At 68.8% G+C, this 110,551-nt stretch carries 112 protein-coding genes, 2 tRNA genes and 1 pseudogene; 52 read left to right on the top strand and 63 right to left on the bottom strand.

Annotation, left to right across the window (positions count from 1 at the left end):
- The 3 genes from B9Y70_RS09505 to B9Y70_RS09515 form a co-directional block, all read right to left on the bottom strand.
- Positions 1 to 813 (bottom strand): hypothetical protein (locus B9Y70_RS09505; RefSeq protein WP_085550037.1); only part of this gene is annotated, 813 nt, incomplete at its 3' end.
- Positions 814 to 913: 100 nt separating this feature from the next.
- Positions 914 to 4,519, bottom strand: a complete 3,606-nt coding sequence (gene mfd, locus B9Y70_RS09510; protein ID WP_085550168.1) for a transcription-repair coupling factor — start codon at positions 4,517 to 4,519, stop codon at positions 914 to 916.
- A 5-nt stretch (positions 4,520 to 4,524) separates the two neighbouring features.
- Positions 4,525 to 5,157, bottom strand: coding sequence for a TetR/AcrR family transcriptional regulator (locus B9Y70_RS09515; RefSeq protein ID WP_085550169.1), 633 nt, complete (start codon positions 5,155 to 5,157; stop codon positions 4,525 to 4,527).
- 67 nt (positions 5,158 to 5,224) lie between these two features.
- Here B9Y70_RS09515 and B9Y70_RS09520 point away from each other — a divergent pair.
- A tRNA-Gln gene (locus B9Y70_RS09520) sits at positions 5,225 to 5,296 on the top strand.
- Here the strand turns inward: B9Y70_RS09520 and B9Y70_RS09525 are convergent.
- The 3 genes from B9Y70_RS09525 to B9Y70_RS09535 form a co-directional block, all read right to left on the bottom strand.
- On the bottom strand, positions 5,297 to 6,814 hold the full coding sequence (locus B9Y70_RS09525) for a multicopper oxidase family protein (RefSeq protein WP_085550038.1): 1,518 nt from the start codon (positions 6,812 to 6,814) through the stop codon (positions 5,297 to 5,299). It abuts the tRNA gene before it with no gap.
- Entirely contained in the window at positions 6,811 to 7,812 is a 1,002-nt protein-coding gene (locus B9Y70_RS09530; protein WP_085550039.1) for an isopenicillin N synthase family dioxygenase, read from the bottom strand. Before B9Y70_RS09530 ends, B9Y70_RS09525 begins: the two co-directional genes overlap by 4 nt.
- 74 nt (positions 7,813 to 7,886) lie before the next feature.
- On the bottom strand, positions 7,887 to 8,711 hold the full coding sequence (locus tag B9Y70_RS09535; RefSeq protein ID WP_085550040.1) for a MetQ/NlpA family ABC transporter substrate-binding protein: 825 nt from the start codon (positions 8,709 to 8,711) through the stop codon (positions 7,887 to 7,889).
- 92 nt (positions 8,712 to 8,803) lie between these two features.
- Here B9Y70_RS09535 and B9Y70_RS09540 point away from each other — a divergent pair, with 92 nt between their 5' ends.
- From B9Y70_RS09540 to B9Y70_RS09550, 3 genes are all read left to right on the top strand, one after another.
- Positions 8,804 to 10,033 (top strand): MFS transporter, encoded by a 1,230-nt coding sequence (locus B9Y70_RS09540; protein ID WP_240309218.1) that lies wholly within the window; start codon positions 8,804 to 8,806, stop codon positions 10,031 to 10,033.
- Positions 10,034 to 10,251: 218 nt separating this feature from the next.
- Positions 10,252 to 11,724 (top strand): bifunctional UDP-N-acetylglucosamine diphosphorylase/glucosamine-1-phosphate N-acetyltransferase GlmU, encoded by a 1,473-nt coding sequence (gene glmU / locus B9Y70_RS09545; RefSeq protein ID WP_085550041.1) that lies wholly within the window; start codon positions 10,252 to 10,254, stop codon positions 11,722 to 11,724.
- A 9-nt stretch (positions 11,725 to 11,733) separates the two neighbouring features.
- Positions 11,734 to 12,711, top strand: a complete 978-nt coding sequence (locus B9Y70_RS09550; RefSeq protein WP_085550042.1) for a ribose-phosphate diphosphokinase — start codon at positions 11,734 to 11,736, stop codon at positions 12,709 to 12,711.
- A gap of 54 nt (positions 12,712 to 12,765) precedes the next feature.
- Here the strand turns inward: B9Y70_RS09550 and B9Y70_RS09555 are convergent, their stop codons facing one another.
- Complete coding sequence (locus tag B9Y70_RS09555) at positions 12,766 to 13,887, bottom strand: MFS transporter (protein ID WP_085550043.1); 1,122 nt, start codon at positions 13,885 to 13,887, stop codon at positions 12,766 to 12,768.
- A gap of 18 nt (positions 13,888 to 13,905) precedes the next feature.
- On the opposite strand from B9Y70_RS09555, the gene B9Y70_RS09560 reads away from it, so the two are divergent.
- The 4 genes from B9Y70_RS09560 to pth (B9Y70_RS09575) all read left to right on the top strand — a co-directional run bounded on the left by B9Y70_RS09560 (position 13,906) and on the right by pth (B9Y70_RS09575) (position 16,350).
- Positions 13,906 to 14,520, top strand: coding sequence for a DNA alkylation repair protein (locus tag B9Y70_RS09560; RefSeq protein ID WP_085550044.1), 615 nt, complete (start codon positions 13,906 to 13,908; stop codon positions 14,518 to 14,520).
- Positions 14,521 to 14,541: 21 nt separating this feature from the next.
- On the top strand, positions 14,542 to 14,922 hold the full coding sequence (locus tag B9Y70_RS09565; protein WP_085550045.1) for a hypothetical protein: 381 nt from the start codon (positions 14,542 to 14,544) through the stop codon (positions 14,920 to 14,922).
- A gap of 164 nt (positions 14,923 to 15,086) precedes the next feature.
- The gene (locus tag B9Y70_RS09570) at positions 15,087 to 15,731 is read left to right on the top strand and encodes a 50S ribosomal protein L25/general stress protein Ctc (protein WP_085550046.1); all 645 of its coding nucleotides are present in this window, start codon (positions 15,087 to 15,089) and stop codon (positions 15,729 to 15,731) included.
- 73 nt (positions 15,732 to 15,804) lie between these two features.
- On the top strand, positions 15,805 to 16,350 hold the full coding sequence (pth, locus tag B9Y70_RS09575) for an aminoacyl-tRNA hydrolase (RefSeq protein WP_240309219.1): 546 nt from the start codon (positions 15,805 to 15,807) through the stop codon (positions 16,348 to 16,350).
- A gap of 101 nt (positions 16,351 to 16,451) precedes the next feature.
- On the opposite strand, the gene B9Y70_RS09580 is transcribed toward pth (B9Y70_RS09575), so the two are convergent.
- A complete protein-coding gene (locus tag B9Y70_RS09580; protein WP_085550048.1) occupies positions 16,452 to 17,831 on the bottom strand; it encodes an FAD-dependent monooxygenase in 1,380 nt (459 codons plus the stop codon).
- A 15-nt stretch (positions 17,832 to 17,846) separates the two neighbouring features.
- A complete protein-coding gene (locus B9Y70_RS09585) occupies positions 17,847 to 19,127 on the bottom strand; it encodes an MFS transporter (protein WP_143337598.1) in 1,281 nt (426 codons plus the stop codon).
- 133 nt (positions 19,128 to 19,260) lie between these two features.
- Between B9Y70_RS09585 and B9Y70_RS09590 the strand changes: the two genes are divergently transcribed.
- From B9Y70_RS09590 to B9Y70_RS09610, 5 genes are all read left to right on the top strand, one after another.
- Positions 19,261 to 20,052 (top strand): IclR family transcriptional regulator, encoded by a 792-nt coding sequence (locus B9Y70_RS09590; protein WP_085550050.1) that lies wholly within the window; start codon positions 19,261 to 19,263, stop codon positions 20,050 to 20,052.
- A 156-nt stretch (positions 20,053 to 20,208) separates the two neighbouring features.
- Entirely contained in the window at positions 20,209 to 21,330 is a 1,122-nt protein-coding gene (locus tag B9Y70_RS09595; protein ID WP_085550051.1) for a cupin domain-containing protein, read from the top strand.
- A 6-nt stretch (positions 21,331 to 21,336) separates the two neighbouring features.
- A complete protein-coding gene (locus B9Y70_RS09600) occupies positions 21,337 to 22,164 on the top strand; it encodes a fumarylacetoacetate hydrolase family protein (RefSeq protein WP_085550052.1) in 828 nt (275 codons plus the stop codon).
- Positions 22,164 to 22,886, top strand: coding sequence for a maleylpyruvate isomerase family mycothiol-dependent enzyme (locus tag B9Y70_RS09605; protein WP_085550053.1), 723 nt, complete (start codon positions 22,164 to 22,166; stop codon positions 22,884 to 22,886). The genes B9Y70_RS09600 and B9Y70_RS09605 overlap by 1 nt, the downstream gene beginning before the upstream one ends.
- Before the next feature lie 413 nt (positions 22,887 to 23,299).
- The gene (locus tag B9Y70_RS09610) at positions 23,300 to 23,599 is read left to right on the top strand and encodes a hypothetical protein (RefSeq protein ID WP_085550054.1); all 300 of its coding nucleotides are present in this window, start codon (positions 23,300 to 23,302) and stop codon (positions 23,597 to 23,599) included.
- A 102-nt stretch (positions 23,600 to 23,701) separates the two neighbouring features.
- On the opposite strand, the gene B9Y70_RS09615 is transcribed toward B9Y70_RS09610, so the two are convergent.
- Both B9Y70_RS09615 and B9Y70_RS09620 read right to left on the bottom strand, forming a co-directional pair.
- On the bottom strand, positions 23,702 to 25,159 hold the full coding sequence (locus B9Y70_RS09615) for a glyceraldehyde-3-phosphate dehydrogenase (protein WP_085550055.1): 1,458 nt from the start codon (positions 25,157 to 25,159) through the stop codon (positions 23,702 to 23,704).
- Positions 25,160 to 25,202: 43 nt separating this feature from the next.
- On the bottom strand, positions 25,203 to 26,165 hold the full coding sequence (locus B9Y70_RS09620; RefSeq protein WP_143337599.1) for a nitronate monooxygenase: 963 nt from the start codon (positions 26,163 to 26,165) through the stop codon (positions 25,203 to 25,205).
- On the opposite strand from B9Y70_RS09620, the gene pth (B9Y70_RS09625) reads away from it, so the two are divergent.
- Together pth (B9Y70_RS09625) and B9Y70_RS12880 are read left to right on the top strand one after the other, a co-directional pair.
- Positions 26,164 to 26,778, top strand: a complete 615-nt coding sequence (pth, locus tag B9Y70_RS09625) for an aminoacyl-tRNA hydrolase (RefSeq protein WP_085550171.1) — start codon at positions 26,164 to 26,166, stop codon at positions 26,776 to 26,778. The two genes, B9Y70_RS09620 and pth (B9Y70_RS09625), sit on opposite strands and share 2 nt — an antisense overlap.
- Before the next feature lie 100 nt (positions 26,779 to 26,878).
- Positions 26,879 to 27,037, top strand: coding sequence for a hypothetical protein (locus tag B9Y70_RS12880; protein ID WP_162841659.1), 159 nt, complete (start codon positions 26,879 to 26,881; stop codon positions 27,035 to 27,037).
- A gap of 551 nt (positions 27,038 to 27,588) precedes the next feature.
- Here B9Y70_RS12880 and B9Y70_RS09630 read toward each other — a convergent pair.
- A complete protein-coding gene (locus B9Y70_RS09630) occupies positions 27,589 to 28,137 on the bottom strand; it encodes an NADPH-dependent FMN reductase (protein WP_085550057.1) in 549 nt (182 codons plus the stop codon).
- A gap of 62 nt (positions 28,138 to 28,199) precedes the next feature.
- Between B9Y70_RS09630 and B9Y70_RS09635 the strand changes: the two genes are divergently transcribed.
- The 5 genes from B9Y70_RS09635 (at position 28,200) to B9Y70_RS09655 (ending at position 34,155) form a co-directional block, all read left to right on the top strand.
- Positions 28,200 to 29,045, top strand: a complete 846-nt coding sequence (locus tag B9Y70_RS09635; protein ID WP_085550058.1) for an SDR family NAD(P)-dependent oxidoreductase — start codon at positions 28,200 to 28,202, stop codon at positions 29,043 to 29,045.
- A 24-nt stretch (positions 29,046 to 29,069) separates the two neighbouring features.
- Positions 29,070 to 30,701, top strand: coding sequence for a peptide chain release factor 3 (locus B9Y70_RS09640; protein WP_085550059.1), 1,632 nt, complete (start codon positions 29,070 to 29,072; stop codon positions 30,699 to 30,701).
- A 1-nt stretch (position 30,702) separates the two neighbouring features.
- Positions 30,703 to 31,062, top strand: coding sequence for a hypothetical protein (locus B9Y70_RS09645; RefSeq protein WP_085550060.1), 360 nt, complete (start codon positions 30,703 to 30,705; stop codon positions 31,060 to 31,062).
- 197 nt (positions 31,063 to 31,259) lie between these two features.
- A complete protein-coding gene (locus tag B9Y70_RS09650; protein ID WP_085550061.1) occupies positions 31,260 to 33,578 on the top strand; it encodes an MMPL family transporter in 2,319 nt (772 codons plus the stop codon).
- Positions 33,562 to 34,155 carry a TetR family transcriptional regulator gene (locus B9Y70_RS09655; protein WP_085550062.1) on the top strand — a complete coding sequence of 198 codons (594 nt, stop codon included), beginning with the start codon at positions 33,562 to 33,564 and terminating at the stop codon, positions 34,153 to 34,155. Before B9Y70_RS09650 ends, B9Y70_RS09655 begins: the two co-directional genes overlap by 17 nt.
- Here B9Y70_RS09655 and B9Y70_RS09660 read toward each other — a convergent pair.
- The 4 genes from B9Y70_RS09660 to aceA all read right to left on the bottom strand — a co-directional run bounded on the left by B9Y70_RS09660 (position 34,152) and on the right by aceA (position 37,120).
- Positions 34,152 to 34,721 carry a TetR/AcrR family transcriptional regulator gene (locus B9Y70_RS09660; protein ID WP_085550063.1) on the bottom strand — a complete coding sequence of 190 codons (570 nt, stop codon included), beginning with the start codon at positions 34,719 to 34,721 and terminating at the stop codon, positions 34,152 to 34,154. The two genes, B9Y70_RS09655 and B9Y70_RS09660, sit on opposite strands and share 4 nt — an antisense overlap.
- A gap of 18 nt (positions 34,722 to 34,739) precedes the next feature.
- Positions 34,740 to 35,090, bottom strand: coding sequence for an SPW repeat domain-containing protein (locus tag B9Y70_RS09665; protein WP_085550064.1), 351 nt, complete (start codon positions 35,088 to 35,090; stop codon positions 34,740 to 34,742).
- 104 nt (positions 35,091 to 35,194) lie between these two features.
- Positions 35,195 to 35,698, bottom strand: coding sequence for a ribonuclease E activity regulator RraA (gene rraA / locus B9Y70_RS09670; RefSeq protein WP_085550065.1), 504 nt, complete (start codon positions 35,696 to 35,698; stop codon positions 35,195 to 35,197).
- A 126-nt stretch (positions 35,699 to 35,824) separates the two neighbouring features.
- The gene (aceA, locus tag B9Y70_RS09675; RefSeq protein WP_085550066.1) at positions 35,825 to 37,120 is read right to left on the bottom strand and encodes an isocitrate lyase; all 1,296 of its coding nucleotides are present in this window, start codon (positions 37,118 to 37,120) and stop codon (positions 35,825 to 35,827) included.
- 469 nt (positions 37,121 to 37,589) lie between these two features.
- Between aceA and glcB the strand changes: the two genes are divergently transcribed.
- Both glcB and B9Y70_RS09685 read left to right on the top strand, forming a co-directional pair.
- A complete protein-coding gene (gene glcB, locus B9Y70_RS09680; protein WP_085550067.1) occupies positions 37,590 to 39,788 on the top strand; it encodes a malate synthase G in 2,199 nt (732 codons plus the stop codon).
- 85 nt (positions 39,789 to 39,873) lie between these two features.
- The gene (locus B9Y70_RS09685; protein WP_085550068.1) at positions 39,874 to 40,983 is read left to right on the top strand and encodes a DUF6882 domain-containing protein; all 1,110 of its coding nucleotides are present in this window, start codon (positions 39,874 to 39,876) and stop codon (positions 40,981 to 40,983) included.
- On the opposite strand, the gene B9Y70_RS09690 is transcribed toward B9Y70_RS09685, so the two are convergent.
- Positions 40,955 to 41,608, bottom strand: coding sequence for a DUF1648 domain-containing protein (locus B9Y70_RS09690; protein WP_085550069.1), 654 nt, complete (start codon positions 41,606 to 41,608; stop codon positions 40,955 to 40,957). The two genes, B9Y70_RS09685 and B9Y70_RS09690, sit on opposite strands and share 29 nt — an antisense overlap.
- Complete coding sequence (locus B9Y70_RS09695) at positions 41,605 to 42,612, bottom strand: 3-hydroxyisobutyryl-CoA hydrolase (RefSeq protein WP_085550070.1); 1,008 nt, start codon at positions 42,610 to 42,612, stop codon at positions 41,605 to 41,607. Before B9Y70_RS09695 ends, B9Y70_RS09690 begins: the two co-directional genes overlap by 4 nt.
- Before the next feature lie 34 nt (positions 42,613 to 42,646).
- Between B9Y70_RS09695 and B9Y70_RS09700 the strand changes: the two genes are divergently transcribed.
- On the top strand, positions 42,647 to 43,417 hold the full coding sequence (locus tag B9Y70_RS09700; protein WP_085550071.1) for an HAD family hydrolase: 771 nt from the start codon (positions 42,647 to 42,649) through the stop codon (positions 43,415 to 43,417).
- On the opposite strand, the gene ppk2 is transcribed toward B9Y70_RS09700, so the two are convergent.
- Together ppk2 and B9Y70_RS09710 are read right to left on the bottom strand one after the other, a co-directional pair.
- Positions 43,418 to 44,299, bottom strand: a complete 882-nt coding sequence (gene ppk2 / locus B9Y70_RS09705) for a polyphosphate kinase 2 (RefSeq protein ID WP_085550072.1) — start codon at positions 44,297 to 44,299, stop codon at positions 43,418 to 43,420.
- Positions 44,300 to 44,315: 16 nt separating this feature from the next.
- Positions 44,316 to 44,639 (bottom strand): putative quinol monooxygenase, encoded by a 324-nt coding sequence (locus tag B9Y70_RS09710; protein WP_085550073.1) that lies wholly within the window; start codon positions 44,637 to 44,639, stop codon positions 44,316 to 44,318.
- Between the two features lie 62 nt (positions 44,640 to 44,701).
- Here B9Y70_RS09710 and B9Y70_RS09715 point away from each other — a divergent pair, with 62 nt between their 5' ends.
- Positions 44,702 to 45,160: a TlpA disulfide reductase family protein gene (locus B9Y70_RS09715; protein WP_085550074.1), complete on the top strand. Its 459-nt coding sequence runs from the start codon at positions 44,702 to 44,704 to the stop codon at positions 45,158 to 45,160.
- Here B9Y70_RS09715 and B9Y70_RS09720 read toward each other — a convergent pair.
- Entirely contained in the window at positions 45,157 to 46,965 is a 1,809-nt protein-coding gene (locus B9Y70_RS09720; RefSeq protein ID WP_085550075.1) for an ABC-F family ATP-binding cassette domain-containing protein, read from the bottom strand. The genes B9Y70_RS09715 and B9Y70_RS09720 overlap by 4 nt on opposite strands.
- A 95-nt stretch (positions 46,966 to 47,060) precedes the next feature.
- On the opposite strand from B9Y70_RS09720, the gene B9Y70_RS09725 reads away from it, so the two are divergent.
- A complete protein-coding gene (locus tag B9Y70_RS09725) occupies positions 47,061 to 48,425 on the top strand; it encodes a hypothetical protein (RefSeq protein WP_085550076.1) in 1,365 nt (454 codons plus the stop codon).
- Between the two features lie 146 nt (positions 48,426 to 48,571).
- Positions 48,572 to 50,002 (top strand): HNH endonuclease signature motif containing protein, encoded by a 1,431-nt coding sequence (locus tag B9Y70_RS09730; protein WP_085550077.1) that lies wholly within the window; start codon positions 48,572 to 48,574, stop codon positions 50,000 to 50,002.
- Here the strand turns inward: B9Y70_RS09730 and B9Y70_RS09735 are convergent.
- The 6 genes from B9Y70_RS09735 to B9Y70_RS09760 all read right to left on the bottom strand — a co-directional run bounded on the left by B9Y70_RS09735 (position 49,995) and on the right by B9Y70_RS09760 (position 56,159).
- Positions 49,995 to 50,963, bottom strand: a complete 969-nt coding sequence (locus B9Y70_RS09735) for a 4-(cytidine 5'-diphospho)-2-C-methyl-D-erythritol kinase (protein ID WP_240309222.1) — start codon at positions 50,961 to 50,963, stop codon at positions 49,995 to 49,997. The two genes, B9Y70_RS09730 and B9Y70_RS09735, sit on opposite strands and share 8 nt — an antisense overlap.
- Positions 50,960 to 51,835 (bottom strand): 16S rRNA (adenine(1518)-N(6)/adenine(1519)-N(6))-dimethyltransferase RsmA, encoded by an 876-nt coding sequence (gene rsmA, locus B9Y70_RS09740; protein WP_085550079.1) that lies wholly within the window; start codon positions 51,833 to 51,835, stop codon positions 50,960 to 50,962. Before rsmA ends, B9Y70_RS09735 begins: the two co-directional genes overlap by 4 nt.
- A gap of 24 nt (positions 51,836 to 51,859) precedes the next feature.
- Entirely contained in the window at positions 51,860 to 53,311 is a 1,452-nt protein-coding gene (locus tag B9Y70_RS09745; protein ID WP_085550172.1) for an aldehyde dehydrogenase family protein, read from the bottom strand.
- Positions 53,312 to 53,375: 64 nt separating this feature from the next.
- The gene (locus tag B9Y70_RS09750; RefSeq protein ID WP_085550080.1) at positions 53,376 to 53,909 is read right to left on the bottom strand and encodes a type 1 glutamine amidotransferase domain-containing protein; all 534 of its coding nucleotides are present in this window, start codon (positions 53,907 to 53,909) and stop codon (positions 53,376 to 53,378) included.
- A gap of 59 nt (positions 53,910 to 53,968) precedes the next feature.
- On the bottom strand, positions 53,969 to 55,129 hold the full coding sequence (locus tag B9Y70_RS09755) for a resuscitation-promoting factor (protein ID WP_085550081.1): 1,161 nt from the start codon (positions 55,127 to 55,129) through the stop codon (positions 53,969 to 53,971).
- Positions 55,130 to 55,319: 190 nt separating this feature from the next.
- Positions 55,320 to 56,159 carry a TatD family hydrolase gene (locus B9Y70_RS09760; RefSeq protein ID WP_085550082.1) on the bottom strand — a complete coding sequence of 280 codons (840 nt, stop codon included), beginning with the start codon at positions 56,157 to 56,159 and terminating at the stop codon, positions 55,320 to 55,322.
- 18 nt (positions 56,160 to 56,177) lie between these two features.
- Between B9Y70_RS09760 and B9Y70_RS09765 the strand changes: the two genes are divergently transcribed.
- On the top strand, positions 56,178 to 56,798 hold the full coding sequence (locus B9Y70_RS09765; protein WP_085550083.1) for a cyclase family protein: 621 nt from the start codon (positions 56,178 to 56,180) through the stop codon (positions 56,796 to 56,798).
- Here the strand turns inward: B9Y70_RS09765 and B9Y70_RS09770 are convergent.
- From B9Y70_RS09770 to rsmI, 5 genes are all read right to left on the bottom strand, one after another.
- Positions 56,795 to 58,861 carry a RecQ family ATP-dependent DNA helicase gene (locus B9Y70_RS09770; RefSeq protein WP_085550084.1) on the bottom strand — a complete coding sequence of 689 codons (2,067 nt, stop codon included), beginning with the start codon at positions 58,859 to 58,861 and terminating at the stop codon, positions 56,795 to 56,797. The two genes, B9Y70_RS09765 and B9Y70_RS09770, sit on opposite strands and share 4 nt — an antisense overlap.
- A 29-nt stretch (positions 58,862 to 58,890) precedes the next feature.
- On the bottom strand, positions 58,891 to 60,096 hold the full coding sequence (locus B9Y70_RS09775; RefSeq protein WP_420838455.1) for an MFS transporter: 1,206 nt from the start codon (positions 60,094 to 60,096) through the stop codon (positions 58,891 to 58,893).
- Positions 60,097 to 60,172: 76 nt separating this feature from the next.
- Positions 60,173 to 62,002, bottom strand: coding sequence for a methionine--tRNA ligase (metG, locus tag B9Y70_RS09780; protein ID WP_085550173.1), 1,830 nt, complete (start codon positions 62,000 to 62,002; stop codon positions 60,173 to 60,175).
- A 10-nt stretch (positions 62,003 to 62,012) separates the two neighbouring features.
- Positions 62,013 to 63,773, bottom strand: a complete 1,761-nt coding sequence (locus B9Y70_RS09785) for a BCCT family transporter (protein ID WP_085550086.1) — start codon at positions 63,771 to 63,773, stop codon at positions 62,013 to 62,015.
- Between the two features lie 160 nt (positions 63,774 to 63,933).
- Positions 63,934 to 64,785 (bottom strand): 16S rRNA (cytidine(1402)-2'-O)-methyltransferase, encoded by an 852-nt coding sequence (gene rsmI / locus B9Y70_RS09790; RefSeq protein WP_085550174.1) that lies wholly within the window; start codon positions 64,783 to 64,785, stop codon positions 63,934 to 63,936.
- Between the two features lie 146 nt (positions 64,786 to 64,931).
- On the opposite strand from rsmI, the gene B9Y70_RS09795 reads away from it, so the two are divergent.
- A complete protein-coding gene (locus B9Y70_RS09795) occupies positions 64,932 to 66,377 on the top strand; it encodes a dolichyl-phosphate-mannose--protein mannosyltransferase (RefSeq protein WP_240309234.1) in 1,446 nt (481 codons plus the stop codon).
- 119 nt (positions 66,378 to 66,496) lie between these two features.
- On the opposite strand, the gene B9Y70_RS09800 is transcribed toward B9Y70_RS09795, so the two are convergent.
- On the bottom strand, positions 66,497 to 67,195 hold the full coding sequence (locus B9Y70_RS09800; RefSeq protein WP_085550088.1) for a zf-HC2 domain-containing protein: 699 nt from the start codon (positions 67,193 to 67,195) through the stop codon (positions 66,497 to 66,499).
- Entirely contained in the window at positions 67,192 to 67,596 is a 405-nt protein-coding gene (locus B9Y70_RS09805) for a DoxX family protein (RefSeq protein ID WP_085550089.1), read from the bottom strand. Before B9Y70_RS09805 ends, B9Y70_RS09800 begins: the two co-directional genes overlap by 4 nt.
- 17 nt (positions 67,597 to 67,613) lie before the next feature.
- On the opposite strand from B9Y70_RS09805, the gene B9Y70_RS09810 reads away from it, so the two are divergent.
- Together B9Y70_RS09810 and B9Y70_RS09815 are read left to right on the top strand one after the other, a co-directional pair.
- Positions 67,614 to 68,060, top strand: a complete 447-nt coding sequence (locus B9Y70_RS09810) for a methylated-DNA--[protein]-cysteine S-methyltransferase (RefSeq protein ID WP_085550090.1) — start codon at positions 67,614 to 67,616, stop codon at positions 68,058 to 68,060.
- 24 nt (positions 68,061 to 68,084) lie between these two features.
- Positions 68,085 to 68,687, top strand: coding sequence for a DNA-3-methyladenine glycosylase I (locus B9Y70_RS09815; protein ID WP_085550091.1), 603 nt, complete (start codon positions 68,085 to 68,087; stop codon positions 68,685 to 68,687).
- On the opposite strand, the gene B9Y70_RS09820 is transcribed toward B9Y70_RS09815, so the two are convergent.
- The 8 genes from B9Y70_RS09820 to B9Y70_RS09855 all read right to left on the bottom strand — a co-directional run bounded on the left by B9Y70_RS09820 (position 68,684) and on the right by B9Y70_RS09855 (position 75,666).
- A complete protein-coding gene (locus B9Y70_RS09820; protein ID WP_143337601.1) occupies positions 68,684 to 69,478 on the bottom strand; it encodes a hypothetical protein in 795 nt (264 codons plus the stop codon). The genes B9Y70_RS09815 and B9Y70_RS09820 overlap by 4 nt on opposite strands.
- A gap of 132 nt (positions 69,479 to 69,610) precedes the next feature.
- The gene (locus B9Y70_RS09825; RefSeq protein WP_085550093.1) at positions 69,611 to 70,423 is read right to left on the bottom strand and encodes a hypothetical protein; all 813 of its coding nucleotides are present in this window, start codon (positions 70,421 to 70,423) and stop codon (positions 69,611 to 69,613) included.
- Positions 70,424 to 70,481: 58 nt separating this feature from the next.
- Positions 70,482 to 70,554, bottom strand: a tRNA-Ala gene (locus tag B9Y70_RS09830).
- 32 nt (positions 70,555 to 70,586) lie between these two features.
- Positions 70,587 to 71,156 carry a hypothetical protein gene (locus B9Y70_RS09835; protein ID WP_085550094.1) on the bottom strand — a complete coding sequence of 190 codons (570 nt, stop codon included), beginning with the start codon at positions 71,154 to 71,156 and terminating at the stop codon, positions 70,587 to 70,589.
- Between the two features lie 324 nt (positions 71,157 to 71,480).
- A complete protein-coding gene (sepX, locus tag B9Y70_RS09840) occupies positions 71,481 to 72,620 on the bottom strand; it encodes a divisome protein SepX/GlpR (RefSeq protein WP_085550095.1) in 1,140 nt (379 codons plus the stop codon).
- A gap of 90 nt (positions 72,621 to 72,710) precedes the next feature.
- Positions 72,711 to 73,403 (bottom strand): GNAT family N-acetyltransferase, encoded by a 693-nt coding sequence (locus B9Y70_RS09845; protein WP_085550096.1) that lies wholly within the window; start codon positions 73,401 to 73,403, stop codon positions 72,711 to 72,713.
- 4 nt (positions 73,404 to 73,407) lie between these two features.
- Complete coding sequence (gene glp, locus B9Y70_RS09850) at positions 73,408 to 74,688, bottom strand: molybdotransferase-like divisome protein Glp (protein WP_085550097.1); 1,281 nt, start codon at positions 74,686 to 74,688, stop codon at positions 73,408 to 73,410.
- An 18-nt stretch (positions 74,689 to 74,706) separates the two neighbouring features.
- Entirely contained in the window at positions 74,707 to 75,666 is a 960-nt protein-coding gene (locus B9Y70_RS09855) for a UTP--glucose-1-phosphate uridylyltransferase (protein WP_085550098.1), read from the bottom strand.
- Positions 75,667 to 75,703: 37 nt separating this feature from the next.
- On the opposite strand from B9Y70_RS09855, the gene B9Y70_RS09860 reads away from it, so the two are divergent.
- The 3 genes from B9Y70_RS09860 to mscL all read left to right on the top strand — a co-directional run bounded on the left by B9Y70_RS09860 (position 75,704) and on the right by mscL (position 77,431).
- Complete coding sequence (locus B9Y70_RS09860; RefSeq protein WP_240309224.1) at positions 75,704 to 76,297, top strand: 5-formyltetrahydrofolate cyclo-ligase; 594 nt, start codon at positions 75,704 to 75,706, stop codon at positions 76,295 to 76,297.
- A gap of 48 nt (positions 76,298 to 76,345) precedes the next feature.
- Positions 76,346 to 76,972 (top strand): SAF domain-containing protein, encoded by a 627-nt coding sequence (locus tag B9Y70_RS09865; RefSeq protein WP_085550099.1) that lies wholly within the window; start codon positions 76,346 to 76,348, stop codon positions 76,970 to 76,972.
- Between the two features lie 63 nt (positions 76,973 to 77,035).
- Positions 77,036 to 77,431, top strand: coding sequence for a large conductance mechanosensitive channel protein MscL (mscL, locus tag B9Y70_RS09870; protein WP_085550100.1), 396 nt, complete (start codon positions 77,036 to 77,038; stop codon positions 77,429 to 77,431).
- Here mscL and B9Y70_RS09875 read toward each other — a convergent pair.
- The 8 genes from B9Y70_RS09875 to B9Y70_RS09910 all read right to left on the bottom strand — a co-directional run bounded on the left by B9Y70_RS09875 (position 77,428) and on the right by B9Y70_RS09910 (position 83,226).
- A complete protein-coding gene (locus tag B9Y70_RS09875; protein WP_240309225.1) occupies positions 77,428 to 77,601 on the bottom strand; it encodes a hypothetical protein in 174 nt (57 codons plus the stop codon). The genes mscL and B9Y70_RS09875 overlap by 4 nt on opposite strands.
- A gap of 19 nt (positions 77,602 to 77,620) precedes the next feature.
- Positions 77,621 to 78,211, bottom strand: coding sequence for a MogA/MoaB family molybdenum cofactor biosynthesis protein (locus tag B9Y70_RS09880; protein ID WP_085550102.1), 591 nt, complete (start codon positions 78,209 to 78,211; stop codon positions 77,621 to 77,623).
- Positions 78,212 to 78,253: 42 nt separating this feature from the next.
- Entirely contained in the window at positions 78,254 to 79,465 is a 1,212-nt protein-coding gene (locus B9Y70_RS09885; protein ID WP_420838452.1) for a S1C family serine protease, read from the bottom strand.
- Positions 79,466 to 79,517: 52 nt separating this feature from the next.
- The gene (locus B9Y70_RS09890; protein ID WP_085550104.1) at positions 79,518 to 80,975 is read right to left on the bottom strand and encodes a HAMP domain-containing sensor histidine kinase; all 1,458 of its coding nucleotides are present in this window, start codon (positions 80,973 to 80,975) and stop codon (positions 79,518 to 79,520) included.
- On the bottom strand, positions 80,972 to 81,667 hold the full coding sequence (locus tag B9Y70_RS09895) for a response regulator transcription factor (protein WP_085550105.1): 696 nt from the start codon (positions 81,665 to 81,667) through the stop codon (positions 80,972 to 80,974). The genes B9Y70_RS09890 and B9Y70_RS09895 overlap by 4 nt, the downstream gene beginning before the upstream one ends.
- Positions 81,668 to 81,768: 101 nt before the next feature.
- A complete protein-coding gene (rpmF, locus tag B9Y70_RS09900; protein ID WP_085550106.1) occupies positions 81,769 to 81,942 on the bottom strand; it encodes a 50S ribosomal protein L32 in 174 nt (57 codons plus the stop codon).
- A gap of 15 nt (positions 81,943 to 81,957) precedes the next feature.
- Positions 81,958 to 82,224 (bottom strand): type B 50S ribosomal protein L31, encoded by a 267-nt coding sequence (locus tag B9Y70_RS09905; protein ID WP_085550107.1) that lies wholly within the window; start codon positions 82,222 to 82,224, stop codon positions 81,958 to 81,960.
- A gap of 141 nt (positions 82,225 to 82,365) precedes the next feature.
- Positions 82,366 to 83,226 carry a CPBP family intramembrane glutamic endopeptidase gene (locus B9Y70_RS09910; protein ID WP_159449804.1) on the bottom strand — a complete coding sequence of 287 codons (861 nt, stop codon included), beginning with the start codon at positions 83,224 to 83,226 and terminating at the stop codon, positions 82,366 to 82,368.
- Between the two features lie 344 nt (positions 83,227 to 83,570).
- On the opposite strand from B9Y70_RS09910, the pseudogene B9Y70_RS13240 reads away from it, so the two are divergent.
- The 9 genes and pseudogenes from B9Y70_RS13240 to B9Y70_RS09955 all read left to right on the top strand — a co-directional run.
- Positions 83,571 to 83,996, top strand: a pseudogene (locus tag B9Y70_RS13240) (DUF7502 family protein); the annotation flags it as partial.
- A 184-nt stretch (positions 83,997 to 84,180) separates the two neighbouring features.
- Positions 84,181 to 84,897: a response regulator gene (locus tag B9Y70_RS09920; protein ID WP_085550109.1), complete on the top strand. Its 717-nt coding sequence runs from the start codon at positions 84,181 to 84,183 to the stop codon at positions 84,895 to 84,897.
- 160 nt (positions 84,898 to 85,057) lie between these two features.
- Positions 85,058 to 85,294: a 50S ribosomal protein L28 gene (gene rpmB, locus B9Y70_RS09925; protein ID WP_040085299.1), complete on the top strand. Its 237-nt coding sequence runs from the start codon at positions 85,058 to 85,060 to the stop codon at positions 85,292 to 85,294.
- A gap of 3 nt (positions 85,295 to 85,297) precedes the next feature.
- On the top strand, positions 85,298 to 85,462 hold the full coding sequence (gene rpmG / locus B9Y70_RS09930) for a 50S ribosomal protein L33 (protein ID WP_040085297.1): 165 nt from the start codon (positions 85,298 to 85,300) through the stop codon (positions 85,460 to 85,462).
- A 3-nt stretch (positions 85,463 to 85,465) separates the two neighbouring features.
- Entirely contained in the window at positions 85,466 to 85,771 is a 306-nt protein-coding gene (rpsN, locus tag B9Y70_RS09935; RefSeq protein WP_085550110.1) for a 30S ribosomal protein S14, read from the top strand.
- A 12-nt stretch (positions 85,772 to 85,783) separates the two neighbouring features.
- Positions 85,784 to 86,032 (top strand): 30S ribosomal protein S18, encoded by a 249-nt coding sequence (gene rpsR / locus B9Y70_RS09940; protein WP_040085295.1) that lies wholly within the window; start codon positions 85,784 to 85,786, stop codon positions 86,030 to 86,032.
- 143 nt (positions 86,033 to 86,175) lie between these two features.
- Positions 86,176 to 87,060, top strand: a complete 885-nt coding sequence (locus tag B9Y70_RS09945; RefSeq protein WP_085550111.1) for a putative nucleotidyltransferase substrate binding domain-containing protein — start codon at positions 86,176 to 86,178, stop codon at positions 87,058 to 87,060.
- A gap of 48 nt (positions 87,061 to 87,108) precedes the next feature.
- Positions 87,109 to 87,768, top strand: coding sequence for a TetR/AcrR family transcriptional regulator (locus B9Y70_RS09950; RefSeq protein ID WP_085550112.1), 660 nt, complete (start codon positions 87,109 to 87,111; stop codon positions 87,766 to 87,768).
- The gene (locus B9Y70_RS09955; protein ID WP_085550113.1) at positions 87,769 to 88,185 is read left to right on the top strand and encodes an RDD family protein; all 417 of its coding nucleotides are present in this window, start codon (positions 87,769 to 87,771) and stop codon (positions 88,183 to 88,185) included.
- Here B9Y70_RS09955 and B9Y70_RS09960 read toward each other — a convergent pair.
- Positions 88,148 to 88,963, bottom strand: coding sequence for an HpcH/HpaI aldolase/citrate lyase family protein (locus B9Y70_RS09960; protein WP_085550114.1), 816 nt, complete (start codon positions 88,961 to 88,963; stop codon positions 88,148 to 88,150). The two genes, B9Y70_RS09955 and B9Y70_RS09960, sit on opposite strands and share 38 nt — an antisense overlap.
- Positions 88,964 to 89,045: 82 nt before the next feature.
- Here B9Y70_RS09960 and B9Y70_RS09965 point away from each other — a divergent pair, with 82 nt between their 5' ends.
- Complete coding sequence (locus B9Y70_RS09965) at positions 89,046 to 89,915, top strand: RDD family protein (RefSeq protein WP_085550115.1); 870 nt, start codon at positions 89,046 to 89,048, stop codon at positions 89,913 to 89,915.
- On the opposite strand, the gene B9Y70_RS09970 is transcribed toward B9Y70_RS09965, so the two are convergent.
- From B9Y70_RS09970 to B9Y70_RS12800, 5 genes are all read right to left on the bottom strand, one after another.
- Positions 89,896 to 90,684 carry a serine hydrolase family protein gene (locus tag B9Y70_RS09970; RefSeq protein WP_085550116.1) on the bottom strand — a complete coding sequence of 263 codons (789 nt, stop codon included), beginning with the start codon at positions 90,682 to 90,684 and terminating at the stop codon, positions 89,896 to 89,898. The genes B9Y70_RS09965 and B9Y70_RS09970 overlap by 20 nt on opposite strands.
- Positions 90,681 to 91,253: a hypothetical protein gene (locus B9Y70_RS09975; RefSeq protein ID WP_143337602.1), complete on the bottom strand. Its 573-nt coding sequence runs from the start codon at positions 91,251 to 91,253 to the stop codon at positions 90,681 to 90,683. The genes B9Y70_RS09970 and B9Y70_RS09975 overlap by 4 nt, the downstream gene beginning before the upstream one ends.
- Before the next feature lie 67 nt (positions 91,254 to 91,320).
- Complete coding sequence (gene purH, locus B9Y70_RS09980; RefSeq protein WP_085550118.1) at positions 91,321 to 92,901, bottom strand: bifunctional phosphoribosylaminoimidazolecarboxamide formyltransferase/IMP cyclohydrolase; 1,581 nt, start codon at positions 92,899 to 92,901, stop codon at positions 91,321 to 91,323.
- Positions 92,894 to 93,493: a phosphoribosylglycinamide formyltransferase gene (gene purN / locus B9Y70_RS09985; RefSeq protein ID WP_205410443.1), complete on the bottom strand. Its 600-nt coding sequence runs from the start codon at positions 93,491 to 93,493 to the stop codon at positions 92,894 to 92,896. Before purN ends, purH begins: the two co-directional genes overlap by 8 nt.
- A gap of 10 nt (positions 93,494 to 93,503) precedes the next feature.
- Positions 93,504 to 95,018, bottom strand: coding sequence for a cell division protein PerM (locus tag B9Y70_RS12800; protein ID WP_159449805.1), 1,515 nt, complete (start codon positions 95,016 to 95,018; stop codon positions 93,504 to 93,506).
- A gap of 216 nt (positions 95,019 to 95,234) precedes the next feature.
- On the opposite strand from B9Y70_RS12800, the gene B9Y70_RS09995 reads away from it, so the two are divergent.
- The 5 genes from B9Y70_RS09995 to B9Y70_RS10015 all read left to right on the top strand — a co-directional run bounded on the left by B9Y70_RS09995 (position 95,235) and on the right by B9Y70_RS10015 (position 100,932).
- Positions 95,235 to 95,987 (top strand): M23 family metallopeptidase, encoded by a 753-nt coding sequence (locus B9Y70_RS09995; protein WP_085550120.1) that lies wholly within the window; start codon positions 95,235 to 95,237, stop codon positions 95,985 to 95,987.
- Positions 95,988 to 96,116: 129 nt separating this feature from the next.
- Positions 96,117 to 96,653, top strand: a complete 537-nt coding sequence (locus B9Y70_RS10000) for a PadR family transcriptional regulator (protein ID WP_085550121.1) — start codon at positions 96,117 to 96,119, stop codon at positions 96,651 to 96,653.
- A gap of 1 nt (position 96,654) precedes the next feature.
- Positions 96,655 to 97,356, top strand: a complete 702-nt coding sequence (locus tag B9Y70_RS10005) for an ABC transporter ATP-binding protein (protein ID WP_085550122.1) — start codon at positions 96,655 to 96,657, stop codon at positions 97,354 to 97,356.
- A gap of 92 nt (positions 97,357 to 97,448) precedes the next feature.
- Complete coding sequence (locus tag B9Y70_RS10010) at positions 97,449 to 99,953, top strand: LPXTG cell wall anchor domain-containing protein (RefSeq protein WP_143337603.1); 2,505 nt, start codon at positions 97,449 to 97,451, stop codon at positions 99,951 to 99,953.
- Between the two features lie 214 nt (positions 99,954 to 100,167).
- Complete coding sequence (locus B9Y70_RS10015; protein WP_085550124.1) at positions 100,168 to 100,932, top strand: M23 family metallopeptidase; 765 nt, start codon at positions 100,168 to 100,170, stop codon at positions 100,930 to 100,932.
- On the opposite strand, the gene pcrA is transcribed toward B9Y70_RS10015, so the two are convergent.
- Positions 100,929 to 103,292: a DNA helicase PcrA gene (pcrA, locus tag B9Y70_RS10020; RefSeq protein WP_240309227.1), complete on the bottom strand. Its 2,364-nt coding sequence runs from the start codon at positions 103,290 to 103,292 to the stop codon at positions 100,929 to 100,931. The two genes, B9Y70_RS10015 and pcrA, sit on opposite strands and share 4 nt — an antisense overlap.
- A 25-nt stretch (positions 103,293 to 103,317) precedes the next feature.
- Between pcrA and B9Y70_RS10025 the strand changes: the two genes are divergently transcribed.
- The 3 genes from B9Y70_RS10025 to B9Y70_RS10035 are packed head-to-tail and all read left to right on the top strand — an operon-like array spanning position 103,318 to position 104,696.
- On the top strand, positions 103,318 to 103,623 hold the full coding sequence (locus tag B9Y70_RS10025; protein WP_085550126.1) for a chorismate mutase: 306 nt from the start codon (positions 103,318 to 103,320) through the stop codon (positions 103,621 to 103,623).
- Complete coding sequence (locus B9Y70_RS10030; protein ID WP_085550127.1) at positions 103,624 to 104,091, top strand: DUF6998 domain-containing protein; 468 nt, start codon at positions 103,624 to 103,626, stop codon at positions 104,089 to 104,091.
- Positions 104,092 to 104,141: 50 nt separating this feature from the next.
- A complete protein-coding gene (locus tag B9Y70_RS10035) occupies positions 104,142 to 104,696 on the top strand; it encodes a class I SAM-dependent methyltransferase (protein ID WP_338025223.1) in 555 nt (184 codons plus the stop codon).
- On the opposite strand, the gene B9Y70_RS10040 is transcribed toward B9Y70_RS10035, so the two are convergent.
- Both B9Y70_RS10040 and B9Y70_RS10045 read right to left on the bottom strand, forming a co-directional pair.
- Positions 104,677 to 106,137 (bottom strand): NAD-dependent succinate-semialdehyde dehydrogenase, encoded by a 1,461-nt coding sequence (locus tag B9Y70_RS10040; protein ID WP_085550129.1) that lies wholly within the window; start codon positions 106,135 to 106,137, stop codon positions 104,677 to 104,679. The genes B9Y70_RS10035 and B9Y70_RS10040 overlap by 20 nt on opposite strands.
- 17 nt (positions 106,138 to 106,154) lie before the next feature.
- Positions 106,155 to 106,457: an antibiotic biosynthesis monooxygenase family protein gene (locus B9Y70_RS10045; protein ID WP_085550130.1), complete on the bottom strand. Its 303-nt coding sequence runs from the start codon at positions 106,455 to 106,457 to the stop codon at positions 106,155 to 106,157.
- Between the two features lie 99 nt (positions 106,458 to 106,556).
- On the opposite strand from B9Y70_RS10045, the gene pgi reads away from it, so the two are divergent.
- Positions 106,557 to 108,194 carry a glucose-6-phosphate isomerase gene (gene pgi, locus B9Y70_RS10050; protein WP_085550131.1) on the top strand — a complete coding sequence of 546 codons (1,638 nt, stop codon included), beginning with the start codon at positions 106,557 to 106,559 and terminating at the stop codon, positions 108,192 to 108,194.
- On the opposite strand, the gene B9Y70_RS10055 is transcribed toward pgi, so the two are convergent.
- The 4 genes from B9Y70_RS10055 to B9Y70_RS12665 are packed head-to-tail and all read right to left on the bottom strand — an operon-like array spanning position 108,191 to position 110,478.
- Positions 108,191 to 109,639 carry a radical SAM protein gene (locus B9Y70_RS10055; protein ID WP_240309228.1) on the bottom strand — a complete coding sequence of 483 codons (1,449 nt, stop codon included), beginning with the start codon at positions 109,637 to 109,639 and terminating at the stop codon, positions 108,191 to 108,193. The genes pgi and B9Y70_RS10055 overlap by 4 nt on opposite strands.
- Positions 109,582 to 110,016: a radical SAM protein gene (locus tag B9Y70_RS13075; protein ID WP_240309229.1), complete on the bottom strand. Its 435-nt coding sequence runs from the start codon at positions 110,014 to 110,016 to the stop codon at positions 109,582 to 109,584. Before B9Y70_RS13075 ends, B9Y70_RS10055 begins: the two co-directional genes overlap by 58 nt.
- The gene (locus tag B9Y70_RS12805; protein ID WP_159449806.1) at positions 110,009 to 110,185 is read right to left on the bottom strand and encodes a hypothetical protein; all 177 of its coding nucleotides are present in this window, start codon (positions 110,183 to 110,185) and stop codon (positions 110,009 to 110,011) included. Before B9Y70_RS12805 ends, B9Y70_RS13075 begins: the two co-directional genes overlap by 8 nt.
- Complete coding sequence (locus B9Y70_RS12665; RefSeq protein WP_143337604.1) at positions 110,182 to 110,478, bottom strand: hypothetical protein; 297 nt, start codon at positions 110,476 to 110,478, stop codon at positions 110,182 to 110,184. Before B9Y70_RS12665 ends, B9Y70_RS12805 begins: the two co-directional genes overlap by 4 nt.
- Positions 110,479 to 110,551: the final 73 nt, after the last annotated feature.

Here is a 110,551-nt window from a genome sequence, read left to right on the forward strand (position 1 = left end):
CAGGCTCGCGGTGCGCTGCGACCGGTAGAGATCCACCGGCCCCTCCACCGGGTGATACAACCCCACGTAGTAGAAGTCCGCGGTGACCTGCTCCAACATCTGCGCACCCGTCATCGTCGTGCCGTCCGTCAACCCCAGCACGGTGTCCGAGCCCTCCCCGCGCAGGATCTGCACCCAGTCCGGCAGATGTACGACCACCTGCGGCACCGGGGCGACCGGGCCCCCACCCACCGGGCCGGCCTGCATCAACGCGTCATACAACGCCTGCTCGTAACCGAGCTTCGGATTCTCCCGCCGCAACCTGCTAGCGGTGGGACGCAGCCGGCCCAGGAAACCGGTGATATGGCGTTCCGGGCCGGTGATCGTGATCGTGCGCAACCCTTGTGAGTCGGTGTTCTTCCCACCCTTGATGGAACGTCGCCCGTAGGCCTGCCGCTCGACATCATCGACCGTCCGGTTGTACTCGCGCACCCGGGCGGCAGCCGCCCGGTCGATCTCCCCCACCGTGCCCCGCAGGCCACACAACTCGACACGTAGTTCCCACTCGGTGACTGCGGCACCCTTGAGCAGTTTGCGGGTGTGCTTTTCCACCACACCCAACGCATCCAACGACAGCCCGTCGGCTGCCACCCTCGCGGCGGCCTGCAGTCGCTTGTGCCGGGTGGGGCCGAAGTACACCCCCGCCAACCGCTCCCACGCCCCCGCATCCCGGAAACCCAGTGCCTCGATGCGCGACGTCGACAGGCGACCGGAGGAAAGCTCCTCCAGCACCCGCATGCCCCGCAGGGCCTGCAACGCCGCATCGATGTCCATGCCCCGGACGATAAACCGGAATCACGCGGGCGTCGACAAGCAACCAACCCGACCTGTGGACAACCCCCACTTATCCACAGAAACGGCCATTCCGGTCGTCCTACCGCTTGACTTCCGTCACCGAGAACACCTCCTTCTTCGCCGGTGCCCCACCAGTGACGTCCACGGCCTCGACGTCGAACATCTTCGTGAGGAAGTCGGCGACCCACTGGATGAGTTCGACGTCGCGGAGGTTGGGTTGTCCGGCGCCGCGCCCGGCCTTGGGGAAGGACACCTGGATGGCCTTCGCGGCGGCGCGGTAGGTCGACCCCGGGAACAGGCGCTTCAACCTGACCTGCCGTGAGTCGGGCAGTTCGACGGAGCCGATCTTGATGCGGGTGCCCTGGACGATGATCTCGGAGATCCCCGCGCGGCGGGCCTGGTGGCGCAGGCGGGCGACGGCGAGCAGGCGGGAGACTGCCTCGGGGACGGGGCCGTAGCGGTCCTCCATCTCCTCGACGGCCAGCCGCAGGTCGGTCTCGGACGCGGAGGCGGCGAGCTTGCGGTACACCTCGAGGCGGAGGCGTTCGGAGTTGATGTAGGACTCGGGGATGTGGGCGTCGACGGGCAGGTCGATGCGGATCTCCTTGGGGCCCTGGTCGGTGGCGTCGAGCACCTTGCCGGACGCCAGCGCCTTGTAGGCCTCGACGGCCTCCCCCACCAGGCGGACGTAGAGGTCGAAGCCGACGCCGGCGATGTGGCCGGACTGCTGGGCGCCGAGGACATTGCCGGCGCCGCGCATCTCGAGGTCCTTCATGGCGACGGCCATGCCGGCGCCGAGGTCGTTGTGCTGGGCGATGGTGGCGAGGCGGTCGTAGGAGGTCTCGGTGAGGGTGGCGCCCTTGGGGTAGAGGAAGTAGGCGTAGCCGCGCTCGCGGGACCTGCCGACGCGGCCGCGCAGCTGGTGGAGCTGGGACAGACCCATGTGGTGGGCGTTCTCCACGATGAGCGTGTTGGCGTTGGCGATGTCGAGGCCGGTCTCGACGATGGTGGTGCAGACGAGGACGTCGTACTCGCGGTCCCAGAAACCCTGGACGGTGCGTTCGAGGACCTCCTCGGACATCTGGCCGTGGGCGACGACGATGCGGGCCTCGGGGACGAGGTCGCGCAGTTCGCGGGCCTTCTTCTCGATGTCGGCGACCTTGTTGTGGATGAAGAACACCTGGCCGTCGCGCAGCAGCTCGCGGCGGATGGCGGCGGCGATCTGCTTGTCCTCCTGCGCGCCGACGTAGGTGAGGACGGGGTGGCGGTCCTCCGGCGGGGTGAGGATGGTGGTCATCTCGCGGATGCCCGCCATGGACATCTCGAGGGTGCGCGGGATGGGGGTGGCGGACATGGTGAGCACGTCGACGTCGGCACGCAGGGCCTTGATGTGCTCCTTGTGCTCGACGCCGAAGCGCTGCTCCTCGTCGACGACGATGAGTCCGAGGTTCTTCCAGTGCACGCCCGTCTGCAGGAGGCGGTGGGTGCCGATGACGATGTCCACCGTCCCGTCGGCGAGACCGGCGATGATCTCCTTCGACTCGGCGGCGGAGGTGAAGCGGGACAGGCCGCGCAGCGTCACCGGGAATCCGGCCATACGCTCCTCGAAGGTGGACAGGTGCTGCTGGGCGAGCAGGGTCGTCGGCACGAGGACGGCGACCTGCTTGCCGTCCTGCACCGCCTTGAACGCGGCGCGCACGGCGACCTCGGTCTTGCCGTAGCCGACGTCGCCGACGATGACGCGGTCCATCGGCACGTTGGACTCCATGTCGCTCTTCACGGCGTCGATGGCGAGCATCTGGTCCTCGGTCTCGACGAAGGGGAAGTTGTCCTCCATCTCCTTCTGCCACGGGGTGTCCGGCACGAAGGGGTGCCCCGGGGCGGCCTGCCGCTTGGCGTAGAGCTCAACGAGTTCGCCGGCGATCTCGCGGACGGCGGCGCGGGCCTTCTTCTTGGTGTTCTTCCAGTCGGAGCCGCCCATCTTCGACAGGGTCGGCGACTCCCCACCGGAGTACTTCGAGAGCAGGTCGAGCGAGTCCATGGGGACCCACAGCTGATCGGCGGGCTGGCCGCGCTTGCTCGCGGCGTACTCGAGGACGATGTACTCGCGTCGCGACGTCTCGTCCCCGGCGTTGATCGTCCGCTCCGCCATCTTGAGGAAGCGGCCGATGCCGTGGGTCTCGTGGACGACGTAGTCACCGGCCTTCAGGGCCAGCGGGTCGACGCGGTGCCGACGCCGGGCGGGGCGCCGCTTGGCACCGGCGATGTCGCCGACGCGGTTGCCGGTGAGGTCGGTCTCAGTGATGACGACGACGTCACGGAACACGAGGCCGGCGTGGCTGAGCGCCTGATAGAGGGTGACCTCGCCCGGGGAGGGCTCCCAGCCGGGCGTCGCGACGCGGGCGGGCACCCCGGCCTCGGCGAAGCGCTCCGTCATGCGTTTGATGGCACCGGGCGCGGGGGCGACGAAGGCGGCGCGGCCGCCGGAGGTGGTGTGGGCGACGAGCAGGTTCATCATCCCGGCGATCTGCGTGGCGTCACCGCGCGGGGTGGGGCCGGGCTCGAAGTCGAGGGGCAGGGTGTCGGCGTCGTCGGCCTCGAACATGCCGGTCGGCGAGAACGTCCACCACGGCAGGTCGGTGCCGGCCTGCAGCGCCTCGTAGGAACGGTAGGAGGAGGACTCCAGGTCGATCCCCTCCACGGCGACGGGGCCGGACGCGCCCATCGCGGCGGCCTCCCAGCCGGCGGCGAGGAACTCGGCGTCGGTGGCCTCGAGGTCGGCGATGCGGGTGCGGATCTTCTCCGGCCCCACCAGCACGATGTGGGTGCGGTCCGGCATGAGGTCCGGCAGGGTCACCATCTGCTTATCGACGAGCGCCGGGATCAGTGCCTCCATACCGTCCGCCGGGATGCGGTCGGCGATCTTGCTGAGCAGCTCGACGAGGGTGGCGTTGCCCGGGTACCTCGTCGTGAGCTCGCGGGCGCGGGTCGCGACGGCGTCTGTGATGGGCAGCTCGCGGGCCGGGTAGACGGCGACCTCGCCGACCTCGACCTCCGGGACAGTGCGCTGGTCGGCGACGGAGAACTGGCGGATCTCGGTGACCTCGTCGCCCCAGAACTCGACGCGGACGGGCTGGTCGGCGGTCGTCGGGAAGATGTCGAGGATGCCGCCGCGGGTCGCGAACTCACCGCGGCGGGCCACCATGTCGACGTGGCTGTACGCCCGGAAGACGAGTTCCTCGACCAGCGAGGTGAAGTCGTACTCCGCGCCCTCCCGCAGGCGGATCGGCGCACGGCCCTCCACCTCCGGCAGGAGGGGCTGGCAGAAGCCGCGGGCGGCGGTGACGACGACCTTGACGCGGCCGTCGGCAAGCAGATCGAGGACGCGGGCACGCTGGCCGACGGTGTCGACGCCCGGGGACAGCCGCTCGTGCGGCAGCGTCTCCCACGAGGGGAACCAGGCGACCTTGTCACCCAGCATGGCGCGCAGCTCGGCGGTGAGATCCTCCGCCTCCCGGCCGGTGGCGGTGACCACCAGCACCGGGGCGTGGTGCGCGAGGGTTCCGATCGCCCACGGGCGGGCCTGATCGACACCCGTCAGGTGCAGACGCGGTGCCCCCAGATTCGCCACGAGGCCGGTGAGCTTGGGGTCCCGGGCGGCCGTCTTGAGCAGGCCGGCGAGCATCGGGGTCACTTCTTCTCCTCCAGCTGGGCGGTGACCTCATCAGAGAGGGTGGGGTGCGACTTCATGCCGGCCAGGCCGTTCCAGCACAGGTTGACGATGTGCGCCGCCACCACCTCCTTCGCGGGCTGCCGCTCATCGAGCCACCACTGGGCGGTCATCGACACCATCCCCACCAGCGCCTGGCCGTAGAGGATCGCCACCTCCGGATCCAGCCCCTGGTTCTCGAAGGAGCGCCCCAGAATGTGGGACACCTGCCCCACCGCGGTGTTGAGCAGCGTCGCGTAGGACTGGTCCTGCCCCGGCACGAGGTCACGGACGAGAATGAGGAACCCGTCGGTCTCCTCCTCCACATAGGTGAGCAGAGCGATGACGGCCTGCTCGATGCGCACCCGGGAACGACCCTGCGACAGCGCCTGGGTGATGATCTGCTCGAGGCGGAGCATCTCCCGGTCGACGACAACGGCGTACAGCCCCTCCTTGCCCCCGAAGTGTTCGTACACCACCGGCTTGGACACCGCGGCCCGCGCCGCGATCTCCTCCACACTCGCCCCCTCGAAGCCCCGCTCGGCGAACACCTGGCGGCCGATGGATATGAGCTGTTCACGGCGTTCCTTGCCGGTCATGCGCTGTCGAACCATGCCCACCAGCCTATCCTGAGCCGGTGTTTAAGCCACAGCCGCAGGTCGGGTACGCTTATCTACGTCTTTCCCTGTGGTGTAATTGGCAACACTCTGGTTTTTGGTACCAGCTTTCCAGGTTCGAGTCCTGGCGGGGAAGCTAGTGGGGGCCGTGCCCGGACATCGGTTCCAGGGCCGCCTCCTCCCCCTCCTCCACGACCATGAACTGGCCCATCATGCCCTGGTCCTCGTGCATGAGCATGTGGCAGTGGAACATGTAGGGGACGGTGTTGTCGGGGTACCAGCCGAACTCGACGGCCAGCTCCACGGTGGAACCCGGGGGCAGGGAGACGGTGTCCTTCCAGCCGCTGGCGGCCATCTCGGTGACGTCGGTGCCGGAGTGGCCGAGGACCCGGAAGCGGGCGTCGTGGACGTGGAAGTTGTGGGGCCAGTCGGAGTTCGAATTGGTGACGGTCCACACCTCCGGCCCCCGGTGGTCGATGACGAAGTCGACACGGTTCATGTCCATGAGCTGGCCGTTGATCTCGAAGGTGTTGAGCACGAACTCCCGGCGTGGCGCATCCGCCACGTCCGGGCTGGCCGACGCCGCCGGGTCCAGCTCCCCGGGCAGGACCCCCACCGGTGGGGCGTCGTCCCCCGGGCCGGTGATCTGCAGGAGGGTGAACTGGTCGGAGAAGCCGAAGTCGGGGCTGTACTCGTCGGTGGGGATGCCGAAGTTGTTGTCGAGGCCGACGGACTCCAGGGCGATCTTCCCCCCCGGTTCGAGGTCGACGATGATCTCCACGCGTTCGGCGGGGCTGAGCAGGACGGAGTCGACCTCCTCCGGGGCGGCGAGCAGACCGGAATCGGAGGCGATGACGTGGAAGGGGCGGGCGTCGGCAAGCGCGATGTGGTGAAACCGCATCGTCGAGGCGTTGAGGACGCGCAGGCGCACCCGGCGAGTGGTCGCCGCGAAGGAGCAGTTCGTGATGCCGTTGACCAGCGGGGTGTCGCCGAGGAGGCCGAAGGTGGGGTCGATCTCCTCGTCAAGTCGGCCGTCCTCGTGGAACTTCGCGTCGGCGATGATGACGGGGATGTCGTCCACCCCGTACTCGTGCGGCAGGTCGAGACGTTCGGAGACGTCGTCGTCGAGGATGAACATGCCGGCCAGGCCGCGGTAGCAGTGGAGGGCGGTGACCTCGTGCGGGTGGGGGTGGTACCAGAGGGTCGCGGCGGGCTGCTCGACGGTCCACTCCGGGGTCCACGTCGCCCCCGGTTCGATCGGCGAGTGCGGGCCGCCGTCCGCCCAAGCGGGCAGCTTCATGCCGTGCCAGTGGATGGTGGTCATCTCGTCGAGTTCGTTGGTGATGTCGACGGTGACGTCCTCACCCCGGCGCGCCCGGAACGTGGGACCCAGGTGGTCGCCGGAGAACCCCCACGTCGGGGTGTCGACACCGGGGAGGATCTCCGCGGAGCCCGTCCGGGTGGTCACCTGGAAGTGACGGCGGCCGTCGATGAGCTCGCCCTCGTAGAGGGGCGGGATGGGCAACGATCGGGGATCGCCGTCGTAACCGCGGGGTTCCGGCTGGTCGCTGCGGGAACAGGCGGCCGCCGCCACTCCGGCGAGGAGCACGGCGGCGCCACGGAAGAAGGTGCGTCGGCCGAATGTTTTTATCATGCTCCCAGGGTAGCGGCGAGCTCCGAGTGGTAGCGGGCGGTCGTCTCCGGGTGGGCGCGCAGACGCGACTTCAGGGTGTTGAGCCCGGAGATGTCGGAGATCTCCTGTCCGGCCATGTCGCGCCCCAGGCCGCGGGCCTCGGCGGCCAGCTCCGGGGGGAGCGTGATGCGCGGGAAGCGGGCGTCGAGGTTGGGGGTGAGGAAGAACGGGATGGAGAACCGGGCGGTGCCGGGCGGGGACGGCAGGACGCGGTGCGGGGTGGAGACGAGGTAGCCGTCGGTGGCGGCCTCGAGAAGTTCGCCGATGTTGACGATGAACAGGTTCGGCAGGGCCGCCACGTCGATCCACTCGCCGTCGCGCTGGACCTGCAGGCCGCCGGAGCCCACCTCGGGCAGCAGGAGGGTGAGCACGCCGGCGTCGTGGTGCGCGCCGACACCCTGGCCGGCCTCGCCGTTGGCGGGGGCCGGGTAGTGGGCGAGCTTCATCATCGGGTGCGGGTGGTCGAAGATGTCGTCGAAGTAGTCGGCCGCCTGGCCGAGGGACTGCGCCCAGGCGCGCAGCAGCTGCAGGCCGACGTCGGAGAGACGGTCCTGCCAGTCGGTGATGAGCGGCTTCATCCGCGGCAGGGCGCTGGGCCAGGGGTTGGGGCCCTCGAGGACGCGCCACGGGTGGGTGTCGAGGCCCTCGGTCCAGGCGGGGCGGTCGGCGCCGTAGTCGATCTGTTCGCGCCAGTCGAGCTTGCCCTGGGTGAACTCCTCGCCGAGGCGGGAGTAGCCGCGGTAGTGGGGGTTGTCGGTGAAGGCGATCTCCTCCTTCGCCTCCTGCGGGAGGGCGAAGAACTCCTTGGCGGTGGAGAACATCTCAGCCTGCAGGTCCTCGGGGACGCCGTGGTCGGCGAGGTAGAAGAAGCCGATCTCGTGGGTGACGTCGCGCAGGCGGGTGATCTCGTCCCGGTCGCCGCCGATGAGCTTCTCGAGGGAGATGATGGGCAGGGTCATGGTTCCTCGCAATGAAAGTTAATAGACTGCTTTGTCTGGAAAGGGTAGGTGATGGAGCGGTCGGCGGGGTGTTTTTATTCACCGTGGACCGGGACGACGGCCGAGCCGTAACGCTCCCGGATCCAGGCGGCGGTCTCCGCGGAGGTGACGGCCTCCTGGAGCGCCACGACCCGCGGGTCGTCGACGACGTCGGCGGCGGCCACGAGGATGTTGGCGTAGGGGTTGCCCTCGGGCTGCTCGGCGATGAGCCCGGCGGCCGGGTCGAGGCCGGCCTCGAGGGCGAAGTTGGAGTTGATCACCGCGGCGGCGACGGTGGGGTCGTCGAGCGAGCGGGCGACCAGTTCGTCCTCGACGGGGACGAACTCGAAGCCGCGCGGGTTGTCCACGATCGACGCCGGGGTGATCTGGGAAACGGCCGCCGGGTCGAGTTCGGCGTCGAGGGTGAGCAGGCCGTGGCCCTCCAGCAGCAGGAGCCCGCGGGCGAGGTTGCTGGCGCTGCGCGGCAGGGCGATGCGGGCACCGTCGGGCAGGTCGGCGATGTCGTCGTGCTGCTGCGAGTACAGGGAGATCGGTTCGATGTGGACCGGGGCGAGGACCTCGACGCCGCCGAGGCCGGTCTGGTCCTGCCAGTCGAGGAGGTAGGGCTCGTGCTGGAAGAAGTTGACGGCGATGCTGCCGTTGCTCAGCGCGGCGTTGGCCTCGGGTCCGCCGGTGACGATCGAGATGTCGAGTTCGAAGGCGTCCTCGCGTTCGTCGACCCACTCGAGGATCTCGGCGTGGGGCGTGGAGGAGGCGAGGACGCCGAGCGGGGCGTCGGGGTCGCCGGCGGCGGCGGTGGAGCAGGCGGTGAGGGTGCCGGCGCCGAGGGCGGTGGCGAGGAGGAGTGCGCGGTTCTTCATGGTGATTCCTTTCGTGAACTGAGATGTTCACACACGATAGACCGCTCGGTCCGGAGAGGCGCCGTTTATTTTCATGACTAGACTGGGCCCACGTGAGCATCCCCTCCCGCGAACAACACGCCGCCCGCCGTTTCATCTGGTCAAACGGACTGCAGGGCATCGGCGACCAGATCGTCGCCGCCAAGACCGTCCTCCCCTGGCTGCTGCAGGCCGCCGGCGCCCCCGGCTTCTTCATCGCCCTGCTCGTCCCCATCCGCGAGGCCGGCTCGATGCTCCCCCAGGCCGCGTTCACCCCGTGGGTGACCACGCAGCGTTCCCGCAAACGCATCTGGGTGATCGGCTCGCTCGGCCAGGCGGTGGCCGCCGCGCTCATCGGCGTCGCCGCCCTGCTTCTCGACGCCCTCGCCCTCGGCCTCACCGTCACCCTCCTGCTCGCGGTGCTCGCCGTCTTCCGGGCCCTGTGTTCCATCGCGTCGAAGGACGTGCAGGGGCGCACGATCTCCAAGGGGCGCCGCGGGGTGATCACCGGCCGGGCGGCGGCGGTCGGTGGGGCGGTGGCCCTGGCCGTGGGCCTGTTGCTCGAGTACATCGGTACGCCGATCCCGACGTGGATCCTCGCCGCCCTCATCTTCGCCTCGGCCGCCGCCTGGGCGATCGCCGCGATCGTGTTCCACACCATCGACGAGCCCGTCTCCGACGAGGAGCCTCGGGGCCTAGAGCGCGGCTGGTGGGCCGACACCTGGGGCCTGTTCACCGGCGACCGTGAGTTCCGGCAGTTCGTCATCGTGCGCTCGCTGCTTCTGGTGTCGGCGCTGTCGACGGCGTTTATCGTCACCCTCAGCCAGGAGATCGGGTACGGGCTCACCGGCCTCGGCGCGTTCCTCATCGCCTCCGGCCTGGCGTCGGTGCTCGGCGGGCGGATCTCCGGCGTGTGGTCGGACGCCTCGTCGCGCAACGTCATGAGTTACGGTGCGCTGGCCGCCTCCGTGGTCATCGTCGGCCTCGTCGCCGCGGCGGCGTGGCTGCCCGGCGCGGCCAACGCCTGGGTGTTCCCGATCGGGTTCTTCCTGGTCAATCTGGCGCACACCGCCATCCGCGTGGCCCGCAAGACATACATCGTCGACATGGCGGAGGGTGACACCCGCACCCGCTACGTCGGTGCCGCCAACACTCTCATGGGAGTCATCCTGCTCGTCATCGGCGCGATCTCGGGTGTGGTCGCCCAGCTGGGGCCGAGTGCCGCGCTACTCTTCCTCGCGGCGATCGGCTTCGTCGGGGTGGGGGCCGCGCGCCGCCTGCGGGACGTGTCGGAGCAGCGGTAGCGGGCACCGCCGCCCACTGTCGCGTACGGACGTACTCCGATTCCGGAGGGCCCCTCCGTTCCCGCAGGTCGCACCTAGCGGCCGAGCAGATCGGAGTACGTCCGTACGCGCGCCCGGCCTGCAGGGGTCGTCGGAGACACCGGCTCCGATAAGCACGCGCGGGGGCCTGCGGCTTATATGCTGGACCGGACACAGCAAACGCCCACAAGGAGACAATCGTGCCCACACCCACCGACTGCGCCGTGGTGGTACTCGCCGCCGGCGCCGGCACCCGCATGAAGTCCACGAAGCAGAAGACGCTCCACGAGATCGGCGGGCGCACCCTGCTCTCCCACGCACTGCACGCCGCAGCGGGCATCAGCCCGGAGCACATCGTGGCTGTCGTCGGTCACCAGCGCGATCAGGTCTCCCCCGCCGTCGACGCCGTCGCCGCGGAGCTGGATCGCCCGGTGCTGCAGGCCGTGCAGGAGGAGCAGAACGGCACCGGCCACGCCGTGCAGTGCGGGCTGGAGCCGATCCCGGACTTCGATGGCTCGGTGATCGTCACCAACGGTGATGTCCCGCTGCTGACCGCCGAGACGCTGCGTCGTCTCCTCGAAGCCCACACCGCCTCCCCCACCGCCGTCACCGTCCTGACCATGCGCCTGGACGACCCGACCGGCTACGGCCGCATCGTCCGCAATGAGGACGGCGAGGTCACCGCCATTGTCGAGCAGAAGGACGGCACCCCGGAGCAGCTGCAGATCACCGAGGTCAACTCCGGTGTCTTCGCCTTCGACGGCGCGATCCTCCGCGACGCCCTGGGCAAGCTGGACTCCAACAACGCGCAGGGCGAGCTCTACCTCACCGACGTTTTGGGCATCGCCCGCTCCGCCGGCCACCCGGTCCGCGCGCACGTCGCCTCCGATCCCCGCGAGCTGGCCGGCGTCAACGACCGCGTGCAGCTGGCCGAGGCGGGCCGTGAGCTCAACCGCCGCGCCGTCGAGGCCGCGATGCGTGGCGGGGCCACCGTCATCGACCCGGCGTCGACGTTCATCGGCGTCAACGTCACGGTCGGCCAGGATGTGGTCATCCACCCGGGCACCCAGCTGTGGGGTGCGACCTCCATCGGGGACAACGCCGTCATCGGCCCGGACACCACCCTGACGGACATGACCGTCGGGCGTGGTGCCTCCGTCGTGCGCACCCACGGCGAGCGTTCCGTCATCGGCGAGAACGCCACCGTCGGTCCCTTCACCTACATCCGCCCGAACACTGTGCTCGGTGAGGACGGCAAGCTGGGCGGCTTCGTCGAGGCGAAGAACGCGACCATCGGCCGCGGCTCCAAGGTGCCGCATCTGACGTACATCGGTGACGCCACCGTCGGTGAGGAGTCGAACATCGGCGCGTCCTCCGTCTTCGTCAATTACGACGGGGTGACCAAGCACCACACCACCATCGGTTCCCACGTGCGCACCGGCTCGGACACGATGTTCATCGCTCCGGTGACCGTGGGTGATGGTGCGTACTCGGGGGCGGGTACAGTTATCCGCGAGGATGTTCCTGCGGGAGCCCTCGCCGTGTCCGGTGGACCCCAGCGCAACATCGAGGGCTGGGTCGAGAAGAAGCGACCGGGCAGCCCGGCCGCACTCGCGGCGCAGGCTGCCCGGGAATCCCAGGACGCTGACAACGCAACCGACCAGGAAGGTTAAGCGGCAATCATGACTGCCCACTGGACCGAGAGCCACAAGAACATGATGCTGTTCTCCGGGCGTGCGCACCCGGAGCTCGGCGAGGCTGTGGCCCGTGAGCTCGACTACGAGCTCACCCCCACCACCGCCCGTGACTTCGCCAACGGTGAGATCTTCATCCGCTTCGAGGAGTCGGTGCGTGGCGCCGACTGCTTCGTCATCCAGTCGCACACCCAGCCGCTGAACAAGTGGCTCATGGAGCAGCTGATCATGATCGACGCGCTCAAGCGTGGCTCCGCCAAGCGCATCACCGCGATCCTGCCGTTCTACCCCTACGCCCGCCAGGACAAGAAGCACCGCGGCCGTGAGCCGATCTCCGCCCGCCTGGTCGCCGATCTGCTGGCCGCCGCCGGCGCGGACCGCATCGTGTCCGTCGACCTGCACACCGACCAGATCCAGGGCTTCTTCGACGGCCCGGTCGACCACATGCACGCCATGCCCATCCTCACGGACTACATCATGGGCAAGTACTCCATGGACAACCTGTGCGTGGTCTCCCCCGACGCCGGCCGCGTCAAGGTCGCCGAGAAGTGGGCCAACACCCTCGGCGGCGCGCCGATGGCCTTCGTGCACAAGACCCGCAGCGTCGACGTGGCCAACGAGGTCGTGTCCAACCGCGTCGTCGGTGAGGTCGAGGGCAAGGACTGCATCCTGCTCGACGACATGATCGACACCGGCGGCACCATCGCCGGCGCCGTCCGCGTGCTCAAGGAGGCCGGTGCGAAGTCGGTCGTCATCGCCTGCACCCACGGCGTGTTCTCCGATCCGGCCCGCGAGCGTCTCTCCGAGTGCGGCGCGGAGGAGGTCATCACGACCGACACCCTGCCGCAGTCGACGGAGGGCTGGAAGAACCTCACCGTCCTGTCCATCGCCCCGCTGCTGGCGAAGACGATCCACGAGATCTTCGAGAACGGCTCCGTGACCACCCTCTTCGAGGGCGAGGCCTAAAAACCGCTTATCGACGCCCGGTTCCCCACGTGGGAGCCGGGCGTCCTGCGTCTGTCAGGACGGGGCCATCCGCTGCGGGTTGATCCACTGGAGGGCGGCGGCCAGCAGCAGGGCGGCCGCCGCCACCCAGAACGCCGCCGGACCGATGCCCAGGTAGACGGGCAGGAACAGCACGGGGGCGGCCGCGGATCCGAAGAAGCGGAACGCCTGCACCGTGGAGATGAGCGAGGATCCGCCCGGCGCGTTGATGACCGCCAGGTTGACCGTCGCCTGGATCCCCTGCCCGGCGGACACCGCGGCGGCCCACACCAGGGCGGCCGCGACGGCCCACGGGGCGATCGGCAGGAGGAACAGCGCGACGGCCGCCAGCGCGGAGCTGGCCACCAGGACGGTACGGGTGCCGTAGCGGTCGGCCATGGAGCCGATGCGTCGCGAAGCGAAGAACGCCGCCGCACCACCGCACATGACCACCAGTCCACGGCCGACCGGCCCCAGCCCGAAGGCGTCACCCACCTGCAGGGCGGTGAGGAAGCCGAGGCCGATGATGCCCACGCCGACGATGAAACCGGTCACCATGTGGATGACCGTCGGCCCCCACTGGACGCGGCCGCTCACCTTCTGCGGGGAGGTCGCCGGCGGGGGCACCACGGGCAGGCGTGCCAGGAGAATGAACGCCGCCGAGGCCGCCGTGACGAGGAACGTCAGACGCCAGCTCACCAGGCTCGACAGCCCGGAGACCAGCGGTGCCGACAGCATGCCGAGCGACTGCATCGCCGCGTACGTGCCGAGCGCCTTACCCAGCTCCTGCGGTGGGGCGAGCTCGCGGAGGATGTTCTGCAGCACCGGGGTGGTGAAGGCGTTGGCGACACCGATCGTCGAGTAGCACAACAGGAACAGCGGCCACGACGGCGTGACCAGCAGCAGGAGCGCCATGGGCAGCGTCACCGCATACGCGGCCCACACCACCTTGTGCGGGTGGATGCCGCGGACCAGCCGCCCGGAGACGAGCATCATGACCGAGAACGGCAGCAGGTACGCCGTCATCGTCCACGCCGCCCGGCTGACGCTGATGTCGAAGGTCTCCGCGAACTCCGGCAGCACCACCGCCAGCGCCTGCCCCGTGAAGGGGCCCACGAACCCGCCGACGAGGATCGCCGCCATCTGCAGTCTTCTCATGACACCTAAACTTAGGCCGTGTCCGTCGACCTCATCGAATCAGCCCTGCGCCCCCTGGCCGATCCCGGGCGGGCCGCCGGCATGGCCGCCTACATGCGCGACCAGTTCCCCTTCCTCGGGGTGGCGACACCGGCTCGCCGCCGGGCCGTCCGGGGCCTGCTCCCCCGCACCCTCGACCGGGATCTTGTCGACGCCCTCTGGTCCCTGCCCGAGCGCGAGTTCCAGTACGTCGCCTGCGATCACCTGCAGAAAGTACCCCTGGAGTCCGCAGCTGCGGACTTCCTGCGGAGCCTCGTGGTGCGGAAGTCCTGGTGGGACACCGTCGATGCCCTGGCCAAGCCGGTGGGCCGCGCCTGCACGCCGGAGCAGATGCGTGCGTGGGCGCGCGACGACAACCTCTGGGTGCGGCGGGCGGCGGTGCTGCACCAGCTGGGGCGTCGAGAAGCAACCGACGCCGAGTTGCTCGGCGAGATCCTGGCCGGCAACCTGGACTCGGGCGAGTTCTTCCTCGACAAGGCCGTCGGCTGGGCGCTGCGCGAGTACTCGAAGACCGACCCGGCGTGGGTGAGGACGTTCCGCGACGAGCACGAGATGGCGGCACTGACCAGGCGGGAGGCGTCGAAATATCTGTGAGCCCCCGGTGTTGGGAAAGGTATGGCGCACATCTACTCGCCGCTGGACATCTACCTCGACACCGAGACAGAACGTCCCGATGTCTTCACCATGGTGTTCACCTTCAGTTTCTCGGCCAACACCCCGCCCCGTTCGCTGCTGTTGTCCCGCGGGCCGGAGGATCCGCCGGAGACGGTGTGGATCCAGCCCGACGATGAGGAGCACGGATTCTCCGCGCGGGACGTCCGCTGGGAGACCGACGGGCTGCTGCTCACCATCACCCTCAGCGGTGAGGACCGTTTCTACTGGGACGGGGCCCGCTCCATGACGATCGAGCTCTTCGAGTCGCGGGTCGACGGCGTGAGCTCCTGCCTGGGTTCGATCTTCGAGCCTCCGGTTTTGGAGCCGCCCGCCCCGCGCTGATATGATGGCGCACGTCTCGGCGAGGCCCCACCTGGGGCGTTATCGACGCGATCATAAGGTTCATTTCAGCCTGCGATGACTCGACGAGGACACGTCACCTCAGACCAGAGTCGGTCGCAGGCTTTTCGCCTGTCGGCCGTATACAACCAAGGAGATACAGCCACATGGCCAAGTACCCCACCCTGACCGCTGCCCCCCGTGAAGAGTTCGGCAAGGGCTACGCCCGTCGTCTGCGCGTCGCCGGCCGCATCCCGGGCGTCATCTACTCCCAGGGCGCCGAGAACGTCCACTTCTCCGTGGACCGCATCGAGTTCACCGCTGTCGTCCGTAACCAGGGCGTCAACGCCGTCGTCGAGCTCGACGTGGACGGCGAGAAGCACCTCACCATGATCAAGCACATCGATCAGAACGTGCTGACCCTGGACATCGACCACGTCGACATGCTCGGCATCAAGCGCGGCGAGCGCGTCGAGGTCGAGATCCCGGTCATCCACGAGGGCGAGGTCTTCTCCGGCGCCATGCTCATCCAGGAGGTCGACTCCATCCTGGTCGAGGCCGACGTTCTGGAGATCCCGGACGAGATCGTCGTGTCCGTCGAGGGCATCGAGGCCGGCAACGTCATCAACGCCGGTGACATCACCCTGCCGGAGGACGTCAAGCTGGTCGACGACGCCGAGCTGCTCGTCTTCAACATCACCTTCGAGGAGGTCGCCGAGGTCCCGGAGGAGGGCGAAGAGGGCACCGAGGATGCTGTCGGCGCGGCCGGCAAGGACGAGGGCTCCGAGGAGGGCTCCACCAACGACGAGTAAATCCCACTCGCCGTGCAACGCCTCTGACCTGCTGGTCAGGGGCGTTTCCCCTTTTCTGTGCCAGACTGGTCGCGTGACTGATTCTCCGCTTCTCATCGTCGGTCTGGGTAATCCGGGCGCGAAGTACGCCGATACCCGCCACAACATCGGTGTCATGCTTCTCGACGAGCTCGCCTCCCGCATCTCCCCCGCCCCCGCCAGCTTCGCGGTGCACAAGCGCACCAACACCGAGGTCGCGGAGGTGCGCCATCAGGGCCGCCGCCTCGTGCTGGCCCGGACCCGCGGGTACATGAACGTCTCCGGCGGGCCGGTCAAGGCCCTGGCGACGTTCTTCAAGATCCCCCCGGCCGACATCATCGTCGCCCACGACGAGCTGGAGCTCGACTTCGGGCAGGTCCGCCTGCGCCTCGGCGGCGGCGACCACGGCCACAACGGCCTGAAGTCGGTGACCAAGTCGCTGGGGACGAAGGACTACCAGCGCCTGGCGCTGGGCATCGGCCGCCCGCCCGGCCGCATGGACCCGGCCGCGTTCGTCCTCAAACCCTTCTCCCGCCAGGAGGCCGGGGACCTTCCGTTCCTGCTCGCCGACGCCGCCGACGAGATCGAGAAGTACATCTAGCGCTCCCGCGATGACCGCCACGATGACCTTCGCGCACGACCATGAGGGTATACATGCTTGTCGACGCCCCGTCGGCGACAACGGGGCGTCGATAAGCACTGCTAGATGGTGAGCTCCTCCGGAGCGGCATCGCCCTCGCGCTGGGCCACCAGGCGGTGGATGTTGTACTCCCACTCCTGGAGGGCCTCCGGCAGCTCGCCCTTGGACGGATCCTGCAGGTACTCGCGACGCTCGGCGTCGTAGTCCCACAGCCAGTCGACGTAGGGGTACCACGAGGTGCGGCCGGCCTGGCGGAAGGTCTCGTTGCGGATGAGGCGGGAGACGCCGTCGACGTGCCACAGCTCGCCCCAGAAGCGGCCGGTGGTCTGGATGCGGGCGCAGCGGGGGGCACGCTCGCCGGAGACGTCGGCGAGCACGGACGCCCAGTCCAGGGAGCCGGTGGCGGCGGCCTGGGAGGCGTAGAGCGCGAGGCACTCGGCGTCCTCCATGGCCATGACGGCGCCGGAGGCGAGGTACTGCAGCGGCGGGTGCGCGGCGTCGCCCATGACGATGATGCGGTCGGAGACGACCCAGTTGTCCAGCGGCTCGCGGTCGGACATCTGCCACCAGGTGTCCAGCCACATGGAGCCGAGGCGGCCCTGGACGAACTCGTTGGTGTGGTCGAAGGCGTTCTTGAACTCCTCGTTGTTGCCCCAGTCCTCCGGGACGTCGGTGCCCTCGGTCAGTGCCTGGAGGTAGCGCGGCGACTGGAAGACGGCGACCTGGTTGAGCAGCTCACCGTGGCGCAGCGGGTACTGGATGAAGTGGCAGCGCGGGCCGATGTAGCCGACGACGTCCTTGAGGTCCTTCATGTCCGGATCGTCCGGGAGGGAGGAGGTGCCGCGGTAGGCGACGTAGGCGGACGGGACCGGCTCGTCCTGGACGATCTCCTTGCGGAAGACGGAGTGGATGCCGTCGAAGGCGACGAGGATGTCGGCCTCGACGTCCTCGGTGCGGCCGTCGGCACGGTGCTCGAGGTGGACGGTGACGCCGTCGGGTCGGGTGTCGGCGCCGAGGACCTGCACGCCGTTGTGCAGGGTGGCGCCCGCCTCCTGGGCGGCCTCGACGAGGATGGCCAGCAGGTCGGAGCGGTGGATGACCAGGTAGCGGCCGCCGTAGTGCTGCTGGAAGTCCGCGCCGAAGTCCATGGTGAGGATCGGCTCGGTGGTGATGGCGTCGCGGAACTGCATGCGCTCCGGGAGGTAACCGGCCTCGAAGACCCGGTCCCTGAGACCCCACTTCTCCAGCATCTTCACGCCGTGGGGGCCGATCTGCAGGCCAGCGCCGACCTCCTTGAACTCGGGGGCGCGCTCGTAGAGGGTGACGTCGGCACCGCGCAGCGACAGTGCGAGCGCGCCCGCGGCGCCGCCGATACCGCCACCGGCGATGATGAACTTCTGGCCCGTGAGCTCGTCAGAGGCGTTGAGGACGTTCTGGGACATGGGTGACTTCCTTTTCTAACGGGGATCAGAGTGGGAGGTGATGACGGTGACGTTGGGGTTCGGCATCTTCCGGTGGATGAAGAACAGGACCACCAGCGACAGCGAGGACAGCAGCGCGGAGCAGGCGAACAGCAGGTAGTTCGAGCCGACGCCGAGGTTCCAGTTGAGCAGCAGTCCGGCCAGCTGCGGGGCGACGACGGCACCGATGCGGCCGACGCCGAGGGCCCAGCCGAGGGCCGTGCCGCGCAGGTTGTGCGGGTAGAAGTTGGCCACGGCGGCGATGATGAGGATCTGCGTGCCGTGCGTACCGACGCCCGCGAGCACCAGGATCACGTACACGGCGAGGACGGACGGTTCGCTGAGCAGCAGGAGCAGGGCCACACCGGCCACACCGGCGGCGACGGCACCGGACTTCAGCGGGCCGAAACGGTCACCCGCCCAGGCGGTGACGACGGAGCCGAGGATGGCACCGAGGTTGAGGGCCAGGGTGAAGTTGAGGGCGGCGCCGAAGTCGTAGCCGGCGGTCTGCATGAGGCGCGGCAGCCAGGTGCCCAGGCCGTACCAGGCGAGCAGGGTGACGAAGGTGGCGATGGAGAACCAGATGGAGATCGCCATGTACTTGCCGGTGAGCAGGTCCTTGAAGCCGGCGGGCTGATCCTCCCCCTCGCGGGCGGCGTGGTCCTCGCGGATGGCCTGGTCGGAGGGGATGACCTTCATGGCGATCGGCAGGCCGATGACGAGGGGGACGATGGCCAGCAGGAACATGAAGCGCCAGCCCCAGTCCTCGTGGGACGGGACGATGAACTGGGCGAGGACCGCGGCGATGGAACCGCCGAGCGGGACGCCGGACATCATGACGGTCGCCCACGCGGACATCGTCTTACGCGGGACGAGGTCGGAGGTCATCGCGTTGACCGAGGGCACGAGACCGCCGAGGCCGATACCGGCCAGGAGGCGGAAGGCACCGAACATCCATGGGCTGATGGCGAAGGCGCACAGCAGCGTGAACACGGAGAGCACGACGACGGATCCGATGACCGCGAACTTGCGCCCCACCCGGTCGGAGAGCCGTCCGACCCACACGGCCCCGATGACCATGCCGAGGAAGGCGGTGGAACCGATGGTGCCGGCCTGCGCCGAGTTGAGGTTCCACTCCTCCATGAGCTCGGTCTGCACGGTGCCGTAGACGATGAGGTCGTAACCGTCGAAGACGACGAAGAACCAGCCGATGAGCACGGCGGCGAGACGGCGCCCGCTGATGCCCAGGATGCTGAAGCCGCTGGTGTTGTCACCCATTCCGGGTGTCTGTGTGCCACCGGCCGTGCCGACGGCGGTGGACCCGCTGCGCGGGTGATCGGAGATTGGAGCCATAGGCACATCTTCAGGGTGATGGGGGTTACAATCAAAGATATTCCAGATAGCGGAAGGTGTGATTTTCTTGAACCTCGCTCCCACCCACGGGGCACCCCCGCGGGAGTTTCTGCAGTCGGTGGACCACTCCCTCATCCTCATCCTCATGCTCCGGGACAGGGGTACCCTCACCATCTCCGGGGCGGCCGAGGAACTCGGCGTGAGCCCGTCGACGGTGCACCGGTCCATGGCGATGCTCGTCTACCGCGGCTTCGCCACGCGCAGCGAATCCCGCACGTATCTGCCCGGCCCGGCCCTGTCGTCGTCGAGTCTCCAGCCGGGCGTGGGCAGCGAACTCATCGCCGCCTGCCTGCCGCACATGCAGGCCATCGCGACCGAGTCCGCGGAGACCACCCACCTCATGGTCCTGGTGGGCAACAAGGTGCATTTCCTCCACACCGTGGAGGGCACCCATCCGGTGCGCGTGGGCATCCGCCGCGGCCAGGTCATGCCTGCCGAGCAGAACGCCGGCGGCCTCATCATGCTGGCGGAACACTCCGCCGCGGAGCTCCGCGCCCTCTACCCCTCGCTTCCCGACGCCGACTTCGAGTCCCTGCGTCGCCAGCTCCACCGGACGCGGGGTCGCGGGTTCTCCATCAACAACGGCCTCTACGAGCACGACGTCTCGGCGGTCGGCGTGTGTCTGCGCAACGATCTGGGTGACATTCTGGGGGCCATGACGGTGGCCACCCCGACGGGCCGTTTCCGCGGTGTCCACCGTCGCTGCGCGGAGATTCTGCTCAAACATTCCCGCGATCTCAACCGCCGTCTGGAGGACCTGCGGCTGACCGCCCCGGACATCAAGGCGTGAGAAAAGGGGTAGGGATTCCTACCCCCGGAACTATTTTCCGTAAGGCGGAAAGTCTTTGAGTCACACTTTTCCGGCCCCTATGTTTGAGGTCACAACCACCCCCTGTGTGCGGTCCCCCGCCGGCCCGCGCACCATCACAACGCAGGAGGTTCACGCATGAGCGAGAGCACCGACTACTCCAACAAGCACGTTGAATTTGTGGCCCCCGAGCCGACGCCTGAGGAGCAGGCCGAGCTCAACGACATGTACGCCAAGATGGACGATCTCCACATGAAGCCCCTGTGGAACCAGATCGGCGGCCTCATGCCGAACGAGCCGGACCCGCAGGCCCTGGCCCACCGCTGGGACTGGTCCGAGCTGATCAAGCTGGCCCGCCGCTCCGGCGAGCTCGTCCCCGTCGGCCGCGGCGGTGAGCGCCGCGCCATCGGCCTGGCCAACCCGGGCCTGGGCGGCCCGACCTACATCGCCCCCACCCTGTGGGCCGCGATCCAGTACCTCGCCCCGGGTGAGAACGCCCCGGAGCACCGCCACTCCCAGAACGCCTTCCGCTTCGTCATCGAGGGCGAGGGCGTGTGGACCGTCGTCAACGGCGACGCCGTCCCGATGAAGCGCGGCGACTTCCTGCTCACCCCGGGCTGGAACTTCCACGGCCACCACAACATCGCCACCGAGCCGATGGCCTGGCTCGACGGCCTGGACATCCCCTTCGCGTACCAGATGGACACCGGCTTCTTCGAGTACGGCTCCGAGAAGCTCACCGACGAGTCCACCCCGGACTACTCCCGCTCCGAGCGCCTGTGGGCGCACCCGGGCCTGCGCCCGGTCGCCTTCCCCGGTGCGACCACGTCCTCCACCATCGGCCGGTACGCCTGGGAGCACACCGACGCCGCCCTCAACGACCAGCTGCAGCTCGAGGACGCCGGCTTCCCGGGCGTCGTCGGCCCGGGTCACGCGGCCATCCGCTACACCAACCCGACCACCGGCGGCGACGTCATGTCGACCATCCGCGCCGAGTTCCACCGCCTGCGCCCGGGTGCCGCGACCACCCCGGTCAAGGAGGTCGGCAACCGTGTCTTCCAGGTCTTCGAGGGTTCCGCCACCATCAAGGTGGGCGAGGAGACCTTCGAGATGAACCACGGCGACGTCGTCAACGTCCCGTCCTGGAAGCTGTGGTCCATCGAGGCCGGCGTCGACGGCGTCGATCTCTTCTGCTTCTCCGATCACCCGATCTTTGAGAAGCTGAATCTGGCACGTACCTACACTCCGGAAGGAATCTAAATCACCATGCGTCTTGCTACCATCCGCTCCGCCCAGGGCACCTTCGCCGCCCGCGTCGAGTCCGACTCCACCGCCGTGAAGATCGACGGTTTCGCCAACGTCGGCGACCTGCTGCAGGAGGACAACTGGCGCGAGGTCGCTGAGCAGGCCGCCGGCGAGGAGGTCTCCTTCGAGCTGACCGACCTCGAGGCTGTCGTCCCGGCCCCGAAGAAGATCGTCTGCATCGGTCTCAACTACGCCAACCACATCAAGGAGATGGGCCGCGACCTGCCCGAGGTCCCGACCCTGTTCGTCAAGTTCCCGGACGCCCTCACCGGCCCGTTCGACGATGTCCTCGTCCCCGAGTACGCCAACTCCGAGCTGGACTGGGAGGGTGAGCTGGCCGTCATCATCGGCAAGCGGGCCCGCCGCGTCAAGGAGGCCGACGCCGCCGACTACATCGCCGGTTACGCCGTCATGAACGACTACACCATGCGCGACTACCAGTACCGCACCCTCCAGTGGCACCAGGGCAAGTCCTTCGAGAAGTCCGCCGGTTTCGGCCCGTGGATGACCACCTCCGACGCCTACGAGCCGGGCGGCGAGCTGGCCACTTACCTCGGCGACGAGAAGATGCAGACCACCCCGACCGACGACCTGGTGTTCAACCCGGCGCAGCTGGTCGAGTACATCTCGCACATCTACCCGCTGGACGCCGGCGACGTCATCGTCACCGGCACCCCGGGCGGCGTCGGCCACGCCCGTAACCCGAAGCGCTACATCGGCGACGGCGACGTCGTCAAGGTCGAGATCGACGGCCTGGGTCACGTCGCCAACAAGACGGTGTTCGAGTAATGACGAGCTTCCACGACCTGTCCATCGAGGAGCGTCTCAACCTGACCCGCCGCGGCACCGCGCACTACTCGGGCCAGCTGGCGCTCATCGACAACGCCGAGTTCGGTCGCGATACTCTGCTGCCGGACTGGACCGTGGCGCACCTGGCCGCCCACGTGGCCTACAACGCCAATGCCCTGTGCAACCTCATGCACTGGGCGGCGACGGGCGAGGAGACCCCCATGTACTCCTCCCCGCAGGCCCGCGGCGAGGAGATCGCCCGTGGCGCCACCCTCATCCCGGACGCCATCCGTAACCTGCACGATCACACCCTGGTCCGCCTGGACGTCGCCTGGCGCGACCTCCCGGAGGAGGCCTGGCAGGCCGAGGTGAAGACCGCGCAGGGGCGCACCGTCCCCGCCTCGGAGACGCTGTGGATGCGCACCCGTGAGGTGTGGCTGCACGCCGTCGACCTCAACGTCAACGCCGGTTTCTCCGACATCCCGACGGTGATCCTGCAGACCCTGGTCCCGGAGATCGCCGGCAAGTGGCGCGGCGCCGGTGACGGGGAGGGGCTCGTGCTCGTGCCGGAGGAGGGCGCGCGCATCGAGGTCTCCCCCGGTGCCGACACCGTGGAGATCCACGGTGACTGGGCCGGCCTGGCCCGCTGGGCCTCCGGCCGCGGCGACCGTGGTGTCACCTCCCCGCAGGGCGAGGTGCCCGCACCTCCCCGCTGGCTCTAGCCCCTGCTTATCGACGCCCCGCCGTCCCCTCTTCCTGTCGAGGGGGCGGCGGGGCGTTTCCTTAATCTCTCGAATGGCAGAAAGCCAGTCATGCCCTAAGCTCTGCGAACATGCGTACAGTTTTAGTCCTGATGTTCATTGCTTTCTTGCCTTTGGCTACTACTTCACCGGCTTGTATGGCGAGGTCCCGTGCATCAGGGGAGTTGGCTCCCGAGATTTCCGGGTGAGCGCGACAATCCATGCTGGAGGCAGATCGGCCTCGGGCATCAGTCAGGAAGTCAGGTTAGCCTGTGGAGTCTCACGCGCTAATCCTCCATTGTGGTGGATTCTCTCTCACAGTCGCGACATCTCCTTCTTCCTTTCCCCCCGTCGACGACAGCACGGTGGTGTGGGAGTCCCATACCGCCACTCCAGTGGGCGAGATTGAAATCCGGGCCGCCATCTCCGATGAGCCGCACCACGACGTTCCCGTTCAGGCCCAGCTGACAGCGCCGGATGGTTCCCCCGCACATATCCAGGTGACCTTCACGGTGGGCTCGGCCGGACCACATCCACTGGACCCCCATTCGGCAATGGACCACATGCGCCGGGAAACACAGATCCTCAAGTCAACGTCCCAGTCAGCAGCTGACTGGGTCAGCGTAGGTGCCTGTCAGATCGGGCAGCACCTGCTCCTGGCCATGATTGCCGTGGCCAGCGACGGTCAAGTGTGAGTTGTTCCTTGAAACCTGCGCTGTCGTCGAAGACAAGGCCCGGTTCTCCACGCGGAGTACCGGGCCAATCGCTGAGCCAGCTTGAAGCTGATCCTCGAAGAGCTACTTCAGCTCAGCAGCCTCGAGGCGGCGCGGGTAGATCTGCGGGCGGGCGCCGGCGACCTCCTCGACGATGCGGATGACCTGGTTGGAGTAGCCGAACTCGTTGTCGTACCAGACGTAGACCACGAGGTGCTTACCGGAGGCGATGGTGGCCAGGCCGTCGACGATGCCGGCGTGGGTGGTGCCGACGAAGTCGGTGGAGACGACCTCCGGGGAGTGGATGTAGGAGATCTGCTGGCGCAGGTCGGAGTGCAGGGAGACCTTGCGCAGGAAGTTGTTCACCTCGTCGCGGTCGACCTCCTGCTCCAGGGTGAGGTTGAGCACGGCCATGGAGACGTCCGGGGTGGGGACGCGGATGGCGTTGCCGGTGAGTTTGCCCTCGAACTCGGGCAGAGCCTTGGAGACGGCCTTGGCGGCGCCGGTCTCGGTGAGGACCATGTTGAGGGTGGCTGCGCGGCCGCGGCGGGTGCCCTTGTGGAAGTTGTCGATGAGGTTCTGGTCGTTGGTGAACGAGTGGACGGTCTCGACGTGACCGTGCTCGACGCCGTAGCGGTCGTTGAGCACCTTGAGCACCGGGGTGATGCCGTTGGTGGTGCAGGAGGCTGCGGTGATGATCTTCTCGTCGTCGGTGATCGTGTCGTGGTTGATGCCGTAGACGACGTTGAGCAGGTCACCCTTGCCCGGGGCGGTGAGCACGACGCGGGCGACGCCCTTGGACTCGAGGTGCTGGGACAGGCCCTCGCGGTCGCGCCAACGGCCGGTGTTGTCGACGACGATGGCGTCCTTGATGCCGTAGGCGGTGTAGTCGACCTCTGCCGGGGAGTTGGAGTAGATCATCTGGATCTTGGTGCCGTTGGCCCAGATGACGTCGTTGTCCTTGTCGACGGTGATGGTGCCGTCGAAAGCACCGTGGACGGAGTCGCGGCGCAGGAGGGAGGCGCGCTTGACGATGTCGTCCTCGGAGTTCTTGCGTACCACGACGGCACGGAGGCGGACGCCGCCATAGGTGGCCTCACGCTGGATGAGGATGCGGGCCAGGAGGCGGCCGATACGGCCGAAGCCGTAGAGGACGACGTCGGTCGGCTCGGTCGCGGTGTGCTTGCCGACGATCTCGGCGAGCTGCTCGTCGAGGTAGGCACGCAGGTCGGTGCCGCCGGACTTCTCGAAGCCGGTGGCCAGGCGACCGAGGTCGATGGAGGCGGTGCCGAGGTTCATGTCGACGAGCTCGCGCAGGACCGGGATGGTCTGGGACAGCTTCATCTCACGGTCGGCGACGCGGCGGGCGTAGCGGTGCGCCTTGATGATGTCGATGTCGGTGGCGCCGACGAGCAGTCGTCCGAAGATGGAGACGACGACGTCGTTGTTGCGGTGGAGCTGGCCGATCAGCGGCAGCATCTCCTGAGCAAGGGCAATCTTCTCGTTCCAGTCGTTCTGCTCGGGCTGCGCGTGGGCGGTCACTGCGGTTCTACCTCCGTGGGTGTGGGGATACGTCCCCACGACTTTAGCCTGAAATCGCCTGTTCAGGCGCCAGACCGGCGAGAATCGCCGCCGCGGGGCCACCCCCGAGCTTATCGACGCCCATCCCCACCAGACAGTAGGCCAGCTCCCGCGGGCGCTCCCTGCGGTCCGCCGCCTGCAGCGGGACGAGGTACGGGTACACGGGCGGGATGTCCGGGTTATTCCGGCTGAAGTCCGTTTCCAGGCCGCGCGCGACGCGACCGCTGAAGGCCCGGCTCGCCACGGTGGGCCCGCCCTCTGCGAGGAGCTCCCGGTTGAGGGCGGAGGTGCCGGCCTCGTCGGCGAGCAGGAACGCGGAACCGCAGGACACGGCGACCACGCCGGGCAGAGCGAGGGCGGCGGCGACGTCGGTGGCGTCACGGAGCCCGCCGGCGGCGATGAGAGGCAGGTCGACGACCTCCGCCACGGACCGGACAAGATCGGGCAGGGGCCGGTCGTCGGGGGTCTCATCGATGGTCCACGTGGAGCGGTGGCCGCCGGCCTCGGGACCCTGGACGACGAGGGCGTCGGCACCCGTCGCGGCCGCCGTCACCGCGTCAGTGGGATTGGTCACGGTCACCCACGCGGCGACGCCCCGGGCGTGCAGCGCGTCGATCTGCTCGCGAGTGAACGGGCCGAACGTCGCGGAAACCACCACCGGCGGGTGCTCCGCGGCCAGCACGGCGGCGAACTTGGCGTCGAAGCCGTTGCTGAGGTCGACCTCCGGGAGCTCGCGGTCGCCGGCGAGGCGGTGGACGTCATCAAGCGAATCAAAGGGCGCCTGCCGGGTGAACAGATTCACGCCGTACGGCCCGCTCACCTGCGCCATCTGCTCCTCGAGGACGCGGGCGGTCGCCCCGCCGGTGGCGAGGAAACCGAGGGAGCCGGCGGCCGCGGCGGCGTCGACAAGCGCGGGCGTGGAGGGCCCACCGGCCATGGGAGCGACGATGATCTGCGGGATGTCCATGTGTGAGAGACTAGCGGTCGTGTTCAAGCTCCTCGACCTCTTCCGCCTCTTCCGCCGCCAGCATACCCCGGACCTCACCGCCGACTGGATCATCCTCGGCCTGGGCAACCCGGGGCCGAAGTATGCCGCCACCAGGCACAACGTGGGTTACATGGCGGTCGACGAGCTGCTCGACGGCCAGCCGCTCACCCCGCTGCCCGGCGCGAAGGCGCACTACGCCAGGCTGCGCATCGCCGGGCAGGACGTCCTCGTGCTGCGCTCGACGACGAACATGAACCTCTCCGGCGAGGCTCTGGCGGGGCTCGACGTGCGGGCGGAAAAGATCATCGCGATCCACGACGAACTGGACCTGCCCGTCGGCACCGTGCGGGTGAAGAAGGGTGGCAACGAAAACGGGCACAACGGACTGAAATCCATGACCGGGCACCTGGGCACCCGCGATTACCTGCGCGTGCGCATCGGCATCGCCCGCCCGCCGCAGGGTGTGTCCGTCACCGACCACGTCCTCGGCCCCGTCGATGGCGGCGAGAACATCTCGCTGGCTGCGGAGGCCACCCGCCTCATCATCGAGCAGGGACTGAGTAAGGCGCAGAACGTCATCCACTCCCGATGAAATAGCCCTCATCTCCGGCTCACGGGCCCTTCATCACCACGCGGTGAAATGAAGATGTGCCAGTAAGGCGCATCTCACCCACCACCCCAAGGAGCCCACCATGACCGTATCCGCCATCATCGCCTCCATCATGGCGATGGTCACCTCCCTCGTCGGCGGTGTCGTCCCCGCCAACTCCTCCCTCCCCATCCCCGCAATCGTCTCTGATTGGGACGATGACTGGGATGACCACTGGGAGGACGACCGCTGGGACGACTAGTTGAACTCGTCTAACCAGCTGTCAATGGCTTCCCGCCGTTGACAGCTGCAGGTGTAGACCCTGGCGTAGATCCGTTCCCGCGCCAGGGTCTTGTTGTACCTTTCGGCGTTGCTGTTGTGCCGCGGGCAATGCTTGATGAGCCGCTACTGCTCCCGGCCCCGCCGGTACGCCAGGGCATTGTCAGTAATTACCCGCTCGGATACGGGGGTACTGTGGGCGGCGAATCAGGCTGCCGCGCACAACAGGAACCCGGCCAAGGTCGCCGATGTTTCATCTTCGAGGACCCAGGTGTACGCCATCCGCCACCGTCGGGGATCCGGCCGATCCTCTTGACGTCGACGTGGACTAGTCCACCGGGGTGCCGGCGCGGGTAACGGCGGGCAGTGGAGCGGCGGGCCCTGATATGGTGTCGAGGCCCCACATTGTCGGAGCCAGTGCTGTCTGTACACAAGGACATTCGAGAAGGGGCATTAACCGAGCAGACCCCACGCGGCACTCGATGAATGTCCCAACTCAACTACCCCGAAGGCCCCCGCGGCGTCGATAAGCGGCTACTTGGCCAGCTGCGCGACCAGCTTCTCCAGGTCACCCAGCATGGTGTCCAGCTCGCCGGCGCGGCGCTCCTGCGGGGCGAAACCGTTGTCGTCGACGTCGTTGAAGATGGACAGCGTCACCTGGTTGCGCACGTCGTACTGCTGGAAGTTGCCGACGATCTGACGCCAGCTCTCTACCGCACGCACACCCTCGGCAGCGCCGTAGGAGACGAAGGCCACCGGCTTGCCCCACCACTCCATGCCGAGGGAGTCGTAGGCGTTCTTCATCGCACCGGGCACGCCGTGGTTGTACTCGGGGGTGATGAAGACGAAGCCGTCGCAGGAGTCGACGGCCTGCGACCAGGCGGTGACGTTCTCGTCGTCGTACTGCTTGTTCGCCGCACCCGGGACGGTGGCGGAGGTGAGCAGCGGGACATTGAACTCCTTGAGGTCGAGGACCTCGTAGGTGGCGGCCTCACGCTTCTGCGCCGCCTCGGTGACCCACTGCCCGACGCCCTCGCCGAAACGTCCGTCGCGGACGGAACCGATGACGATACCGATCTTCACGAAAAAACTCCTTCGCATTTTGTTGACGAAAACACGATTAATTGTACCGGCGTCAATGCACAATGGATAATGTGACAGCCTCGACCATCGTCATCACCGGCGCCTCCGACGGCATCGGCGCCGCCGCCTCCCGCATCCTCCGGGCCGCGCTTCCCGACGCCCGCCTCGTGCTCGTCGGCCGCAACCCGGTCAAGACCGCGGCGATCGCCGCTGAGACGGACGCCACGTACCACGTCGCCGACTATTCGCGCCTCGACGAGGTCCGTTCCCTCGCCGCCGAGCTGCGTCAACTCGGGCGTATCGACGTCCTGGCCAACAACGCGGGCAGCATGTTCGACGGCCCCATCCGCACCGCCGACGGCTTCGAGCTGACGTGGCAGGTCAACCAGCTGGCCCCCTACCTGCTGACGAACCTGCTGCTGCCCACCCTCCTGGAATCACGCGCGTCGGTGGTGGCGACGTCGTCGATGGCCTCCGCCTTCCTCGCCCGCTTCAACCCGGACGACCCGGAGACCCAGCGCGGCTTCTCCCCCGCCCGCGCCTACGGCAACTCCAAGCTGGGCAACGTGCTGTTCACCCGCGAGCTGCACGCGCGCTACCACCACCGGGGGCTCAACACGGTGGCGTTCCACCCCGGGGTCATCGCGACGAACTTCGGCACCGAGACCTCAAGCGTCATCCACTACGGCTACCAGACGGCCATCGCCCGCATGTTCCACCCGGCGCCCGACGGCGGGATGAACCTGGCGTACTTCATCGCCGGGACACCGGGGATCCACTGGCAGTCCGGCCGCTACTACAACGACCGGCGGCGGCCGGGGATCCAGAAGCGGGCCGGGCGGGATCCGGAACTGGCGACCCGCGTGTTCGAGGACACGGCCCACGCACTCGGTGTGACCTGGGAGTAGGCGAGCGACTACGCTCAAGGACTTATGAGCACCACCGCCGAAGCCGCACGCCGCCGCACATTCGCCGTCATCGCCCACCCCGATGCCGGTAAGTCCACCCTGACCGAGGCGCTGGCGCTGCACGCGCACATCATCTCCGAGGCGGGTGCCACCCACGGCAAGGCCGGCCGCAAGGCCACCGTCTCCGACTGGATGGAGATGGAGAAGGACCGCGGCATCTCCATCGCGTCCTCCGCCCTGCAGTTCGAGTACGCACCCGAGGGGCACGAGGGCGAGCCGTACATGATCAACCTCGTCGACACCCCGGGTCACGCCGACTTCTCCGAGGACACCTACCGCGTGCTCACCGCGGTCGACGCCGCCGTCATGCTCATCGACGCAGCCAAGGGCCTCGAGCCGCAGACCCTCAAGCTCTTCCGCGTGTGCAAGGCCCGCGGCCTGCCCATCATCACGGTGATCAACAAGTGGGACCGTGTCGGCCGGGAGCCGCTGGAGCTGGTCGACGAGATCGTCCAGGAGATCGGTCTGCAGCCCACGCCGCTGTTCTGGCCCGTCGGCATCGCGGGTGACTTCCGCGGTCTGGCCCGAGTCGGCGAGGAGGGTGAGGTCGAGGAGTACATCCACTTCATCCGCACCGCCGGCGGTTCCACCATCGCCCCGGAGGAGCATTACACCCCGTCCGAGGCCGAGTCCCGCGAGGAGGATGTCTGGGAGACGGCCGTGGAGGAGGCCGAGCTGCTCGCCGCCGACGGTGCCCTCCACGACCAGGACCTGTTCGAGCAGTGCATCACCTCCCCGCTCATCTTCGCCTCCGCGATGCTCAACTTCGGTGTCCACCAGATCCTGGACACCCTGTGCGCCATCGCCCCGGCCCCGCGCTCCCGCGACTCCGATCCCAAGGCCGTCGAGGCCGCGACCACCGCCATCGACGAGACCCGCTCTCTCGACGACGACTTCTCCGGCGTCGTGTTCAAGGTGCAGGCAGGCATGGACAAGAAGCACCGCGACACCCTCGCCTTCATGCGCATCGTCTCCGGCGAGTTCGACCGCGGCATGCAGGTCACCCACGCGCAGTCGGGCCGTTCCTTCTCCACGAAGTACGCGCTCACCGTCTTCGGCCGCACCCGCGAGACCGTCGAGACCGCCTTCCCGGGCGATATCGTCGGCCTGGTCAACGCCGGATCCCTGGCCCCGGGCGACACGATCTACTCGGGCCGCAAGGTGCAGTTCCCGCCGATGCCGCAGTTCGCCCCCGAGCACTTCCGCACCCTCCGCGCGAAGTCCCTGGGCAAGTACAAGCAGTTCCGCAAGGCGCTCGAGCAGCTCGATTCCGAGGGCGTCGTGCAGATCCTCCGTAACGACGCCCGCGGCGAGGCCAACCCCGTCATGGCCGCCGTCGGCCCCATGCAGTTCGAGGTCATGCAGGCCCGCATGGAGGTCGAGTACAACGTCGAGACCGTCACCGACCCGGTCCCCTACTCCGTCGCCCGCCGCACCGACGCCGAGTCCGCCGCGGAACTGGGCCGCCAGCGCGGCGTCGAGGTGTTCACCCGCACCGACGGCGAGCTCATCGCGCTCTTCGGTGACAAGTGGAAGCTCGCCTTTATCGAGAAGGAGCACCCGCACCTCACCATGGAACCGCTGGTGGCTGATTAACATGGCGCTCTTCCGTCGTAAAGAGCTTGTCGACGTCCCCGCCGACCTCAAGCGCCACGCCGTGCCCGGCCTGGCCGTGCACACCGCCGAGTCGATCGTCGTGCTCACCATCCCGGTAGTCAGCGTCGGAGCGCTTATCGACGCCGCCTCCTCCCGCGTCCCCACCGCCCTGGAGGACGGCGAGCTGGTGGTCAACCTGGTGCCGGTGAAGGACGAACGCCTCGTCCCCGCCCACGACCCCAAGCGCGGCTGGATCATCCCGCTGACCTCTGAGGTCGCGGCGGACCTGGCCGCGCAGGTCGCCGGCGGCGCGGGTGCCTACGAGATCGAGGGGCTCAACCTCGGGGTTGTTGTGGAGTAGCCTGGCCCGCCAGAGCCTGAGGCGAGGCACTGTCCGCCGCTGCGGACTCATCCCGCACTGTCCGCCGCTGCGGACTCATCCCGCACTGTCCGCCGCTGCGGACTCATCCCGCACTGTCCGCCGCTGCGGACTCCCAGATGTTTTGCACCCCAAACGCAAACTTGCACCGACTGTGCAACTTTCCATATTCTGAGGGCATGGCATCCTTCCTCTATCGCCTGGGTAGCACCGCCTACCGCAGGTCCTGGCCGTTCCTCGCGTTCTGGCTCATACTTCTTCTCGCGGTCGGCGGCCTCGCCGGTGCCTTCGCCCAGAAGCCCTCCTCCACCTTCACCATCCCGGGACTCGACTCCGTGGTCACGATGGAGAAGATGCAGGAGATCTTCCCTGCTGCGGAGGACCCGACCAATGCTCCGACGGGCAACATCGCCATCAAGGCGCCGGACGGTGCCACCCTCACCGATCCGGCCGTCAACGCCGAGGTCAACGAGATGCTCGCGGAGGTCCGCGACACCGGGCTGCTGAGCAACCCGGAGACCATCGTCGACCCGGTCATGGCCTCTGAGGGCCTGCAGGCGCAGATGGTGCCCGAGATGGAGGCCCAGGGCATGCCGCCGGAGAAGATCGCCGCGGACGTCGCCACCGTCAGCCCGCTGAGCCGGGACGAGACGACCGGCATCGTCAGCGTGCGTTTCGACGAGCCGTCCACGATGGATGTCCCCGCCGACGACATCGCCACCGTCACCGACATCCTCGACCGCTACAACGAGGGCGACCTCACGGTCATGTACAACGGCAACACCTTCGGCGCGACCTCCGGCGAGATCAACATGACCTCGGAGATCATCGGCCTGGGTGTGGCGGCGTTGGTGCTCATCATCACCTTTGGTTCCGTCGTGGCCGCGGGTATGCCGCTCATCTCCGCGATCATCGGCGTGGGCATCGGCTTCCTCGGTATCCAGCTCACCACCGCGGTGAGTGACGACATCTCCGACATGACCCCGGTCCTGGCCACCATGATCGGCCTGGCCGTCGGCATCGACTACGCCCTGTTCATCGTCTCCCGTTTCCGCACCGAGCTCATCAAGGCCACCGGTGCTAATGACCTGGAGCCGAAGGACCTGGCCGAGCGGCTGCGGAACATGGACAAGGAGACCCGCGCCCACGCGATGGGCATGGCCGTGGGCACGGCCGGATCCGCAGTCATCTTCGCCGGCCTCACGGTACTCATCGCCCTGGCGGCGCTGTCGATCATCAACATCCCCTTCCTCACCGCCATGGCACTCGGTGCCGCCGCCACCGTCGCGCTCGCCGTCCTCATCGCGCTCACCTTCCTGCCGGCGCTCGTCGGCCTGCTGGGCACCCGCGTGTTCGCCGCCCGCGTGCCGGGAGTCAAGGCCCCGGACCCGGAGGATGACCACCCGACGATGGGCCTGCGCTGGGTGCGTCGCGTGCGTCAGCGCCCCGTCGCCCACCTGCTCGTCGGCGTCATCCTCCTCGGCCTGCTGGCCATCCCGGCCGCCAACATGCGCCTGGCCATGCCCACCGACGGCACCGCCACCCCGGGCACCCCGCCGCGTATCGCGCACGAGATCACCGCGGACGCGTTCGGCCCCGGCCGTGATGCCCCGATGATCGCCCTCCTCGACCTCGCGGACGTCGACCCGCAGGAGCGGCCGATGGTGATGGGCGCGGGCGTCGAGAAGTTCATCGCCACCGACGGCGTCGTCAATGCGCAGGTGGTCGGCACGACCGACACCCTCGACGCGGCACAGATCCTCATCACCCCGGAGTTCGGCGCGACGAACCCGCGCACCTCCGAGACCCTGGAGGACCTGCGCGCCACCGACGTCGGCGTGCCCTTCGGCATCACCGGTGCGACCGCCATCTTCGACGACATCTCCGACCGCCTACGGGAGGTGCTGCTCCCCTACGTCGGCATCGTGCTGGCGCTGGCGTTCCTGGTGCTCCTGCTGGTGTTCCGCTCGATCTGGGTGCCTCTCATCGCGGCCCTCGGATTCGGACTCTCCGTTGCCGCTACCTTCGGCATCACCGTCGCGATCTTCCAGGAGGGCTGGCTGGGCATCATCGGTGACCCGCAGCCGCTGCTGAGCTTCCTGCCGATCATGCTCATCGGCCTCGTATTCGGCCTCGCGATGGACTACCAGGTCTTCCTCGTCACCCGCATGCGCGAGGGCTGGTCCCACGGTAAGACCGCGGGCAACGCCACCTCCAACGGCTTCAAGCACGGCGCGCGTGTGGTCACGGCGGCCGCGCTCATCATGATCTCCGTGTTCGCGGCGTTCATGGCGCAGGACATGGTGTTCATCAAGACGATGGGCTTCGCCCTGGCCGTCGCGGTGGCCCTCGACGCCTTCGTCGTGCGCATGATGATCATCCCGGCGACGATGTTCCTTCTCGACGAGCGCGCCTGGTGGATCCCCCGCTGGCTCGACCGCATCCTGCCGAAGGTCGACGTCGAGGGCGAGGGGCTCAGCGATGTCCGGGCTGCGTGAGTCCAAGAAGGCGGCCACCCGCGCCCAGATCGCCCGTGCCGCGGCCGCCCTGGCGCTCGACCAGGGTGCTGACGCCCTGACCATCGCCGCGGTGTCGGAGGCCGCGGGCGTGTCCCCGCGCACGTTCCACAACTACTTCACCGCCATGGACGAAGCGTTGCTGGAGTTCATGGTCGGCCGGGTCAGCGAGCTCATCGACCGGCTCCGCGACGCCCCCGCCGACGCCGGGCTCTTCGACGCCATCCAGTGGGTCATCATCGAGGGGCTGCGGGGGGAGGCGGGCGTCGACACGCATCTCGACTCCTTCGCCAGCCTCTTCCGGATCTCCGACCTGCTGCTCACCATGCGCGGCGCCGCCGCGATCCACGACCTCGACGAACAGCTGCGCCCCCTGTTCGACAAGCTGCGCGCCCGCACTCCGAACCTCGGCCCCTTCGAGGCGGAGGTCGCCATCCGTGCGGCCGCCGCCGTCGCCCAGACCGCCCTCGAGCTCTACTTCACCCTGCCGGAACCGAAGGACCCGGCGGCAGCTGCAGAGCTGATCCGCCGGGCCTTCGCGGTGGTGCGCCTGGCCTAGGCCGGGGCGCGGGTGAGGTTGCGCCACAGCAGCCCCGCCATGTCGGCGGTCCACCCGGCCGGCACCCCGCGGTGGCGGGTGTCGGCGATGAACAGGCCGCCGATTACCAGGTCGATGACCAGTTCCAGGTTGTGGGCGGCATGGAAGACCTGCTTGTCGACGCCCTCCTCCAGGTAGGTGCGCAGCTGCGCAATGAGCGGGGCGACGAGGCCTTCTCGCCACGTCTCGACGTCGGTGCCCGGACCGGCCATGATCGCCCCGACCGCGGCCAGGCCGACCTGCTCGTCGAAGATCGTGCGGATGTCGTCGATGAAATCGTGCAGACCGGGGGCGGTGTGGGGGTAGGTGCGTTCCGGGGGTGGCGTGAGGGAGGTGGCCACCCCGCAGAGGAGTTCCGTGCGGTCGGCGTAGCGGCGGTAGAGGGTGGTCTTCGCCACCCCGGTCTCCGCCACGACGGAGTCGATCGTCACCGCGGACAGTCCCTCCCGCCGGATGATCGCGAGTACACCCTGGGTGATCTTCTCGTCGGTTTCGGCACGGCGGATGGTTCGGCGCAGGGTGGTCATGGTTGTCAGATTAGTTCCTCACCGGCGGGAGGCCACGCCGATGGCCCGCAGCGCGACGGCGAAGGTGAGGAATCCGGAGAGCCAGGCGTGCCAGGTGGCCAGGAGGTTTCCGTAGAGGCCCAGGAACGGGGAGACGAAGGTGAGGACACCGATGCCGATCATCACCTTCTCCACGCCGGTGTTCGAGCGGGTGAACACGGCCCACAGGGCGACGGCGATGGTGGCGATACCCAGGGGGACCTGCCAGAGGGGTTGGGGATCGGGCATCCACAACGGCGCCAGCAGCATGATGACGCCGAGGGCGATGTTGAGGACGTCGGGGGTGTCCCAGTTGACGGAGGTGGCGTTTCTGTTCTTCGTGATGGTCATACTACTAAATGGTAGCGCTACGTTTTAGTATCGTCCAGTGGTCGAAGAAAAAGCACCGCCTCCCGGACGGGAAGGCGGTGCCTTGACGGGCGTCGAAAAGCGGCTTACTCGGCCGGAGCCTCGATCGGCTCCTCCGTGACGACGATGCCGTCGGCGTCAGCGTAGAGGATGTGACCCGGGACGAAGTCGACGCCGCCGAAGGAGACGGTGATGTCCTTCTCACCCGCGGCGTCCTTGGCCGACTTGCGCGGGTTGGTGCCCAGCGCCTTGGTGCCGAACTGCATCTCACCGACCACCGCGGAGTCGCGGATCGCGCCGAGGATGACCACGCCGGCCCAGCCGTTGTCCACGCCGGCCTGGGCGATCATGTCACCCATGAGGGCGGTGTGGACGGAGGAGTCACCGTCGACGACCAGCACACCGCCGTTGCCGGGGCTGTTGAGGGTCTGTTTCACCAGGCCGTTGTCCTGGAAGCACTTGATGGTGGTGATGGGGCCGCAGTACTCGGTGACGCCGCCGAAATTCTGGAACTGGGTGTCGCAGGAGCGGACGATCTTCTCGCCGATGATGTCGACCAGGTCGGCGGTGGGGATGAAGGTGATGGTCATGAAGGTGAAGGCCTTTCGGGGATGGGACAACGTCGATGAGCGGGAAAACACGAAGCGGCGTGCGCCGTGATTTCTCACGATGCACGCCGCTTACGGGGTATGAGCCGGTAGCTCAGCAGCTAGTTCCTAGTGGAACTGGCCCTCCTCGGTGGAGCCCTTGAGGGCGGTGGTGGAGGACTCCGGGTCAACGGTGGTGGCGATGGTGTCGAAGTAGCCGGCACCAACCTCACGCTGGTGCTTGACGGCGGTGAAGCCGCGCTCCTCGGCAGCCTTGAACTCACGGTTCTGCAGGTCGACGAAGGCGGTCATGCCCTCGCGAGCGTAGCCGTGGGCCAGGTCGAACATGCCGTAGTTGAGAGCGTGGAAGCCGGCCAGGGTGATGAACTGGAAGGTGAAGCCCATCGCGCCCAGCTCCTTCTGGAACTTGGCGATCTCGTCGGCATCCAGGTGTGCGGACCAGTTGAAGGACGGGGAGCAGTTGTAGGACAGCAGCTGGTCCGGGAACTCCTCGTGGACGCCGTCAGCGAACTTCTTGGCGAGCTCGAGGTCCGGGGTGCCGGTCTCCATCCAGATCATGTCGGCGTACGGAGCGTAGGACTTCGCACGGGCGATGCAGGGCTCGAGGCCGTTCTTGATCTTGTAGAAGCCCTCAGCGGTGCGCTCACCGGTGATGAACGGCTTGTCGCGGTCATCAACGTCGGAGGTGATGAGGGTTGCGGCCTCAGCGTCGGTACGGGCGATGACGACGGTCGGGGTGTTGGCGACGTCGGCAGCCAGGCGAGCGGAGGTCAGGGTGCGGATGTGCTGCTGGGTCGGGATGAGGACCTTGCCGCCGAGGTGGCCACACTTCTTCTCGGAAGCGAGCTGATCCTCCCAGTGGGTGCCTGCGGCGCCAGCGGCGATCATGGCCTTCTGGAGCTCGTAGACGTTGAGGGCGCCACCGAAGCCGGCCTCGCCGTCAGCGACGATCGGGAGCAGCCAGTCCTCGACGGAGGTGTCACCCTCGACGCGGGCGATCTCGTCGGCGCGCAGCAGAGCGTTGTTGATGCGGCGGACGACAGCCGGCACGGAGTTGGCCGGGTACAGGGACTGGTCCGGGTAGGTGTGGCCGGAGAGGTTGGCGTCACCGGCGACCTGCCAGCCGGAGAGGTAGACAGCCTGCAGGCCGGCGCGGGCCTGCTGGACAGCCATGTTGCCGGTGAGGGCACCGAGGGAGTTGATGTAGGAGCCGTCTCGCTTGGAGACCTTCTCCCAGAGGATCTCAGCACCGCGGCGTGCGAGGGTGTGCTCCTCGATCACGTTGCCCTGGAGCTGCTCCACCTGCTCTGCGGTGTAGTCGCGCTGGATACCCTCCCAGCGGGGGTTCTCGTCCCAATCCTTCTGGATCTCAGCTGCAGTACGTGCCTGGCCGGTAGTGGTCATAGAGAGGACTCACTTTCCTGTCTTAATCGCCGGGTTTCCTTCTTGTCGGACATCCGGCAGGGGGATGGAGGAGGATCCACCGTCGGGCGTGTTAAACCGTTTTCGGTGGCATGACTCACAGCGTGCCCGCAAAAGTGCCTGCCGTCAATGGGTTGGGGGGTCCAAATTGTGTGCGGGGGTAGCGGGGGATTTTGCCAATTTTGCAAATGCCACAAGAGAAGGTGGCCCGATGCCCGATTCACCCCCAGCCCTGTGGCCTGCACAAACGAAAGAAAAACAAAACTGCAGGTACCGGCCATGCGAGCCGGTTTCACGCCCGAATCCCATGGTGAGACGGCTGCCACCGCAGGGGTAGCGCGCGGCGAAATCCGCGAAACCATTTACCCCGTGACTGGAATCACTTAGGGTGGAGGCATCGCCTTGCCCGCGACTGACTTCCGCATTCCCTCACCATCCAAGGAGCATTCAGATGACCCAGACTGAGCCGAAGGACACCACCGAGCGCATTGACGTTGCCGGCCTCCAGGTCGCCAAGGTCCTGCACGACTTCCTCGCCAACGACGTCCTTCCGGCCGTGGGCGTCGACGCCGACGAGTTCTGGTCCGGCTTCGCACAGATCGTCAAGGATTTCACCCCGCGGAACAAGGAGCTCCTCGCCCGCCGTGACGAGCTGCAGTCCCAGCTCGACGAGTACTACAAGGCCAACCCGGGTCAGCCGGATCCGGCCGAGCACGAGGCCTTCCTGCGGGAGATCGGCTACCTGGTCGACGCGCCGGAGGAGGGCGAGATCCGCACCCGCGGCATCGACGACGAGATCGCCCTGACCGGTGGCCCGCAGCTGGTCGTCCCGATCCTCAACGCCCGCTTCGCCCTCAACGCCGCCAACGCCCGCTGGGGCTCCCTGTACGACGCACTTTACGGCACCAACGCCATCTCCGAGGAGGACGGCGCCGAGAAGGGCAAGGGCTACAACCCGGTCCGTGGCAAGAAGGTCATCGCCTGGGGCCGTGACTTCCTGGACAAGGCTCTCCCGATCGACGGTGCCTCCCACGCGGACGTCGACAAGTACTCCGTCATCGACGGCTACCTGGCCGTCCACGTCGGCGACCAGGAGTACCGCCTGCAGGACAAGACCGCCTACCGCGGTTTCACCGGCTCCCTCGAGGACCCGGCCTCCATCCTGCTGCGCAACAACGGCCTGCACATCGAGATCCAGATCGACCCGTCCACCCCGGTCGGCAAGGACGACAAGGCCGGCGTCAAGGACATCATCCTTGAGGCCGCCGTCACCAACATCATGGACTTCGAGGACTCCGTCGCCGCCGTCGACGCCGAGGACAAGGTCGTCGGCTACCGCAACTGGTTCGGCCTCAACACCGGTGACCTGCAGGTCGAGGTCTCCCGCGGCGACAAGACCTTCACCCGTAAGCTCAACGAGGACCGCACCTACATCGGCCGCAACGGCACCGAGATCCGCCTCCACGGCCGCTCCCTGCAGTTCGTCCGCAACGTCGGTCACCTCATGCAGAACCCGGCCATCCTGGTCGACGGCGAAGAGGTCTTCGAGGGCATCATGGACGCCGTCGTCACCGTCGTCTGCGCCATCCCGGGCCTGGACGTCCGCAACCCGATGCGCAATTCCCGCACCGGCTCCATCTACATCGTGAAGCCGAAGCAGCACGGCCCGGACGAGGTCGCCTTCACCAACGAGCTGTTCGGCCGCGTCGAGGATCTGCTCGGTCTGCCGCGCTACACCCTCAAGGTCGGCGTCATGGACGAGGAGCGTCGCACCTCCGTCAACCTGGACGCCTGCATCATGGCCGTCGCCGACCGCCTGGCCTTCATCAACACCGGCTTCCTCGACCGCACCGGCGATGAGATCCACACCTCCATGTACGCCGGCCCGATGGTCCGCAAGGCCGACATGCAGAAGGAGACCTGGAAGCAGTCCTACGAGGACTCCAACGTCGACGCCGGCCTGGCCCGCGGCCTGTCCGGCAAGGCCCAGATCGGTAAGGGCATGTGGGCCATGACCGAGCTCATGGGCGAGATGCTCGAGGCCAAGATCGGTCAGCCGCGGGAGGGTGCCACCACCGGTTGGGTCCCGTCCCCGACCGGCGCTGTCCTGCACGCCACCCACTACCACGAGGTCGACATCTTCGAGGTCCAGGAGAAGCTGAAGGAGGCCGGCCGCCGCGACACCTTCCACGGTGTCCTCACCGTCCCGGTGTCTCCGACCACCGACTGGACCGACGAGGAGAAGAAGGAGGAGCTGGACAACAACTGCCAGGGCATCCTCGGCTACGTCGTCCGCTGGGTCGAGCAGGGTGTCGGCTGCTCCAAGGTCCCGGACATCCACGACATCGACCTTATGGAGGACCGCGCCACCCTGCGCATCTCCTCCCAGATGGTCTGCAACTGGCTGGTCCACGGCATCGTCACCGAGGAGGAGGTCATGGACTCTCTCAAGCGCATGGCCGAGGTCGTCGACCGCCAGAACGAGGGTGACCCGGCGTACCTGCCGATGGCGATCGACTTCGAGCACTCCATCGGTTTCCAGTCCGCCAAGGACCTCATCTTCAAGGGCACCGAGTCCCCGTCCGGCTACACCGAGCCGATCCTGCACGCCAAGCGTCGTGAGTTCAAGGAGCGCCAGGGCATCAGGTAGTCCCCGGCACCCCTGAAGGACCCCGGTCACCGTTCGCGGTGGCCGGGGTCCTCCGCTTATCGACTCCCCGCCTATCCTGGTGGGCATGCATCTTCCCTCCCCCACCTCCCTCGACGATCTGCGCGCCGACGGCGCCCTCATCCAGGCCGATGTCGACGCCACCTGGTCGAGTGTCATGGGGACGGTGCAGGGCGTGGAGTACACGGCCGACACCGCGCGCGTGCACACCCGCTCCGGCGCCCGCGACCTCCCGGCCGCGGAGGTGGCCCGGCTCGTCGACGGTGAGTGGGTGTGGTCGCGGGAGCATGACCTGGACATCCCGGAGCTGCACTCCCCGCAGCCGGCCTCCGACGGGCTGCTGCGTGCGGCCCGGACCCTGCACGGCAACGTCCCGGTCTTCCTCGCCCCCTTCCCCGACGGGCAGCGCGCGATGGCGGTGGAGTTCCGCCCCTCGCCCGGCCCCCTCCGCAGCGCGCTCACCCTGGGGCTGGCGCAGCTGCCCGCGGAGCTTGACGCCCGCCGCTCCCTCCTCGCCTTCGCCGCCGCCCGCGGTCTCGGCGTGCGGGAGACCGCGGACGCCTTCGAGTTCTCCGACGGCACCGCGGTGACGCTCCGGGGCGGGCGCCCCACGTCCGTGTCCGGCGGCCTGCAGGTGGAGGATGTCCTGGCGGACGCCCATTATTTCTCCGTCGAGCACCAGCTGCTTCTCGACGGCCGCTTCCCCGACCCCGACATCCGCCTCGACATCGCCGGTGGACGCGCCACCGTCAACGGGCACATCCATGCCGGTGCCATCATCGCCGCCACCGTCACCGGGGACATGTGGACCTGGGGCTGGGCGGATCCGTACCTACCGCCCTCCCCTGCCGCCAACCTGCGGCGTTTCGGCGTCGACCACGGCATCCTCGACCTCGTCCGACCCCGGGTCCCGGCCCGCGCGGAGCTCATCGACGTGTGCAAGCCGATTCTCGACGTGTGGACCCACGCCCTGGTGCCCCTCAACGCCGACACCCGGGCCGTGGTGCTGCTCTCCGCCCCGGAACTCACCCTCCCGGGGCCGCAGGCCCCGACGACGGGGCAGGCGGTGGAGGTGACGCTGGCGACGGTGCCGGGAGCGGGCGTCGACAAGCAGCGGGCCCGGGCAGCCTACGCGCAGCGGCGCGGGGTCACCCTGCCACCGACACAAGCACGATGAGCAGGGCGGGCACGACGAGCAGGCCGGCGAGGATCGCCCACGCCGCGGGGCGCGCAAGGTTGAGGGTCGTGTTCATCCCGTTCTCCAGTGACACGAGCACCTCGGGATTGTCGCGGTCGTAGTAGAAACCCCAGCGCCCGCGGCGGTCCTTCTCCGAAGGCGGGTACGCGGCGTCGACACGGCGGTGCACCTGCACCATCTGACGGGCGAAGACCACCGTCACCAACACCAGCGACCCGACCATGAGCAGTGAGCTCAAGGGCCCGTGGTGGCCCAGCAGGGAGCCGGTGACGCCGACCGCGTTGACGGTGGCGATCCAGAACAGCCACGCGGCCAGGGGCGGCATGATCTCCCGGGAAAGCATCTGCTGTCGCTCCCCCGCGTCCTGCGCGACGGCGTGGGTGAGCCCGGCGCTGGCGGCACCGGTGAGCGCCACGATCCCCGGCCCCAGGGCGACGAGCGCCACGGCCGACCCGAAGGACTTCGTCGCCCAGCCGTCCGGTTCACCCCGGGGACCGAAGTGGACGGGCATGGGGTCGGGCACCAGGTGGAAGTTCACCCACAGGTAGACCAGGCACACCGCCACGGCGGCGGGAATGCCCAGGTGCCAGGTGCGGGCGCTCATCGCAGGACGGCCCGGTACTCCTCCGGGTCGTGCGGGTCGGTCCACTGCGCGTCCTGCGTCTTGTCCACCAGCACGGCACGGATGCCCTCGACGAAGTCGGGCTGGCGGCGGACGAGCTCGCCGAGACGCTCCTCGTTGTCGAGGCCGTCACGCAGGGTGGGGGCGTCGCGGTTGGCCAGGTAGAGCTCGGCGGCGGCGACGGTGGCGGACGGGGAGGCCTTCGCCATGAGGTCGCGGACGGTGTCGACGAACTCGCGGTTCGGGTGGGCGTCGAGCGCCGCGTCGATGTCCGCCCACGTACCCGCGCCGAAGGTGGCCTCGATGTCCTCGCGCCACGCCGCGACCTGGGACGGCTCGTCGGTGGTGGTGGAGTGCTTCTCCAGAGCCCCGTCGACGCCGAGTCCGATGACGTCCTCCGCGAAGGCGGCGGCGTCCTCCACGAGGTGGGTGGCCAGGCCGAGGTGGAGCATGTCGGCGGCGGTCATGCGGTAGGCGGTCAGGCCGATGAACGTGCCGATCGCCGGGGTGGAGTTCGGCCACCGCTGCGAGGACCAGGAGATGCCGACGTCGGTGATGTAGCCGATGGCCATCTCCGGCATCGACGCCCACGCCTTCGCGGTGGTGACGCGGTGGCTGCCGTGGGAGGACACGCCCAGGCCACCGCCCATGACGATGCCGTCCCACACCGCGATGTACGGCTTGGGGTAGGTGCCGATGAGGTTGTCCATCGCGTACTCGTCGGAGAGGAACTGATCCACCGGGCCGTGGTCCCCGGCGAGGATGCCGTCGCGGGCCTGACGCACGTCACCGCCGGCGCAGAAGGCCTTCGGCGAGGCGGAGACGATGAGCACCTGCTCGATGTCCGGATCCTCGCGCCACCCCTCGAGGGCGTCGGTGATGATGCGGATCATCTCGTGGTTGAGGCTGTTGAGCGCCTTCGGACGGTCCAGTTCGAGGACACCGGTACGCTGGCGGACGCTGACATTCACGGGCTGTTCATTCATGCCCGACAGCCTACCGACGCGAAAGGTCACAGTAATGGAGTTCCGGATCATCGCCCTCGACATGGACGGCACGCTGCTCGACGCCGCCGGTCAGATCCCCGACTCCTTCTGGCCCGTCCTCGACGAGCTGCGCGCCCGCGACGTCGCCGTGGCACCCGCCTCCGGCCGCCAGCTGGCGACCCTGCAGGCGATCTTCCCCGGCGACACGTTCATCGCCGAGAACGGCACGTGCGTCTTCCACGACGGGGAGATCGTGTCCACCACGCTTCTCGACGACGCCACCGTCCACGCCGTCATCGATGTCGCCCTCGCCGCGGACATGGACCTCGTGGTGTGCACCCCCACCGTCGCCTACCACCGCCCGGGCATCTCGGCGGAGACGGAGGCGGAGCTGCAGAAGTACTACCACTCCCGCCACGCCACGGAGGACCTGCACGCGGTGACCGACGTCATCAAGCTGGCGGTCTTCACCACCGACATCGCCGAGGACACCATCTACCCCGTGCTTCTCGACGCCGCCCCCGAGGCCAACGTCGTCGTCTCCGGCGCCCACTGGGTGGACATCATGCACGCCGACGCGGGCAAGGGCCGGGCGCTGACGGCGCTCGCGGAGGCGATGGGCGTCGATAAGCGGCAGACCGCCGCCTTCGGAGACTATCTCAACGATCTCGAGCTGCTGGAGGCGGCGGGCACGGCGTGGGCGATGGACAACGCCCACCCCGACATCAAGGCGATCGCCGATCACATCGCACCGCCGAACACGGAGGCCGGCGTGGTCACCGTCCTCCGTACACTGCTGGATTAGCTACTTCCTGTCCTTCTTGGCCTTGTCCTTCTTGCGCTTCGGCTGCGCCAGCTTCGACGCGACATCAGGGACGTAGCGGAACTCGGCGCGCGGCGGGCGCTCGTAGCCGTTGTCGGATTCCGGGCGCTCCGGGATTTGCGGCAGGGGGCGCTCGATCTTCTCGTAGGGGATCGTCGACAGCAGGTGGTTGATGACGTTGATGCGCGAACGCTTCTTGTCCTCGCTCTCCACGGTGTACCAGGGTGCCGAGGGGATGTCCGTGTGGATGAACATCTCGTCCTTCGCCCGCGAGTACTCCTCCCAGCGGGTGATGGACTGCAGGTCCATCGGGGAGAGCTTCCAGCGGCGCAGCGGATCCTCCAGGCGCGACTTGAAACGCGCCAGCTGCTCCTCGTCGGAGACGGAGAACCAGTACTTGCGCAGCATGATGCCGTCCTCGACGAGCAGGCGCTCGAAGATCGGGGCCTGGTGGAGGAAGCGGCGGTACTCCTGCGAGGTGCAGAAGCCCATGACGCGCTCGACACCCGCGCGGTTGTACCAGGAGCGGTCGAAGATGACGATCTCACCGGCGGTCGGGAGCTTCTCGACGTACCGCTGGAAGTACCACTGCCCCTGCTCACGGGAGCTCGGGGCCGGCAGTGCCTCGATGCGGGCGGTGCGGGGGTTGAGGTACTGGGTGATGCGCTTGATGGCGGAACCCTTACCGGCGGCGTCGCGGCCCTCCATGATGATGACCACGCGGGCACCGGTCTCGACGACCCACTGCTGCATGTCCACCAGCTCCGCCTGGAGGCGCTTGAGTTCCTTCTCGTAGGCCTTGTTGTCCAGTTTGTTCGGCTTGGTGACTTTCTCAGCCTTGTCGGTGGTGTCCTTGTTGCCCATGTTTCACAGCGTACCGTCAGCCGACCTGGAACTCGGCCATACGGTCCCAGTCCGTCTTGCCCTCGATCACCGTGTTGATGATCTGCGGGGTCTCCGCCAGGATCGTCGGGAACAGCTCGGTGGCTTTCCGGAAATGCTCGGAGTTGACGTGCGCCTCGGCGGCGTCGTCCTGGAAGGCCTCGTTGAGGAGGTACTCGCTCGGGTCATCGGTATTGCGCGCCCAGTCGAAGAAGATGCAGCCCTCCTCGGCGCGGGTGGCGGTGGTGAACTCGTCGACCAGCTCACGGAAGTTGTCGACGTACTCGGGCAGGGGCTTGAATCGCACGTTGATGAGGATCATGGCCCCCAGCGTACCGACGAGTAGACTGTGACCTAATACACACGGATGCCCAGGAGGCCGTCATGGCTGCCCACGAACCCTTCGAGTTCGATGTCACCGAGTGGTTCAACTCGGACCCGCTCACGGTCGAGGACCTGCACGGCAGGGTCGTGCTGGTGGAGTTCTTCCAGATGCTGTGCCCCGGCTGCGTCAACCACTCCCTCCCCCAGGCGAAGCGGGTGCACCGGATGGTGAAGAACGACCAGCTGGTGGTGCTGGGCATCCACTCCGTCTTCGAGCACCACGACGTCACGGGCCCCGCGGCACTGGAGGTGTTCCTCAAGGAGTTCGGCATCACGTTCCCCGTCGCCGTCGACCGCCCCGGCGAGGTCCTGCCGAAGACGATGAAACGCTGGCGACTGGAGGGCACCCCCACCACGATGCTCATCGACCGGCAGGGCCGCGTCCGCCAGACCTGGCTCGGCCAGCTCGACGACCTCGCACTCGGGGTGTGGCTGGGGACGCTGCTGGCGGAGGACTAACCCTCCAGCTGCTCCCCCACCTCGAGCCACTCCATCTCGAGTGCCTCGTGCTCCTCGCGGGCCTCGTTGAGAGCGGCGTTGGCGTCGGCGATCTTGCCGTAGTCCGGGTCCGCAGCTGCGGACAGCACGGCCATCTCCTGCTCGAAGGTGGCGATGCGCTCGTCGAGCTTGGCCATCTTCCGCTCGAGGGCGTTGAGCTGCTTCTTCAGCTCGCGCTGCTCCTGCGAGCTGAGGCCCGACTGCTTCTCGACGGGCGCCTGGTCCCGCTCCCCCAGGTCGAGCGGCCCGGATCCAGCGGCCTCCGCCTGCTGCGCGCGGACCTCGAGGTACTGCTCGATACCCCGGGGCAGGTTGGTGAGCCTGCCGTCGCCGAACAGAGCCCACGTGGAGTCGGCGATGCGCTCGATGAGGTAGCGGTCGTGGGAAATGACGACGAGGGTGCCCGGCCAGGAGTCGAGGAGGGACTCGAGTTCCTGCAGGGTGTCGATGTCGAGGTCGTTGGTGGGCTCGTCGAGAAGCAGCACGTTCGGCTCGGCCATGAGCACGCGGGTGAGCTGCAGGCGGCGGCGCTCACCGCCGGAGAGGTCGCCGACGGGGGTGCGCTGGCGCTTCGGCGAGAAGCCGAGACGCTCGGCGAGCTGGGAGGCTGACAGCTCGCGCCTGCCCAGGTGGACGTAGGTGGCGACGTCCTCGACGGCGTCGAGAAGCGTGCGCTTCGGGTCGAGGTCGTCGAGTTCCTGGCGCAGCCACCCGAGGCGCACCGTCTGACCCTCGATGCGGCGCCCGGCGGCGAGGGGATGCTCGCCGGCGAGGGTGCGCAGAAGGGTGGTTTTGCCGGAGCCGTTGACACCGACGAGGCCGATGCGCTCGCCCGGCGCGAGGCGCCAGGTGAGGTGGTCGACGAGCATGCGTCCGTCCGGGGTCTCCACGCGGGCGTCCTCGAGTTCGATGACGACCTTGCCCTGCCGCTGGCGGGAGAACGCCATGAGCTCGACGGTGTCACGCGGGGCGGGGACGTCGGCAATGAGTGCCTCGGCGGCCTCGATGCGGTAGCGGGGCTTGGAAGTACGTGCAGGGGCACCGCGACGCAGCCAGGCGAGTTCCTTGCGGGCCAGGTTCTGGCGGCGTTGCTCGATGGCGTCGGCCTGGCGGGCCCGCTCGGCGCGGGCGAAGATCCAGTCGTTGTAACCACCCTCGTAGGTGTCTACCCGACCGTCGTGCACCTCCCAGGTCAGGGTGGCCACCTGGTCGAGGAACCAGCGGTCGTGGGTGACCACGACGACGGCGATCCGGCGGGCCAGCAGGTGCTGCGCCAGCCACTGCACGCCCTCGACGTCGAGGTGGTTGGTGGGCTCGTCGAGGACGACGAGGTCGAGGTCGCGCACGAGCGCGGCGGCGAGGTTGACGCGGCGTCGTTCGCCACCGGAGAGGCTGCCGACCCGGGTGTCCAGGCCGAGCTCCGCGACGCCGAGCCCGCCGAGGACCTCGCGGACACGGGCGTTGGATGCCCACTCGTAGGTCTGGAGCCCGAGGGGCGCGACGACGACGTCGGCGATCGTGTCCTCCGGGTTGAGTTCGGCGCGCTGGGTGACCACCGCCATGCGCAGGTCGGAGTTGTGGGAGACGCGGCCTGCGTCAGGCTCCTCGATGCCGGTGAGCACCTCCAGGAGGGTGGTCTTGCCACCGCCGTTGAGGCCGACCACGCCGATACGGTCGCCGCTCTGCACGCCGAGGCTCACGCCGTCGAGCAGGGTCTTGAGCCCCCAGGTCTTGGAGACGTTCTCGAGATTAATCAGATTCGTCATGTCAACAGGTCAGTCTAGGCGTTGGGGCGGGACGGCAGGCAATCTTTCCGGCGCGGCAGTTGATAACGGTTATCGTTTGCATTAATGTTCCGCGCATGCAGAAACGAATCCGCCCCGGCGCACTCGCCGTGCCCGCAGTCCTCACGTCCCTGCTCCTCGCCGCCTGCGGTGACGCCGCAACCGACACCGCCACCACCGCCACCACCGAGACCACCGCTGCCGCGACGAGCAGCGCGCACGTCGGGGCGTCGGCAAGCGAGCTCAAGGAGGTCTCCAGCATCACGCCGCGCGTGGTCATCGCCCACGAGGACGGCCTCAGCGTCCTCGACACCGCCACCGGCGAGATCATCTCCGAGACGGAGCTTTCCGGCTTCCAGCGCCTGAACAACTCCGGCGATGGACGCCACGTCATGGTCACCGACGGCAACAAGTTCGTCGCCTTCGACGCCGCGCTGAAGTCCCGCCCGCACGGTGACCACGCCCACCACTACTCCGGCGACCCGGAGCTGCGCGACCTCGCCTACGATGCCGACCTCGCCGGCCACGTCACCGTCAACGACGGCCTGACCGCCCTGTTCTCCGACGGCGCGGGCACGGCCCTCATCGTCCCGACCGACCAGATCGCCGAGGGCTACCGCCCGGCGGACGGCGTGCTCGTCGAGAGCGGCGACCCCCACCACGGTGTGGCCGTTCCGTTCCGGGACGGGTCGGTGCTCATCACCGTCGGCACCGAGAAGGAGCGCCACACGATCCAGTACCGCGATGCCGAGGGCGAGGTCATCTCCGAGACCACCGACTGCCCCGGCATCCACGGTGAGGCCGTCGCCACTGACGGCGCGGTGGCGTTCGGCTGCACCGACGGCCCGGTCGTGTTCGACGGCGCGGACTTCCACAAGATCACCCCCGCTGAGGGTGTCGACTACCAGCGTTCCGGCAACCTCGCCGGCCACGCCGGCTCCCCGATCATCCTCGGCGACTACAAGGTGGACAAGGACGCCGACCTCGAGCGCCCGACCCAGATCAACCTCATCGACACCCGCGACAACACCATGCAGCAGGTGGAGCTCGACAGCTCCTACTGGTTCCGCTCCCTCGGCCGCGGACCGGCCGGCGAGGCCCTCGTGCTCACCTACGACGGCCACCTCAAGATGATCGACCCCGAGTCCGGTGAGATCACCGCCGACATCCCGGCCATCGAGGCCTGGGAAGAGAAGGACGAATGGCAGGAGCCGGGCCCGATCCTGCAGGTCTCCGGCGACATCGCCTACATCACCGACGCCGAGAAGCAGGAGCTCGTCCTGGTCGACCTGACCTCCGGCGAGGTCACCGAGCGCTTCTCCCTCGAGGTCGCGCCGGTGGAGATCGCGGTGGTCGACGGGATCGCAGCCGCCGATGCGGAGCAGCTCGCCGGCGGGCACGATCATGGTCACGAGCACGATCACGAGGGCCACGACCACTAGAGCGATGCTTCGCGACGGGCCCGGGGAGTCCGCAGCTGCGGACTGCAGACTCCCCTGACCTGGGATAATGGCGACCGGATCGATATGTCCGGTGGGCATGTTACGGTGCGGATGATCGAACACCAATTCGACATCCCGGGGGAAACATGCTCACGACCATCATCGACCAGACCGACACCCAGCTCACCACCGCCATCTCCGACTCCCACCTCCAGCTCACCCATCACAAGGCCCGCTTCATCCTCTCCACCGCCGAGTTCGAGCGCCGCGACCTCGCACGCTCCCACGGCGCACCCAACACCGCCACCTGGCTGCAGCGCAGTTTCGGCCTCTCCCGAGCCACGGCGTACGAATACCTCGGTGTCGGTCGGAAGCTGCAGCGGTTTCCACAGCTCGCCGACGCGTTCCTCGACACCGCGTTCTCCTATTCCGTCGTCCGCCTGCTGTTGCGCTACATGACCGAGGACAACGTCGAGGAGCTCATCGCTCTCGCCCGCCAACACCCGCTGGCGGAACTGATTCTGCTGCTCGCCGGGCGCGACCAGCCCGATTCGAAGCCCACCCTCAACAAGATCAGCGTGGTCACCGACCCTGAGACCGGGGAGGTCCGCATCTGGGGGCGCCTGGACCCCGAGCGGGGGGCGGAGTTAAAAGCGGCGCTGAAGATCTCGGAGCTGGCCAACCTCGTTGACCTCGACTCAGTCGACCAGGAGGTGCTGGAGGATCCGGAGGCCGTCGAGAAGCTCATCGACGAGGCCCGCGACAAGGACACCGGAAACACCGGGGACACCGGGGTCACCGGGGTCACCGACCACGCAGCGCCGGAGGCCGAGCCCGAGAACCCTCCCACCCGCACACGTTTCGGAACCGGCCTGTCGGTCACGGTCTTCACGGCGTTCATGGGTCTGGTCAACATGGCGCGCAGTCATCCGCTCAGCCGGGTGCGGGCACCCGGCGCGGAGGTCAACGTACTGTTCACGCCGGACCACCGCGCGTTCCTGCCCGGCCACCACGGCGGGCAGACGGGGCAGCTCATCCGGCATGTCCTCAACGGGTCGGTGCGCTTCCACCTCCTGGATCGAACGGGGCTGACGCTCAAGGTGACCCGGTCCACCCGGTTGGCGTCCGAGGCCCAGATGAAGGCGCTGCTGACCGCGTGGGGGTATCAGTGTGCCGGACCCGGATGTTCGCACACGCAGTTTCTCGAGTTCCACCACATCGTCGACTGGCAGTATGGCGGGGCCACGGAGCTCCCCAACCTCATCCCGCTGTGTTCGGGGTGTCACGCGCTGGTGTCGGCTGGCATCATGACGATCGTGCCCGAGCAGGATCCGCGGTTCCTCCGCTTCCGCCTGCCGGGCGGAGAGTCCTACACCTCGGAGAACCGGGGGTTGGCGGTCACCGACGCTTCACTCGGTGCCTGGGGTGACAAGTACTTCTCCGGACCGGTGCCGAAGGGCGATGAGGATCTGCTGCAGGTGTGGGAGCACGCGGACAGCTTCGCGGATCCCGAATCGGAGGAAGCAGCGGAGGCGGCGGAGAGTCCGCAGCGGCGGACCCCCGAGGACGTCAACTGATGAGGTGGGCGCCCTTCGCGGGGCCGTGGGCGACCGTTCCCGAGTACGCACCGTCGGCCAGGAGATCATCGAGGACATCCCGCGCGTGAAGCTCCGATTCGCACAGAAACGCCACGGTCGGACCCGAACCGGACACCATCCCCATGAGGGCTCCGGCGTCCAGGCCCGCGCGGCGCATGGCCTCGACGTCCGGGCGCAGGTGCCGGGCAGGCACCTCCAGGTCGTTGTGGAGGGCCCCGGCGACCTCGCGCGGATTGCCGCTGAGCAGGGCCTTCGACAGAACCTCGGTCTCCATGCGTGGGCCCGGCGCCGTCCCCTGTTCCCGCATGTCGTCGAGCTCCCGGAACACCACCGGGGTGGACAGCCCCTCCTTGAAGAAGACGAGTGCCCAGTGGTACGTCCCGCGGGAGAGCATCGGCGTGAGCTGCTCGCCACGCCCGGTGCCGAGCATCGTCCCGCCCTGCAGGGTGAACGGCACATCGGAGCCGAGGTCCGCGGCCATCTCGAGCAGGGTCGCGGAGGTCAGGGCCGGCAGGCGCTCGGAGAGGAGGGCGTGCGCGGCCACGAGGGCGGCCGCGGCGTCGGCGGATCCGCCGGCCATGCCGCCGGCGGTGGGGATCCCCTTGTGGATGCTGATGTGCACCCGCTGGGCCTCCTCCAGGTCGTGGTGCCCGCGGTAGTGGTCGACGAGCTTATCGACGGCGCGCCAGGCCAGGTTCGTGTCATCCGTCGGCACCGACGCCGCGTCCATGCCGGTCACGGACAGTCCGGAGACGATGGTGCCCTCACTGACCCGGTCCGTGTCGGGCGCGAGTTCCAGGGTGACCGTGTCTGAGAGGTTGAGGGACTGGAAGACGGAGACGAGGTCGTGATAGCCGTCGGGGCGCAGGGCACCGACGCCCAGGTGCAGGTTGACCTTCGCGTGGCCGCGGGCGGTGACGGTGCGCATGCGCCGGGTCATGCGCCGACCCCCGCCAGGCGGACGAAGTCGGTGACGTCGAGCTTCTCGCCGCGCAGCTGCGGGTCGATGTCCGCGGCGCGGAGAGCCTCCTCGGCTGCGGCCCCGGAACCGTAGTGCCCGGACAGGGCAGCACGCAGGGTCTTGCGGCGCTGGGCGAACGCGGCGTCGATGACCGGCCACACCTGGGCACGGGATTCGTCCGAGATCGGCCAGGGCTCGCTGCCCGGGTTGAAGCGGTCGATGCGCACCAGGCCGGACTCGATGTTGGGGGCCGGCCAGAAGACGTGCTTGCCGACGGATCCGGCGCGACGGACGTCTCCGTAGAACGCCGCCTTCACGCTGGGGACGCCGTAGATCTTGGACCCCGGGCGGGCGGCCAGTCGGTCGGCGACCTCGGCCTGCACCATGACGAGCACCCGGCGGATCGACGGGAAAGTCGCCAGCAGGTGCAGCAGCACGGGGACGGAGACGTTGTAGGGCAGGTTGGCGACGAGAGCGGTCGGCTCGCCGAGGTCGGCGGGCTCCACCTTGAGGGCGTCCTTCTGCACGATGGTGAGCCTGTCCGCGTGGGCGGGGGCACGCCATGCGGCGGTGGCGGGCAGCTCCGCTGCCAGGCGCGGATCGATCTCCACTGCGGTGACCTTGTCTACCGTGTCCAGAAGGCCCAGCGTCAGCGAACCGAGCCCGGGCCCGACCTCGACGACATGGTCGTGGGGGTCGAGGTCGGCGGCCGCGATGATCATCCGCACGGTGTTGGGGTCGTGCAGGAAGTTCTGGCCGAGCTTCTTCGTTGGGGTGACGTCGAGTTTCTCCGCCAGGGTGCGGATCTCCACGGGGCCGAGCAGGTCGGCGGGCTGGTCACTGGAGGTCATGCAACCAATCTAGACCACCTGCGGTTAGTCACCGATTCGGACGACGCCGAGAGTCTGCGTGGAGGTGAAGGCGTCGATGGCCCACTCTCCGTTGAAACGGCCGAGGCCGGAGTTGCGGGTGCCTCCGAACGCGACGTGCGCCTCGTCCTGGATGGGCCCCTCGTTGACGAACGCCATGCCTGATGCCATGCGGCGGGCGAAGCGCAGGCCGCGGTCGAGGTCCTGGGTGAACACGGAGGCGGTGAGGCCGAAGGTGGCCTCGTTGGCCAGCTCGAGGGCGTGGTCGGCGTCGCGTGCGGTGAGGATGCCGACGAGTGGGCCGAAGATCTCCTCGCGGGCGAGCTCCGACTCCGGGGAGACGTCGCTGAAGATGTGCGGGGGGAGGACGCGGCCGTCGAGCTCGCCGTCGAGCTCCACCGTGGCGCCCTCTTCGCGGGCGAGGGCGATCTTGCCCTGCAGGGACTCCACCTGGGAGTCGTTGATGATGGGGCCGACGAGGGTGCGCTTGTCCCCCGGGTCGCCGACGGCGACACTGCGGGTGGCCGCGACGAACATCTCGACGAACGCCTCCCGCACCGGCTCCTCCACGATGATGCGGTTGACCGCCATGCAGATCTGGCCGGAGTGGAGGAAGGCACCGCCGACGGCGGCGTGGACGGCGGCGTCGAGGTCGGCGTCGGCAAGCACGACGAAGGGGGCGTTGCCGCCGAGTTCGAGGGCGACGGGCTTGAGATGGTCGCCGGTCATGGCGACGCGGCCGACGTTCTTGCCCACCGGGGTGGAACCGGTGAAGCTGATGAGACCGGGGATGCGGTGGGCGACGAACTCGTCTCCGATCTCGGAACCGGCCCCGACGACGACGTTGAGAACGCCGGCGGGCAGGCCGGCCTCCTCGAAGACGCGCGCCAGGAGGAGGCCGCCGGTGACGGGCGTGTCGCTGGCGGGCTTGATCACCACGGCGTTGCCCAGTGCCAGGGCGGGCGCAACGGAGCGCTGGGTGAGGTGGAGGGGGAAGTTCCACGGGCTGATGACACCGACGACCCCGACCGGGCCGCGCTCGACGCGGACCTCACGGTTCGGGGTGTTGGTGTCGAAGATCTGACCGGACACGCGCGTCGGGAAGGACGCGGCCTCCTGGGTCATGGTGACCGCGAGGCTGACCTCGATGTGGGCCTTCATCATCGTGGAGCCGCTCTCGCGGACGAGCCAGTCGACGATCTCGTGGCGACGGGACCGCAGGATCTCGGCCGCCGCGAGCATCACTTTGCGACGCCCCGCCGGCCCCGTCGCCGCCCACTCGCGCTGCGCGTCCTGCGCGGCCTCGTAGGCGGCGTCGAGGTCGGAGGCGTCGGCCAGGCGGATGCTGGTCACCACCGTGTCGTCGTAGGGGTTGGTGACGTCGACGGTGCGGTCGGAGCTGCCGTCCCGCCATTCACCTCCGATGAACTGGGAGGCGACGGGCTGATCGGCGAACATTCCGGTGACGGTCACGGTGGTCCTTTCGAGGGGATTACCAACTGACCGTTCAGTATATGGGTTTCTAGTGCTGACCCTCCGCGAACTCCTCGACGATCTTGGCGTTGAAGGCCGGGAGATCGTCCGGGGTGCGGGAGGAGACGAGGCCGTTGTCCACGTGGACCTCCTCGTCAACCCAGGTGGCACCCGCGTTGCGCAGGTCGGTCTTGATCGACTCGTAGGAGGTGAGGGTGCGGCCCTTGATGACGTCCGCGTCGGTGAGGATCCAGCCACCGTGGCAGATGACGCCCACCGGCTTGTTGGCGGCGAAGTGCTTCTTCACGAACTCGACGGCCGGGCCGTCCATGCGCAGCTTGTCAGCGTTGCCGGTGCCGCCGGGCAGGATGAGGGCGTCGTAATCAGCCGGATCGACGTCAGCGGTGACCGCGTCGACGGAGACCTCGGTGCCGTTCTTACCCTCGATGGTGCCGGCCTCCGGCGCGATGATGGTCACCGTGGCACCCGCCTCGCGGACGGCCTCGACCGGCTTGGTCAGCTCGGAATCCTCGAAACCGTCGGTGGAGAGGACGGCGACCTTGACGTTGGAGAGATCGGACATGGCATTACCTTTCGGGTTGCGTACAGGTTGTATGCCCCGAGGGTAATGATTTGTGCGGCTTAGCGCAGACCCATCTTGGCGGTGCAGGCGGGCCAGGCGCCCCAGCCCTGGCCCGCGAGGGTCTTCTCGGCGATGGCGATCTGCTGCTCACGGGTCGCCAGGTTCGCGGTCGGCGCGTAGGCGGTGCCACCGTAGGCGGCCCAGGTGGACGGGGAGAACTGCAGGCCACCCTGGTAGCCGTTGCCGGTGTTGATGGCCCAGTTGCCACCGGACTCGCACTGGGCGAGGGTGTCCCACACGGAACCACCGGCGACGGACGGGGCGGCCGCAGCGGACGGGGCCGCCGGCGCAGCCTTGGTGCCGCGGGCGATGCGGGCGGCGGTGGCCGGGGCGACCTCGTGCTCGGCGACCTTCTCACGCGCGGACTCGACGCCGTTGACGGTGGTTACGCGGGTGGTGACCTCACGGGTACCCGGGGTGCCGGCTTCGACGATGGTCTCGGTGCCCTCGAGGGACTCCGGGTCGTCGATGTACTCGGCCGGAAGCTCGAAGGACTCGGTGGTGGTCTCCTCGGTGACGGCGACGCGCTCGATCTCGACCTGGGAGTTGTTGCGCAGGGCGACGTCGAGACCCGGGGTGACGCGGTCGTGCTCGCCGAGCTCGATGCCGCGGGCGTCGAGAAGCTCTCGGACGTTGGAGGCGGCGACCTCGGTGTAGACGACCTTGCCGCCGTCGTTGAGGGCGACGATCTTCGGGGTGGTGACCTCGACGCGCATGCCGTCGGTGAGGCGGGTGTCGCCGGGCTCCTCGACCTTGGCGGCCGGGCGGACGTCGGAGAGCTCGCCGATGAGATCCTGGACGGTCAGCGCGGTGGAGGTGACCTCGGTGGTCTCACCGTCGATGACGACGGCGACCGGCTTGGCGGTGCGGACCGTGATGGTCTCACCCTTGGCGAGGGACTCGCTCGGGGCCGGGTAGACGAGGTCCTGCTCACCGATGGCGACGCCGGCGGCCTCGAGCGCCCCGGCGACGTCACGGGAGAGGGTGGTGAGCTCGGTGGTCTCACCGTTGACGTCGAGAACGACGTCCTTCTGGGCACCTGCGACGGCGACGCCGCCGACGAGGACGGCACCGAAGACGCCGCCTGCGGCGAGGCGCTTGGTGGTGGAGGTGCCGGGGTTGTTGATCCGCGTGATTCGTGAAGTGCTGTTCAGGCCCATGGGGAGTTTAAGTTCTCGATCTCATTCGGGGGAAGTGTCCGGTCGGGACATTTCGGTCGTTGATCACAGTACGGTAACAGTTGCGTGACGTCCAGGAAACCCGCGACACGTCAACAACGCCCGACACATGCTCCACCACAGCCTCAGAAACCCCATAAGACCTGCTCAGACGGGCCTGTGAGAGTGCTCACTACCCCCGCTGATACACCCGCTGAAACGTTTCCGTCAGCTCGAGCGCTAGATCTGCCACGTCCTGACCACGGGCCTCCGCGACACACAGAGCGGTGTGTCCGATGAGGGCCGGCTCATTGCGCGCCCCACGGAAAGGCTCGGGCGTCATGTACGGCGCGTCCGTCTCGATGAGCAGCTGCCCGCGGGGAGCGATCCGCGCAGCCTGACGCAGCTCCTCGTTCCGCTTGAAGGTCACGTTGCCGGCGAAGCTCAGCACGTAGCCACGCTCGAGGGCCTCCTCGGCCATCGCCAGCGGCGAGGAGAAGCAGTGCAGGATCGTCTCCGGCGGTTGCGGCGCATCCGCGAGCACGGCCATGAGCTCCTCGTCCGCCTCCCGGTTGTGCAGCATGAGCGCCTTACCGGAGCTGATCGCCAGCTCGATGTGCCAGCGCAGCGCCTCCTCCTGCACATCCAGCGGCGCGGTGCGCTCCGGCTCGTGACGGATCCAGTAGGTGTCCAGGCCGGTCTCGCCGATGGCCACGCAGGCTGGGTCGGCGGCCATCTCGGTGAGGCGGGCGCGCGCGGCGTCGTCGAGCTCTTGGGCGCGGGTCGGGTGGATGGCGCACGCCGCGAAGACCCGCTCGTTGCGCTGCGCGGCGGCCAGCGCCAGCTCCGCCTCCGCCAGGCCGTCACCGACCGTGCAGATCCGTTCCACACCGGCCGCCCGGGCGCGCTCGACGATCGCGTCGACCTCCTCCGGGGTCCGGGCACCTGCCGACGCCAGATGCGTGTGGGCATCGACGATGCCGGGAATCGGGTCGGCGGGCACGGGCGTGGGACGGGGCTTCTTCTTGGACATGGCTGACATTCTAGGGACATGCCCCGTTTCGTCGACCTCACCCGCCTGCTGCACCCGGACATGCCGCGCTTCCCCACCGATCCCCCGCTGCAGGTCAGCGAGCTGGAGTCCGCAGCTGCGGACTCCTTCGAGGTGCTGGCCTACGCCTTCGTCGGCCCCTCCGGCACGCATGTCGACGCCCCGTCCCACGTCCGGCCCGGCGGCCGCACGCTCGCCGACATCCCCGTCGAGCCCCTCCCCCTCGTGGTGTTCCCGCTTCCCGACGCCTCCTTCCTCACCGCCGCCGACATCCTCGCGTGGGAGGACACCCACGGCCGCGTGCCTGCTGACAGCTTCGCCGCCCTGCACACCGGGTGGGCCGACGGGCCGGCGCCGGGGTGGTCGCTCGAGGCGGTGCAGCTGCTCCACTCCCGCGGTGTGACCGCCGTCGGCCACGACACCCTCAACACCGACCCCTCGGTGCTCACCGACCGTGGCGACTACCCCGCGCAGCGCTGGTGGTTGGAGAACGACCACTGGCAGGTGGAGTTCCTCACCGGGCTGGAGCAGGTCCCGGCGACCGGGGCGCAGATGTGGGTGTCCTGGCCGGTGCCCGCCGGTGGGTCGTCGTTCCCGTGCCGGGCGGTGGCGGTGGTTTAACCCCGGCTCGCCAGCGCGAAGGGCAGCACCGGCTGACCGGTGCGCTCCGCCAGGGCATGGCCTGCGACCGTGACGGACCAGCCGGTGTCGATGAGGTCGGTGACCAGCAGCACCGGGCCGTCCGCCTCCCCGACGCCGGTGTAGTCCCAGTGGTCGAGCAGCGCGGTGACGCGGTAGGCGGAGTTCTGCGCGGTCACCTCCCCCGCCCCGGGGCGCACGGGCAGGACGCCCGCGAAGGACATCCGACCTACCCCGGCGATGGCCTCCGCCAACGCCCCCACGAAGGCGGTGCGCTCCGGATCATGCGAGCCGAGTGCCACCACAGTGGTGGGCCGCTGCGTCCAGTCCCAGTCGGACAGCACCGCGACGATGCGCGGCAGCCACGTGTCCTGCCGCCAGGGGGAGGTGGGGCGCCAGGCGGGATCGGCGAGAAGCCGCGTCAGTGCCGGGCCGCGGGAGATGTCGTTGAGCCGGCCCAGGGCGCGGCCGGGCTCCACCCCCTGGATGCGGCCGCGGACGGAGATGCCGGTGGGCCACTGGCGACGCTGGGTGACGCGGACGCCGGGGGCGGTGAGGCGGGCGTCGACATGCTCGGCGACGGCCGGATCCACCGCCGGATCCCGGAGGCGGCCGGTGCAGTTGTCGCACCGCCCGCACGGCCCCTCGACGGTGGCGTCGTCGAGCTGGCCACGGAGGAAGAGCATGCGGCAGGATTCGGTGGTCTGGTACTCGAGCATCGCGTCCTGCTCCGCCTGCCGGGCCTGCGCGAGGCCGGCGTAGCGGGCGGCATCGTACTCCCAGGGCTGCCCGGTGGACACCCAGCCACCCTTGACCCGACGGACCGCGCCGTCGACGTCGAGGACCTTGAGCACCTGGTCCAGCCGTGAGCGGGACAGATCGACCTGGGCCTCGAGCTTCATCGTCGACTGCGCCTCGTCCCCCAGCACGCCGAGCAGGTGGCGGACGGTCGCCTCGTCGGGGAAGGAGACGGAGGCGAAGTACTCCCAGATGTCGCGGTCCTCGGCCCCGGGGAGGAGGATGACGTCGGCGCGGTCGGTGCCGCGGCCCGCGCGGCCGATCTGCTGGTAGTAGCTCACCGGCGAGCCCGGCGCGCCGACGTGGACGACGAAGCCGAGGTCGGGTTTGTCGAACCCCATCCCCAGCGCCGAGGTGGCGACCAGGGCCTTCAGTTCGTTGTCGATCAGCGCCTGCTCCAGACGCTCGCGTTCCGTCGCCTCAGTACGCCCGGTGTAGGCGGCGACGTTCCACCCGGCGGCCTCAAGCGCCTCCGCCAGGTCCTCGGCGGCGGCGACGGTGAGGCAGTAGATGATCCCGGAGCCCTCCAGCTCCGCGAGGTGCGTGGCCAGCCAGGCGGGGCGCTGGGTGGTGTCGGGCAGGCGGACGACGGACAGGTGGAGCGACTCACGGTCGAGCCCGCCGCGCAGCAGACCGGTATCGGCCCCCAGCTGGGCCTGCACGTCCGCGACGACGCGGTCGTTGGCCGTCGCCGTGGTGGCCAGCACCGGGACGCCCGGACGCAGGCCGGCGAGCAGGTCGCGGATACGCCGGTAGTCAGGGCGGAAGTCATGCCCCCAGTCGGAGATGCAGTGGGCCTCGTCGACCACCACCATGCCGACCGTCGCCGCCAGCGCGGGCAGCACCTCGTCCCGGAAGCCCGGGTTGTTGAGCCGTTCCGGGGAGATCAGCAGCACGTCCACCTCCCCGGCGGCGACCTGTGCCTGGATCTCCTCCCACTCGGTCATGTTCGCCGAGTTGAGGGTGGCGGCGCGGATCCCGGCGCGCCCTGCTGCGGCCACCTGGTTGCGCATGAGGGCCAGCAACGGGGAGATGATGAGCGACGCCCCCGCTCCGGCGTCGCGCAGCAGCTTCGCCGCGATGAAGTACACCGCCGATTTACCCCAGCCGGTGCGCTGCACGACGAGCATGCGACGCCGGTCGTTGACGAGCGAGTCGATCGCGGTCCACTGGTCATCGCGCAACTGCGCGCCCGGCCCCGCGATGCCGGTGAGGAGGTCATTGGCCCGATCCCTGGTTGCCTGCATGGCCCCCACGCTAGACCATGCCCCCGACATCACCTCTGACCTGCGAGTTCATCGTCAACGAAACTGGCGCGGGCGGCCCGGAAACCGACCGCGCCCATGAGCACGCAGATCGCCGCCAGCACGGGGAGGATGAGCGACCAGTCCCCCGTCGACTCGCGCACGACACCGACGACGAGCGGGCCGACCGCCGCGATGACGTAGCCGACCGGCTGCACGAAGCCGGACAGCCGGGCCGTGACCAGCGGGACGCGGGAGCGGGCGGGGATGAGCGCGATCGCCGTCGGGAAGCAGAAACCGCCGATGCCCAGCAGCGACGCCCACAGCAGGGGTGACGCGGACGGCGCCAGCCACAGCCCCAGGTAACCGGCGGCCATGAGCGCGGAGAAGAGCACCGGCAGCCACACGATGGACCGCAGGCGGTCGATGATGACCGGCATGATGAGCCCGCCGACGATGTTGAAGCTGCCGACCCACGCCAGCGCGAGGCTCGCCGTCGACGCGGACACCCCGTGGTCGACGAGGATCTTCGGCAGCCAGCCCATCTGGATGTACGCGTGCATGGACTGCAGGCCGAAGAACATCATGAGGAACACGGCCGTCGGGGACCGCCACAGGGACACCTGCTTCTCGACGCCGGCCTGTTCCGCCCGAGGCGAGGTCGACGTCGGCACGTCGCGTCCCACCCGCAGCACTACCACGAACCACACGACGACCTGCAGCGCCGCGGGGACGGCCCACAGGAACAGGGCCCACCGGAAGTCGTCGCTGAGCAGGGCGGTGAGCGGTCCGGCGGCACCGGAGATGCCCAGCACCGAACCGTAGACCGTCATGAGCGCGACGATGTGGCGGCCACCATGGTTCTTGATCCACGCCGGCAGCAGCACATTCGCCAGGGCGATGCCCACGGTGACGAACACCGTGAGCACGATGAACGCCCAGATGTCCCCCACCCAGGGGCGCGCCGCCAGGCCCAGCAGCGACAGGGCCATGCCGATGAACAGCGTGCGCGAGAGCCCCATCCGGGTCGCCAGCGGCACGGCCAGCAGACCCAGCACGGAGAAGAACAGGCCGGGGATCGCGGTGATGACACCGGCCAGGGAGCCGCCGACGCCGAAGGCCGCGAGGGCGTCGGCAAGCACGGCGCCGAGCGAGGAGATGCCGGAACGCAGGTTGAACGCCGCGACGAACACGGCCGCGAAGAGCAGCAGGGCCGACATGACCTGCGTCGACCGCAGACGTGGGTTACTCAACCCGGGCCTCCTTCCATGCAGTGGAGGCCCAGCCTAGTACGTCACACCATTTCCCGGCCGGTTACTGGACCGGGGCCCACTCCGGGCCGGTCTCGGCCAGCTCCGGATCCAGCTTCTGGATGAGCGGCTTCGGCTTGCTCAGCGGAGTGCCCGGGACGACGTCGACACGCTCCCACACCGCCTGCTGGGAGGCGTAGTCACCGGTGATGACCGGGTAGGTCGCGCCCTCCTCGGGCAGACCGACGCCGACGAGTTCGACCGGCATGTCGTCGGCAACCTCGCGGATCTCCGGGGACGCCGCCCACACGCCCTCGCGGCCGAGGGTCTCGTGCACCTGCTGCGCGATGTGCGGCAGGTACGGGGTGAGCAGGGTGTTGCAGTCGGAGACCACCTGCAGGGCGGTCCACAGGACGGTGGCCAGGCGTTCGCGCTGGGACTCGTCCTTGGCCAGCTTCCACGGCTCCTGATCGGCGATGTAGGCGTTCGCCTCGCCGACGACGTGCATGGCGGCGGTGATGCCGTTCTTGAAGCGCGAGGCCGCCAGGTTCTCCCCGGCGATGTCGAAGGTCTTCGCGGCCAGGTCGAGGATGGCGGTGTCGGCGTCGGTGAGCTCGCCCGGGGTGGGGACCTCGCCGAAGTTCTTGTGCGCCATGGACACCGTGCGGTTGACCAGGTTGCCCCAGCCGTTGGCCAGCTCGTTGTTCACGCGGCGGACGAACTCGTCCCAGGTGAAGTCGGTGTCGGTGTTCTCCGGGCCGGCGACCGCGATGAAGTAGCGCAGCGGGTCGGGGCCGAACTCGGCGAGGAAGTCCTTGACGTAGATGACCACGCCCTTCGAGGAGGAGAACTTGGAGCCGGACATGGTGAGGAACTCCGAGGACACGACCTCGGTCGGCAGGTTGATCTCGCCGTACTTGTGCAGCTGCCCGCCCTTGGCGCCGCGGCCCGCGTAGCCGAGCAGCTCGGCCGGCCAGATCTGCGAGTGGAAGGTGATGTTGTCCTTGCCCATGAAGTAGTAGCCCTCGGCGGCCGGGTCCTGCCACCACTGCTTCCAGGCGTCCGGGTTACCGGAGCGCCAGGCCCACTCGATGGAGGAGGAGAGGTAGCCGATGACCGCGTCGAACCAGACGTAGAGCTTCTTGGCGTTGTTGTCTTCCCAGCCCTCGACCGGGATCGGGACACCCCAGTCGATGTCGCGGGTCATGGCGCGGGGACGCAGGTCCTCGAGCAGGTTGAGGGAGAACTTCAGCACGTTGGGGCGCCAGTCCTCGCGACCGCGCAGCCACTCGCCGAGGGCCTCCGCCAGGGACGGCAGGTCGAGGAGGAAGTGCTCGGTCTCGACGAACTCCGGGGTCTCGCCGTTGACCTTGGACACCGGGTTGATGAGGTCGGCCGGGTCGAGCTGGTTGCCGCAGTTGTCGCACTGGTCGCCGCGCGCGCCGTCGGCACCGCAGAGGGGGCAGGTGCCCTCGATGTAGCGGTCCGGCAGGGTGCGGCCGGTCGACGGGGAGACGGCACCCATGGTGGTCTCCTTGATCATGTACCCGTTCTCGTACAGGCCCTTGAACAGCTCCTGCACCACCGCGTAGTGGTTGCGGGTGGTGGTGCGGGTGAACAGGTCGTAGGACAGGCCGAGGCCGGCGAGATCCTCGACGATCTGCCGGTTGTAGCGGTCGGCCAGTTCCTTGACGGTGACGTTCTCCTTGTCGGCCTGGACCAGCAGCGGGGTGCCGTGCTCGTCGGTGCCGGAGATCATCAGCACGTCATTGCCGATCATCCGCTGGTAGCGGGCGAAGACGTCGGAGGGGACGCCGAAACCGGCGACGTGTCCGATGTGGCGGGGGCCGTTCGCGTACGGCCAGGCGACGGAGACAAGCACAGACTGGGTCATGGAGACCACCTTATTTCATGGGCTGCGCCTTGTTGCGCTTGGCCAGCCGCTGCGCCCGCTGGGCCCGTCGCTCCTCGGCCAGACGGTGTTCCCGGTGGATGCGGCGTTCGCGGGCCAGGCGCGAGTTGAACTCACGCTGCGAGCGGTGGTCGAGGTAGATGACGTCGTTGCTCAGGTCCTTCCACAGGGCCACCATGAGCCCGATGATGATGAGGAGGAAGGGGCTGGCGGCGACGATGGTGATGGACTGCAGGTTGGCCAGGGAATCCTCGCTGGCGGTGAGCATGACCATGCCGACGGCCGCCGTCATGAGGCCCCACATGGCGGAGACCCACGGGGTGGCGTCGGTACGCCCACCCTGGGACAGGGTGCCCATGACCGTCGACGCGGAGTCGGCGGAGGTGATGAAGAACGTGCCCAGCAGGATCATGGCGAGGACGCCGGCGATGGTGCCGCCGGGCAGCTGGTGCAGCAGGTTGAACAGCTGGGACTCGGCGGTGCCGTCGCCCCAGATGGAGTTGCCGGTCTGCTCGAAGATGATGGCGGAGCCACCGAAGACGGAGAACCACACGACGGAGACGAGCGAGGGCACGACGAGGACGCCGATGGTGAACTCGCGGATGGTGCGGCCGCGGGAGATACGCGCGAGGAACATGCCGACGAACGGCGACCAGGAGATCCACCACGCCCAGTAGAAGATGGTCCAACTGCCGAGCCACTCGCCGGCGGTGCCGTCGGCGGAGTTGGCGGTGCGGCCGGCCATCTCGAAGAACTGCGCGAAGTAGGAGGACATCGCGGTGGGCATCATGTTGAGCACCGTGACGGTGGGGCCGAGGATGAACACGAAGATGGCCAGCGCGGTGGCCATGACCATGTTGGCGTTGGACAGGTACTGGATGCCCTTGCCCACGCCGGAGACGGCGGAGAGCACGAAGGCGAGGGTGAGCACGGAGATGATGCCGACGATGGTCCACGTGCCCGGGTCGTCGATGAGCCCGGAGGCGGACAGGCCGGCGCGGATCTGCAGGGCGCCGACACCGAGGGAGGTGGCGGTGCCGAAGATGGTGGCGACGATCGCCAGGATGTCGATGATCCGGCCCTTCCAGCCCCGCGCGCCCTTCTCCCCCAGCAGCGGTACGAAGGCCGAGGAGATGAGCTGGCGGCGCCCGAGGCGGAACGTCGAGTAGGCGATCGCCAGGCCGACGATGGCGTAGACGGCCCACGGGTGCAGTGTCCAGTGGAAGAGGGTGCCGGCCATCGCCGTGCCGACCTCCCGCGGGGCGTGACCGGGCACTCCGTCGCGGTAGAAGGTGAGCGGTTCGGTGGCTCCGTAGAACATGAGGCCGATGCCCATGCCGGCGGCGAACATCATGGCGATCCAGGAGACGGTGCGGAACTCCGGGGCCTCGTCGTCCCCGCCGAGTTTGATCGCTCCGAAGCGGGAGACGGCCACGACGATCATGTACGCGACGAAGACGGTGCCGAAGATGACGAACGCCCACCCCAGGTTGTCCACGATGAAGCCTAGCGACTGCGCCGCGAAGTTCGCGAAACTGTCGGGCCCGGTCAGTCCCCACGAGACGGTCGCGGTGACCACCGCCGCGGCGACGCCGATGATCCACCAGTCGAAGCGGGCGCGGTCGTCGACCGGCTCGGGGGCGACCGCCTCCTCCTGCTCGAGGCGGTGGCCGATGACGTCCGCGTCATCCATCATCGCCGCCAGTTCGTGGGTGGCTGTGTCCGGGTGAGGGTCCGGATGGGGTGTAGTCATAAATCCAGTGTTGTGGATGCCCGGCCGGGTACCAAAGCAAAAGACGCTTATCGACGCCCGGTCAGGCCACAACCACCGTCACCGTTACTGTTCCGTTACTGTCCGTATCGGCAGCGTAAGCGGGCAATACGGACACGTAACCTCACGAAGGCATAACACTTCACTGGCGCGCGGCCAGCACCGCCTCGTACAGCTCGCGGTTCGACACGCCCCGCCCGGCTGCGACCTCCCGGCACGCGTCCTTGAGGCGGGTCCCCTCCTCCACCAGCGCCTCCACGACCGGTACCAGGGCCTCCGCGTCGGCCTCGTCGGCGGCCCCGCCCTCGATGACCACCGTGATCTCACCCTTCACTCCCCCGGCGGCCCAGTCGGCCAGCTCCGGGAGCGTGCCCCGGCGGACCTCCTCGTACGTCTTCGTCAGCTCGCGACACACCGCCGCCCGGCGCGTCGGACCCAGCACCTCCGCCGCCACCTCGAGGGTCTCCGCCAGGCGGTGCGGGGACTCGAAGAAGCAGGCCGCCCGTTCCTCGGTGCGCAGCGACTCCAGCCACGTACGCCGCGCCCCCGCCTTCCGCGGGGCGAAACCGTCGAAGAGGAAACGGCCCACCGGCAGGCCGGACAGCGCCAGGGCCGTCGGCACCGCGGAGGGGCCGGGCAGGCAGGTGACGGGCACGTCGGCGGTGTGCGCGGCGTCGACAAGCGAGAACCCGGGGTCGGACACCAGCGGCATACCGGCGTCGGTGACGACGAGGACGACGTCGGAACGCGCGGCGTCGAGAAGCTGGCGGGCGCGCCCCTCCTCGTTGTGGTCGAAGTTGGACACCACCCGCCCGGTGATCTCGACCCCGAGCGCCGCCGCGAGAGTGCGCACGCGGCGGGTGTCCTCCGCGGCGATGACCGATGCCTCCGCGAGTGCGGCACGCAGGCGCGGGGAGGCGTCGTGGATGTTGCCGAGCGGCGTGGCGGCGAGCACCACACCCCTCGACGGCAGCAGCGGAGCATCGGAGACCATGCCCGTATCCTAGACTCGTCCCCGTGAGCACCGCCCTCGACCGTCCCCGCCATGCCCGGCGCGTCCGTCCCGTGACCCCGCGCCCGTGGGCGTGGACGCGCGCCGACACCCTGAGCACCCTGACCATCGCGGTCCTCGCCCTGTTCATGCGCTTCGTCGGCCTGACCAGCGCCGTCTCCTCCGGCACCCCGGTGTTCGACGAGAAACACTACGTCCCCCAGGCGTGGGACATGGTGCGCTCCTGGGAGAACGCCCTCATCGGCGGCATCGAGTCGAACCCCGGCTACGGTCTCGTCGTCCACCCGCCGCTGGGCAAACAGCTCATCGCCCTCGGTGAATGGATCTTCGGCTACACCCCTCTGGGGTGGCGCGTCATGGTGGCACTGTTCGGCGCGGCGACGGTGGTGATGACCATGCTGCTCGTCCGCCGCCTCGCCGGGACCTGGCAGGTGGCCACCTTCGCCGGCGTCATCGCGGTGTGCGACGGGGTGCTGCTCGTCGGATCACGGTTCGGCATGCTCGACATCTTCCAGGTGTTCTTCATCGTGCTCGCCGCATTCGCGCTGGTCTGCGACCACGAGCAGATGCGCGCCCGCCTGCACGCCGCCTGGCTCGACGGACGTCTCGGTGACTCCCCGCTGGGCCCCCGCCTCGGCTTCCGCTGGTGGCGCTTCACCGCCGGCGTGGCCCTCGGTCTGGCGCTCGGCGTCAAGTGGTCCGGGCTGTACTACATGGCGTTCTTCGGACTGGCGGCCGTCGCCGTCGACGCCGCGCTGCGCCACCGGTACGGGGTGCGTCGCCCCCTGCTCGGGGCCCTGCTCCGCGACGCCGTCCCCGCTTTCGCCTCCCTCGTCATCGTCCCCGTCCTGCTCTACTTCTGGAGCTGGCGTGCCTGGTTCGCCGCCGAGACCTCCGTCTACCGCCACGCCGCCGTCGACGGACAGATGGAGGACGGACTCGCCCGGGACCTGCTGCCGGACTGGGCCGCCGGGTTCTGGCACTACCACCAGTCGGTGCTCGAGTTCCACGCCTCCCTGACCACCTCCGGCGGGCACTCCCACCCCTGGGACTCCAAGCCGTGGTCCTGGCTGGTCGCCGGGCGCCCGATCCTCTACTTCTCCTCCACCGACATCGACTGCACCGTGGGCACCTGCCGCCGCATGATCTACCTCTTCGGCACCCCGGCGATCTGGTGGCTGACCGTGCCGGTGCTGACGTGGGCGCTGTGGTGCCTCGTCGTACGCCGCGACCGCCGCTTCCTCATCGCCGTGGTCGCCTTCGCCGCGGGCTTCATCCCCTGGCTCATCGGCTACGACCGTCAGATGTACTTCTTCTACGCCACCGCACTCGCCCCGTTCATCGTGACGATGCTCGCGCTGACGCTGGGGCAGCTCCACGGCCGGGGCGCGCCGGTGCCGTGGATGTGGGTGCGCCGCCTGGCCGGCGGGGAGATCCGCTGGGGTACCGTCGCGGTGATCGCCTACCTGTCGCTGGTGGTGGCGTCGTTCCTCTACTGGCTGCCCATCCTCTACGGATTCATGATCCCAGAGGTCTGGTACCAGTCGCTGATGTGGCTGCCGAGCTGGGTGTAGGGCGGGTCGTATTTACGACGTTCGTAATTACGACGTACTACCATTCAGTCGACCTGCCCGTATAAGCGGTCTATTGTGGATTTTCCGGTCGTATTTACGAGCATCGTAATGACGACCCACTACACCGGCCCCGATCCCAGCTCCCGCAGCAGCGCCCGCACGGACACGTACCCGTGATGCGACAGCCACGCCCACGCCAGGGACAGCAGCGTCAGCAGCAGGAGAAGCAGCCCCATGACCTGCCCCGACTCCACCGTGTCGAGGACGAAGTCGCGCACGAGGAAGCCGAAGAGGAAGGTCCACAGCGCGCCGAGCACCACCAGCAGCGACGACACCAGGCGCGGCTTCCAGGCGACGGTGAACAGGCCCAGCGCGAAGGAGAAGCGGACTGCGGCGGCGTCGACAAGCAGCGACGCGGTCGCGGGATCGGCCCCCGGCGCGGAGACACCGTCGATGACCGGGTTGAGGCCGCCGGCGGAGCCGAGCAGCTGAATGCCCCACACAACCCACAGCACACCGGCGATGACAAGCAGCACCCGCGAGACAGCCAGGCCGACGGTGCGGGCGCTGGCGGCGCGGCGCCACTCCGGTTCGACGCCGGCGATGATGACCTCGGACAGGTCGGCGGGCGGGGTCATGCCGCCGTCGTCGGGTTCGATGAAGCGCAGGCGGCGGCTGAGGGCCAGGGCCTCGTCGTGGAAACGCTGGCAGTCCTCGCAGACGGCGAGGTGTGAGTCGACGATGTCGTCGGAGAGCGGCGAGGGTTCGCCGTCGATCCGGGCGGAGAGTGCCGCCTGCACCTTCTCGTGGTCAATCACTTGCTCAACACTCCATCGAGGCTCACCCGGCCGGATCCGAACACCACGATCATGACGAGCGCGGCCACGAGCACCGCCGGGAACTCGAGCCCGCCGGTGGCGGTGAAGAACCCGGAGTCGAGGTGCACGAACCAGATCGCCGCCACCATGAGCAGCGCCAGCAGGCCGGCGACGAAGGTGGTGAGCAGCCCCACCACCAGCAGTGCCCCGCCGAGGAGTTCGGCCGCCATGACGAGCCAGGCCGAGAGCTGCGGCTGCGGCACGCCCCAGGCGGAGAACTGTCCGGTGGTCTCGGTGAGTCCGGTGAACATCAGTTTGTCCCAGCCGTGCGCGATGAACACGGTGCCGAGGACGATACGCAGAAGCAGCAGCGCAGCATCCCTCACGGCCGGTTTGTCCATGCGGATAGACTACCCTCATGCTGCTCGAGACACCCATCGGCCCGCTGTCCCTGCGCGCCAGCAGCCGCGGCCTCACCGCGATCGACTTCGGCGGCGAGGCGGTCCCCGAGACCCCGCTGCTTCTCGACGCCGCCACCCAGCTCACCGAGTACTTCGCCGGTCGCCGTCTGCTTTTCGACGTCCCCCTCGACCTCCCCAACGCCGGTTTCCGGGGCCGCGCCCAGGCCGCACTCAGCGACATCCCCTACGGCGAGACGGTCTCCTACGCGCAGCTGGCGGCCCTGTGCGACAACCCCCGGGCCGTGCGCGCCGTGGGCTCGGCTTGCGCCAGCAACCCGGTGCCCATCATCCGCCCGTGCCACCGCGTGCTGCGTTCCGACGGCTCCCTCGGCGGCTACCGCGGCGGGCTGGAGGCAAAGGAATGGCTGCTCGCGCACGAAAAACGGATTCGCGGGAACCTCTGAACCGTTTCCGGAGTCCAATAAGACATGACTGCATCTGACCTCATCATCGGCTCCGACGGACTCGCCCGCCCCGCGTGGGCCGCCACCACCGACCTGCTGCGCCACTACTACGACACCGAATGGGGCATGCCCGTCCGCGACGAGCAGGGGCTGTTCGAGCGCCTGTCCCTCGAGGCCTTCCAGGCCGGGCTGTCCTGGGAGCTCGTCCTGCGCAAGCGGGAGGGATTCCGCGCCGCCTTCGCCGGGTTCGATCCGGAGCGGGTGGCGGAGTTCGGGGAGGGCGACGTCGAGAAGCTTCTGGAGAATCCGGAGATCATCCGCAACCGCCGCAAGATCGAGGCCGTGATCCGCAACGCCCGGGCGGTCCTCGAGCTGCGCGAGGACGGCGGCCTCGTCGACCTCATCTGGTCGCACCAGCCGGCCGAGAACCTCGCACCGGAGACGCTGGCGGACATCCCCAGCCGCTCCCCCGAGTCCGAGGCCCTGTCGAAGGCCCTGAAGAAGGCCGGCCTCACATTCGTCGGGCCGGTGATGTGCTTCGCGCTGATGGAGGCCATCGGCATGGTGGACACACACCTCCTCGGATCACACCGCCGTGGGACGTCGGGAGTGTGGGGAGAGGCTTAGGAGTCCGTGGTGCCGTTCATCCCGAGGGTGAACCGGGTGTCGTCCTCCGGCAGCACCCACAGGTCCACCTGCCGCCCCGCCGTCAGCTGGCCGAGCATCGACTGCGGGAGGAACATCCGCTTGGAGCGCTCCACCGGGTTCCCGTGGGAGTCGGCGAACCGGACCGTGACCTCCAGGCCGGTGTAGCCGTGGCGGATCTCCCCCGTCGGGGTCGTGGTCAGGATGACGCCGGTGGTCGGCATGCCGCGTTCGTGGATCTCCATCGCCTGCGGATCCGCCAGCCCCAGCTGCACCTGCTGGCGGTGGAGCTGGTCGCGGGCCTCCTCCTGCCGGTGTTCCGGGACCAACGCCAGCATCGTCGGGTTCTCCGGTTCGTAGGCGACCGTGAGCAGCGCCCCCGGTGCGACGGCGGCCATCTCGTGCGGACGGATCAGCGTGATCAGGTTGCCGGTGAACTCCCGCATGTCGGCCCCCCGGACGCGGAGGATCATGCGGTACTGGGGGATGCCGTTGATCGTCGTCTGCGTGCGCTCCAGCTTCTCCACGACGCCGACCCCCAGCAACGCGTCCGGCGAGAGCTCGGATTCTTCCGCGGCGTCGAGAATCTTCTCGAGTTCGTCGAGTTCGTCAAGTTCCCGGAAGTCCTCCTCGGTGGGAAGCTTCTCGGACGGCCAGAATGCGCCGAGGAAGAGCGGCACCAGTCCGGCAAGCACCAGCTCGATCCGGCCGGTGACTACGGAGATGATGAGAGCTGCGACGCCCACCACGAAGAGCACAGTTCGGAATGCCATGGCCTCAGCATGCGGGAGACCGCCGGCTACCGTTCACGAGTGTCGGCGCGGCAAAGAACGCCGCGAAGCCCCGATCCGTTGCCGGAAAAGGGGCTTCGCGGGACGTTTGGCCGCTTCACGACGCCGCCCCCGCTACCAGGAGACCGCATCCACCGAGTTGAGCTCGAAGATGAACTGGGTGTCATCGTCCGGCAGCACCCGCATGTCCACCTGCCGGCCCACCCCCAGCTGACCCAGCATCGACTGCGGGAGGAACGCCCGCTTCGAACGCTCCACCAGATTGCCGTACGAGTTGGTGAACCGGACGGTGGCATCCAGACCCGTGTACCCCTGGCGGATCTCCCCGGTTGGGATCATCGACATGACCACACCCGTGACCGGGACGCCGCGCTCGCTGACCTCCGCCGCCCGCGGATCCGCCAACCCCAGCTGCACCTGCTGACGCTGGAACAGGGCCTGCGCCTCCGCCTGTCGCTGCGCCGGCACCCGGTAGAGTCTCCCCGGATTCTCCGGGAGGTAGGCGACGGGGAGCATCGTCCCCGGCGCGACGGCGGCCATCTGGTGCGGGGAGACCAGCATCTTCAACTCCCCGGTGAACTCCCGCATATCGACGCCCCGAACCCGCAGCCTGATGCGGTACTGGGGGATGTCATTGACGGTCAGGTGCGTGCGATCGAGACCCTCGACCGTGCCGACCGCGATCTGAGCGTTCGGAGGCAGCGTCGGATCGGCACCGAAACTGAAGATCTCGCGCAACGGCCCCATGTCACCGATGCTGTTGAGTTTGAGGGCGACCAGGAGGAAGGTTCCACCCACGGTGGCGGGGATGAACCCCGCAAACGCCGGGGCGAGCATCCCGGTCTGTGTGTAGAGGAAGAGGGCGAGGCCGAGGCCTCCCGCGATGAGGGCGATTCCGAAGGAGAGGAAGAGGTTTCTGAGGAACATGCCCTGATCATGGATCACGGCGGCGTCTACCGCTCACGAGTCGGGGGCGGCGTCTCTGTGGAGCTAAGGGGAATTGAACCCCTGACCTTCGCATTGCGAACGCGACGCTCTACCAACTGAGCTATAGCCCCGGGTGCTCCGGGAGTGGAACTGTTGACATACGTTACTCCGCTGCGGGACCCACGTCGATGGTGTCCACCGCGAAGGAGAACTGGGTGTCGTCCTCGGGCAGGTGGAAGACCTCGATCTGGCGGCCGACCGTGAGCCGACTGAGCATGGAGGGTGTCAGGAAGGTGACCTTGCTGCGGTCCACGAGGTTCCCACCGAGGTCGCGGAACCGCACCGCGATCTCGATGCCGGTGTGTCCGTGACGGATCTCCCCGGTGGGGGTCACGGACATGATGACGCCGGTGGTCACCGTTCCGCGCGCGTGGATCTCCGGGCCCCGCGGATCAGCCAGACCCATGAGCACCCGCTGGCGGTGGTACATCTGCTGTGCCTCCTCCATCCGGTCGTCCGGTACCTCCATGAGGCGCTGCGGCTTCTCCGGTTCGTAGGCGACGGGCATGATCGTGCCCGGAGCGAAGGTGCCGAGCTCGTGCGGGCGAATGAACAGCGACAGTTGACCGGTGAATTCCTGGAGGTCGGTGCCCCGGACCCGGAGGGTGAGGCGGTACTGCGGGACGTCGTTGACGGACAGTCCCGTCCAGGTGACCTTCTCGACGCTGCCCACCCCCAGCTGTGCGTTTGACGTCGGTGTGGGGAACCGAGGCGCCAGCCGACGGAGATCACGATCATTCCGAGGATCACCGGGATGAGGCCGATGAGGGCAAGGAGCTCACTTCCGGTGTCGGTGTAGGCCTCGTATGCGGTGTGCGCTCCATAGACGAGGAGGGTGAGACCGATGCCGATGACGGGGAGTCTGGGTTCATGGCCTCAGCATCGCGCGGGGCTGCCGCTACCGGCCACGAGTCAGCGCGGCACTGCGGTGAGGAGAGTCGGACAAGCGACAGCACGCCGCCCCACCGGGGACAGCGTGCTGAATGGAAAGCGGAAACTAACCCGCGCGACGATCGTCGGAGAAACGCGCCGGACGACGGAACGTGCGGGTCGGGGCCGGTGCCGGCTCCGTGTCGAAGCGGGACTCCACGACGGGGAGGTGGTCGAAGTCGGGGGACTCGTCGTCACGCTCGAGGATGACGGCGCCAGGGCGACGCAGGTGACGCGGGATGGCCAGCTCCTCGTCGGCGGCGCTGAGCACGCCGAGGCGGGCACGGCGCAGCTGCCGGATGCGATGGTTGCGCAGGGCCTGCTCCTCCCGGACCTGGGTGCGCAGGGCGACGAGGTAGAGGACGGTGACGACGGCGGCGAGGCCCGCGACGGCCCACGCCCAGCCGCCGATGACGAAGGCCAGGACAGCGGTGAACACGACGGCGGCGGCGAGGCCGATGAGGGTGCGCTGGCGACGCTGGTAGCGGGTGATAGAGGACTCGGCGTCAGCCACCGGGTCCCAGCCGCCGCGGGCGGCACGGTGCTCGGCGAACTCGATCTCCTCCTCGGAGAGGTCCTCATCCAGGTCCGCGGAGTCCGCAGCTGCGGACTCTGCGGGCTCTGCGGGCTCGAGAGCCTTCTCCCCGAGGTCCTCCAGCTCGTCCGCCTCATCCTGGTCCTCATCCTCGACGACCTCCACCACGGAGTCCACGGAGTCCGGGTACATGAGATCGGACGGGGAGGTGTAGGTGTCGTCGTAGGCGTAGGTGGCGTCCTCGTCCCAGTCGTCCCACTCGTCCGCCGTATCAACCTCGGCGGTGACGACATCGCCGGCCTCGAGCTCGTGGACGACGGCACCGTCGACGACCTCGGCCTCCACCTCGGCCGGCTCCTCCGGGCGGGTGAACAGGCCGCGGAAGGACCGGGAGGGGCGCGGGGAATCGTCGTCGATGAGGACCTCGTCGACGTCGATGAGCTCGAGGTCCTCGAGATCCCCGTCCTCCGCGGACACGGGGCGCACGTCGGCGGCGCTCAGGCGGGGACGGCGGCGGGCCGGCAGATCGCCGGAACCGCCCTGGTGGATGACGCGGGTGTCGTCGAAGGCCTCGCCGGCCTTGCGGATCGGCTTCTGCCCGCGCATGAGCAGCGGGGCGAGCACGAACAGCCACACCACGATGATCAGGACGATGATCAGGCTACTGGACACGTGTCGTGCACCTTCCTCAGCGGGATACAGGGATTCGAGTCAAGAGTATCGGCGCGGAAACCCGCCACCGCCCTGCCACGCCGAGGCGGATCAGCGCAATCGGCCGACGCTGCGGAGGCGCTCGACGCAGGAGCCCCGGTGGTCCTCGATGTTCTGGGCGACGAAGTGGTGGTCCCGCCAGCGCCCGTCGATGTGCAGGTTGGCGCGGAGGTAGCCCTCCTCGCGGAAACCGTTGGCCTGGAGGACGCGTCCGGAGGCGGGGTTGTCGGGCAGGTAGGTGGCGGTGACGCGGTGGAGGCCGATGCGTCGGAAAGCATGGTCGGTGCCGAGGGCACACGCGGCGGTGGCCACTCCCCTGCCCTGCGCGGCGGAATGCACCCAATAGCCGATCCAGCAGTCGGAGACGCTGCCGTGCTGGATGGTACCCAGGGTGACCTGCCCGGCGAAACGTCCCTCGAGCTCGATGACCAGGGGGACGACCTGCCCCTTGCGGGCGGCATCGCGGATGCCGGTGAAGAAGTTCCACCAGGCGGTCTGCGAGTGGGCGGCCTCCCAACCGTCGTGGGCGGTGGGTTCGACGGGACGGAGGTGAGGTTCGTCGAGAAGCCGTTGTTCGCGCCAGTCGCGGGCGTCGCGGCTGGTCAACGGGCGCAGGCGCAGGCTCGCCCCGTCGGGCAGACGGACGGCAGGGGTCGACTCGGGCCACCCCGGATGCAGCACATCCCGAGGCCCGCGACCGGGCTGACGGTAGGAGCGGGCCGCCCACCCGAAGGGATCGAACACGAACTCAGCTGCCCTGGGCGAGGAACATGACGTCGACGATGTCGCCCGGGCGGATCTCCGTGGCCTCCTCGGGCACGCGGATGAGGGCGTTGGCCTCCGCGAGGCCGGCGAGCAGGTGGGCCGGGGCTCCGGTGGCGGCGCCGATGCCCTCGACGAGGTAGTCGAAGGTCTCCGAATCCCGCATGAGGCGGGCGCGGATGTAGCCGCGGCGGCCCTCCCGGGAGGCGATGTGGTTGAGGGCGCGGGCGCGGACCACCCGGCGGGCGGTGTTGCGCTTACCCAGCGACATGCGGATGAGCGGGCGGACGAGCACCTCGAACGTCACCAGTGCGGACACCGGGTTGCTGGGCAACAGGAAGACGGGGATCCGCTCCTCACCGAGCAGCCCGAAGCCCTGGACGGAGCCGGGGTGCATGGCGACGCGGGCGGTGTCGATCTCGCCCAGGTCCTCGAGCACGGAGCGGAACATCTCCGACCCCTGCCCGCCGACGGCGCCGGAGATGACGATGACCTCGCTGCGTTGGATCTGGCCCTCGACGATCTCCTTGAGGCGGCGCGGCTCACCGACGGCGATGCCGACGCGGTGCACCTCCGCCCCGGCCTCTCGACCGGCGGCGGCCAGGGCGTAGGAGTTGACGTCGTAGATCTGGCCGAGGCCGGGCTCGCGGTCGATGTCGACGAGCTCGCGGCCGACGGAGATCACCGACAGGCGCGGCCGCGGGTAGACGAGCACCTTGGAGCGGCCCACCGCGGCCAGCAGGCCGATCTGGGCCGGGCCGAGGATGGAGCCGGCGGTGACGGCGACGTCCCCGGGTTGGATGTCATCGCCGGTGCGGCGGACGAAGTCACCGGAGCGGACGACGCGCTGCGCGGTGACGCGGCGGCGACCCCGGTCGGTCCATTCGAGGGGCAGGACGGCGTCGGCCAGCGTGGGCAGCGGAGCACCGGTGTGCACGCGCACCGCCTGCTTGGGCTGCAGGCGCAGGGGCTGCTGGGAGCCGGCGGCCACCTCACCGACGACGGGCAGGGAGCGTTCCACCGGTTCGACCGGGGCGGGGGCGTCCGGGTCCGGGACCGGGGCACCGAGCCCCTTCTCACCGCCGACGTCGACGGCGCGGACCGCGTAGCCGTCGATGGCTGCCTGCGGGAAGCCGGGCAGGGCGCGGGTGGCCTGGACCTCCTCGGCGCACATGAGGCCGAGGGCGTCGGCGATGGCGATGCGGACCGGCTCCGGGGTGACCGCCGCATCGGTGACCAGCGCCAACTGGTGCTCAACGGAACGCACAGCAGACTCCTAGGGGGATCAGTCCTGGTCGGTGGACTCGGCCGCGGCGGCCGCCTCATGCTCGGCGAGGATCTCGGTGATCATGCGCTTGAGGGCCGGGCCGTACTTCGGGTGCGCCAGGCCGAAGTCCACGCAGGCCGGGATGTAGCCGGCCGGGTTGCCCAGGTCATGGCGCTTGCCCTGGTGGACGACGATGTGGACCGGGTGGCCCTCGCGGATCATCAGCTCGATGGCGTCGGTGAGCTGGATCTCCCCGCCCTTGCCCGGCTTGATGCGCTTGAGGGCGTCGAAGATGCCGCGGTCGAGGAGGTAGCGGCCGGTGGCGACGAAGGTCGAGGGGGCGTCCGCCGGCTCCGGCTTCTCCACCATGCCGACGACCCGCTTGACGGTGCCGGCGTCGAGGTCGCAGTCGGCCGGGATCTCCTCGATGTCGAAGACGCCGTAGTTGAACACGTCCTCGCGCGGGACGTCGACGGCGCACAGCACGGATCCGCCGAGTTCGGCGCGCACGGCGGCCATCTTCTCCAGGACGCCCATGGGGAGCACGAGATCGTCGGGAAGCATGACGGCGACGACATCCTCATCGTCGTCGAGGACGCTCTCCGCGAGGCCCACGGCGTGGCCGAGGCCGAGCGGCTTGGCCTGCTCGACGGCGACGGGGCTCATCAGCTTCGCGGCGCGCTGCACCTTCTCCACCTGCTCGGTCTTGCCGCGCTCCGACAGCGTCTCCACCAGGTTGGGGAACTGCTCGAAGTGGCGCAGGACCTCCTGCTTGTTGGGGGCGACGATGACGGCCAGGCGGGAGGCGCCGAGTGCGTTGGCCTCTTCCGCGATCAGCTCGATTCCCGGGGTGTCCACCACCGGGAGCAGCTCTTTCGGGACCGTTTTCGTGGCAGGCAGAAAGCGGGTTCCCATCCCGGCGGCGGGAACGATCACGGTCTTCACGCCATGCGGATGGTCGGTGGTTGACAAGCTCATAACGCACCACCCTACCCCGCGCGGTTACGCTGAGTGCATGAACATCCGGGAGAAGAAGTCAGAACTCAGGGCGCGGATGACTCAGGCCCGCCGGGACATGTCGCCGGAGCAGGCCCGCAGCGAGGACGCCGCGATCATCGCCCATGCGGCCGCGCTGCTGCGCTCGCTCACCCCGGTGGAGACCTCCGTCGCCGCCTACTCGCCGCTGCCGGGTGAGCCCGGCGGACCACTGCTTCTCGACGCCCTGCACGGCGAGGCCTCCTCCCTCCTCCTGCCGGTCTCCCTCCCGGGCGGCCGCCTCGACTGGGCGCTGTATCAGGGTCGTCTGGCGCTCACCCCGGGAGTGCTGGGGATCGCGGAGCCGACCGGTGAGCGCCTCGGTGCCGACGCCCTCGACTCGTGCCGCCTCATCCTCGTGCCCGCGCTCGGCGTGTCGCCGGAGGGCATCCGCCTGGGCAAGGGCGGTGGTTTCTACGACCGCGCGCTGTTACGTTTCGCGGATGCGGAGAATCCCCCGCGCACCGCGGTGCTCCTCTACAACGGGGAGATCCGGGACGACATCCCCGCGGAGGACCACGACATGCCGGTCGACATGGCGATCACCCCCGCCGGAGTGCGCCGGTTCCGCTGATTTCCCTCCGGAGGGAACCGGCGGGGCCTCCGGGCAGTCCAATACTGTATGGCTGACATTCCCCCGTTCCTGTCCTCCCTCCGCACGCCCGGCTGGCGGCGCGCCGTGTTTCTCCGCCGCGTGCTCGCCGTCGTTCTGCTGCTCGCCGCGCTGGGGCTCGCGCTGCGCGACGCCGGTGCGGGTGCTCCCCGGGCCCTCGTCTTCGCCCGCCCGGTCACCGCGGGCGAGGCGCTGACGCGTGACGACGTCGCCCTCGTCCCCGTTCCCGACCCGCTGCTGCCCGCCTCCGCGGTGCGCGATCCGGCGGAGGCGGAAGGCCGGATCCTGGCCGTGGAGGCCGCGGCTGGAGAGGTCGTGACGGCCTCCCGCTTCATCGGTACAGACCTTAGTAACGCATTTGTGGGAGAAATCACGACAATTGTTCCGGTGAGACTTGCCGAACCGGAAATCCTGCCGCTCCTGCGCCACGGGGACAGCGTGACTATCCTCGCCGCAGTGCCCGAACGGACAGAAACGGACGTTATTTCCACAGGTGGACGGGTGATTCTGGTGGACACCCGGGAGTCCCCGGGCACCCTGCTCCTCGGATTACCGGAGGAGGAGGCCCACGCGGTGGCCGCCGCCTCCCTGTCGACTCCGCTCGCCGTCGTCCTGTCGTCCCCTCTCCCCAAATGACGCCCGATGGTCTACAGTTTGTGCGTTCCTAAAAAAATCTCAGATTCCAACGGGAGGACCACCATGCTGCAGGGCTTCAAGGAATTCATCATGCGCGGCAACGTCATCGACCTGGCTGTCGCCGTGGTCATCGGTGGCGCTTTCACCGCCATCGTCACCGCCTTCTCCGACAACCTGATCAACCCGCTGATCGCCGCTCTGGGTGGCGCCGACGTCTCCGGCCTCGGCTTCCACATCATCTCCGGCAACGACGCCACCTTCCTCGACTTCGGTGCCGTCATCACCGCCGCGATCAACTTCCTGCTCATCGCCGCTGTCGTCTACTTCGTCATCGTCGCCCCGATGAACAAGCTCAACGAGATCGCCGCCGCCAAGCGTGGCATCCCGCAGGACGAGGAGGAGCCGCAGCCCACCGACGTCGAGCTGCTCACCGAGATCCGCGACCTGCTCAAGCGCTAATAGTGGGGAGGGCGCTGCTCGCGCCAGAACTCCTCCGCGGACAGTGACTCCTCGGCCTCCGGGTCGAGGACGACCTCCCGCTCCTCATCCGCCGCCCGGACATCCCCGAACAGGGAGTCCGGGCGGTCGGCGTTCCGGTCGATTTCGGGGGCGTCGGACTTCCGGACCACCCGCCGGCGTGGCCGCCTGCTACTCAACGCTGTACTTCTGCAGCTGGTCGATGACGTGGTGCACCAGCGGGGTGAGGGTGGCCATGCCGTCCCGGACCGCCGCGCGGGAGCCCGCCAGGTTCACCACGACGGTGGACCCGGACACACCGGAGATGCCCCGGGAGGTGCAGGCGTCGACCGCACCGCACGCCAGACCCGAGGAGCGCAAAGCCTGCGCGATACCCGGCACCAGCTGATCCAGCACGGAGCGGGTGGCCTCCGGGGTCTTGTCCCGCGGGCCCACGCCGGTGCCGCCGACGGTGAGCACGAGATCGACGCCGCCGACGACGGCCGTCTCGATCGCCTGGCGGATCTGCGACTTCTTGGAACGGACCGACACCACCGCGTCGACGGCGAAACCGGCCTCGACGAGCAGTTCCGTGACCAGCCGGTCGGTGTCCTCCCCGGAGCCGAGCACGTGGTCCGCCACGAGGACCACCAGCGCGCGACGTCGGGCCGGCGGGGTGTCCTCCTTCTCGGCGGCGATCAGAAAGGCCGCATCCGGCTCGACGACGTCCAGCAGTGCGGACGTGCGCGGGGGCTCATCGACGGTGTGCACGGTGTTCTCCATCCTCAGAAGTTCTGACATTGTTCGTTTCTAATATCCAAAAATTTACTCTGTGGTCAGCGTAACCTCTACCTCTCGGCTCTGCCCCGTATCCGGCTGGAGAACTTCGAGGGTGACGGTCTGGCCGAACTCCTGGGACCGGACCGTGGCCACGAGCGCGTCCGAGTTGTCGATGATCCGGTCGTCCACGCGCCGCACGACGTCACCGGACTGCAGGCCGGCCTCGTCCGCCGGGCTGCCCGGCTCCACCGACGCGATGAGCGCACCGTGCACGTCGGCCCGCCCGGCGACCTGGACACCGAGCATCGGGTGGGTCGCCTGCCCCGTGGAGATGAGCTGGTCGGCGACGCGCTTGGCGAAGTTCGCGGGGATGGCGAAGCCCAGGCCGATGGAACCGGCCTCTCCGCCGGAGCTCATCGACGCGATGACCGAGTTCATGCCCACGATGTGCCCGGACATGTCGACGAGCGGCCCTCCCGAGTTACCCGGGTTGATGGCGGCGTCGGTCTGGATGGCGTCGATGAGCGAGGACTCGCCGCCGCCGTCGGAGGCCCGCACCGGACGGTTGAGGGCGGAGACGATACCGGAGGTGACGGTGGAACTCAGGCCCAACGGGGAGCCGATGGCCACGACCTCCTGGCCGACGCGGAGGGTGTCGGAGTCACCGAACTCGATGACCGGGAGATCGGAGACGTCGCGGATCTTCACCACGGCGATGTCGGTCGGCGCATCGGAGGCGACGTAGTCGGCCGGCAGGGTGCGGCCGTCGTTGAGGGTGACCTCGATCTGGCCGAAGCCGCCGTCGGCACCCGAGACCACATGGCGGTTGGTGAGGACGTAACCGTCGGAGGAGATGATCGAACCCGACCCCTCACCTGCGCCCATGCGGGTGGCCACCTGGAGGGAGACCACGGTCGGCAGCACCTCGGCGGCGACCTGCTCGACGCCGCCCTCCGGGGCCTCGGCCGCCGGCGCACTCTCCTGTTCCAGGGCGCTGACGGTCTCCCCCGGGGAACCGGAGTCGGAGTTCGCGGCGACGAGGCCGACGATGGAGCCCGAGGCCACCGATCCCACGAGCATGAGGGCCAGGGCCGTGCCCAGTCCCACGCTGCGTTTGCGCGGCTCGGCGGGCGTGGGGGCAGGGTCCGGGACACCCTCCGGTCCGGGGTTCTCCGCTGCCTGCCACTGGTAGGGGGAGGTCACCGGCTGGTAGCCGGTGGAGGGGTTCCGCGGGTCTGAAGAGGTGTCGTCATTCATGCCGGTCATTGTGCTCCTCTGCTCTGGGCCGATCCTGACGCCTTTCTGTACGTTACCTGGATGGGGTGACCTGCGGCTGGCCGGGGAGCTCGACGATGACGAGCGCTCCCCCACCCGCTGCCTCCGCGATCCGGATGGTCCCTCCGTGACGTGTCACCGTCTGCTTGGCGATGGCCAGGCCCAGACCCGAGCCCGGCTGCGAGCGCGACTCCGCCGCCCGGTAGAAGCGTTCGAAGACCCGCTCCCGCTCCTCCTCCGGGATACCTGGGCCGGAATCGGCGACGGTGAGCTGGATGCGGTCGTCGGCAAGCGGGGTCATCCGGACCTGCACAGTGGCCTCCGGCGGCGACCACTTGGCCGCGTTGTCGAGGAGATTGAGGGTGGCCCGGCCGAGCGAGAACTGGTCACCCGTGAGAGTCCAGGGCGCGAGGTCGGCGTCGAAGTCGAGGTCCGGACGGCGGCGGCGCACCCGCTCGAGGGAGGAGACGATCACCTCGTCGAGGTCGACGGACTCCATGGTGGTCTCCGCCGCGTCCTCGCGCGCGAGGTCGACGAGGTCGCCGATGAGCGTCGACAGTTCGGTCATCTGGGCCATGACGTCACGCTCCAGGTCCTGCCGGTCCGCCGCGGAGATGCGGTCCGCCGCGCCCGGCTGGTTGAGCATCATGAGCAGCTCGATGTTGGTGCGCATCGACGTCAGCGGGGTCTTGAGCTCGTGACCGGCGTCGGCCACCAGTTGCGACTGGCGCGTACGCGACTCCTGCAGCGCCCCCAGCATGGCGTTGAAGGAGCTGGTCAGCTGCGCGATCTCGTCGTTGCCCTGCACGGCGATGGGGCGCAGGTCATCGGTGTCGGCGACGTAATCGACGGCCTTCTGCAGACGCTTGAGCGGCGTCAGGCCGGCGGTGGCGACCACGAGGCCGGCGGCGATGGCCAGCACCGTGCCCAGGGCGGTGATGACGAGCAGCAGGGTGCCCAGGGTGGTGATGAGCTGGTGGGTGTCGTGCATGTCGCGGGCGAGGACGATCGTCGCGCCCAGCGAATCCGTCTTCGACATGATGCGCTCGCCGCCGACGGTGCGGAACACCGCCTCCGTCGTGTCCCCCGCACCCCGCAGGTCACCACCCACCGGGATGGCGTCGCCCCGGGAGAACGACCACCCGGGCGGGGACACCGCGACGCGGGTCTCCGGGTTATAGGACTTGAAGAGCTGGATCTTCGCGTCGAGGTTGATGAGGTAGAACGGGTCGAGCGTCTTCTCCAGCAGCACCTCCGACAGCTGTTCGAGATCGCGGTCCACCCCGGAGGTGAGGACGGCGGAGACCGTCAGGTAGGTGAGGAAGGTCATCAACCCCACCGCCAACGACACCACCGCGAAGGTGAGCAGCGACAGGCGCCAGCGCAGCGTGGTGCGCCCGCTCCAGATGTCGCCGCTGTTGTCACCGACGGAGACAGGTGGGGCCTCCCGGCCGTCCGTGTCCGGCCGGGAGGCCCGCCGCCGCAGGATCACGGGGCCGTCTCACGCAGGACGTAGCCGACACCGCGCACGGTGTGGATAAGCCGGGACTCCCCTTCCGCCTCGGTCTTGCGTCGGAGGTAGCCGATGTACACCTCGAGGGCGTTGCCGGACGTCGGGAAGTCGTAGCCCCAGACCTCCTCGAGGATCGTCGCGCGGGAGAGCACCCGGCGCGGGTTCCGCATGAGCAGCTGCAGGAGGGAAAACTCGGTGCGGGTGAGGCTGATGGAACGCGAGCCGCGGGCCACATCGCGGGTCTCGGTGTTGAGGCGCAGGTCCTCGAAGACGAGCTCCTGCTGCTCCTCCTGCGCCGCTGCGCTGTCCACTGCGGCCCGCCGCAGCAGGGAACGGACGCGGGCGAGGAGTTCCTCGAGGGCGAAGGGCTTGGGCAGGTAGTCGTCGGCGCCCGCGTCCAGGCCGGCGACGCGGTCGGCGACGCCGTCGCGGGCGGTGAGAATGAGGATGGGGCGGTCGAAGCCGGTGCTGCGCAGGGTGCGGCACACCTCGAGCCCGTCCATGCGGGGCATCATCACGTCCAGTATCACCAGATCGGGCCGGTCCCGTCCGATGCTCTCGACCGCCTCCACCCCGTCCTCGGCGAGACTGACGTCGTAGCCGTTGAAGATGAGGGAGCGGCGCAGAGATTCTCGTACGGCCTGTTCGTCGTCCACCACAAGGATTTTCATGTTCCCCATTATGGACCAGGGCGGAACCAAAAACACCGGCTCCCCCTCCACCAGTGTGGAGCGGGAGCCGGTGTGGTCACATCACCTGCTCGGCAACGGGACTAGAACTGCTCGACCTCGACCAGGCCCAGCTGTGCGGCCTTGACCAGACGACGCGGGATGCGGACGGTCTGACCGTCGACCTTGACCTCCTGGAGGGCGACGTTGTCGGCCTTCCACTGGGAGCGGCGCATGCGGGTGTTGGCGCGGGACATCTTTCGCTTCGGAACTGCCATTGTTCTTCTACCTCCTTAGGCCTTCTTCTTGCGGCGGGCCATGCCACCGAAACGCTTCTCGAACTTCTCGACGCGGCCAGCGGTGTCCATGACACGCTGTGCACCGGTCCAGAACGGGTGGGACTCGCTGGTGACGTCGACGACGATCAGCGGGTACTCGTTACCGTCTTCCCACTCGACAGTGCGGTCGGACTTGACGGTGGAACGGGTCAGGAACTTGAAGCCGGTGCCGGCGTCCTGGAAGACCACCGGGTGGTAGTCGGGGTGGATATCATTCTTCATGAAGTCTCGATTCCCTCAGGATTGAACATCAGGTCGGTTCCAGGGCATGGCTCGCAGAGGCCCGGATCGTGCCTGAGTTGGGTTGGAGATTGACAACTCGGACCATCCTACTCCCCGGGTGCCGGATTCTGAAATTCCGTGCTATGGGGCGCCATGAGGCGCGCGCTGCCGCTGCCACAGCCCGAGGATCACCGCGGCCACCAGGGCCTGCGCCACCCCGATGGCCGCCCAGGCCACCTGCCCGAGCTCGATGGGGTGCACCGCGGAGCCGACGGCCAGACAGATGTGCATCCCACCGTGGGTGCCCACCGCCCACCACACGGAACCCCGCCACAGCACCGCCGCACCGCCGAGCATCGCCATGCCGAAGGGCATGATCAGGTACCAGACGTGCTCGCTCAGGCTCTGCTGCCCGCCGGAGGACACGAGGTGGATGAGGGTGAACGCCACGGTCGTCCACGCCAGCGTCAGCCAGGGGCGGTGGCGGGTTACGTGGAAGAACCAGCCGCGGTAGATGAGCTCCTCGGGCAGGCCCTGCAGGAGGACGGCACGCACGAAGAGCAGCACGAGGAGCAGTCCGAGTGGTGCCTGTTCGACGTCCCGCCAGTCGAGGGTCGGCACCTCCGCCGGCCCGGTCTGCAACGCGGCGAGCAGAATCCACGCGGCACCGACCGCCACCCCGACGAGCCCCAGGCCGCCGAGGAAGCCGGGCAGCAGGGTCTGCCAGCGGGTCAGGCCGCTCACGCTTATCGACGCCCCCTCCACCCACCGCATCCACGCCCAGGCACCCATCACGACGAGGAGAGGGGTGAGCAGGAAGATGACCGAGGCGGCCGCCATCTGTGCCTCCTCCCCCGACCAGCGTTCCTGCGCCCACTCATGCAGCGGCACGCGGGCGAGGTTGGCGGCGAACATCAGCACGGTGCCGACGACGATGCGGATGAGCACTCCCCACCAGGTGACGGGAAGCAGCGGGGCGTTGTGTTCACGGTTGTTGTCCATGTCTGCAGAAGTTATGGGCCCGCGCGGGCCGTCAGACCCCCCGTGGTCACGGTTTCTGTCGCCCGAAATCATGACCCGGGTCATGGGTGGCGGGCGGAAGCGTGAGGGGCATGGATCGACGGCTTCTCACCTTCTTCTTCGGCGTCGCGCTGTTTCTCTTCCTCAGCGCCGTCCTCGCGGAGCACCGCACGCCGACCCAGATGCTCACCGGGGCGGTCACGGCCCTTCTTCTCGTCGTGGCCCGGGCGGCGTGGAGCACCTATCCGCGGGCGGGGACGACCCTGCTGTTCGCCGTCGTGGCCTTCGCCTTCTTCCTCGTGGCGAACTCGCCGGTGAGCATCGGCATGCAGTGGGTGGCGTTCATCGTGCTGCTGCTGGGGCTCGGGACGACCGTGGGGTGGGTCTACGGCGGCCTCATCGTGGCCTTCACCGCCGGGATCCACCTGACCGCCGGCAGCCCGCTCAACCAGGTGCTCACGGAGACGGTCGCCGCGGCCCTGCTGGCCGCGGCGGGATTGTCGGTGGCGGGCATCATCCGCGACCGGCAGCGCGCCCACGACGAGCTCGAGGAGACCAACCCCCGCCTGCGGGCGAGCCTGCGCGACTCCCGGGAGCTGGCCCTGTCCCAGGAGCGCGAGCGCATCGCCGCCTCGCTGCACGACGGCCTGGGTCACCGCCTCACCACCATCGGCCTGAGCCTGGACTACTCGGCCCGCATGATCGACCGCGATCCGGCGAAGGCCCGCGCCGAGGTGCTGCGGGCCCGGGAGGCCACCACCGATTCCCTCAACGTCATGCGCTCCACCGTGCGGGCGATGCGCCCGATCACGCTTGTCGGCGACGACCTCGCCGCCACCCTCCACCAGTTCGCCGCCTCCTTCGACACGACCGGCCTCGCCGTCGAGATCGACGCGGACCTCCCCCCACGAGCCGCCGGAGGACCACGCCCAGCTCATGCTGCGGTTCGTCCAGGAGGCCCTGACCAACGTCGTCCGCCATGCCGACGCCGACCGCGTCACCGTCACGGTGCGCCGGGACCGGGTCGATGTCGCCGACAACGGCCGCGGCCTCAGCCTGCTCTTCGAGACGATCGACGGCATCGACATCGTCGCCACCACCACCGACGGCTCCCGCGCCCTCGACCTGGCCCGGGAGCACGCGGTCGACGTGGTCATCACCGACGCCGCCATGCCCGGCACCGACGGGCTCGCCGTGGTCCGCGCCTGCGCCCCGCACCTCCCCACCCTCGTGCTCACCACTTTCGACGACGCGCGGCTGGTCGCCGACATCGTGGCCGCCGGCGCCTCCGGGTACCTGCTCAAGGACGTCTCCCCCGACGCCCTGGCCGACGCGATCCGGGCCGCCGCGGAGGGCGGTATGATCCTTGATCCACGGGTGGCGCGCTACGCGTGGGCGTCGACAAGCGGTGCCGAGGGTGAGCTGGCGGTGCTCACGCGGACGGAGCGGGTCGTCGCGAAGCTGGTGGCGCAGGGACTCAACAATCAGGAGATCGCCGCGGAACTCGTCCTCGCGGAGGGGACGGTGAAGAACCACGTGTCGGCCCTGCTGCGCAAGCTGCAGGCACGCGACCGGACCATGCTGGCGCTGCGGCTGGCGAAGGCCTTCGGCGGTGTGAACTCGGGATTAGGTTTTCGCGGCCCCGGACTGTAGAGTTGTCCCTTGCTGTTGTCGAAGTAAACGTCTACGCCCCGTCAGCCGGCTCAAGACTGCGCCCCGACCCGTACTCAGTCACGAGGGTACGTGGAACACCATCGGTGCGGCGCGGTCCTTGCATGCTTTTCGACGTGGGCGGCTAGGAGAAAGAAAACCCATGTCGGCTATTTGCCAGGTCACGGGACGTAAGCCGCAGTTCGGCAAGACCGTCTCGCACTCGCACCGACGTCACTCGCGCCGTTGGAACCCCAACGTGCAGCGTCGTCGGTTCTTCCTGCCCTCCGAGGGCCGTACCATCACCCTGAACGTTTCCACCAAGGGTCTCAAGGTCATCGACCGCGACGGCATCGAGTCCGTCGTCGCCAAGATCCGTGCACGTGGGGAGAAGATCTAACCAATGGCACGTAATGACATTCGTCCGATCATCAAGCTGAAGTCCACGGCTGGCACCGGTTACACCTACGTCACCCGTAAGAACAAGCGAAACAACCCCGATCGCATCTCGCTGATGAAGTTCGATCCGATCGCCCGCAAGCACGTCGAATTCCGCGAGGAGCGATAATCTATGGCCAAGAAGTCCAAGATCGCCAAGAACGAGCAGCGCAAGGAAATCGTCGCCCGCTACGCGGAGCGTCGCGCTGAGCTCAAGGCCATCATCAACAACCCGAACACCTCTGACGAGGACCGCCTCGACGCACAGTTCGAGCTGAACCGTCAGCCGCGTGACGCCTCCCCGGTGCGCGTCCGCAACCGCGACTCCCACGATGGTCGCCCCCGCGGTTTCCTCCGCAAGTTCGGTCTGTCCCGTGTCCGCATGCGCGAGATGGCTCACCGCGGTGAGCTGCCGGGCGTCCGTAAGTCCAGCTGGTAAGGAGTGGCCAACATGAAGCGCACCAACCCCCGTAAGCAGCGGATGGAGCAGTCCCGCCGCCCCAAGAAGAACCCGCTCAAGGCCGAAGGCATTGAGAAGGTGGACTACAAGGACGTCAAGACCCTTCGTCTGTTCATCTCTGACCGCCACAAGATCCGTTCCCGCCGCGTCACCGGCCTGACCCCGCAGCAGCAGCGTCAGGTCGCCACCGCCGTGAAGAACGCACGCGAGATGGCTCTCCTGCCGTTCACCAGCCGCTAAGTCGGTTGACAGGACGCAACAGCGCACTTTTGCCGCTGGCTGTGTGACACGGTAGAAGTACTCCGCACCGCCCGCCCCGAGATCACTCGGTGGCGGGCGGTGCTTTTTCCTCGGCGCCCCACCCGGCTGGTATTTTTGCCACCATGCACCCCTCGCTGCCGGACCTGACCACCGAAGCCCGCCGCGCCTCCTCCCCCGCCATGGCGCGCGGCATCCTGGCGGAGGCGCAGGAGCTCATGCGCAACGCCCTCGACCACGGTGAGTCCGAAACCGCGCTGGCGTTCTGGTTCTCCCGCACCCTGCAGGAGTGGGCGGAGAGCCCCGCGGTTGAGGAGATCACCGGTGGGGCCCGCCTGCGGTTCACCGGTGCCGTCGCCCGTTTCGACGCCATCCCGACGGACAGCGTCACCTGGTTCCTCGTCGGCGACGCCCCGGGAGCGAACGAGCAGCTCCGCGAGCTCTTCGGCGGCGCCGACCTTCACGTCGGTGACCTGCCGGCCCCGGCCCCGCGGGAGGACTGGGACGCCGCAGCCGCGCGCGCCGCGGAGCAGGGCGACGTCGACAAGCTCGCCTACTGGGTCGACGCCGGCTACCTGGACGACCCGGCGGTGGCCGACGCCCTCCTCGTCCCCTCGCTGGCTCACATGCCGCCGGCCCTGCGCCTGGCGGAGGGCCTGCCCGACTACGACACTCCCGTCGACGTCCGCGGCACGCTCATGGAGCCGGTCGTGGCCGTCGCCCGCTGGGCGGGGCTGCTGGTCGACGCCTCTTCTGGGGACGCCCCGCACCGGCTGGACAGGGCGCGGGACCACGGGGTCCTCACGGAGGACGAGGCGGAGGCGCTCACCCAGGCGTGGGCCACGGGCCTGAGCATGGAGCTGCGCAGCTGGCGGCACGGCACGTGGGGCGAGGAGGAGACGATGCGTTCCCTGCCCTCCCTCGACCGCAGCGCGTACGGGGCGGCGGCCCGTCTCGTCAGCGTCGCCCTGCGTTCCATCGCGGGACGCCACGGACTGTCCGTCGGCTGACGCTGGTATCTTTAGACGAACAGAAACCCGCAGGAAGGAGCGATCCGCATGGCACGTGCAGTGGGACGACCCCGCAAGAACAGTCCGCGGCGTCGTGGTGCGACAGCGCGCGAGGAGATTCTCGACGCCTCCGCGGAGCTGTTCACCACCCAGGGTTTCGCCTCGACCTCGACGCACCAGATCGCCGATGCGGTGGGCATCCGCCAGGCCTCGCTGTACTACCACTTCCCGTCGAAGACCGAGATCTTCCTGACGCTGCTGAAGTCCACCATCGAGCCCTCCATGGAGCTGGCGGCCGCGCTCGGCGAGTCCGACGCCTCCCCTGCCCTGCGCCTGTGGGCGCTCGTCGCCGCGGAGGCCCGCCTGCTGCTGTCCACCCGCTGGAACATCGGCCGCCTCTACCAGCTGCCCGTGGCCGCGTCGGAGGAGTTCTCCGAGTACCACACCCAGCGCACCGAGCTGCGGGATCTCTTCCACTCCCTGTCGGCCGCGCTCGTCGGCGAGGATGACCCGCGCGTCGATCTGCCGTTCCACATCGCCCTGTCAGTCATCGAGATGCGGGAGAACGACGGCACGATCCCCGCGGAGCTCTCCGACACCGAGCTGCCGCACATTGCCGTCATGCTTGCCGACGCCGCCCTCGACGTCCTCCACGCCGAACTGCCCGCCGACCGTGTCGACCGGACCCTGGCCCTCATCGATGTGTAGATGAACAGCTGCCTGGCCCGCCGTCTCATCGCCTTCCTCATCGACGTCGGGATCGCCTACCTCCTCTACTTCGCCCTCGGCGCGCCCGCGCCCGTCGGCGCGGACCCCGCCCCTGCCCTGCTGCTGCTCACCTGGGTGATCCGGGTGGTACCGGAGAAGATCCTCGCCCGCAGTCCGGGCAAGATGCTGCTGCGTCTCGACGCCGTGGGCCCCTGGTGGGCGCCCCTCGTGCGGCACCTGTGGCTCATCATCCCGGTCCCGCTGGCCTACCTGATGCCGGTCATCCCCTGGTACTCGCTGCTGGCCACCGTCATCGGCATCAGTGCGCTGCTCAATCCGGCGAACCGCTCGCTGGCGGACCGCCTCGCGCAGACGTCCGTCATTCAGCGCGGCGCAGGATGCGCTCTGCCTGGCTGACCAGCGGGGCGTCGATCATCATGCCGTCGACCTGGAACGCCCCGGTGTGCTCCGCGGCCCCGGCCACGACGGCCCGGGCCCAGCTGATCTGCCCGGCCTCCGGGCGATAGGCGCGGCGGACGGCCTCCACCTGCGCCGGGTGGATGCACGCGGTGCCGAGGAAGCCGGAGCGGGCGGCGTCGAGGGCCTCGGCGAACTGCCCGTCGCTGTCGCGGAAGTCGGCGTGGATGGCGTCGATCGCGTACTTCCCGGCCGCGGCGGCGTGGATGAGCACCTGGGCGCGGGCGTGGCGGATGACGTCCCGGTACCGCCCCGCGCCCGCCTCGTCCGCCTGCCACCGGGAATGGGTACCGCCCAGCAGGGTGATGAGGTCCTCCGCACCCCAGAACAGCCCCACCACCTCGGCGCGGGACACGATGCCGACGATGTTCGCCAGTGCCTGCGGGGTCTCGATCATCGCGATGACGTCCAGCCCCTCGAGCCCGGCGGGCAGCTCCGCGCCGACCTTGGGCACCATGATGGTCCCGACGCCCAGCTCCCGGGCCAGGGCGACGTCGTCACGGAAGTACGGCGAGGCGGGGCCGACGGTGCGTAGAATCGTCCGTTCCGGGTCAAGCTCGGCCCCGCGCAGCGCATCGCGCAGGGCGGCGTGGTCGCCGGAACCGGCCCCGTCCTCCAGGTCGACGATGACCGTGTCCGCCCGGGCGTGGGCCTTGGGGATGAGGTCGGCGCGGTGGGCGGGGGCGAAGAGGAGGGCGGGGCCGAAAGCTGCGGTCATGGCCTCAATTATGGACCACCCTCCCACGCCCGGCCGCTGCGGCCCCTTCTGACCGGGCTGCCCGGTGGGTAGCATCAGACCCATGAGCACCCCCGACCACCTCGCTCCCGCTCCCGCCGGTCTGCTGACCCGCGCCGCAGTGACGTTCGGCGAGGTGGTCACGGTCATTCTGGCGGCGCTGGCGCTGCAGGCGCTCAGCCGCGAGCCGGTGACCATCGACGTCTTCTCGGTGGCGATGCTCGTGGCCGCCGCGATGCGCATCGTCACCGAGACGGGCTGGGGCGCCAGCCCCGGTAAGTGGCTGGCCGGCATCCGGGTGAAGTTCCCCGGGGAGGTGCGGTGGATGCGCCTGCCGCAGGCGGTCCTGCGCAACACGTGGCTGTGGCTGGCACCGCTCGCCGTGCTGCTGAGCACGCAGGAGGAGGACCTGTGGGCGATGGCGGCGGCGGTCGGAGTGTCCATCATCCTCGGCCCCGACCGACGGTCCGTGACGGATCTGCTCGCCGGGGCCTATGTCATCGACCCGGTGGCACCCCGCCGGGTCCCGGACCCCGTCGACCACATCTCACCGCGCCGCGCCCTGGCCTGGGCGGTCGACATGGGGCTCGCGGTGCTTCTCGGCCTCGCACTCGGTGCCGTCCTCGACTGGTCCTGGTGGGCCCGCGGCCTCACCGTGCTCGCGGTGGTCAGGCTGGTCACGGAGCTCATCGACGCCCCCACCCCCGGCAAGGCACTCCTCGGATTGCGGGTCACGCACTCCCCCGGGCTCCGGCCGCTGCGCGTACTGGGGCGCAACCTGTGGCTGGCCCCGGCGCTGCTCATCGCCCTGGCGGTGGACCACCCGGTCCTCCTCGTCGAGGGTTTCATCGCCCTGACCTTCCTCTACATTCCGGCGCAGCGCAGCATCACCGACCTGCTCGCCCGGGCGGAGATCACCCGCACCGGGCGGTAGGCAGAGCGCCCAGGTCGACCAGTTCCCGGGCCAGGGCGGTGGCCATGGCCTGCGCATCCTCGAAAGTGCCGGACTGCGGAGTGACGGTGAGTGCCACCGCCGCGGCGCCCTCGTCGGTGGGGACGAGCCCGAACTGGCGGGCAGTGTAGATCCCCGCCGGATCCGGGCCCCAGCCGCCCTTGAAGCGCGCTCCCGGGATCGTGCCCAGCCCCCAGGCCTGGGTCGGGTCGATCATCGCCATGTCCGCGAGCACCGGTTCCGCGCCCGCCAGGCAGGGCAGGTGCGCGGCGAACCGCGCCTGGTCGGACGGGGCCCACGCGGTCTGCCCGGTGATGCTGTACTCCGGGCGTAGCCGCTCCCGCGCGACGGTGGTCCCGGCGTGGCCCTCCGCCAGCACGGCATCCACGGCCTCCGCTCCGGCGGCGGTCCACAGCACCTCGGCCGCGTCATTGTCGGAGACCCGGATCGCGGCCGAGGCGATGTTCGCCAGCCCCGGGTCGCCCCGCAGGGCTGCGATCGCCAACGGCACCTTGATCGTCGACCACGCGGGGGCCGCCGCGTCCTCCCCGGCCGCGACAACCTCCGACCCGTCCACGACCGCCAGCCCGGCCGTGCCTCTGAACCCGGCGGTGACGGCAGTGACAGCGGCGGCGACGGGGACGTCAACGGGGGCGTCGATAAGCGGTGTCGGGGCCGGTTCCTCCCCGGTGGGGATGGTGCAGCCGGCCAGCAGCATCCCGGCGAGCAGGCCGACGGTCAGGCGCCTCATGAGATGTGGACGACCGCGTTGTTGCCTCCGGTGCACGTGACCACGGAGCCGTCGTCGCGGCAGGACATCGTGTAGTTCTGCTGCGTGACGGGGCTGGCGACCCGCAGCTGCGCCTCGGTCTCCCCGGTGTCGAGGTAGTGGCGGACGAACTCGTCACGCACGGCCAGGGCGAAGGGCTCGCTGGTCACCTCGGTGCCTCGCCACACGCTGTTGAAGTCACCCGTGGGTGCCCCCTGCCGGGCGGCGTCATTGGCGGGGATCGCCTGGGCAGGCACCCGCGCGTCCGTCGGGCGGCCCTGCGGCTCCGGCGGCGCCACCCGCACCGTCGACGTGTACGTCGAGGTCACCGGCCCGCTTGCCGACGTCCCCCCGTCCCCCGACCAACCGAACCACCAGGCGGCGACCGCCGCGCCGACCACCACGAGGGCGGCCGACAGCGCGATGAGCGGGGTGAGCGCGGTCCGCTTCGGCGGGTCCGGGATGGCCGGATGCACGTACTGCTCGTGCGCGTCGGCCGGATTGCCGGGCTCCTGGGGAGGAAAGTACTGGACGGGCTTTTCGCTGCTCACACCCCCATAGTGACACACGCAGCCCCCTGCCGGACCGGATCCGGCAGGGGGCTGCGTGGTACTCGCTCTAGTGCGCGAAGTGGCGGGCACCGGTGAAGTACATCGTGACACCGGCCTTCTCTGCGGCGGCGATGACCTCGTCGTCGCGGATGGAACCACCCGGGGAGACGACGGCCTTGACGCCGGCGTCGGCGAGCACCTCGAAACCGTCCGCGAACGGGAAGAACGCGTCGGAGGCGGCGACGGCACCGGTGGTGCGGTTCGCGCCCTGAGCGAGGGTGTTGGCGCGCTCGACGGCCAGCTTGGCGGAGTCGACGCGGTTGACCTGGCCCATGCCCACGCCGACGGTGGCGGAGTCACGGGAGATGAGGATCGCGTTGGACTTCACCGAACGGACGGCGGTCCAGGCGAACTGCAGATCGGCGAGGACCTGCTCGGACACGGCCTCACCGGCCGCCAGGGTCCAGTTGGCGGCGAGATCGCCCTCGGCCTGCAGGGTGTCGCGCTCCTGGACGAGGACACCACCGGAGATCTCCTTGACCTCCAGGCCGGTGCGGGCCAGCGGCTCGGCCTGCAGGACACGGATGTTCTTCTTGCGCGCCAGGACGTCCACGGCGCCGGAGGCGTAGGACGGGGCGATGATGACCTCGGTGAAGATGTCGGCGACCTGCTCGGCCATGGCGACGGTGACCTCACGGTTGGCGGCGATGACACCACCGAAGGCGGACATCGGGTCGCAGGCGTGGGCGCGGCGGTGGGCGTCGGCGATGGAGGTGTCGGACACGGCGATGCCACAGGGGTTGGCGTGCTTGATGATCGCGACGCACGCACGCTCATGGTCCCAGGCGGCGCGCCAGGCGGCCTCGGCGTCCTGGTAGTTGTTGTAGCTCATCTCCTTGCCGTGCAGCTGCTCGGCGTTGGCCAGACCACCGGCGCCCTTGTCGGCGTAGAGGGCGGCGGCCTGGTGCGGGTTCTCACCGTAACGCAGGGTGGCGGACAGCTCGTGGGAGGAACCGATCCAGGTCGGGAACTCGGCGGAATCCTCCCCCGCGGCGACCTGCTCACCGAGCCAGGTGGCGACGGCGACGTCGTACGCGGCGGTGTGGCGGAAGGCGTCGAGCGCCAGGCGGGTGCGCTGCTCACGGGTGAAACCACCCTCGGTGAGCGCGGCCGCGACGTCGCCGTAGCGGGCCGGGTCGACGACGACGGCGACGGACGGGTGGTTCTTCGCGGAGGCGCGCACCATCGAGGGGCCGCCGATGTCGATCTGCTCGACGCAGGCGTCGAAGTCGGCGCCCGAGGCGACGGTCTCGGTGAAGGGGTAGAGGTTGACGACGACGAGCTGGAACGGCTCGACACCCAGGTCCTCGAGCTGCGCGAGGTGGTCATCCTTGCGGGTGTCCGCGAGGATGCCGGCGTGGACCTTCGGGTGGAGGGTCTTCACGCGACCCTCGAGGCACTCGGGGAAGCCGGTGAGCTTCTCCACGGGGGTGACCGGGATGCCCTGGTCAGCGATCCTGGCTGCGGTGGAACCGGTGGAGACGATCTCCACGCCGGCCTCGTGCAGCGACTGGGCCAGGCCCTCGAGCCCGGTCTTGTCGTACACGCTGATCAGCGCGCGCTTGATTACCTTGCGATCATCACTCATGGATGAACTCAACCTTCCTGTTGGTCTCGTCGATGCGTGCCGACCGCAGCACCGACACAATGAGCTGTCGTTCGATCTTCTTGATCCGCTCGTGGAGGGAGCTTTCGGTGTCATCCGGTTCCACGTCGACCGCCTCCTGGGCGATGATCGGGCCCGTGTCCACGCCCGCGTCAATGTAGTGGACGGTGGAGCCGGTGACCTTCACCCCGTACGCGAGCGCGTCACGGACGGCATGCGCCCCCGGGAACGACGGCAGCAGCGCCGGATGTGTGTTGATGATGCGACCGCCGAAGCGGTCGAGGACGCCCGCACCGAGAATCTTCATGAACCCGGCGGACACGATGATCCCCGGGTTCCCCTCCTCGATGACATCGGCGAGCGTGACGTTCCAGGCCGCCCGGTCTGCACCGAGTTCCACGACCCGCGTATCGACGCCCGCTTCTTCCGCACGTGTCAGGGCAGCGCACGGCACATCGGCGATGACGAGGCTCACGCGGTACCGGTCATCCTGGTTGTCCAGGATCGACTGCAGCAGCGTGCCACTGCCGGACACGAGCACGACGACATTGAGGGGATCGAGGGTGGAAGTCACCCGTCCGATCTTAGTCCTTAGGGTCGGCTTCTTCCTCCATCTCGTCGACTTCCCCGGAATCTGGGGCACCCGACGGCTCCGGGGTCTCCGGTTCTTGCGGCTCGTCCGGCTCTTCCGACTCTTCCGCCACTTCTGCGACTTCCGGCTCGGCCGGTTCCTCTGCAGGCTCCTCTGCAGGCTCCTCCACGACCTCGCCCTCGAGGATCTCCTCCTCAGGCTCGTCCTCTGGCTCGGGCCCGATCTCAGCCTCAGTCTCAGTCTCAGGCTCAGCCTCCGGTTCCGGGTCAGCGGGTGCCGCCCGGCGATCGGCCAGCTTGCCGACGAGCGCCGCCGCCACACCGATACCCGCCGTCCAGGCGAACGCGAGGCCGGCGGTCAGCCAGGCCATGGGGCCAGCGGTCCCGAGGTACCCCACCTGCCCGGTGGTGAGGTAGCTGAGGATGAGCACCAGCACGGCGATCGCAGCGGCGGTGCCGATCGTCTGGACGACGGTGAACCGCACGCTGCCGAGGACGTAGGCCACGGCCATGGAGGTGACCAGCAGCAGGAGGATCGACCACGGGTGCGCCCAGCCGGGGATGAGGGCGAGCAGCGGCAGGGGCGGCAGGGCGGTGAGGTCGATGGCGTAGAGGGACAGGGAGGCGGAGCCGATGTGGAACTCGGAGCCCATCATCACGGCGGCCGCGGCGATGACCGCGTTGGGCAGGTAGAGCAGGCTGATGAGCGCCGCCCCGACGAGACCGGGACCACTGTTATATATAGAAGCCACCTCGACCTGGCGGGACCAGCCTCCCACCAGCAGGCCGACCAGCAGCAGCAGGGCGCCCAGGAAGAGGAACAGGAGGATGCGGGCGGCGGTGGACACGGCGTCGACAAGCCAGTCGGGGGCGGAGTAGCGACGCAGCACCGCCCGCCACAGGCGCGGGCCCATGCCGATGACCAGGGCCAGGGAGTGGACGAGGAGGGTGCGCGCCACGGCGTGGCCGAGCGGCGGGGGGCCGACGTCGAAGACGCGACCCGCGTCCCACATCATGGCGGCGGCGATGAACGTGAGCACGAGCGGGATGAGCAGCGTGGCCGCTGCGAGGATGAGCAGGTCCGCGATGCTGATCCGGTCGCGCACGGCCGTACGGATGCGGCGGGCCACGAGGGCGATCAGGCCGATCGTCGGCAGGAGGGGCAGCACGCCGAGCACCGTGCCGCTCGCGCTGACGGGCACGAGATTGAGGACCAGCCACAACTGGGCGATGGTCGCGGGCAGGGCCGCCAGTGTGGTTCCTGTCACAAGCAGGCCGGAGAGCGCGATGGCGATGACGGCGAGCACGACGACGACATGCGGGACGGCCACCACGGGCACGTACCGGCGCAGCCGACCGAGGGTGCCAGCGGGTGCGGGTGTGGTCGGGGCCTTCCCGGTGCGGGACTGGCGGACGCTGGCAGCGGTGCTACCTGCGGAAGCCCCGCCGGCCCGGATCTTCCGCGGGCGCCGGCCGGGCCGGGACTGAGGGCTGGTCTTCTTGCTCATCACCTCCCCACTGTGCCACGCTGGGGCGTCGGCTTCGTGACGGCGCGGCCATTCCGGGCCGCTGTGTAACGCTTCCGGCGCGGGGCACGATATGAGGCGTTTCCGGGGGAACGGTTGCCTCGTCAGAATCGAGACGCTATTGTTACCGACCGTAGGTAACAAAGCGGTCACAAACTCGTAACCCAACAGTTGTGGCGAACGACGGAAGAAGGCTTCATGCGAATGACGACTCAGCGGTCGACCCGAGGCAAGCACCGGAAGATCACCACCTCGCAGACCACCAAGGGTCGTATCGCCCTCGTCACGGTCGCCACCGGCGCCGTCTCCACCGCCGGCATCGGCGGCGCGGCAGCCGCCCAGATCCAGGCCAACGACACCGAGGCGGAGACCACCGTCACCGCCACCCCGGAGTACGAGCTCGCGGCCAACACCTCCGACATCGCCGCGCAGGTCGCCGAGGCCGCCCCGCAGATCCTGGCCATCGCCGAGCACAAGCCGGCCGATTACATCCAGCAGCAGCTCACCACCGCCGTCCAGTTCGCGGACGTCCGCGCCCAGCTGGACCAGGCGCTGCGCGCACCCTCCGTCGTCAAGCCGGCCGAGGGTGTCTTCACCTCCGGGTACGGCCCGCGCTGGGGCACCCTCCACGCCGGCATCGACATCGCCAACGCCGTGGGCACCCCGATCCTCGCAGTGATGGACGGTACCGTCATCGATTCCGGCCCCGCCTCCGGTTACGGCAACTGGATCCGCATCCAGCACACCGACGGTTCCATCTCCGTCTACGGCCACATGGAGACCCTCGATGTCGCCGTCGGCCAGACCGTGCGCGCGGGCGAGAAGATCGCCGGCATGGGCAACCGTGGCTTCTCCACCGGCTCCCACCTGCACTTCGAGATCCACCCGGTCGGCCACGGTGCCGTCGACCCGGTTCCGTGGTTCGCGGAGCGCGGCGTCACCATCGCTTAAGTTACCCGGCAGCCTCTTCCACCCCGGTCAGCATCCGTCGCTGACCGGGGTTCTGCATGTCCGAGCAACCCTTGCTGCGGCACAGGTTACCGGGTAACCTGCCCGCCCCTCCACCGCAAGGATCCGCCCATGTCCATCAAGCACTCCCTGCTGGCGCTGCTGGCTGACGGGCCTCGTTCCGCCAGCCAGCTCCAGCAGCAGTTCAGCGACCGGACCCAGGCCGTCTGGCCCCTCAACATCGGCCAGGTGACGCAGACCCTCGGCCGCCTGGAACGCGACGGCCTCGTCGAGGTCGCGGGCACCATCACCGGCGCCAACAACCGCCCCGCCGAGACCCACCGGCTCACCGCCGCCGGACGGGAGCTTCTCGACGCCTGGTGGACCGCCCCCGTCCACCGGGCCGCCACCGAACGCGACGAACTCGTCATCAAGGTCTCCCTCGCGGCGCATGACCCCGACATTGACCTCATCGCCCTCCTTGACCGCCAACGCCGGTCCACCATCCGGCAACTCCGGGAACTCAACCGCGCCTCCCGCTCCCTCGACGACACCCGCACCGCCGACCGTCTGCAGGTCGAACGTCGCATCTTCGACCTCGAGGCCGAGGCCCGCTGGCTCGACCGCGTCGAGGCGCTCACGAACCCGACCACTCCAAAGGAGTCCTGACATGTCCCCCACTTCTCCCGCTCCCCTGGAGCTGCAGAAAGTCACCTGCGTGTTCGGGGACGGTCCGCGGCGCGTCGTCGCCCTCGAGGACATCTCCCTCACCCTCGAACCGGGCGAACTCGTCGCGGTCATGGGCCCCTCCGGCTCGGGCAAGTCGACGCTTCTCAACGTCGCGGGCCTGCTGCAGTCGCCGACCTCCGGCCGGGTGCTCATCGACGGCGTCGACGCCGCCGACCTCTCCCCGGCCCGGGCTGCACTGCTGCGACGCACCCGAATCGGCCTGGTGTTCCAGCACTACAACCTCGTGCCCACCCTCACCGTCGGGGAGAACGTCTCCCTGCCGCTCGAGCTCGACGGGCGCAATCCCGCGGAGTGCCGGGAGGCCGCCCGCATTGCCCTGCAGGAGGTCGGCCTCGAGGGGCTCGACGACCGCTTCCCTGAGGAGATCTCCGGCGGTCAGGCCCAGCGGGCCGCCATCGCCCGCGCGCTGATCGGCGAGCGTTCCGTCCTGCTGGCCGACGAGCCGACCGGCGCGCTGGACACCACCACGGGTGACGCCGTCCTGCGTATCCTCCGCGAACGTGTCGACGAGGGTGCCGCCGGCATGATAGTCACCCACGAGCCCCGCTTCGCCGGCTGGGCGGATCGGGTCATCGTGGTCCGCGACGGCCGCCTCGTCGACGACGGTGGTGAGCTGTCGTGAGCGCGCTGATCGCCGCGACCCGGCCCACCCGGCGCGACATCGCCCGTCACCCATGACGCATCCTCGCCGCCGTCCTGCTCATCGCCCTGCCGGTGTTCGCCGGATCGTGGATGGTCACCAGCGAGCATTCCGCATCCGAGGCGGTCCTCGGCTCGACCGTCCGCACCTCTGCGGAACTGAGCGGCGGCAGTTGTGGGCAGTCCATCGACCGGTCGCGGCACGACTGCGAGGGGGACCCTGTTCCCGGCACCGCACTGGAACTGCTCGAGGAGCACCTGCCGGAGGGATTCGAGGCGGAGCTGCATTACACCACCTGGGGTTCGGCCTCCACCGAGCACCGCCGGACGGGCCTGAACGTCCAGCAGCGCGCCACCGGCAAGATCCCGCCCCCGGGGCAAATCTACCTGCCGAACTCCGCGGCCCAGGCTCTCAGGGTGCAGGCGGGCGACACCGTCACCTTCACCCCCGAGGGCCCGGGCGCAGCCGGCGTCGAGCTGACCGTCGCCGGCACCTCACCCGGTTTCGACGCGCTCGTCGGCGAACCGACGCTCCTCGCTCCCGCCGACTCCCCCGAGCCCGTCGACGAGACCTACCGCTCGACATGGGTGATCACCGGGCCGGACGAGTTCACCTGGGATGATGTTCTGGCGCTCAACGCGGTGGGATTCACCGTGCGGGCGGAGGACGTCATCGACAATCCCCCGCCGCTCGACCGGGTGCCGGAGCAGTTCCGCACCGTCCACTACCCCTCGACCGGTTCCTCCGACACGATAACCCTGTTTCTCATGGGCGTCGCCGCCCTCGTCGTGGGCGTGTTGTTCCTGCTGGTCATCTCCCCGGTGTTCACCATCGCCACCACCCGCATGTCCCGCATCTTCGCGCTCATGAGCTCGCAGGGTGCCACCCCCGGGCACATCCGCCTCGCGGTCCTCGCCTACGGCCTGGTGGCCGGCGTCCTGGGTGCGAGCGCTGGCGCGGCCCTCGGCGTCGGAGCCGCGACGGTCTCGTGGATGCTCACCTACCCGGGCTGGCCACTGACCGTCCCGTGCGGGTATGTGGCCCTGCTGTGGCTGCTTGCCGTGATCGCGTCGACGGCGACGTCACTGCTTCCGGCCTGGGTGGCGGCCCGGGCGTCGATAAGCACCGGCGTGCAGGGGGCCACCCCGGACCGCCTGCTGCGGTGGCACCCGTGGATGACCGTCGGCCCCGTCGGCCTCATGCTGCTCGCCGGGGTGACGGGGGTCATGTGGCTCACCGTGGACCACGGGGTCATCAGCTACTACGGGCCACTGCCTGCGCTGGCCTTCGTCGTGCTCCTCGCCGCCAGCGCGCCCGCCCTGGTGTGGGCGATGGGCCGGATGGGCCGGTCTGCGCCGCTGGCGTGGCGGTTGGCGTTGCGCGATACGGGCCGACAGTCACTGCGCAGCGTCCCCGCCTTGGCGGCGATCATGACGGTGGTGGCCATGACCGTGGCCTTCCACGCCGGTTCCCAGGCCGCCAGCGGGCGTTCCCACGACCTCTACGGGTCGGTGTACGAGAGCCAGTCGATCCTCATCACCCCGGAGTGGCAGGACGGTTACAGCGCCCGGGAGCGTGATGTCGAGGACGTGGTGAGCCATGTCCTCAGCGTCACCGGCCCCGCGGAGCGGACCACCCTGCGGGGTGTGCGTTCCGACTGGTACGGGGAGAGCTTCTACGAGATCAACTACGGGGAATTCTGCCGGACGCAGCCCGCATCCGAGCAGTGCGCCCTGTGGGAACGTCACGATCGGGTGAGCGGGCCCCTCGAGTGGGCCAGCGGCTCGTTCCTCGAGGCCTCCCCCGAGATGCTCGACCTGCTCCGGATCGACGCGCCCGTCGACCTCACCGCACCGGCGATCCTCGTGCCCCGGGACACGATCGTGGAGGAACTGACCCTGCAGGACAAGGTCTACCACCCGGACACCGACACCCACGAGCTCCTCGACGAGGTCACGCTGCCGGTCCTGCCGGTCCTGCCCGAACTCATGTCGGCGACCATCATCACCCCGGCCGGTCTCGCCGAGATCGGTGCCCCTGTCAACTACGTCGGCACCGTCCTCACCCCGGCCGAGGAGGTGACCTTCGACATGCGCCGCGACATCGCCGCGTGGGTCCAGGAGGAGACCGTCGGCACCACCGTCAACGTCCTCCCGCTGAACAACCGCCCCGACTGGTGGCCCGCCGCCTTCGCCGGAATCCTCGGCCTCGGCGTGGTCGTGGTGATCACCCTGGTGCTCGCCCTGTCATGGCAGGGGGCCCGCCGCCAGTTCGCGCTTCTCGACGCCGTCGGGGCCACCCCCTCACTCCCCTCCCGGGTCTCCGGGGCGTTCGCCGCCCTGCTCGCCCTGGCGGGCTCGCCGGCCGGCGCGGTGTTCGGCTATCTCGCGGCGTGGCTCATGTCCTCCCGGACGCTGGTCCACCCGACGGGGGTCGTCATGGAGACCGGCACCGTCGGGTACCTCGTCCCCGATTGGCGGCTGCTGCTCATCCTGCTGGTGGCCACCCCGGTTCTCGCGTGGGCGGTCGGCTCGCTCTTCCACCGTCGCCCGGGAGAACTGGAGTACCGCGAGACGTAGAGCACACACGGCCGGAATCACCCCCGCAGCCCTCACCCCATGCGTTCACTTCAGTCACATCATTCACACCAGCAACACGGGGTCTGAGCTGCGGGGATTCGGCAATTCTTATGCTTTCACCCCTGCCACCAGCACTTATTCCCGTTGCCGGGTCGTCCTGCCGCCGGTACTTTTGACTCGATCTCGATTTTGCTCACGAACTAAGGCAGGACGCATGCTCTCTCGCGCCGGAATCACGGCCACGCTCCTCACGACCGCACTGGCCGCCGGAGTCATCGCTCCCCCCGCCACCGCCCAGGAGGCCTCCTTCCAGGTGACCGAGGACGGTGTCACCGGTGCCGACCTCAACGACATCGTCACCCTGCTCACCGCCGTCGGCAAGATCGCGGAGGGCGTCAACACCGCCGGGGACACCACCGACACCCCGTCCGGAGGCAGCTCCGACCTGCAGATCATCCTCGATCCGCTCACCGCGCTGCTCGACTCCCTGTCGATCGTCTCCTCCGAGGAGCTGAGCCTCGACCTCGAGCTCACCGACCTCATCCCGGCCCACCGCATGTCCCCCGTCCGCGGGCAGACCGCCGACGGCGCCACCGTCGTCTTCCCCACCTCCGGCCGCTTCACCTCCGGCTACGGCGCCCGCTGGGGTGCCATGCACGAGGGCATCGACATCGCCGACCCGATCGGCACCCCGGTCCTGGCCGTCATGGACGGCGAGGTCATCTCCGCCGGCGGTGCCAACGGCTTCGGCAAGTGGGTCCGCCTGCGCCACGACGACGGCTCCATCTCCGTCTACGGCCACGTCCACACCATCGACGTCTCCGTCGGCCAACGCGTGACCGCCGGTGAGCAGATCGCCACCATCGGCAACGAGGGCCGCTCCACCGGCCCGCATCTCCACTTCGAGATCCGCCCCGCCGGCGGCTCCCCCGTCGACCCCGTCGACTGGTTCGCCGAGCAGGGCATCGACGTCTACTAGAGCTTCTCCATCGGCACCCCGCCGATGAGCATGAGCCGGACCTTGCCGGAGGATCCGAAGTCGATGGTGACGGTGGCCCGCGCCCCGGAACCGTCGGAGGCGATGACCGTGCCCAGCCCGTACTTGTCGTGGTTGACCCGGTCGCCCACGACCAGCTGCAGGTTGTTGTTCTTCGGCCGCGCCTTCGGCAGGGTCGGCTTCTTCGGGGCGGTCCGCTGCGGCGTGGAACGGCCCCAGGAGTCACCGCCCACGTAGCCGCCGGAGCCCCAGGAACCACCGCCCCACGAGGACTCCGGCTCCTCCCGCCGCCAGTCGATGAGCTCCGCCGGGACCTCCGCGAGGAAACGGCTCGGCGGGTTCGTCAGCGGGTTGCCCCACGAGGAACGCAGCATCGCCCGCGTGAGGTAGAGCTGCTCGCGGGCCCGGGTGATGCCCACGTAGGCCAGACGACGCTCCTCCGCCAGCTCCGCCGGATCGCCCAGAGCCCGCAGGTGCGGGAACTGGCCGTCCTCCCAACCGGTGAGGAAGACGACCGGAAACTCCAGGCCCTTCGCCGTGTGCAGGGTCATGAGCGTGACCACCCCCTGCTCGTTGTCCGGGATCTGGTCCGCATCCGCCACCAGCGACACCTTCTCCAGGAAGGCCTGCAGCGAACCCGGCTCCGGTTCCCCCTCGTCGAGGGAGAACTCCCCGCCGTCCATCTCCGCGTACGCCACCTGCATCGCCGCCTCCGAGGAGAACTCCCGCGCCACGGAGACGAGCTCGTTGAGGTTGTCCAGGCGCGCCCCGTCCTGCGGGTCGTTGCTCAGCTCGAGCTGCTCGCGGTAGCCGGTGACCTCGAGGACACGCGAGATGAGATCGCCGAGATCCAGGTCCTTCATATCGGCACGCAGGCCGTCCATCATGTCGTTGAACGACCCGATGGCCTTGCGCCCGCGGGCACCGAGGAGGGGGACCTTGTCCTCACCGGCGTCGAGAAGCGCCTGTCCGAAGGACACCCCGTTGTTCTCGGCGTGCAACGCCACGAAGGACTGCGCGCGGTCGCCGATGCCGCGACGCGGCGTGTTGATGATGCGGCGCAGGCTCACCGTGTCGTCGGGGTTCTCCAGAACGCGCAGATAGGCGACCATGTCGCGGATCTCGGCGCGCTCGTAGAAGCGCGTGCCGCCGACCACCTTGTACGGGATACCGGCGCGGATGAACACCTCCTCCAGCGCGCGGGAGGCGTTGTTCGTGCGGTACATTACGGCGATGTCGCTGTAGGCGCGGCCCCGGTCGGCGAGGGCGTCGATCTCCCCGGCGATGAACCGGGCCTCATCGTGCTCGTTGTCCGAGACGTAGCCGATGATCTGCTGCCCCTCGCCGAGAGCGGTCCACAGCTTCTTCTCCCGCCGCCCGTCGTTGCGCGAGATGACCGCGTTGGCGGCGTTGAGGATGGTCTGCGTCGAACGGTAGTTCTGCTCCAGCAGAATGGTGCGGGCCTGCGGGTAGTCGCGCTCGAACTCCTCGATGTTGCGGATCGTCGCCCCACGGAACGCGTAGATCGACTGGTCCGAATCACCCACCACACACAGCTCCGGGGCGTCCGGGCCGGTGCCGACGAGCGTGGCCACCAGCATGTACTGGGCGTGGTTGGTGTCCTGGTACTCGTCGATGAGCACGTGCCGGAAACGCCGCCGGTAATGGTCGACCACCTGCGGGTGCTGCTGGAAGATCCGCACGACCTCACCGATGAGATCGTCGAAGTCCACGGCGTTCGCCGCCCGCAGGCGGCGCTGGTAGTCGGCGTAGACCTCGGCGACGGTGATGTCGAAGGGGTTGCGCACCGCCTGCGCGTCCGCCGCCGCGGACTCCGGGTCGATGAGCTCGTTCTTGAGATTCGAGATCGCGTTGGCCAGCACGCGCGCGGTGAACTTCTTCAGGTCCAGGTTGTGGTCCTTGGCGATCATGCTCAGCAGCCGCCGCGAATCATCCGCGTCATAGATGGTGAAGTTCGTGTTCAGCCCCGGCACCAGCTGCGCCTGCTGCCGCAGGATGCGCACGCACACCGAGTGGAAGGTGGCCACCCACATCCGCTCCGCCACGGGCCCCACCAGGCCGGTGACGCGCTCCCGCATCTCGGCCGCGGCCTTGTTGGTGAACGTGATCGCCAGGATCTCCCACGGCGCCACCCCCCGCTCCCGCATGAGGTGCGCGATTCGCCTGGTGAGCACCGCCGTCTTGCCCGATCCCGCGCCGGCGACGATGAGCAGCGGCGAGCCGGAGTGCTCGACCGCCGCCTTCTGCTGTTCGTTGAGTCCGAGGGTGAGATCAGTGGAGGTTGGCTGCATGCCTAACAACCTACTAGTCGGTCCGGACATGACCCCGCGCGGTACATTAGGTGACATGACAGATGCTGCCGACAACTTCGAGATCCGCATGCCCACGGGCACCGACGACCCACTGTCCGACGCGGAGATCCAGCAGTACCGCCAGGAGATCGACCGTCTCGACCGCGTCATCCTCGACGCCGTCAAGCGCCGCACCGAGGTCTCCCGCGCCATCGGCAAGACCCGCATGGGCTCCGGCGGCACCCGCCTCGTCCACACCCGCGAGCTGGCCATCATCAACCAGTTCCGCGAGGAACTCGGCCCTGAAGGCCCCGTCATCGCCAACGCCCTGCTGCAGCTGGGGCGCGGACGTCTGGGCTGAATGAGCCCCCGCCACCGCACCGCCGAACTCGTCGCCGAGCTGCACGCCATCACCGCCGAGCTCGAGTCCCTGTACCCCGGCCGCCGCTTCACTCCCGACGGCCACCTGGTCGGTTCCCTCGGGGAGGTGACGGCAGCCGACCTCTTCAACATCACTCTCCGCCCCGCCTCCACCACCGGGCATGACGCCGTAACATCCGATGGCCGCCGCGTTGAGATCAAGGCGACGTACGGCAACGGCGGCATCGGGATCCGCGCCACCTCGTCCGACAACGCCGCCCTCCTCGTCGTCCTGCGCCTGCCGAAATCGCCCGCGGACGACGTGGAGATCGTCTACAACGGCCCCTTCGCCAAGGTCCGGGAGGTGCTGGGCCCGGTGCAGTCCAACGGGGCCTCGCAGATCCGGCTCAACCGACTGCGCATGCTGCAGGCCTCCGTCGCGCCGGCCGACCAGGTCCCGCTGCGGTGACGACCTGCTGGAACCACAACACCGCCTACCACCCGTGGATCCTGTCTGCCGTGGCTGAGCGGCCGCGCGCCCGTGTCCTCGACGTCGGGTGCGGGGACGGCCTGTTGTTGGAGAAACTCACCCCGTACGCCGGCGAACTCGTCGGCCTCGAACCGGACACGGAGACGGCCCGGCGCGCGAGCGATCGCCTCGCGGGTCTCCCCCACGCCCGGGTTCTCACTGAGTCATTCACGGATCACATCCCCGAGCAGCCCTATGACGTCATCGTCTTCGTCGCCAGCCTGCACCACATGGATCTCGCACCCACGCTCATCAAGACCCGTGATCTGTTGTCTCCCGTCGGGGAACTGATCGTCGTCGGACTGTCCGCGAACCGGAGACTGGGTGACTGGCTTGTCTCGGCGCTGCAGGTGGTACCGGCCCGCGTCCTGTCCCTGCTGCACGGGGAAACCCGCGACACCGGGATGACCGTGGCACCGCCCCGGGAGAGTCTCGCTGAGATCCGCGCCACCGCGCGGGCCCTCCTCCCCGGTGTGCGGATCCGGCGGGGCCTGTACTACCGCTACCTGCTGCGCTGGCGGAAACCTACAGCGGCAGCGAGATGAACTTCGGCTCGAGGTACTCGTGGATGCCCTCGAAACCACCCTCGCGGCCGATGCCGGACTCCTTGACGCCGCCGAACGGGGCAGCCGGGTCGGACAGGGCACCCTTGTTCACCGCGACCATGCCGGCCTCGATGCGTTCGGCCATGTTCAGTGCCCGCGAGAGATTCTCCGAGAAGAGGTAGGCGGCGAGTCCGAAGGGGGTGTCGTTGGCCATGGCGACGGCCTCGTCGTCGGTGTCGAAGGTCGCCACCGCGAGGACGGGGCCGAAGATCTCGGTGGTGAGGATCTCCGCACCCGCGGGGATGTCGGTGAGCACGGTCGTCGGGTAGTAGAAACCACCCTCGGGAAGGCCCTCCGGCAGGGAGCCGCCGAGCGGGCGGGAGGCACCGCGGTCGAGGGCGTCGTCGACAAGCGAGGACACGGTCTCCAGCTGGTCGTCACCGGACAGCGGACCGTAGGTGACGCCCTCGTCGGTGCCGGGGCCGATGCGGAAGGAGCCCATGACCGCCACGGCCTTCTCCACGAACTCGTCGCGGACGGAGGAGTGGACGAGGAAGCGGTTGGCGGCGATGCACACCTGTCCGGCGCCGCGCATCTTCGCCACGGCGACCGCCTCGGCCGCCAGGTCCAGGTCGGCGTCCTCGCAGACGATGTAGGGGGCGTTGCCGCCCAGCTCCAGCGAAACGCGCAGCGAGCGCCCCGCCGCCTTCTCGGCGAGCATCTGGCCGACCTCGGTGGAACCGGTGAAGGTGAGTTTGCGCAGGCGGGGGTCGTCGAGAAGCGCGGAGACCCGGGACGCGGACGATGTGGGCACGACGGCGAGCACGCCGTCGGGAAGCCGGGCCTCGGCCAGCAGCTTCGCCAGGTACAGCATGGTCAGCGGGGTCTTCGACGCCGGCTTCACCATGATCGTGCAGCCGGCCGCGAGCGCCGGGGCGATCTTGCGCGCGCCCATGGCCAGCGGAAAGTTCCACGGGGTGATCGCCAGGCAGGGGCCGACGGGCTGGTGGTGGACGACGATGCGGGCGTTGCCGGCCGGACTGTGGCGGTAGTCGCCGCGCACGCGCACGCCCTCCTCGGCGAACCAGCGGAAGAACTCCGCGCCGTAGGAGACCTCGCCGCGTGAGTCGGGCAGCGCGCGGCCCAGTTCGGCGGACTGCAGGTACGTCAGTTCCTCCTCGTGAGCCATGATGAGCTCGAAGGCGCGGCGCAGGATCTCGCACCGCTCGCGGGCGGGGGTGGCCGACCAGTCGGACTGCGCGGCGCACAACGAATCGAGGGCCCGGCGCGCGTCCTCCTCAGTGGCCGAGGCGACCTCCGTGAGCACGGAGCCGTCGGAGGGGTTGATCACCTCGAAGGTGCCGCCGTCGGAGGCGTCGACGAACGCGCCGTCGCGGAACAGTCCGGTGGGGACGTCGGACAGGAATGTGGTGGGGTTCATACCCCCACCCTTACTCCTTATTTCTCCGTGGAGTCGAGGACGACCTCGAACTCGAGCAGCTCCGCGCCGGTGGCCACGGGCTGGCGGTCCCCGCCGTGGGCGGCGCGGGCCTCCCCGTCGCGCCAGGCGGCGTAGGACTCCTCGTCGGCCCAGCGGGTGACCACGAAGTAGCGGTCATCCCCCTGGACGGGGCGCAGAAGCTGGAAACCCTCGAAACCGGGGGCGGAGTCGACGGCGTGCTTGCGGGCGGCGAAGCGCTCCTCGAGCTGCGGGCCGGCGCCCTCGGGGACGGTGATGGCGTTGATCTTGACGATGCTCATGCCCCCATTGTGCCCAACCGGCCGCTTCCCCGGCGGATGCACCGGAAAGTCACTAGATTCGTCAGTGTTGCCAGTTTCCCCGCGAAAAGGAGCCACGACATGGCCGACATCACCACCTCCGCCGAATGGAGCAACCTGGAGTCCGAGTTCGAGCGCACCCAGGGCCAGACCCTGCGGGAGCTGTTCGCCCAGGATCCGCAGCGCGCGGAGAAGCTCACCTTCGATGCGGCGGGCCTCCACGTCGACCTGTCCAAGAACCTACTCGACGACGCCGTGCTCGACGCCCTCGTCGCGCTCGCCAAGGAGGCGCAGCTCACCGAGGCCATCGAGAAGATGTTCACCGGTGAGCACATCAACAACACCGAGGACCGGGCCGTCCTGCACACCGCCCTGCGCCTGCCCGTCGAGGAGGATCTCGCGGTCGACGGCCAGGACATCGCCGCCGACGTCCACGAGGTGCTCGGCCGCATGCGCGACTTCGCCTCCTCTCTGCGCGCGGGCACCTGGCTCGGCCACACCGGCCGCACCATCAAGAAGGTCGTCAACATCGGCATCGGCGGCTCCGACCTGGGCCCGGCCATGGCTGCCCAGGCGCTGCGCTCCTACGCCACCGCCGGCATCACCGCCGAATTCGTCTCCAACGTCGACCCGGCCGACATGTCCGCCACCCTCGACGACCTCGACCCCGAGTCGACCCTGTTCATCATCGCCTCCAAGACCTTCACCACCCAGGAGACCCTGGCCAACGCCCACGCCGCGAAGCGCTGGCTGCTGGAGGCCTTCGACGGGGACGAGTCGGCCGTCGCAAAGCACTTCGTCGCGGTGTCCACGAACGCGGAGAAGGTCGCCGAGTTCGGCATCGACACCGCGAACATGTTCGGCTTCTGGGACTGGGTCGGCGGCCGCTACTCCGTCGACTCCGCCATCGGCCTGTCCCTCATGGCCGTCATCGGCCCGATGGACTTCATGCGCTTCCTCGAGGGCTTCCGCGCCATGGACGAGCACTTCCGCGCCACCCCCTTCGAGAAGAACGTCCCCGTCCTCATGGCCCTGCTCGGGGTCTGGTACGTCAACTTCCACGAGTTCGAGACCCACGCCGTGCTCCCCTACTCCCAGGACCTCGCCCGCTTCGCCGCCTACCTGCAGCAGCTGACCATGGAGTCCAACGGCAAGTCCGTCCGCCACGACGGCTCGGCCGTCAACTACGCCACCGGCGAGATCTACTGGGGCGAGCCGGGCACCAACGGCCAGCACGCCTTCTACCAGCTCATGCACCAGGGCACCCGCGTCGTGCCGGCCGACTTCATCGGCTTCGCCCGCCCGAAGAACGACCTGCCGACGGCCACCGGCGCAGGCTCCATGCACGACCTGCTCATGGGCAACCTCTTCGCCCAGTCGAAGGTGCTCGCCTTCGGCAAGACCGCCGAGGAGATCGCCGCCGAGGGTGTCGCCGAGGACCTGGTGACCCACAAGGTGATGCCGGGTAACCGCCCGTCCACCACCATCCTCGCCGAGGAGCTCACCCCGGCCGTCCTCGGTGCACTCATCGCCCTCTACGAGCACATCACCTTCGTCCAGGGCGTCATCTGGGACATCAACTCCTTCGACCAGTGGGGCGTGGAGCTGGGCAAGCAGCAGGCCAACCAGCTCGCCGCCGCGGTCTCCGGTGAAGAGGAGGTCGACTCCGGCGACTCCTCCACCGACGCGCTCGTGCGCTGGTACCGCGCGAACCGCTAATCCGCTCCGCGCAGGGCCGGCATCCCGAGAGGGGTGCCGGCCTTCTGCTTCTCGACGTCGCCCCGCTCCCCGTAGCTGAACCGGAACTCGTGGAACGGCAGGTTCACCGTGTTCAGGTGGTAGAAGGCGTTCCGGGCGTGCTTGGCGTAGTGGTACTCGCGGGCCTTGAGCGTGGTCACCGACAGCAGGTTGCCGTAGCCGGGCAGCAGCAGGTGGGCATGCTGCCGGAGGAACGGCGCGAGGTCGAGGCTCCACCCGGCGTCGGTGCGCACGAGCTCGGCCGGGTACAGGTCGACGGTGGCCACGTGCTCCATCTTCTCGCGCTGCTCGTCGCCGTAGACGACGCGCTCATCGCGCAGCAGCTGCAGCTTGACCGCGTTGAGGGCACCCTCCCCGGCGTTGAGGTCCCACAGGTCGGTGGCGACGTGGAGGCGCACCTCGTCCTCCGGTGTCAGCGCCGCCTGCGTCATCCTCCCGTAGAGGTGGCTGCTGAACAGCTCGCGCCGCAGGCCGTTGACCTCGAGGGTGACGGCACCCCGCCGGAAGAGGGTCTGCAGCTGCGGGTCGCGGGCGATGATCGCGGTGACCGCGTTGTTCTCGTCGAGGATCTCAGTCTTGAACTTCACGACGCGGGGCACGCTGAGATCGTCGTAGAGGTGCGGCTGGTTCTGGCGGATGAAGGAGTCGACGAGGCGGCGGCTGGCGTCGGGTTTCGGCGGGAAGCGCTGCGGCTGCGCCCGGTAGAACGCCTTCTGTATCCCGCAGGTGTAGGCGCGGTTCCCCCGGTTGTTGTTCCTCTCGATGGGGCAGCCGGCGTAACAGAGGTAGAAGTACTCGCAGGCGATGCACTCGGCCGACAGGTCCTCGTTCGCGGACTCGTAGGCGCGGATCGCGGCCGCCCCCTTCGCCGCGATCTCCGGGAGCCCGAGCTGGAGGATGTTGCCGAACTTCAGGTCCGGTTCCGCCTGGGCGCGGTGGCACGGGTAGACGTCCCCGTTCTTCTGCACGAGGAAGTTGGTGGCCCCGCAGTTGATCTGGTGGGTGCAGTAGCCGTGGGTGAACTCCTTGAAACACTCGTAGTACACGGCCCGTTCGAACTTCGTGCCGCGCACACGGTCGAGGACACCCTCGAAGAACTCCACCATCTGCGCCTGATCGAGCTGGCTGGAGTCACCGGAGTTGAGCGAGTCGTAGGCGAACATGATGTAGAAGTCCGTCACCATGTCGAAGCCGTGCTCGTCCAGCCACCGCAGGTCGGCGACGAACTCGTCGATCCTCTCCAGGTGCTCGCGGCCCACGACGCAGCTGATCTGCTTGCGGTGCGGGTAGGAGACGAGCAACAGCACATTATCGACGGTGCGCCTGAGCGTCGACTTCCCCGCCTTGGTCACCCGGAATTTCTCGTGCAGCGAGAACGGCAGGTCGAAGCTACCCGAGATGGACACCTCGTACTCCTCGAACAGCGGACGCAGCTGGTGGAAGTTGTAGAGATTCGTCTTGATGTGGATCGCCGCCCACCGCGGGCGAGGGCCTTGAGTTCGAGGCGGTGCGTGCGTCGATAAGCGGTGTAGAACGCGAAGAGCTCCCGCAGGACCGGCTCCGGGAGGGTGGAGATCTCGGCGCCGTGCAGCAGCAGCTGGTCGATGAGGATGCTCTGGTGCGCGAGGTGGTCGCAGATGCGGGAGAACTCGGCGACGACGTCGGCCGGGTCGTCGCGGTTGTTGGTCAGGTCGCCGAGGTAGCAGTACGTGCAGCCGAGGTTGCAGAACTGGTTCGGGACGAACGTCAGCTTGATCGCCCGGTGAAACAGCAGGTCAGCCATTGTTATTGTTGTTGTCGCTCGAGCCGTCGTCCGAGCTCCCGCCCTCCTGGATACCGGCCCCGTCGAAACCGAGGATGCCGGCCCAACCGTTGCAGAAACTCGCCGACTCACTGAACGGGTCGCCCGTGGACGTGCCGGAGATGGGCCGGCGCCCGAATGGTGTGGTCATGAGACCGCCTCCTGTCGTTTCTCGATGGCCACCGCCACCGCCCGGGGATTGTCCGGGAGATACCTCACCCGCACCCGCCGGGCGGCCACGAGCAGCCCGTACTGGAAGTCGCTCAGCGGCATCCCCTTGACGATCGTCGGCAGGTCCCCGTGCAGGATCCGCAGCTCCACCGCGACAACCGGGACGCCGCTCACCGTGCGGCCCGTGCGGTCCACCCGCAGGACCTCGGCCTCCGCCGGCAGGCCGCGGCGGACGGCCTCCCGATCGAGCCTGTCGTCGAGCCCGTCACGCACCCGGACCTGGTCGAAAAGCGCTGCGCCTCCTCCCGCTTCGGCCCCCGCGCGATCTTCACCTTCTCCCGGCGGT

Source organism: Corynebacterium pollutisoli (genome assembly GCF_900177745.1).
GTDB lineage: Bacteria > Actinomycetota > Actinomycetes > Mycobacteriales > Mycobacteriaceae > Corynebacterium > Corynebacterium pollutisoli.

Excerpts from the sequence above, each read along its gene's own strand:
- rpsR (WP_040085295.1), top strand. The coding sequence starts at position 85,784 with ATGAAGCGCACCAACCCCCGTAAGCAGCGGATGGAGCAGTCCCGCCGC.
- B9Y70_RS09580 (WP_085550048.1), bottom strand. The coding sequence starts at position 17,831 with ATGTCCCAGAACGTCCTCAACGCCTCTGACGAGCTCACGGGCCAGAAG.
- B9Y70_RS09805 (WP_085550089.1), bottom strand. The coding sequence starts at position 67,596 with ATGGACAAACCGGCCGTGAGGGATGCTGCGCTGCTGCTTCTGCGTATC.
- B9Y70_RS09600 (WP_085550052.1), top strand. The coding sequence starts at position 21,337 with ATGCGTCTTGCTACCATCCGCTCCGCCCAGGGCACCTTCGCCGCCCGC.
- B9Y70_RS09815 (WP_085550091.1), top strand. The coding sequence starts at position 68,085 with ATGACTGCATCTGACCTCATCATCGGCTCCGACGGACTCGCCCGCCCC.
- B9Y70_RS09795 (WP_240309234.1), top strand. The coding sequence starts at position 64,932 with ATGCGCTTCGTCGGCCTGACCAGCGCCGTCTCCTCCGGCACCCCGGTG.
- B9Y70_RS09595 (WP_085550051.1), top strand. The coding sequence starts at position 20,209 with ATGAGCGAGAGCACCGACTACTCCAACAAGCACGTTGAATTTGTGGCC.
- B9Y70_RS09700 (WP_085550071.1), top strand. The coding sequence starts at position 42,647 with ATGGAGTTCCGGATCATCGCCCTCGACATGGACGGCACGCTGCTCGAC.
- pth (WP_085550171.1), top strand. The coding sequence starts at position 26,164 with ATGTGTGAGAGACTAGCGGTCGTGTTCAAGCTCCTCGACCTCTTCCGC.
- B9Y70_RS09880 (WP_085550102.1), bottom strand. The coding sequence starts at position 78,211 with ATGGAGAACACCGTGCACACCGTCGATGAGCCCCCGCGCACGTCCGCA.
- ppk2 (WP_085550072.1), bottom strand. The coding sequence starts at position 44,299 with ATGGGCAACAAGGACACCACCGACAAGGCTGAGAAAGTCACCAAGCCG.
- rsmA (WP_085550079.1), bottom strand. The coding sequence starts at position 51,835 with ATGACCTCCAGTGACCAGCCCGCCGACCTGCTCGGCCCCGTGGAGATC.
- pgi (WP_085550131.1), top strand. The coding sequence starts at position 106,557 with ATGGCCGACATCACCACCTCCGCCGAATGGAGCAACCTGGAGTCCGAG.
- B9Y70_RS09620 (WP_143337599.1), bottom strand. The coding sequence starts at position 26,165 with ATGGACATCCCGCAGATCATCGTCGCTCCCATGGCCGGTGGGCCCTCC.
- B9Y70_RS09865 (WP_085550099.1), top strand. The coding sequence starts at position 76,346 with ATGGCTGACATTCCCCCGTTCCTGTCCTCCCTCCGCACGCCCGGCTGG.
- B9Y70_RS09685 (WP_085550068.1), top strand. The coding sequence starts at position 39,874 with ATGCATCTTCCCTCCCCCACCTCCCTCGACGATCTGCGCGCCGACGGC.
- B9Y70_RS12800 (WP_159449805.1), bottom strand. The coding sequence starts at position 95,018 with ATGAGCAAGAAGACCAGCCCTCAGTCCCGGCCCGGCCGGCGCCCGCGG.
- B9Y70_RS09910 (WP_159449804.1), bottom strand. The coding sequence starts at position 83,226 with ATGGACAACAACCGTGAACACAACGCCCCGCTGCTTCCCGTCACCTGG.
- B9Y70_RS10005 (WP_085550122.1), top strand. The coding sequence starts at position 96,655 with ATGTCCCCCACTTCTCCCGCTCCCCTGGAGCTGCAGAAAGTCACCTGC.
- pcrA (WP_240309227.1), bottom strand. The coding sequence starts at position 103,292 with ATGTCCGGACCGACTAGTAGGTTGTTAGGCATGCAGCCAACCTCCACT.
- B9Y70_RS09535 (WP_085550040.1), bottom strand. The coding sequence starts at position 8,711 with ATGAAGAACCGCGCACTCCTCCTCGCCACCGCCCTCGGCGCCGGCACC.
- rpmF (WP_085550106.1), bottom strand. The coding sequence starts at position 81,942 with ATGGCAGTTCCGAAGCGAAAGATGTCCCGCGCCAACACCCGCATGCGC.
- B9Y70_RS09955 (WP_085550113.1), top strand. The coding sequence starts at position 87,769 with ATGAACAGCTGCCTGGCCCGCCGTCTCATCGCCTTCCTCATCGACGTC.
- B9Y70_RS09995 (WP_085550120.1), top strand. The coding sequence starts at position 95,235 with ATGCGAATGACGACTCAGCGGTCGACCCGAGGCAAGCACCGGAAGATC.
- B9Y70_RS09525 (WP_085550038.1), bottom strand. The coding sequence starts at position 6,814 with ATGATAAAAACATTCGGCCGACGCACCTTCTTCCGTGGCGCCGCCGTG.
- rsmI (WP_085550174.1), bottom strand. The coding sequence starts at position 64,785 with ATGGTCTCCGATGCTCCGCTGCTGCCGTCGAGGGGTGTGGTGCTCGCC.
- B9Y70_RS09945 (WP_085550111.1), top strand. The coding sequence starts at position 86,176 with ATGCACCCCTCGCTGCCGGACCTGACCACCGAAGCCCGCCGCGCCTCC.
- B9Y70_RS09960 (WP_085550114.1), bottom strand. The coding sequence starts at position 88,963 with ATGACCGCAGCTTTCGGCCCCGCCCTCCTCTTCGCCCCCGCCCACCGC.
- B9Y70_RS09660 (WP_085550063.1), bottom strand. The coding sequence starts at position 34,721 with ATGACCACCCTGCGCCGAACCATCCGCCGTGCCGAAACCGACGAGAAG.
- aceA (WP_085550066.1), bottom strand. The coding sequence starts at position 37,120 with ATGACCACTACCGGCCAGGCACGTACTGCAGCTGAGATCCAGAAGGAT.
- B9Y70_RS09645 (WP_085550060.1), top strand. The coding sequence starts at position 30,703 with ATGGCGCTCTTCCGTCGTAAAGAGCTTGTCGACGTCCCCGCCGACCTC.
- B9Y70_RS09570 (WP_085550046.1), top strand. The coding sequence starts at position 15,087 with ATGGCCAAGTACCCCACCCTGACCGCTGCCCCCCGTGAAGAGTTCGGC.
- rpmB (WP_040085299.1), top strand. The coding sequence starts at position 85,058 with ATGTCGGCTATTTGCCAGGTCACGGGACGTAAGCCGCAGTTCGGCAAG.
- B9Y70_RS09665 (WP_085550064.1), bottom strand. The coding sequence starts at position 35,090 with ATGACCATCACGAAGAACAGAAACGCCACCTCCGTCAACTGGGACACC.
- B9Y70_RS09515 (WP_085550169.1), bottom strand. The coding sequence starts at position 5,157 with ATGGTTCGACAGCGCATGACCGGCAAGGAACGCCGTGAACAGCTCATA.
- B9Y70_RS09550 (WP_085550042.1), top strand. The coding sequence starts at position 11,734 with ATGACTGCCCACTGGACCGAGAGCCACAAGAACATGATGCTGTTCTCC.
- B9Y70_RS09565 (WP_085550045.1), top strand. The coding sequence starts at position 14,542 with ATGGCGCACATCTACTCGCCGCTGGACATCTACCTCGACACCGAGACA.
- glcB (WP_085550067.1), top strand. The coding sequence starts at position 37,590 with ATGACCCAGACTGAGCCGAAGGACACCACCGAGCGCATTGACGTTGCC.
- B9Y70_RS09640 (WP_085550059.1), top strand. The coding sequence starts at position 29,070 with ATGAGCACCACCGCCGAAGCCGCACGCCGCCGCACATTCGCCGTCATC.
- B9Y70_RS09695 (WP_085550070.1), bottom strand. The coding sequence starts at position 42,612 with ATGAATGAACAGCCCGTGAATGTCAGCGTCCGCCAGCGTACCGGTGTC.
- B9Y70_RS10040 (WP_085550129.1), bottom strand. The coding sequence starts at position 106,137 with ATGAACCCCACCACATTCCTGTCCGACGTCCCCACCGGACTGTTCCGC.
- B9Y70_RS09810 (WP_085550090.1), top strand. The coding sequence starts at position 67,614 with ATGCTGCTCGAGACACCCATCGGCCCGCTGTCCCTGCGCGCCAGCAGC.
- B9Y70_RS09715 (WP_085550074.1), top strand. The coding sequence starts at position 44,702 with ATGGCTGCCCACGAACCCTTCGAGTTCGATGTCACCGAGTGGTTCAAC.
- B9Y70_RS09530 (WP_085550039.1), bottom strand. The coding sequence starts at position 7,812 with ATGACCCTGCCCATCATCTCCCTCGAGAAGCTCATCGGCGGCGACCGG.
- B9Y70_RS10015 (WP_085550124.1), top strand. The coding sequence starts at position 100,168 with ATGCTCTCTCGCGCCGGAATCACGGCCACGCTCCTCACGACCGCACTG.
- B9Y70_RS09950 (WP_085550112.1), top strand. The coding sequence starts at position 87,109 with ATGGCACGTGCAGTGGGACGACCCCGCAAGAACAGTCCGCGGCGTCGT.
- B9Y70_RS10045 (WP_085550130.1), bottom strand. The coding sequence starts at position 106,457 with ATGAGCATCGTCAAGATCAACGCCATCACCGTCCCCGAGGGCGCCGGC.
- B9Y70_RS09710 (WP_085550073.1), bottom strand. The coding sequence starts at position 44,639 with ATGATCCTCATCAACGTGCGATTCAAGCCCCTGCCCGAGTACGTCGAC.
- B9Y70_RS09635 (WP_085550058.1), top strand. The coding sequence starts at position 28,200 with ATGGATAATGTGACAGCCTCGACCATCGTCATCACCGGCGCCTCCGAC.
- B9Y70_RS09765 (WP_085550083.1), top strand. The coding sequence starts at position 56,178 with ATGCCCCGTTTCGTCGACCTCACCCGCCTGCTGCACCCGGACATGCCG.
- B9Y70_RS09770 (WP_085550084.1), bottom strand. The coding sequence starts at position 58,861 with ATGCAGGCAACCAGGGATCGGGCCAATGACCTCCTCACCGGCATCGCG.
- B9Y70_RS12880 (WP_162841659.1), top strand. The coding sequence starts at position 26,879 with ATGACCGTATCCGCCATCATCGCCTCCATCATGGCGATGGTCACCTCC.
- metG (WP_085550173.1), bottom strand. The coding sequence starts at position 62,002 with ATGACCCAGTCTGTGCTTGTCTCCGTCGCCTGGCCGTACGCGAACGGC.
- B9Y70_RS12805 (WP_159449806.1), bottom strand. The coding sequence starts at position 110,185 with ATGACCACACCATTCGGGCGCCGGCCCATCTCCGGCACGTCCACGGGC.
- B9Y70_RS09885 (WP_420838452.1), bottom strand. The coding sequence starts at position 79,465 with ATGAATGACGACACCTCTTCAGACCCGCGGAACCCCTCCACCGGCTAC.
- mscL (WP_085550100.1), top strand. The coding sequence starts at position 77,036 with ATGCTGCAGGGCTTCAAGGAATTCATCATGCGCGGCAACGTCATCGAC.
- B9Y70_RS09745 (WP_085550172.1), bottom strand. The coding sequence starts at position 53,311 with ATGTTCGCCGATCAGCCCGTCGCCTCCCAGTTCATCGGAGGTGAATGG.
- rpmG (WP_040085297.1), top strand. The coding sequence starts at position 85,298 with ATGGCACGTAATGACATTCGTCCGATCATCAAGCTGAAGTCCACGGCT.
- B9Y70_RS10025 (WP_085550126.1), top strand. The coding sequence starts at position 103,318 with ATGACAGATGCTGCCGACAACTTCGAGATCCGCATGCCCACGGGCACC.
- B9Y70_RS09690 (WP_085550069.1), bottom strand. The coding sequence starts at position 41,608 with ATGAGCGCCCGCACCTGGCACCTGGGCATTCCCGCCGCCGTGGCGGTG.
- B9Y70_RS09965 (WP_085550115.1), top strand. The coding sequence starts at position 89,046 with ATGAGCACCCCCGACCACCTCGCTCCCGCTCCCGCCGGTCTGCTGACC.
- B9Y70_RS09555 (WP_085550043.1), bottom strand. The coding sequence starts at position 13,887 with ATGAGAAGACTGCAGATGGCGGCGATCCTCGTCGGCGGGTTCGTGGGC.
- B9Y70_RS09920 (WP_085550109.1), top strand. The coding sequence starts at position 84,181 with ATGCTGCGGTTCGTCCAGGAGGCCCTGACCAACGTCGTCCGCCATGCC.
- B9Y70_RS09730 (WP_085550077.1), top strand. The coding sequence starts at position 48,572 with ATGCTCACGACCATCATCGACCAGACCGACACCCAGCTCACCACCGCC.
- B9Y70_RS09785 (WP_085550086.1), bottom strand. The coding sequence starts at position 63,773 with ATGACTACACCCCATCCGGACCCTCACCCGGACACAGCCACCCACGAA.
- B9Y70_RS09895 (WP_085550105.1), bottom strand. The coding sequence starts at position 81,667 with ATGAAAATCCTTGTGGTGGACGACGAACAGGCCGTACGAGAATCTCTG.
- B9Y70_RS13075 (WP_240309229.1), bottom strand. The coding sequence starts at position 110,016 with ATGGCTGACCTGCTGTTTCACCGGGCGATCAAGCTGACGTTCGTCCCG.
- rraA (WP_085550065.1), bottom strand. The coding sequence starts at position 35,698 with ATGACCATCACCTTCATCCCCACCGCCGACCTGGTCGACATCATCGGC.
- B9Y70_RS09655 (WP_085550062.1), top strand. The coding sequence starts at position 33,562 with ATGTCCGGGCTGCGTGAGTCCAAGAAGGCGGCCACCCGCGCCCAGATC.
- B9Y70_RS09905 (WP_085550107.1), bottom strand. The coding sequence starts at position 82,224 with ATGAAGAATGATATCCACCCCGACTACCACCCGGTGGTCTTCCAGGAC.
- rpsN (WP_085550110.1), top strand. The coding sequence starts at position 85,466 with ATGGCCAAGAAGTCCAAGATCGCCAAGAACGAGCAGCGCAAGGAAATC.
- B9Y70_RS09755 (WP_085550081.1), bottom strand. The coding sequence starts at position 55,129 with ATGGGCCTGAACAGCACTTCACGAATCACGCGGATCAACAACCCCGGC.
- mfd (WP_085550168.1), bottom strand. The coding sequence starts at position 4,519 with ATGCTCGCCGGCCTGCTCAAGACGGCCGCCCGGGACCCCAAGCTCACC.
- B9Y70_RS09725 (WP_085550076.1), top strand. The coding sequence starts at position 47,061 with ATGCAGAAACGAATCCGCCCCGGCGCACTCGCCGTGCCCGCAGTCCTC.
- B9Y70_RS09855 (WP_085550098.1), bottom strand. The coding sequence starts at position 75,666 with ATGAGCTTGTCAACCACCGACCATCCGCATGGCGTGAAGACCGTGATC.
- B9Y70_RS09825 (WP_085550093.1), bottom strand. The coding sequence starts at position 70,423 with ATGTTCCTCAGAAACCTCTTCCTCTCCTTCGGAATCGCCCTCATCGCG.
- B9Y70_RS09970 (WP_085550116.1), bottom strand. The coding sequence starts at position 90,684 with ATGAGGCGCCTGACCGTCGGCCTGCTCGCCGGGATGCTGCTGGCCGGC.
- B9Y70_RS10030 (WP_085550127.1), top strand. The coding sequence starts at position 103,624 with ATGAGCCCCCGCCACCGCACCGCCGAACTCGTCGCCGAGCTGCACGCC.
- purH (WP_085550118.1), bottom strand. The coding sequence starts at position 92,901 with ATGAGTGATGATCGCAAGGTAATCAAGCGCGCGCTGATCAGCGTGTAC.
- B9Y70_RS09750 (WP_085550080.1), bottom strand. The coding sequence starts at position 53,909 with ATGTCCGATCTCTCCAACGTCAAGGTCGCCGTCCTCTCCACCGACGGT.
- B9Y70_RS09605 (WP_085550053.1), top strand. The coding sequence starts at position 22,164 with ATGACGAGCTTCCACGACCTGTCCATCGAGGAGCGTCTCAACCTGACC.
- B9Y70_RS09820 (WP_143337601.1), bottom strand. The coding sequence starts at position 69,478 with ATGGCATTCCGAACTGTGCTCTTCGTGGTGGGCGTCGCAGCTCTCATC.
- B9Y70_RS10000 (WP_085550121.1), top strand. The coding sequence starts at position 96,117 with ATGTCCATCAAGCACTCCCTGCTGGCGCTGCTGGCTGACGGGCCTCGT.
- B9Y70_RS09860 (WP_240309224.1), top strand. The coding sequence starts at position 75,704 with ATGAACATCCGGGAGAAGAAGTCAGAACTCAGGGCGCGGATGACTCAG.
- B9Y70_RS09650 (WP_085550061.1), top strand. The coding sequence starts at position 31,260 with ATGGCATCCTTCCTCTATCGCCTGGGTAGCACCGCCTACCGCAGGTCC.
- B9Y70_RS09760 (WP_085550082.1), bottom strand. The coding sequence starts at position 56,159 with ATGTCCAAGAAGAAGCCCCGTCCCACGCCCGTGCCCGCCGACCCGATT.
- B9Y70_RS09585 (WP_143337598.1), bottom strand. The coding sequence starts at position 19,127 with ATGGGTGACAACACCAGCGGCTTCAGCATCCTGGGCATCAGCGGGCGC.
- B9Y70_RS09720 (WP_085550075.1), bottom strand. The coding sequence starts at position 46,965 with ATGACGAATCTGATTAATCTCGAGAACGTCTCCAAGACCTGGGGGCTC.
- B9Y70_RS09735 (WP_240309222.1), bottom strand. The coding sequence starts at position 50,963 with ATGACCCGGCGCATGCGCACCGTCACCGCCCGCGGCCACGCGAAGGTC.